Genomic DNA, 115343 nt, shown 5'->3' on the forward strand with positions numbered 1-115343 from the left:
ATTTTGTCGAATTCAAAATACTACTTCGAGATGCGGTAAAGGAAACAAATACTACTAACGACGCAATTAGTACTGTGAATTCGATCTATGAATCAGTTATCCAGTCCACTAACACCTTAACAAAAATGGAAACTTATCAAGAGGCATGTGACTGGATTCTTCAAGCAAATAAAATACATGTTTTTGGTCTAGGAAGTTCTGGACTATCAGGAGAAGAATTGAAATTTCGTCTTAGCCGTATGGGATTAAACATTAGTGCATATGTTGATTCTCACTCCATGATTATCGCTTCCTCCATTCTCACTGAAAATGATGTAGTTATAGCAATTTCTAGTTCAGGACAAACAAAAGAAATTCTTGAAGCAGTGGAACTTGCAAATCGTAAAAAAGCTAATATCATTTCCATTACAAATTATGCTGAAACTCCTTTGACTAACCACTCAGACCTAGCATTGTATACATCCAGCATTAACCGATATCAAGCACTCGGATTTTTGAATAGTCAATTATCCATTCTTTATTCCCTAGATATTCTTAGTATGTTACTAACTGAAAATCAAACTTATATGAAAGCATACCAAGAAACATTACATGCGCTTGATGAATATAAAAAAATATAGAAATGAATGTCTAGCACTCATTTCTATATTTTTTATGTCACATATTATTTTATTGCATCAGCAAAAGACTTCGTAATCAATTGTGGTCTTGTAATGGCACTTCCAACCACAACAAATGTCGCACCTAATTCTAACACCTTATTTGCTTTTTCCGGTGTATCTACCTTTCCTTCCGCAACAACAGGAATCGTTACAGCATCAACAAATTCTCGGAAAATTTTATAGTCGTCATCTGCAATATTTTGACCTTTTGTTTCCTTCGTGTAACCAACTAATGTAGTTGAAACACAATCAAAGCCCAACCGCTCTGCTTCTACTGCCTCTTCTACTGTCGAGCAATCCGCCATTAAGCTAATATGAGGTGCTTTTTCCTTGGCAAAAGCTACAATATCTTTCAATGTCTCCTCATTAGGTCGACTTCTCACCGTCGCATCCATTGCGATCATATCCGTTTGTGCATCAATTAAAGCCTCAACTTCTTGTTTTGTAGCTGTAATAAAAACTTCACTACCCGGATAATCTTGTTTAATGATCCCAATTACCGGAAGATCTACTTGTTGCTTAATTTCTTTAATATCGGCAACAGAATTCGCTCGAATACCTGAAGCTCCTCCTTCAAGCGCAGCTATAGCCATTCTTCCCATAATGAATGAAGAGTGAAGCGGCTCATCCTCTAATGCTTGACAAGAAACAACTAATTTTTTATTTAATGTTTTAAAGAGATCCATGTTAAATTTCTCCTAACGCTTCTTCAACCTCGTTTTTAATTACAGATACTTCCGGTCCATAAATTACTTGGACACCATTACCACTAACTATGACACCTTTTGCACCTGTCTTCTTCAGTTTTTCTTGATCAACGATTTCACCATTATGAACCGTTACACGTAAACGAGTTGCACAATTATCTACATCTTTAATATTTTTCTTATCGCCTAAAGCCTCAATAATTAAAGCAGCTCTTTCTGTTTTAGTAAAAGTGTATTCTTCCATTGCCTCATCTTCACGACCAGGTGTTTTAAAATTAAATTTCTTAATAACAAATTTAAATGTAAAGTAGTATAGGAAGAACCATGGAATACCAATAAGTGGAACTATATACCAGTTTGTTTTATCTGCACCTTGCAACATACCGAATAACAAGAAGTCAATAAAACCACCTGAGAATGTTTGACCAATCGTAATTTCAAAAATATGTGCAAGCATAAATGCAATACCATCATAAAAAGCATGGATCACATATAATGCTGGTGCAATAAATAAGAAAGAAAATTCGATCGGCTCAGTAATACCTGTTAAGAATGAAGTGATACCAGCTGATAACATTAAGCCAGCCACTTTCTTTTTATTTTCAGGCTTTGCCGTGTGATACATCGCAAGACAAGCACCTAAAAGACCAAACATCATTGTGATATGACGACCAGACATAAATCTAGCTGTACCAATAAAGAACTGGTCGATCACTTCTGAACTACCTAATTGCGCAAAGAAAATACGTTGCGTTCCTTCTATTAGTGAACCATCAACAATCATAGACCCGCCAAGGCTTGTTGTCCAGAACGGTAAATAGAAAATATGATGTAAACCGAATGGTCCTAGTAATCGTAAAACAAAGCCATAGATGAATGTTCCAACATAACCTGTTGCATCAACCAGACCACCTAATGAATAAATACCTGATTGTACAATTGGCCATAAATAGAATAAAGCAATACCTAAAAATATGGAAGCAAATGCTGAGATAATTGGAATAAATCGTGATCCTCCAAAGAATCCTAAGAACCTTGGTAATTCAATTTTGTTATATCTATTATGCAGAATATAAGCTAAAAGACCGGCTAACACACCACCAAATACTCCTGTCTCCAGTGACTGAATGCCTAATACCATCCCTTGTCCGGCACCAGCAATATTTTCTGTTGCAAGCTGTCCAGTAATAATAAGCATTGCATTAATCGTAGCGTGCATAACTAAAAACCCTAGTAGTGCAGCTAAACCAGCAGTTCCTTTATCCGAACGCGCTAATCCAATTGCAATACCGATGGCAAAGATAACTGGTAAATTACCAAAGATGATACTACCAGCAGAACTCATTATTGTAAAAATAGCTTGTAAAAATGCAACATCTAGAAATGGATACGCTTCAATTGTTGCAGCATTACTAAAAGCTCCACCTATACCTAGTAATAAACCAGCCGCAGGTAATACTGCAATTGGTAACATAAATGATTTCCCAAAACGCTGAGCTTGCTCAAAAAATACATTGTTTTTCTTTTTCTTACTCAATGTTTTCACCTCTTTTTTTATTTTGTAAATCGTTTTCAAAAACATTATACAACTGAAAATAGTTTTTTTCAACAAAAAATTTTTGGGACATTGGGGTCAGTCCCCTTTGTCCCATTTGGTCCATTGGGGACTGACCCCAGCGCCCCAACGTTGGAGCGTAATTTTATTTATTCGCAAAGGTATACATCCATCCCATAAAGAAATTTCCACCAATCATATTCCCAATAGTTACAACGATTAAGTTGCGAATAATACTTAGTAATGTAATGCTTTCTGGATGGTCAAGTACCAGGGTAACTGAAAAAATAACCATATTAGCAATACTGTGTTCATAGCCAGATATAAAGAATGTAAATACTAACATGATCATAGTAAACATTTTTACACCATCGCCTTTTAACATCATCGGAATAAAAAAAGCTAAACTGACTAACCAATTACATATGATTGCTCTTGTAAATAATTCCACTATACTTAGATGTGTTTTTTTCTCCACTACACTAAATAAATATTCATTTCCAGTCCCGTCGCTGAAGAGACCTGTTAAGTAGAGAAATACAGCAAAAAAAATGGCACCCAGCAAGTTTCCTAAGTAGGTTGTCATCCAAAGCTTTACAACATCAACCCATCTCATTTCATTTTGTAAAGCAGCGACAGTGTAATAGAACGTATTTCCGGTAAATAAATCACCACCACCATATGCAATAAGAATAATTGCTGCCCCAAATGTTAAAGCAGCAGTAGGATTGGTAAAAGGAGATTGTACTTGATAGAAATAACTCCCTGTTTTAAATGCAACAACCACACCAAGTCCAATAAACATACTTGCTAAAACAGCCCGAGCAATATAACGTATTGGACTATGGTAATAAATTTGCTCTTTTTTATGTGCCAACTGAACAACTTGTAATAATGCGTCCTTCTCCATCAATAAACCACCACACCATCTATTTAGGCACTAGTATTTGTTATTTTTAAAAGAAAAATACATATAAATTGGGACGTTGGGGTCAGACCCCAGCGCCCCAAAAAGTGCTTGCAAAACGTAAAAATGGGACAAAAGGGTCTGACCCCAATGTCCCGATGTCCTATTATTTAATGATTGGTAAGGTTATAGATGATGGATGATTTTGATCGTGGTAAATGGTTTGGTTTGCTTTAACCATTTCATCTGTATCCATCGTTGTTTCTCCGGTATTTGGATTAACATCATACCATGGGTAATTACTTGATGAAATTTCTATGCGAATCGAATGACCTGGCAAAAAGACATTACTTGTTGCCCAAAGATCGATTTCATATTCAACAATTTCACCAGATAAAAGTTGTGCTTTTTCTTTTCCGCTACGCCATTTTGCACGGACAATACCATCAGCCAAATTATATGCTCTGCCTTCTGAGTCTACATCAACCAACTTCACTGTAAAATCTGTATCAACAGCATCAGAAGAAGCCCAAATATTAGCTTTAATCCAGCCCGTTACCTCAACCGGTGCCTCCAAAACCTCAGACGTATAAACTAATACATCATCTCTAGCTTCTATAGTTGATTGATCTCGAGGTCCCGCATTTCGACCGTTATAAAATAACACGCCACCACCTGTTGTCGGAACAGGATCATGTGGATCATATACATACTCATCAACTGGCTCATCAGTTGGCTGCAATGTAGATAATATACCACGATTTTGTTGCGCTTCGCCATCACTGTGCAAATAGTATTTCGTATAATTTGTATTAGGTAATGGCCAGTTTTTGGCTGATTTCCACTTATTTATCCCCATTGTAAAAATATACACAGGATCATCTGTTTCTAACATTTGCTCTTGTTCATCTTTTAACCAATAATTAAACCATTTCAGATGTAATGAAGTTATATCTTCTTTTCCATCAATCGCATAACCAGAACTCGTGATTCCAAAAACTCGCTCTCCGCTGTCCGAATGAAACATACCATGCGTCCAAGGACCAATGATTAACTTTTGATGTTCATTATAAGTGCTTAACTGTTCAAAGTTCTTTATTGTTTGTCCTAAAAAGTTATCATACCAACCGGCTAAATGAAATGCTGGTAAATTAAGTGCTTGATCGTAATTATAGTTTTTTCCCTTCACACTATTTACAAATTTATTATTAATATAACCGTCAAATAATTCATGTAACTCTGGATGTTTCATCACTGGTGGCCAATCTTTTATCGGTTTATAATCATGCCATTGATCAATATGATCCAAATCATGCATAATTTCTTTCATCGTTTCTTCATATTCTTTCCCTTTTATTCTTTTCAAATAATCCGGTGCAACAGAATCTAAAATCCATGTTTCTGCAGCCGCAAATTGATAGACACCATTTCTATTAAAAGCATCTCCATGCACATTTCCTGTCATTGCAGGAAAAATTGCTTTCAATGCTGATGGTTTTTCTAGTGTGGCATACAATTGAGTAAAGCCATAATAGGAAAGTCCAAACATTCCAACTTTTCCATTGGAATAAGGTAATGAGGCAGCCCATTCCACACTATCATAGCCATCTTCTACTTCCTGGGCGAAAGGATAGAATTCACCTTCTGAAGCAAAACGTCCACGTACGTCTTGGATGATCACGACATAGCCACTCATTGCCAAACGAATCGGATCCACATAACGGTGCGAAAAGTCCGGAAGATTCTTGTTATAAGGTAGACGACATAATAATACTGGGTATTGGCCATTATCACTTGGACGATAAATGTTAGCATATAGATTAACACCATCTCGTAACTTACAAGCTACTTCTCGATCCACAATCACTTGATTTGCTTGCTTCATTTAAATCAACTCTCCTTAATTGTTGAGTTGGGACATTGGGGACTGACCCCAATGTCCCAACTCTTATTATTAAAGCAAATGCTGTACGGAAGTTTGACTTCAGCACAGCATATATTTGCTCTTCATTATTTTGCTAGCATTTCATCGACTTTATCTTGATTGTTATCAATCCATTCTTGTGCCACATCTTTTGGTTCTTGTCCTTCGTCTTCAATCTTCCCAATCATCTCTTCTACATCTTCAATAGGGATACTCCAATTACTTAAAAATTTATATGCGTCTGGTGCTGATTCTTTTAATTCATTATTTGTAATTACGTGAACAGAAGCAGTTCCAAAGATATCTTTTTCTTCTTCTAAAATCTTAATGTCTAATTTATTAAACATTGTATGTGGTCTCCAACCATAGAAAAGCACCGGCTCTTCTTGTTCCATTGATTTCATCGCCTGAGCTAACATACCACCCTCAGAAGAGTTCACTTGTTGCATATCTAAACCATATTGATCAATAACATCATTAATATAACCAGTTACACTCGCACCTTTTTCAATTGAATATAGTTTATTCTTAAACTCGCCTTCTTTACCAACTAAGTCAGATACACTATTGATATCTTCCATATATGTTGGTACAACTAAACCTGCATCTGCAGGACCATAACTCTTAGCAGTATTTTCAATAGAATCCGCATATTTTTCTAAATAAGTTTCATGTGCTGGTAACCAAGCATCCATGAACACATCAATATCTCCACGGGATAAACCAACATACACACTTCCAGCATCTGCACTCGTTTCTTCAACTGCATATCCCATGTCTTCTAACAAAATTTTAGCAATTTCAGTTGGTGGTACAGTACTTGTCCAAGGTGTGACACCAAAGGTAATAGTTTGATTTGCCTCAGAACCTTCACTTCCTGAACCATCATTCGCTGCATCTCCATCTGAACTACACCCTGCAAAAATAAGTAAAAAAGTAAGTGCTACAAAACCGAAAATTAATTTTTTCATTTTTCTCGCTCCTTTATAATTTTTTCCCAAGACCTTGAGTAATTCGGTCTAAAATAATTGCAATAACTACAATTCCTAATCCACCTGTTAATCCAAGACCCACATTAACAGTAGAAATACCAGTTAATACAGTGTCACCTAATCCAGGTGCACCAATCATTGAAGCTACAACAGCCATGGATAGAGCTAACATAATTGTTTGGTTTACACCAGCCATTATTGTTGGAATAGCCAGTGGCAACTGAACTTTAAATAGCAACTGCTTTGGAGTAGATCCGAATGCTCTTGAAGCTTCAACGACTTCTTCTGGCACTTGTTTAATCCCTAAATTAGTCATTCTAACAGCAGGAGGTGCCGCGAATACAAATGTAGCAATCACTGCAGGTACTCCCCCAAGTCCGAATAATAAGATAGCAGGAATTAAATAAACAAAAATTGGCAATGTTTGCATAAAATCTAAAATTGGTTTAACAATTCTATCTACAACACTATTCATTGCACTTAAAATTCCAATTGGCACACCGAATATAACAGAAATCAATGTTGATACAAGTACAATAGCTAATGTTTGCATAGACTCAGGCCATAGCGCCACAGAACCTAAATAAAAGCAACCGATCAATGTGAATACCGCTACACCTTTTCCTGCTGTTTTCCATGCTAACAGCACTAAAAGAATAGTGATGATCTCAGGTGGGATCATTATTAATAAATCTGTAACGCCATTAATAAAGGCAGCAATCCATTCACTTATCTGATCAAATAGTCCACTAGTCGTCGGAATTAACCATCCATCAACAAACGTATTTGTCCATTCTTCTAATGGTAATTGAAAGTAATTCATGATGTCGCCCCCTCATTATCTTTTTCTTTTCCTAAAACTAAACCTGATAGAATAGAAACTCTAGAGATTATCCCACACAATACACCCTCTTCGACCACAGCAATTGGATATTTCGTATCTGCTGCAATTCCAATTAAGTCATCTAGCGGTGTATTTGGAGCTGTCGTATGAACATCGTCTCGTAACATTTCTGTTATCGGTAAATGCTCTTTATGTGAACGAATAGCGTCATCGATTGTTAATAGACCTTGGAAGTTATCATCGCGGTCTACAACAAAAATACTAGATGCACCAACTTCCTCCATCTTTCGTATAGCCATATTCGGCCCATCTTTATCGGTAGTTAATACTTTAGGTTTTTTCATGACATGTGACGCTTCTAGGATTTTGGAACGATCGACATCTTTGACAAATTGGGAAACATAATCATTTGCTGGATTTTCTAAAATTTGTTCCGCCGTACCAATTTGTACAATCTGACCATCTTTCATAATGGCGATACGATCACCAAGTTTTAAAGCTTCATCTAAATCATGTGTAATAAATAATACGGTTTTATTAAGTCTGTGTTGTAATTTTAATAGTTCGTCTTGCATCTCTGTACGAATAATTGGATCAAGCGCACTAAATGCCTCATCCATTAGAAGAATGTCTGGGTCATTTGTAAGTGCTCTGGCTAAACCAACACGTTGTTGCATGCCGCCACTTAATTGGCTTGGCATACTATCTTCATATCCTTGCAAACCGACATCTATTAGGGTTTTCTTCGCTCTTTCTTCCCGTTCTTGTTTTGAGACATTTTGCAATTCTAAACCATAGGCTACATTTTGAAGTACATTACGGTGTGGTAATAATCCAAACTTTTGGAAAACCATCCCTAATTTTTTACGTCTTGTTTCAATAAGACTTTGCTTGTCCATTTTTGTAATATTTTCGCCATCAATGATTACTTCACCGTCTGTTGGTTCAATCAAACGATTGATAAGTCGAATCAATGTCGATTTCCCGCTTCCTGAAAGACCCATGATCACAAAGATTTCACCAGGTTCGACTGAAAATGAAGCTTGGTTCACACCTACAGTCATTCCCGTATCTGCTAAAATTTCATCTTTCTTCTTTCCATCTTTTAATAATTTTAACCCTTGTTTAGGGTGAGGTCCGAAAACTTTTGTTAATTTATTCACTTCTATTTTTTTCATAAACATACTCCTCTATTTTTATCTGATATCTTAGCTTAGTCCGATTTTTCTTCCTGCCTGTTTAGGGGATTTCAAATGTTTATGGATATTCCATATTGCACTTATATTTTTTTCAACACTTTGAGGAAATGGCGAAGGTCTTCCTTCCTCCATATTCATTCCCATTAACATCTGTTCACTAGTAGCTACAACTACAGACGCTCCATCTATTTCTGTTTGCATTTCAAAAAACACATGCAGTCTTTTTTGATCACAGTCTAGTAATTGTAGTCTAATTTGAATTGGTTGATTTTCTAATACTTCACGCAAGTAACAAATATGTGTTTCCAACGTAAAAATGGAATAACCAAGTGTGTTTCGTGTTTGTTCATCTAAGCCAATATATTCGATAAAAGCGTCAACTGCCAGACTAAAAACTTTCGCATAGGCAGCATCGTTCATATGGCCGTTGTAGTCAACCCATTCATGCTGTACAACATCATTGTATTGAAAAGTATTTGATGGCATGTTTTCACCTCGTATAGTCTGATTGTTTATATTTTTGAAGCTGGCCAATAATCTTCTACTAAATCAAGTAATCTCACTAAGAATTCATTTCGTTTCTGTTCTAATTCAAAAACAGATGCCTCACCAGCGTGACTTTCACAACCTTGAATTACCTTCTCTTTTAATTCATCGGTTAATTCGGGTGCTTTTAATTTTGTCCACGGTAATTGTAAAGCAGGCCCAAATTGTTCTAGCATATGACGCATCCCTGCATCGCCACCAGCTAAATGGAACGTTAAAAATGGTCCCATTTGTGCCCAGCGTAGACCTGCTCCATAAATAATCGCCGCATCCACTTCTTCAGTAGTAGCAATTCCGTCGTTCACTAGATGAAGTGCTTCTCGCCATAGGGCCTCCATCAGTCGATCAGCAACATGGCCCTCGATTTCTTTTTGAATAATCAGTGGCTTCATTTGAAGTGAAGTGAAGAATTCTCTAGCTTTTTGTATAGTGACATCACTTGTTTCTTTACCACCTACTAGTTCAACTAAAGGTAAAATATAGACTGGATTAAAAGGATGGGCTACTAATACACGTTCAGGATGTGTAAGCCCGGATTGTAGTGTAGATGGCATGATACCCGAGGTGCTAGAGCCTATAATTGCATCTGCTTTCGCATGTTTATCAATAGTTGCTAAAACATCTTTTTTTAACTGCTCGCGTTCAGGAACATTCTCTTGGATGAAGTCAGCATCTGCCACTGCGTCTTCCATTGTTGTCACAAATTTTAGTTTTTCTTTCGAAGCATGCTCAGCCATTCCTAGCTTCTCTAAGGTTGGCCAAACGTTCTCTATTACTTTATTCGTACGCTCTTCTGCGCCTTGTGATGGATCGTAAGCAATTACTTCATGTCCTTGAGCAAGGAAACGAGCAATCCATCCATTGCCAATTACTCCTGTACCGATTACAGCCACTTTATTTATTGTTGTCATCATTTACCTCCTACATTCGGGTTTCTCAAGCCATATTGCTCTCTTGCTTCAGCTGGAGAAAGTACTTCTATTCCATTTTGCTCTAATAGATTCATAGCCTTATCTACGAGTTGATCATTTCTTGCAAGCACGCCCTTACTTAAGTAAAGGTTATCTTCTAAACCTACTCGTACATTTCCACCAAGTAATGCTGCTTGTGAAAGAATTGGTAATTGCATACGTCCAATACCAAATGCAGACCAATGTGCATTTTCAGGAATTCGATTTTTCAAGTAAAGCATTGTTTCTGCATCTGCCTCAGCTCCCCAAGGAATCCCTAAGCAAAATTGAAACATTGGATCGCCATCAATCAACCCTTCATTTATTAACTGTTTAGCAAAACGTAAATGACCTGTATCAAAACATTCCAATTCCGGTTTTACGCCAGCCTGTTGAATAAGTTTTGCTTGTTCACGTAACCAATCTGTAGGACTCATGTAAATCATATTTCCAAAATTAACAGAACCACAATCTAGTGTACACATTTCTGGTAGCAATTCACCTATTGGTTCATGTCGCTCTGCGGGTGTTTGTATATCAGTACCGGCCCCTCCAGCCGCTGGTGTTTGTAAACTTGGAATAAAATCACCGCCACCGCCAGATGTAATATTAATAATAACGTCTGTTTCCGCATCTCGAATACGATCTACGATTTCACGATAATGATTCACATCATGGCTAATGCCTCCCGTTTCTGGATCACGTGCATGAATATGGGCAACGGTAGCACCTGCTTTAGCCGATTCAATTGTTGCTTCTGCTATTTCTTTTGGTGTAACAGGAACATGTGAACTTTTCTTCGTTGTATCTCCTGCACCAGTTACAGCTGCTGTAAGCATAACTTTCTTAGACATTTGTTCACCACTCCTTTTTATGTATTTTTCATTCACAAAATTGTCGATAAAAATTCGTACGCGTCGAATGCACAATCAAAACTATACCATCCGGACGGTATTGTTTCAAGCAAAAATCAGAAAAATTCTTAATTTGAATCCGTTTTCATAATGTTTTAAAATTGCTATAAATGCAGATATATTAAGGGGTTAGGCTATTTCACAAAAAAAATTAACTTTTTCTTTTAAAAAGTGAAAAATATAAACATATATCGTTAAAACATGCAGATATAACCTTTTTTATTCGGTTTCCAAATAATTGAAGTGATAGGCATATAAAAAAGAACATCCGTCAATTTTTTAGACAGATGCCCTTTTTTGTTGATTATTCATCAATTAATTTTAATAAAACTTTATATACCTCTTGTTTCTTTTTTTCTTCGATATGATAGATATCAAACAACTCAGCTAACCATATTCCATCAGTTGCTAATCGAATAATGGTTGCTTTCATTGGGTCAATTCCTTCATTTTCTATATGTTCTTGCCATTCTTCATACAAATTTCGGATAGGATCTAAAAGGTCTGCATTAACCGCTTTTGCAGCTAGCAAGCCAGCATTCATGTCCTTATTTTCATATGTTTGATTAAATGTTACATCAACATAAGAACGTATCCAACTGCCACGTTGGTTTTCATCCGCTTCTGCATTATTGGCTATTTTTTCACGATAATTTTTTGCAAGATGTTCCACCATTCCCTCTACCAATGCTTCTTTGGAAGGGAAGTGATACAACAAGCCACCTTTGCTTATTCCTGCTTCTTCAGCCACAGCATCTAATGTCAAATTAAAAATGCCACGCTTACTAACTACCTTTGATGCCGCATTAAGAATTTCCACTTTTCTAGACAAACGTCCCATTTAAACACCTTTTTCTATTAAAAATTCAACATTTCACTTTTACTATACTATCCGGACGGTATATATTCAAGAAGAAAATATTATAATTTATGCGACTCGTTGAAAATGTAGTGGTGGGGCGTTGGTGGAGCGCTGGGGTCAGACCCTTTTGTCCCAAAAAGTTTCCGCAAAAAAGCAAAAATGGGACAAAAGGGTCTGACCCCAATGTCCCATTCTATATTTAGCTCATTAATGCATTTATATCTGCTATGCTTGGATTAGCAATGTAGTGGCCGCCTTCTACTTGGATGGTTTGGCCTGTAATAAATTTCGATTCATCTGAAGCTAAGAATAATACTGTATTACCAATATCTTCTGGTTCACCATGATAAGGCAATTTATTGAATTTCTCAAACACTTCCATCATAGGTTTTGGTATATTACTTTTAGCAGCGGGAGTTAAGATTAACCCAGGCGCAACACCATTACAACGAATACTTTTTTCTCCATACTGTGCTGCAATATATCTTGTAAGGTTAACAACACCAGCCTTAGAAGCACCATATGCGGTTCTAATATTATCACCAACAAACCCAGCCATAGATGCTGTGTTAATAATTGAACCTCCACCAGCTTCAATCATATGCGGAATGGCAAATCGAGCACCTAATAGTACACTTTTTAGGTTAACATTCATTAAACGATCCCATTCATCTAAATCCATATTCACAACATCTAAATCTTTCTTCAAGTTAGTAAGCCCAACATTATTAACTAAAACATTAACTGTTCCATAATTTTCAACTGTAAAATCTACAGCTTCTTTAACAGATTTCTCTTCACCTGCGTCAAGAAAAACCCCTTTTGCTTCATATCCTTGATCAACTAATGTAGCCGCCGATTCTTCTGCCCCCTTAACATTAAAATCAGCAAGTACTACTTTTGCACCTTCTTTTGCTAGCATGGTAGCAGTTGACAATCCAATCCCTGAAGCTCCACCTGTTACTAATGCGACTTTCCCTTGTACTCGTCCCATTTCCTTCTCCCCTTTACTAAAAATTAATTTAGAATATTAACACTTACAAACCCCTTATAAGTAAGCGCCATCATGGTGATAACAAAAAATAACTCAAACTATAATGATAGTTTGGATATCACAAAATAATTATACATTCTACCCTGTTAATTGTAAACTTATTCGATTATAAAGTTAAGAAACATTAGCAATTAAAAATGGGACAAAGGGGTCTGACCCCAATGTCCCATCAATTTATTCTGTGATCATTTTGTTTACGTTGGTGATTTCTTCTTGTGGTACGGCGTAGTAATAAATGCCATCAATTGTCGTACCGCTTCCTTTGACTTGATAGCTTTCGATATTTTTAACGGTGTTTCGATAACCTGAAAATAGTGTCTTCATATTATCGAAAGTCATACTTGTTGTCATATTGTTTCCTAATATATCAAGTAATGGATTTATTTTTGTCACACTGTCTAACGTCGCGCCTTCCTTCACAATCGCCTCAATTACTTTTCGTTGTCTAGTTGTACGTCCAAAGTCACCTGCAGGATCATCTTTTCGCATACGCACGAAATGTAACGTCTTGTCACCATCCATCTCTTCTGGCCCAATAGTAAAGTTGTATTTACCATCATTCCAAGCAATATCATTTTGAACAGTAATCGTACCAAGCGCGTCAACTAATTCTTGTAAACCTTCCATATTGATTCGAACAAAATAATCCAATTCAATATCCAAGAAATTCTCAACCGTATTCACAGACATATCTGCACCGCCAAACGCGTAGGCGTGGTTTATTTTATCCTGGAATCCTTTACCAATAATCATTGTTCGTGTATCACGTGGTATACTAACTAACTGAATCTCATCTTTATTCGGCTTCAATGTCATGACAATTAATGCGTCAGAACGCCCACTATCATTTGCTCGCTCATCCACACCTAGTAATAACACATTAATTTGTTCTGATGCTTTCATTTTTTTCTCTGTTAATTTTTTATCTATGGATGTCACTGGTTCATGCATTTTCTCATCTACAGTTTTCTTTACACTGTCATAAATAGACCAACCATATGCACCAACACCCAATCCTAATACAAGAACAATAATTATCGGTGTTAAAATCCAAACTTTTTTATTAGAACGACGCTTCTTAGTATGTTTCATTCGTTAATCTTCCTATCTATATAATTATCAAAAAATTGCATTACCTTTAAATTATACCAGATTTTTCATAGTAAACAAGATCCTACTCCAATTTATTACTTAGAAAAAATAGCATGCAACTAGTCTCTTAATCGCTCAAGATGAATCGCAATATAGCCTAATTCTGATTCTGGAAATTCAATATCATACTTTGCAGCAATCTCTTTGCTTACAACCTCCGCACATTGATAGGAATGCGCAAATTTGTGCTTAATCATTGTCAGCATATCAAGATCCATTGAGTATTGATCACTATGCTTGACACGGTGCAACACAAAACGCAAATGAGTGATTAAACGCTGATAAGAGATATCATCCTCTTCAATTTCCAGCCCTAAATAACTTACAATGCGCTGAATCATTTCACTAACTATTGTTGTTTGTCTCAAGGTTTCCTTATAATTTCCACCAGAAAGCTTCATCGTATGGATATGTAATGCAATAAATGCTGCTTCATCAATCGGCATTTCTATATTAAGTTTTTCCTTCATCATGTCTAATGCCCAAAGCCCAATTTCAAATTCTTCTTTATACAAAATTTTAATTTCATTCAATAACTTATTTTTCAAATGCATCCCATTTTGAATTCGCTCAATTGAAAATGAAACGTGGTCCGTTAGAGTGATATGGATGTGCTCGCTCAATTTCATTCCAATTGTTTTTTCTGCATATGAAATAATTTCTTCCGAGATGATAAAATGCTCTTCAGAAATTCTACTAAGGAGCTGTTGCAGCTTTTCGTTTTCTTTCATGATGAATAATTTCTCAATTTTTTGTTTATTAATCAAATCATTTTTTTTCTTACCAAAAGCAATACCTGTTCCAACTGCAACTTTTTCTTCATTTCCATCTATTACTAAAACCGCATTATTATTTAAAATTTTCTTTAACTTCACACGAGCAACCTCCTTACAGTTTGCTAAAAACTACCATAACCTAGAGAGCTCATTTTCGAACCTTCTATTAGTTAATATCACAGTGGAATTTGATACCTTTCAGCAAGGAATGTAAAGCCTGATCTTAAAAAATCTTTATCACTATGACTTGATTTTAATACATTTAACAAAAAATAGCTAAGATTTAATTTGTTTTATCAATATTCACATACATTATAACATGGTTATGCATAGAAAAAATCTTCACTAACCATTAAAGGTTATTAGTCATTAAAATATAACTTTTTAATTTTCCGCAGAAAAAAGTTCAGACACCTCATCAACCGGAACGTTAGATCTTCCATTTTGACAAGGTGTCCTACTTGTATTCCTTCATATTAAACATTTTCACAACCGTTCAGATAGCGTGTAACGATAACGATGCATGCTTCACTTTTCAAATAGATGAAACAGTTAATTCATTACCTGTTACACACGACGAATCTTTTTAATTTCATCTGCTACGAATTGAACGTTTGTACCAACGATTACTTGAATACTGTTTTTACCAACCACATTAATACCAGCTACACCAGTATTTTTAATGCGTTGCTGATCGACTGCATCCATATCTTTCACTTCTAAACGAAGTCTTGTTATACAGTTGTCTACAGAAGTTACGTTAGCGTCTCCACCTAAACCAGCGTAAATTTCTTTTGCCATTGTAGCAAAATCACTATTGCCAGCAGTTGTAGTATCTGCATCTGTTTGTTCTGGAGCGTCATCTTCTCTACCTGGAGTTTTAAGGTTCATTTTTGTAATCAAGAATCTAAAGATTACATAATAAACTACTGCAACGACTAAACCTTGAACGATCAGCATAAATGGTGCGTTTGCTAATGGTAATCTTGAACTTAACACAAAGTCAACAAAACCTGCACTAAATCCGAAACCAGCAGTCCATTGGAACGTTGCTGCTACAAATAAAGATAAACCTGTTAGAGCTGCGTGTACAACATAAAGTACTGGTGCTAAGAACATAAATGAGAATTCAAGTGGTTCTGTTACACCTGTGAAGAAAGAAGCTACACCTGCTGCTAATAATAGAGAAGCTGCAGTTTTCTTTCTGCTTGTTTTAGCAGTGTGATACATAGCAAGTGCTGCTGCTGGAAGTCCAAACATCATTACTGGGAAGAAACCAGCTTGATACATACCAGTTACACCTTTTTCACCTGTACCAGACCAGAAGTTAGCAATATCATTAATACCAGCAACATCAAACCAGAACACAGAGTTTAACGCGTGGTGTAAACCAGTTGGAATTAGTAAACGGTTGAAGAAACCGTAAATACCAGCACCAGCTGCGCCTAAGCCACTAATTGCTTCACCGAAAGAAACTAATCCAGTGTAAATAACAGGCCAAGCAAAGAATAGAATTCCTGAAACTGCTAACATGGAAACTGCAGTCATAATTGGAACGAGTCGTTTACCACTAAAGAATGCTAATGCATCAGGTAATTTCACATGACTAAATCGGTTATACATAATAGAAGCAATAATACCTGAAAGAATACCAACAAATTGGTTGTTAATTTTACCGAAAGCTGCGTTAACTGCATCAGCTTCTATACCTTGTAATAACGCTACAGTACCTGTTGAAAGAAGTGTTGTTACAACTAAGAATGCAACTAAACCACTTAATGCTGCGGAACCGTCTCTATCTTTTGACATCCCTAAAGCTACACCGACTGCGAACAAGATCGACATGTTATCGATGATCGATCCACCAGCTTTAATTAAGAATGCAGCAACGGAACTATCTGCACCCCAACCTGAAGGGTCAATCCAGTAACCGATACCCATTAAGATCGCAGCTGCTGGTAGTACAGAAACTGGAAGCATTAAGGAACGGCCAATATTTTGAATATATTTCATTACCATGAGAATTCCTCCCTAAATCTTTTTAAAATTTCTTAAAGCCTAAAAATAAAGATAAGTACAATAACTTCTTTGTTATAAAGCGCTATCAAAACAAAACTTATAATACTTAAAATTAGATTTTGATCCCTTTATTCTTGAAGTATAATGGAATAAAAGTGTTAATCAGTCAATATTTCTCTCTGGGAATACAAGGGACAATACATTTTGTAAAATCTCGCCTTATAACTTTTTTACCAACTGACAGCAGTAACTATTGCGCTTGAAAATCTTATCTGCTCTTCTTTCCTGTCATCACCTCCTTAAAGGTGGCACATGCTTGACCTATATTATCCAAACATGTGCAAAATATACTTTTAATGCTTATTTTATTGATAAAACAACTGTTTCGCCTTGTTTACACGTTTTTTCTTCTGAAGCATGATAATCTTTGTCACTACTACTATTCGTAATTACAATCGGAGTAATAAGGCTCGGCACATTTTCTTTCACAAAGTCCCAATCCACCTCTAGTAATTTTTGACCAACAGAAACTTCATCGCCTTCATTTACAAATGAAGTAAAACCTTCTCCCTTAAGTGCGACAGTTTCTAAACCTACATGGATTAAAATTTCTGTTCCATCTTCTGTTTGGATACCAACCGCGTGTTTCGTTGGAGCAACTTGAACAATTTTCCCATCAACTGGTGCAGAAATATTCCCTCCAGTTGGTAAAACAGCTACACCCTCACCCATCATTTTTTGACCAAATACTGGATCCGGCACTTCTTCAATAGCTACAATTTCTCCACTAGCTGGAGCGTATATATCCAACCCTGATTTTTTAAATAAGTTTTTAAGCATGGTGTCATACTTCCTTTCAAGTCAATTGTAATGACCACATGTTTATAAGTATTAAAAAAGGCATGGAGAAATAAAAGGATGAATAAATCCTATTTATCACTCCATGCCTGATCAAGTCAGTAACATGTGAGTCCATATGTAATTAAAATTTGTTGATTTTGATCAAATGGAAACGCAGTCAAAAAGTAACTACGAATGATTCGATACACCTATATTACAATAAAATTTTATAGTTGTCTATACCTCATATCCAATTTATTTATTTTTTTATGCATTTTGGAAGATGGGCGTTGGTGGTACATCGAGGTTGGGACATTGGGGTCAGACCCTTTTGTCCCAATTGGGGCGGAGGGGTCTGACCCCAATGTCCCACTTCAAATTCGATAAATGGTGCTTTTAGGGATGCCGGTTATGCGTGATATTTGTCTTCCTGGAATACAGTAAGTTTCTTTTAATTTGGTAATTATCTCGTTTCTATCTTGTTTTTCCAAGGATTGAAATTCACTTATATGTGTGATACCCATTTCATGTAATAACTGAATACAATCAGCATCAGTAATAGTTTCTATAAAGCACGCACAACAATATTGTGTGAAATTAAAATCCTGCATGTATTCAATAAACAGGTGGTAAGCGGTATGTTGATCTGAGGAAAATAATTGGAAGGCTAATTCAGTGGAGACGAGTGATGAACCATAAAGATATTCCGACATACTTGTCCATTTGCTCGTAAAGACATTTGAGGTTATTCCTGCTTTCATGGGGTTTTGATGAATGTAACGAAGAACAGCGAGAAATGCACGTTGATCCAAAACCACCTCACTTCTAAAACGCCCTTGAAACAAGTGTCCTGTTCGTTCGTATTTATCGTTGTACCATCTGACAAAACTTGAGCTAATACGCTGTATTGCTTTCGACAAGCATTCTTCTTCAGACTCTCTTACTAATAAGTGCACATGATTATCCATCAGACAATAACCGTAAACCGTATAATCACTAATGCTTTTAAACTTGTTTAAAATGGCCAAAAAACGCAAACGATCAGCATCTTCCTCAAAGATGATTTGCTTATTTATCCCTCTGATCATCACATGATAAATCCCACTACTACTCTTTCTCCTCAACCCCCTCGGCATAGATCTCCCTCCTACTTGGGACATTGGGGTCAGTCCCCAGAGTCCCACATTTATAAATTAAATGTAATTAAAATTCAGCTTATCGTCAAAGGTGTAAGATTGCAATTTGAACACCTTTTTAGAAGGAATGGCGAGAAATACATAACAGCAACAGCAATTCCCAAGCCACATACCAGACTAAAAAACAAAAATGGGACATCCGGGACTGACCCCAATGTCCCACCACAACACGAAAATGGGGCGTTGGGGTCTGACCCCAGCGCCCCACACCAGTGCCCCACAACCGTCAACTCCATCGCTCGATTTATTGTGTTGGTTCGGTTACTAGTACTACGTTATCTTCTATACGGATGGTTTTACCCATTGTTGCGTTGTCTCTAAGCCAATCATTCGCATGAATACTTAGCACATATCCATTCTCAGGGATAACGGAATTACTCCCGCCTACTTTTACTACTTGATTATCGACAACGGTTACTTCATATCCCCATTGGTTTGTTCCAGTACGCTCTCCATATTCTGAAGTATACTGAATAAATTCACCACCACCTCGAGGTTGATTAACACCGTCTAACATACGATAATCAATAACATTCAAGTCGCTCCACATACTATCAATTAAGAAAGGCTTAATCACTTCATTTCCAACTTTTTGTGGCATTTGATAAGCTTCCATCATTAATTGATTCAACTTTTCTTTATATTCATTCGCCTTATCTGTATCACCTTGCTTTTCCGCCATCGAAAAGTTAACTGCAACTTCCCCAGCTTCACCATAAACACTAACATTATTCAGATAATCCTCAATACTTTTCAGGAATTCTTGATCATCAACATCCGCATTTATTTTTTCAGGAACTTGCTTCAATGCTACAAATTGTTCAATTAGCTTGTCCGCTTCTTCACTCGCATCACCTTCCGCATAAGCTTGACTAAATGCATCAATAGAAGGCTGCAAAGTCAATTCTAACGGCGGTAACTCTAATGCGCTCTTAATTAAGAACGGTTTAATGACACCTGTACCCATCTTTTGAGGAATTTCCTCGGACTGATTATACAAACGTATTAGCTCTTGTCTATATTGACTCGCTTGATCCGCTTCTTCGTTTTTCACTGCCATCAAATACTTCACAGCGACTTCTCCAGCCTCACCATACACTGTGAGCTTTTCTAAATAAGGCTTAATTTCGGATAAAAATTGATCGTTTTCCATCTTTTCATTTAAAATATTCGGAACATCTTGTAAATACATAAACTCCGCAATCAAATCAGACGCTTTTTTCTCTACGTTCTCATCGGTTACATACGCTTTCCAAAAGTCTTCTATTAATGGATTTAGTGTTAATGACTCTTCCTCATTAATTGGAGAAGAGTACGAATTCTCTGCAAAAGCTGTTAATGCTTCTACCGCATCTCCACCGAATGATTCAATACTGCGATTCCAAGCATCTTTTGCATCATAGTTAAAAGGATTCCAAGAATAATCTGCAATTGTGAATAATGGTATTTTGGATGCTTCCGCTTCATTCATCGGGTTTGCTGTTATTCCATCCACTCCATGTTTCGTTAAATTTTTATCTCTATTTACCAACGGCCCAAGGAACAGACTATTGCGATCGTAATCATTTGTTGGATAGTTATCCCACAACAATAAGTCATGCTTGAAAACATTATGCGCTTCCTCTGCTCCCTCTGCCTTGACTTGCTCAGGTACTACTTTTGAACCTGTCCACATAACAACTGTCTCTTGATTTAACAGCTCAGCAAAACGCTCACGATAAAAAGTTGTGCCATTCCCAGAGTATTCTGTAGGTACCGTAATTAATCGCTCTGCACCTTCATGCGTTTGGATAAATTCTTCGTTAAATCGATTCAATAAATATGCATGAGCTGCCGCAACGGGCTCTTCATCATCACCAAATTTTTCAACGTCTGCTTCACAATTCAATTCTTGACTAATGTCATCCAAGAAAATGGCGTATGAAGTTACACCTAAATCCCACATCTTTTCCATCTTCTTCGTTAACAGTTCGAAATCTTTATCACCGGAATAACATATTGTTTCCCCTGGCGAGACAGAAAAAGTAAACTTCACATGATTTTCATTCGCTTTATCAATCAGCTCTTTCAGCTTAGCTAACTCTTCTTCTGGATATGGTTCTCTCCAGTCTTCACGGTGGTATGGATCATCTTTTGGCGCATAGATATATGTGTTCATTTTATTTTCACCGTAAAATTCAATCTGATTTAACCGATCTTCATGTGTCCAAGGCGGGCCATAAAAGCCTTCGATCGAACCACGAATCGGCATCTCTGGCCAATCTTTTATTTCCGCTTCCGGAATCCAGTTTCTTCCTTCTTTTTCTTGGATTAATTGCTTAAAAGTTTTTACTGCATAAAAAGTACCCGCAGCATCTTTCCCAGCTAATACAATTTCTTTTTCTTCAGTCGAAAGGATGTAACCTTCGTCTTTCACATCTTCTAGCTCTTCAGCAAGGTCATCTAATTCGACGTCTTCTAGCAGTTCTTCCATCTCATCATCGTCTTCATTGTCTGAAGGAACACCAAGGAAAATTGTAACTGGAGTGTTTACTTTATCCCCAGGCTCGAAATGTTCGATTTTCTTAACATCTGAATCTTTCAAAACTGCTTCCAGTTCATTTAATGCATGTTTATCTGCATTTTCACCAACGATGATGCCTACGCGTGGTGTTAACGGAAACCCTTCATCATCTATTTCCATTTCTTGTGGTGAAGGATTAATGGTAATATCGTTCTCATCTTCTGCCAATGTTTGCTTCACCCCTGTGAATAAAGATACAAAAACCAATAAAGCTAAACTGCTAAATAAAATCTTTTTCTGAATATTATCATATATGTTACTCATTCTCCATCTCCTCTAGTCTTCGTTTGTTTTGCACCCTCAAGCTTAAGTTTACAGTGCATACTTGTTACAAAAAATGAATGCTGTAAGTACTCAAGCTTGAGATTTTATTATAGTTATCAGGTAGACATTGAATTTATAAGCTATTTTTATTACTCTTTAATCTTCGTCTGTATCTTCCGCAGAAGAAATGAGAACTTGACCATCAACAATACGAACTTTAGATCCGATCGTTGCATATTTATCTAGCCAATTTCTTTCCATCCAAACACTGTTATGAATACTCAAAACAAATCCATTATCAGGGATGGCTGAGTTATTTCCTCCTCTTTTTACAACAACACCATCTTCTACTGTAACTTCGTAGCCATAAGGGTTCGATTGTGTTGTTTCACCATGTTCAGGAGTGTACACAATTAATTCATCTGCTCCACGATAGGTATTCGTGCCGTCTAACGCTCTTATTTTCAAATTGTATCCCCAAACACTTTCCGCAATAAATGGTCTTATAACTTCTCCACCGATTTTTTGTGGAATAGCATCTGTCTGTTGTAATAGAGCTTTAATAGACTCCTCGTATTTTTGTTTTTCATCCTCATCAGCTGCCATTAAATTTTTCACGGCTAATTCTCCAGCTTCTCCTAGTAGTTTCAACTTTTCTACATAGGGTTCAATTTCTGATAGGAATTTTTCATTTTCCATCTTTTGATTTAATTCACTAGGTACTTGCTGTAAATATTTAAATTCTTTTAATAGTTTATTCGCTATTTCATCTAAGTCCTCTAAGTCATCTGAATCGCTAGAATGATAGATTTGCCAAAATTCCTCTATCAATGGTTTTAGTGTTAACGATTCCTCTTCATTAATTGGGGAAGAGTACGAATTCTCCGCAAAAGCTTTTACTGCTTCTGCAGCATCTCCACCAAATGATTCAACGCTTCGATTCCAAGCATCTTTCGCATCATAATTAAATGGGTTCCAAGCATAATCTGCAATCGTGAATAATGGAATTTTAGATGCTTCCGCTTCATTCATTGGATTGGACGTTATTCCAACCACACCATTTTCTGTTAAATCCTTATCTCTTTTCACTAACGGACCAAGAAAAAGACTGTTGCGGTCGAAATCATTTGTAGGATAGTTGTCCCAAAGCAACAAGTCGTTTTTAAAGACATTGTGTGCTTCTTCTGCACCTTCTGCCGTCACCTTTTCTGGCACTACATCAGGTCCTGTCCACATGACGACGGTTTCATTATTCAGTAATTCAGAAAAACGCTCACGATAAAGAGATGTACTGTTTCCAGCATATTCAGTCGGTACTGTAATTAAACGCTCTGCACCTTCATGTGTTTGGATGAATTCCTCGTTAAAGCGATTTAATAAATACGCATGAGCCGCCGCAACGGGATCTTCATCATCACCGAATTTTTCAACGTCTGCTTCACAATTCAACTCTTGGCTAATATCATCCAAGAAAATAGCGTAGGATGTTACACCTAAGTCCCACATTTTCTCCATCTTCTTTGTTAATAATTCGAAATCTTTATCGCCGGAATAACATATTGTTTCCCCTGGCGAGACAGAAAAAGTAAACTTAACATGATTTTCATTCGCCTTGTCAATCAGTTCTTTCAGTTTAGCTAATTCTTCTTCCGGATATGGTTCTCTCCAGTCTTCACGGTGATATGGATCATCTTTCGGTGCATAGATATATGTGTTTAATTTATTTTCACCGTAAAATTCGATTTGGTTCAGTCGATCTTCATGTGTCCAAGGCGGGCCATAAAAACCTTCAATCGAACCTCGAATGGGCATCTCGGGCCAATCTTTTATTTCTGCTTCTGGAATCCAGTTTCTCCCCTCTTTTTCTTGGATCAATTGCTTAAAAGTTTTTACTGCATAAAAAGTACCAGTCGCATCCTTCCCAGCTAGAACGATTTCTTTATCCTCTGTCGAAAGGATGTAACCCTCGTCTTTTACATCTTCTAGTTCGTCTGCTAGATCCTCTAGTTCAACTTCTTCTAATAGATCTTCCATCTCGTTTTCCTCTTCAACGTTTGATGGGTTGCCTAGAAAAATCGTAACTGGAGTATTTACTTTATCTCCAGGTTCGAAATGTTCAATTTTCTTAACATCTGAATCTTTCAAAACCTCTTCTAGTTCATTTAACGCATGTTCATCTGCATTTTCACCAACGATGATGCCTACGCGTGGTGTCAGCGGAAACCCTTCATCGTCTATTTCTATTTCTTGTGGAGAAGGATTAATCTTGACATCGTTTTCATCTTTAGCCGATGTTTGCTTCACCCCTGTGAATAAAGATACAACGACTAATCCAACAGAAAAAATCAACAATATTTTTTTTGATAAACCAACTAAATTATTAATACGCTTTCCCTCCTTTGGTTTTTTATTCCATGTAACGCAATTTTACACTTTCATTCTATGTAAGCTAAAATACATTGTCAATCTCTCTTTTTTACTAGTAAACTTAGTTAACTGAAGCATAACCCTTGAAAATTCTGAATTATCAACTTAATAAACTTTTATAAATTAATACATTTCCTTCACTATCCAACCACCCACCTAGGTAATTAGAGTTGGGACATTGGGGTCAGACCCCAATGTCCCATTCCAACACGAAAAATGGGGCGTTGGGGTCTGACCCCAACGCCCCACAAGCGTCCCATTTTCTATTGTGTAATGAGTGATTTTAGTTGTATGGTTTTTCCTGTTTCTCTCACGAAGATTTGTATGGTGTGATCTTCCTCGTCTAATTCATCCGTGATTAACAGGTGAATTTCTCCTTGTGGTAATTCGTTTAAATCATATTGTTTAAAATACTCACCATCTAAATAAACCTCAATCAAACCACCCGCATTTTCTAAATTTAAAGCGAGTAGTTCTCCAGTAAATTCATATCTAATCGAATGGTTTGAGGTACTTGATGCATAACTTTCTCCAACTAACTTGAAGCCGTCTAAATCCTCTGGCTCAACAATAGATTGAAAAGCATCAACTTGATACAAATCTCCCCGTGCCTCAATATTTGTGTAATCAATAACTTTTTTCTCAGCCACATTTCCCACAATTCCATCCACTACTGATTCAGCATACATACTAACTCCAGCTTTATTGAGTTTGCCTTCCTCTGTCGTCAACTCCTCCATTGACTCATCAGCGTTCTCCAACACTTCTTCCACATCAATAGAAGCAACCCCGTAATGATCAGAAATTTCGACTATAGCACGAGCGTATTCCTCTTCCTCACTAAGCGAACGTCCAATAATCGCAAAAATCTCCGCTCCAGGTTGGTCTGCAATTACTTGATTTAGCAATGTTTCATAGCTTTTTTCAAATTGTTCAACAGTCAAACGATTTACATCCGACTCCCCAAAAGCAATTGCCACTAAATCTTGTTGCGTTTCCTTTTTCCCTTGCTCATACATAAGCATATTATCAAACATATCCGCCTCATCTTTTATAACTTGATGTTGATACACTTGATTATTATAATTTTCTTCAATTAGATTACTCACTTGTTGCTGCCATGCTTCTCCCTCTTCCACACTTTCACCAGCACCAACAACACCTTGATCACCAATGACCATGAAATGAATCTTTCGCTCATTTGCTAGCTTCGTATAAAAATCTCGATTTTCCTTTTTATCTACCTGCATATTTTGATCGATCTTTTTATGTGCTTGCTCACTGATCAATTTTAATTTTTGATTATATTGAAAACTAGCATAAGCAATGAAACTAATAAAAATAATAGCTGCAACAAAAATAAATATCGCTTTTTTAGACATAACCAATTCCCCACTCTTTCTTATATTTCAATTAAACTATACTTTTAAAAAAATCTTTTATTTAGCGATGGCTGTGCGATTATACACGTAACAATCCTCGGAATCCTCTCGCAGCATAGTAAGATTCCGCACTATTGTGATAAACAAACACAGTCCCATATCGTCGATCACAAAAAAGTGCCCCACCTAGCTCCCTAATACTTGCAGGTGTATGTATCCAGCTAGACGTTTTTTGATCAACTTTTTCTACAGCTTGAAGCTTACGATACTGCTCTTCTGTCAAAAGTTCAATCCCCATAGTCATTGCCATATCTACCACATTATCTTTCGGCTTATTTTTTTTTCTAGACTCTAATGCCTCACGATCATAACAGATGCTTCTACGCCCTATAGGACTTTCTTGTGAGCAATCATAGAATATATATTCATTCTCCGCTTCCTTGTGCTCCAACACATCTGGTTCACCGCCCGTTCTCTCCATTTCATGTATCATTTGCATTTTTTCCGGACTTGCTTCTAGTTTCACACGTACACTACTCCATTCCAATCCTGGGTGCCTATGCATATTATTCTCGAAACGATTATGTAAAGTTTTGATTAATTCTTCATGCTGTACTACCGACCTCTTATTATTAACCATTTTTTATCCCCCTTTTTTCAAAAGTAACAATAGTGAGCTTTTTTACAGATGGTTTGATGGAAGTAGATCTGAACGCTCTTGTTTCACTATGGTGTGAATTTCTAAAAAAAGTACGCAACTTTCCATTTTACTACTCTATTCTCTATTTTCACTGTAACTTACTACAATTTCAAGTTCTATTTTGCTAAATTCAGATTCTGTGCAAAAAACGATCATTGTTTATGCTAGTTTTACCGACGGAATAATAAGACAAGGGTCCCTTAGTTAGAAATGAGAAAACTCATGCATAATCAGGAAGTATCATTTGAGCAACTCCTGCACGATTTTGAACCAATAATTTTTCACCTTCTCCATAAATACGGAATAAGAGATGAGGACAAAGAGTTCTATCAAGAGGGAAGCATTGCTTTATGGCATGCTTGGCAAACCTACGATCAAGAAAAAGGGAAATTCTCAACCTATGCCTACTTTTCGATTCAGAAAGCATTCTTTACATTGTTAAGAAAAGAAACGGCAATTCAAAAACGAAAAGAAAAATATCAATCTTACTTAGACACCAGCAGCCTTGTCTGCTACAACCAACTGCCTTTCGATCCTTATTTATTCGCTATGATCGAGCAAAAGTTAACCCAAAACCAAATGAAGTGGTTTATCGGCTATATCATCAATCAACAAACAATAAAACAAATTGCCCAAAAAGAAAACGTCACAGAAAACACAGTGAAAAACTGGGCACGCCTAGCCAAACCAAAAATCCAGCAAATCCTAACGAAATGGGACATTGGGGTCAGTCCCCAATGTCCCACCAATTGAAAAATGGGGCGCTGGGGTCAGTCCCCAACGCCCCACCAAGCGTCCCACCGATAATTAGACGATTGCTTTAAAGCCTTTTCTGATGACTTCTTGAACATGGTGCACGGTAACATATGCTGTACTATCAATTTCTTGAATTCGTTTTTTTAACTTGGCAAGCTCTTGTCTATTGATCACAAGATAAAGCACTTTCTTATTATCCCCAGTATATCCACCATAGCCATCTAAAACAGTGAATCCGCGGGACATTTTATGAATAATTGTTTCTGCAATTTCCTCGGAACAGCTCGACATAATAAACACAGCAACTCGCTCATCTATGCCCTCCGTAAAGAAATCAATCACCTTCGCCCCAATATAAACAGAGATCAGCGTGTACATTCCTTTATCAATTCCTATCACAAAAAGGGAACCAGACACAACAATAATATCTATCACTAGCATCGCATTTCCCACACTAACTCCTAAATATTCATTCGCTATTCTGGCAAGCACTGTTGATCCACCACTACTGCCACCCGAACGGAATATCAGCCCTAAGCCAATCCCTACTAACAGCCCGGCGAAGATAGCGGACAATAAAGTATCATCTGTCAGCATCCGTCCATATTGCTCTGTCACGGATAAAAAAATGGACGACGTAATAATAGAAAATATCGTATAATAAAACGACCTTTTCTCAAAAAAACGATAGCCAACTGCCACTAACATTACATTTAATACAAAGTTTACTAGTCCCGTCGACCATCCAAATAAATAATGAATGACTACCGTTATCCCAATAACTCCACCTTCAGAGAGCATATTCGGAATCATATAAAAGTTGACCGCTATAGCAAAAATTATTCCCCCGGCAATAATTAATAATAAATCTACCATTGTTTTTTTCATAAATGCATCCCTTGTCTTTCTATATCTAATAATTTTGAAGATCGATTAAGAATGAATCATAATTTTTTTGATTAATCAATCGGTTAACTTTTTCTTTATCTTGTGTCCATTTCGAAAACATATCACTTAAAATCGGAAGGTGATGATCACCATCCCGTTTTGTTTTAATAAGAAATAGCACTTTAATAATATCCTTATCCCAAATAATTGGTTTTTTTAAAACCGCAATATAACATACCGGTTTTCTGCAAATCTTATGAAGATCTTGTAAATGAACGATGTTATTACCTATTTCGTGGGAAATAAAGGGCATCTTCGTTATCATTTTTTCTTCAATAATTCCTAAGGCTTGCAATTCATGCACTATATTTTGTAAGATACTCTGTTTATCTGTGCCTTCTAAATAAAAATTAGCATAAGTAGGTTTAAAATATTTTTCTACGTCTAGTTGAAAGAGATCCAGTCTACTTACAAATTGTTTAATTTGCTCAATGTAATTTCCTTTTTCAATTGCAACTTGATGAATAGAGCTTGGTAGTCTGTGTTTATATGAAGACACCAACACATCTATATGATCCATTTGCTCCATTGCTTCATCTAAAAAGTCATAATTAATCAATTGAAAATTTTTTTCAGGGAAATTTTCCTTTAATTCATTAATATACATAATCGTTTCTGCACGACCACGTCCACTAATCAAACAAATGGTTATCTTTCTTCTTTTCCTTAAATTACGTAAAGCTACATTAAAATAAAGAACTAAATATCCGAATTCATCTAAAGATATATTAATGTGATAATAGTCTTCGATTACCTTAACCGCAGAAACAGTTACCTTTGTAGCAAAGAGATATTTTTGAAGATTTTCATGCACAACTGGATTTCTTAAAACAATTCGATGCTTTATTCTTCTTATCATTTGAAGCATATGTAATGGAAGATATTTGTTAAGCGTGGGGTCATTAGAAATATCAATATCAAAATTATTTTTAATTTCCAAATACACATGTTGCAAAACTTGATTCACTTCTTCTAATACACTAGGTTTGGCATCAATAGACTGGAGAAGTTGTTTACTCTCCAAATGCATTGAAATATAATAGATATCATTTTTAGTAAGATTCGTTTTAAATACTTGATTAATTGTATCACATAGTTTTTTACTTGTACGATAAATCGTTGAATATACCTGATTAACTTCATCTTCATATTCTTGTGTAATTTGTATTGTGTGCCCAGATTTACTCCTGAAAATTGAAATCAACACGTGAATAGCTATATTCTTTAAAGAAAAATCTGACAAAGAAATTTTATTCTGTTCGCAAATATTACGCAATAAGTCTTCAACAAAAGGAATGATCGTGTGTTTTAGTTCATATAATTTCTCTTCCAATTCAATACTATTATCAAACGTCATTTTATTATGAAAAAAATACTCCGCAAAACAAATACGTTTATCTAGCTCATTTCCCGTTATTGTAATTCCATAATTAGCTTTAGAGGATAGATGCAATTGATAATTAGATAAAACACGCTTTACTTCTGGCATATCTTGATTTAATGTAGAACGGCTAATAAACATTTGTTCTGCCAAATGATCTAATTTAATATAATCTTTGCTTAGTAATAACGCCCTAATAATATAAAAAATTCGTTCATAATTATTTCGCTTAAACAAATTCAATCGTTTAATATCTATGGTTGCCAACCCTTTTATTAAGTATTGTTTGGCGCTCTCATCCTTATAGCTTAATGTATACCCTTTATTCGAACTTGATTTTATTTCTATTCCTTTACTTTTAAGCTTTTTCTTCAATATTGATATATCATTTTTAACAGTACGTACGGAAGCTTCTACAACTAATGCAAGATTTGCAGCAGTCGTCGTTTCTTTTTCCTGCAACTCGTTTAAAATTAGTAATTGTCTTCTATTCAAATCTAACATAAGTATCGCCTCCTAAAAAAAATAACTGTAATCATCTGATTATAGTTATTTTATCGCAGGTTCACAGCCAGTCAAGTCTTAGCCATAATAGTTGTTAAATTTGCTTTTTTATTTTTTGTTCGTTGATTAATATCTCTAATCACTGAAAGAGTTCGCTTAATAATAAGAGGGAGTAACGCCCCCCTCATTGATTAAATTAGACCGAGTAATGACCCACCAATACCAATTGCGATAGTAATTAACAAGATAGTAGTTGGCTTTTTTCCTTTCTTTAATAAATAAAACATAAATAGTGTATAAAGTAATGGTAACAGTAAAGGGAAAATTTGATCTATATAATCCTGCATTGGAAGCTTTTCTTCTCCAACAGTAAATACTAACGCAGATTGTAATTTTACCATCGATGCAGACATTGCTCCAATTACCATCAATCCCACAATCGTTGCACCTTTAGAAATTTTTTGCATTATTCCAGAACTACTTGCTTTACCCATAAGTGATGTCCCAAACTTATAGCCAAACACCCCACCATAATAACGGGTAAGCATATGAGGAACATTAAATAATAATAAGAATAAAATAGGTCCTAAAATACTACCTTGTTGCGCTAATGACAATCCAATACCAACTGAGATAATTCTTAATGTTCCCCAAAATAATGAATCACCAATACCAGCAAATGGACCCATCAAACCAATCTTTACATTATTAATAATACTTTTATCAAAATTAGGATTTTCACTTGCCTCTTTTTCAAGCGCTGTAGCTACTCCAGTAATGGTCGTTACCACATGCGGAGTCGTATTAAATATAGCCATGTGACGCTCTAATGCTTCTGCTTGTTCATTCTTCGTTTTATAATACCGCTTAATTGCCGGCCACATACCAATAGAGAAACCAAGTGCTTGCTGTCTTTCATAATTATAAGAAGCTTCTAGCATAAAAGAATTCCAAAATATTTCACGCATTAGTTTCTTTTCATCTTTGTTCAATTTCTTTTTCTCAGACATCGAATAAGTCCTCCTCATCTGTTGTATTTGTTTCTGTAACTTCTCCTTGTTTTCCCTTCATTTCAAACACAATAATAAATGCAAGAACTACACCGAATAATGTAATACCCAAAACTGGTAGATTTAAATAAGCAAATAATGCGAAACCAAGCAAGAAATAGAGAATATTGTTTTTATTCATCATCGGTAACAATAATAATGCAAATCCAACAGCTGGTAATAATCCTCCAGCTACTTCTAATCCATTTTTAATCGCTTCTGGGATATTGTTAACAAAAGCCTCAACCGCTGTTGAACCAAATAAAATAGCAACAAAAGCAACAAGAAAGTACATAGCGGATTGTAGTAAAAGACCCGCTATATTTAGAGTTATCAGTCCTTTAATATTCGCTTCTTTAGCAAGCCTCATTGCAAAGTCCATAAACCAACTTCTTACGATAAATACAATAACTTTTAATGATTGCGCGAGTAATGCAATTGGTAAAGCCAAAGCCAAAGCCACGTCTGCTCCATTTCCACTCATAATAGCAAACGTTGTACCTAGTCCTGCACCTACTAGAACATCTGGTGGAACAGCACCACCTACTTGAATAAATCCCATAAATACAAGTTCTAATGTTGCACCTACTAGAATACCTGTTTGTAAATCTCCTAGCACTGCCCCGATAATTGTAGATACAACAATTGGTCGAATAACCATAGGTGTACCTAGCATTTTCTCAATAAACCAAAGAATTGCTAAAATTAACCCAACAATAATTGCTATTTGCATAGACTTTTTCCCTCCATTTCCAATTTAGAAAGATAATTTATTTTTCAAATCATTATAGTTTTTAGCATTTTCATTAGGAACCTGGCGAACCTCAATTTCAATTCCCTTATCTTGAATTTTATCTAAATATTCAATATCTTCTTTTGATACATATACAGCAGGAGAAAATAATACTTTATCATCATACTTTTGCATGCCCCCTACATTCAAAACAGGCTCTTCTTGAATTTGTTCCAGCAACTCATATGCTGATTTAGGATTAGAACAAATCACAAATACCTTCATAGATTGAAGCTTTGGATTCTCTACTAACTTTGCTGCTTCATCAACAGTACGAATAGCTAATCGAACTCCATCCGGATTACTTGTTTTAAGTGCCATTTTTCGTATTTCATCATTCGCCGCATTATTATCAGCAATTACGATTGCTTCATAAGATAAAGCAGATCTCCAACTATAAGCAACTTGTCCATGTAATAAACGATCATCAATTCTCAGTTTTACAATCATTGTCTATTTCCTCCTTGTTTTTGTTTAAAGATCAAAATCATCATCTGAGCTTTCATTATTTTTGTTTATTTCATTATTAGCAAAAATAATTTGTTCTTTCGAAGCATGCACAACCTCTTTTAGTTTAGCTTCGTTCACTTGCTCTTCACTTAACATAACCACTTCTAATAAAAGTGGAAGGTTTATACCAGAAATAAGATAAACATTCTTTCTATTTAAATAACCAAGTGCAGTTTGATTTACACTACCGCCAAAAATATCAGTAAAAACAATTAATGTATCTTTTTCATCGACTGTAGAAATAAAAGCTTCTAATTTTTCGTTAAAAGGTATTTCATCTGTATAGGCATTAATAAAACTCAAGTTTTCTTGTTTTCCTAAAATTAAATTTGCTGTCGAAACAATCCCTTCTGCAAATTTTTCATGTGTTGCTACTAAAATTTTCTTCATAACATAACCTACCTTATCTACAATGTTTTATTAATATAATCTGTCACTTGCGGGTAAATACCTCTTGCTAGATCTCTCCCCTTAGCATCTGCTAATTTATAAGCCAAAACTTGAAAAAAAGCAATGTATTCTAATGTATGGAAAGATTTACTCATTGATTGGATGTGGAAATCAGCTTCAGATGTATCTCCTATCACATAACAAGGTGAAATCTCTTTAGTTATAAAAGTAGCTATTCTACTTGCCTTCTCATCATCCTCACCAGCTCTACTTAGTATGAAATACCCCATTGTGCTATCAAAAGCATTTTGTGGGCCATGGATTAATTCCTCTAATTCAAAGCTATTTGTGAAAACAGGTAACATCTCCATAAATTTTATATCTGCTTCTTGTGCGACTGGCCACAAATCATTTGTTCCAGCAAATAAGAAGTTTGATTTCCTCATAAGTTGATATTTATGTTTGTTATACCATTCCAAAGTACGTTCAGTGATGATAGGTAGATTATTCACCATTGCTGTAAAATCAGCTGTATAAGCTTCTACATCATAATCTGAAATTTTTTCATTTAAACGAGCCATGTAAATAAACATCCAATATAGTGTTGCACACGTTGCAGAATAACCTAAAGTTCTATAAATATACTCCTCATTATCTGATCCAATTTCAAAAGAAATATTCGCTTCATTTGCTATCGGTGTATCTAAAGACTCGGTTAGTGATACCGTTGTAAAACCTTTTGATTTAACTAACTTTAATGCATCATAGACAAGCTTTGTTTTGCCACCTTGCGAAATAAAAATATACAAATTTTCATTACACAATAAGTCGTGATTGTAATAGTTCACAAATATATTAGGGTATACAATTTCTACTGGGAAACCGATTACATTTTCAGCAAAATGTTTTGTTGTAAATGCTGCATTATAAGAGGTACCAGATGCAATGATTACAATCTTTTTATACGAATTATTCGGGCCTAAGCAATCTAAAAGTTTATTCTCAAATGTGTCTTTGTTACTTATGATTTTCTTTAATTGAACAGGAATACGTTCAATCGTATCCATCATACTCATTAAACCACTCCCTTGATGTTTATAACCCCATAATAAAGTCATCGATGGTTTTTATCCATATTTGATTTTGCACGAATAATGATGCAAAAATATATAATTAGAAAATTCTAAGATTTAACAGGTAGTATTATTACTTTAGAATAGACAAAAATATATTAATAAACCAAAATAAAAAGCGTTTATCCAACTGTCCAGCCATTGGATAAACGCCATAAACTTCACTCAAACTTCTACCTTTTTTCATTCAAACTTCCACCACTTAAAAATCCAAAACTTTATTTTTTTGTTATTTTATCATGCCATGACTTTGCAGTTTGGTTGATCACCAAATTTAAGTCTGCAATATTTCTTCTCCCTGAATCCTCCAGCCATTTGCGTGCTGGATTTTCACCGTCCACCGCAAAAACTGACACACTATCTTTCCATGTTGCGCGTCCACATAGCACACCATTAAACGTAGAACCCGCTTCAGCTGCAAAAGTCAACGTATCCTGGAATAGTTGCGCACTAACTCCAGCACTCAAGAAAATAAATGGTAAATGTGTCGCTTGACTCTGTTCTTTAAAATAGTCTGCTGCTTGCTCTTTTGTGTACACCACTTCTGACTCATCTGATGCATAGCCTTCCACATAATTCATGTTAACAGGTACTTCTACCTTCAAAACATCTACGTTATATTGTGGTTTAGAAAATTCCGCCATTGCTTTGTTGACTTTATGCGGCTTCACCTTAGCAAATTCTTCACCTTTGGCATCACTAATCGTCGCATCGTACGTAACTATTTCTAAGAAAAAAGGAATATCCTCTGCCATACACTCAGAACCGACTCGTTCCATGTATACATGTTTAAATGTATTAACTGTTTCATCTTCATCTACATCATAATATAACAAAAATTTAACCGCATCTGCACCAGCTTCTTTAATTCGTTTCACAGACCATTCCTCTAACAAATCTGGCAAACGACCAGGTTGTGTCGCATCATATCCTGTTTTTTCATAAGCCAATAACAAACCGGCTTCTTGATCTCGAACCTTACTAGCCGGTAATCCATACTCAGGATCTAGCAAAATAGAGGTGGCATATGGTGTTAATTCTTCAGAGATCAATTCTTTAAATCGGACGATTCCTTGATCATCTTCTTTACCACTACCCTCACTAATCATTTTCTTCAACGAACCCCTCTGATCAATTGCTAGCGCGCCAATAACTCCTTTTTCATCTGATAAGCGTGTTAGTGCATTGAATTTTTCTTCTGATATTTTGTGCATTATTAGCATCTCCTGTTAGTTAGATTTACTTCTTTTCCTAAAAAATATCCTTGCAAAATCCCTACTACTTCTCAAGTATAGAAAAAGCGACATTTCTCATATTAGAAAGTCGCTTTTTCATTTTAAACCAAATCCCTCTCAGGAAATAATCATCAAATCTTGGGCATCAAACACATAACCAATAAGGCTTCCCAAAAATTTTACCTAAAAGAAAACTTATAGAATACCTACCAAGCTACCAACAATACCTAATGCTACAGTAATACCAATTAACGTTAATGGTGATCTACCTTTTTTAAGTAACCAATAACAGAAAACAGTATATAACAATGGTAGTAATGCTGGCATGATAGAATCTAATACTTCTTCTTGAATGTTTACTGGAATTTCACCAGCTTGGATCGTCCAATCAAGCTTGAAGTTTACATATGAAGCAATCAAGGCACCTACTACAGCTATCCCTACAATCGAAGCAGCACGAGAGATTTTCTGTGTTCCCTCTTTAAGTGAACTAATTGCAGCTGTACCTTGCTTGTATCCGTAATGCATTAAGAAAAATCTCAAACCAAAGTGCACAGCGTTAAAAGCGAGTAAGAACAATACCGGCCCCATGACATTACCATCGGAGGCGAGCGAGGCGGCTATACCACCAGTGATCGGAAGGAGCGTTAACCAGAACAATGCATCACCAATACCACCTAAAGGCCCCATTAGTGCAACTTTAATTCCTCGAATCGCACTTCGATTCTCTTTTCCTTCTTCCATTGCTAGAATGATAGATTGAACAAACGTAATAAGGAATGGGTGTGTATTGAAAAATTGCATATGGTCTAACATTGCAACCTTAAGGTCATCTTTATCCTTATGAATCTTCTTCAAACCAGGTAGAATACTGTAAAGCCAACCACCAGCTTGCATTCTTTCATAGTTAAAAGAAGCTTGTAAAAATAATGAACGCCATACCATACGATTTAAATCTTTCTTCGTAAGTACCTTCTCAACAGTTGGATCATTGTAATCATCTCTAATATAATCTTCTTTGTTAATCAACTCTTGTTCTTTAGATCCCATCAGAATAATCCTCCTCATCTGCCGGCCCTTGATTAGCCGTTTGTACTTTAGGAGTTCCACCGCCACCAAAGAAATCATAAGCTGCAATCGCTACAGCAATAATTGCCACTGCTAAGATTGGAAGTTGCAGGTAAGCTACCGCAACAAAACCAATTGCGAAAAACGGAGCGTATGTCCACTTAAACATAATTTTCATTAACATTGCGAAACCAACAGCAGGCATAATACCACCAGCAACTGTAAGCCCGTTAATGATCCATTCTGGCATGATGCCAACAACTTCTGCTGCTTTTTCTGCACCAAAATAAATTGGTAAGAAAGAAATAGTAAAGAAGAAAACAAATAGTAAAGCCGGTCCTAAATAGTTCAGTTTATCAATTGACTTTGTGTTCCCTTTTAATGCATAGGTATCCATCTTATGCATGATCGGGGAATAAGCCGTAAATAATAGCGTAATAAGTGCTTGTGCAGCTACTGCGAAAGGAACAGCAATCCCAACCGCTGTCTGAGGTGATTCGCCAACTAATATGGCAAATGCAGTACCAATAACCCCACCTATAACAACGTTCGGTGGCTGTGCACCTGCTAGAGGTACCATTCCAGCCCAAACTAATTCTAATGTAGCACCTGCGATAAGACCTGTTTGTAAGTCACCGAGTATTAAACCAATGACAGCACCCGCAACGATTGGACGGTGTAAGTGCGTCAAGCCGTTAAATTGGTCAATTCCAGCAATACCTGCCCAAAGACCAATGAGTAATGCCTCCATTAACATGTTTTATCCTCCTCGCTTTTTTACCATTTCACTAAAATTCATCAGATATTAAATTTTCGTCATTAAATCGAAGCCACTTTCATTCGGAATTCCTCTAACTTCTAATTTAATCCCTAGTTCATTTAACTTTTTAAATGTCTCAATATCCTTTTCATCTAGTGAAACAGTTGGTGAAATTTGTTTCTTTCCTTCAGCAAAATGAATGTTACCGACATTGATTTCTTTTATAGGCACCCCTCCTTCAACTAGTTTTAACGCGTCTTGTGGTGTTTTTACTACTAAGAGAATCTTTTGACGCGGAGCTGCTTTTTCGATAATACGGATGGTCTTCTCAATTGTGAAAAATCGGCTTTGTGCTGTGTCTGGAAGAACCATATCCATCAAGTTTTGTTGCACTTCATCCTCTGCAACGGCATCATTGGCCACAACAACTAAGTTCGCACCTAGCGTGTTCGTCCATGTCATTCCTACTTGCCCATGTATTAAACGATTATCAATTCTTGTTAGTAAAATATTTGGTGTTCCCATAACAATCACTCCTTATAATTTTTAATTTATTAAATGGTGCATTTATTCTTAATATGGATAAATCGTTACACCTTTTACCACTCGATTCACTGTCCCGGTTGGTGATGGTGTATCTGGCGTATTCCCAACTTTCACAGAAGATAACAACGAAACCGTCTGTGCAAACATGACATAAGGTAGAGCAAGATAAGCATCTGGTACGTCTTCAGCCTTTTGGTCAAAAGTAAAAGCATCACCTGAATAGTTCTCTTCTCCCTCAACACTAATCGCACAAATATGTCTAGCAGTACCGTCTTGCTTTAATTCATTTAACATATCGATGTCATATTTCCTTGTATAGTTGTTATTTGATACGAAAACAAACGCTAACGTATTCTCATTAACAAACGATTTTGGTCCGTGACGGAAACCAAGTGATGAATCTGAATTCGTTGCCGTCTTACCAGCAGTTAGCTCTAATACTTTAAGCTGGGCCTCTCTAGATAATCCTTCTAAGCTCCCAGAGCCTAAATAGATAATCCTATCAAACTGCAAGTCAATCACACGCTGAATTTCTTCTTCGCGTTCGATCACGCTTTCACCCATATCGCTAATCATGTTCACAAGATGCTTCTCTTCTTCATCTGTTAAATGATCGAAAGCTAAAAGCGCTGTTAATGTCATACAGCTATAACTACCAGTCATCGCAAACCCTTGATCATTTGATTTCTCCGGCATTAGAAGCAGTAGATTTTTATCATCACCAACTACACTTTTAGCTAGCTTTCCATCTGGTGCACAAGTAATGGTGATTTGATAGAAATCGCTTACAATTTTCTTTGCTAATTCTACTGAAGCAACACTTTCGGGACTATTTCCACTTCTAGCAAAAGATACTAATATAGTTGGTATGTCTTGTTTTAAAAATTGATACGGATTAGAAACTAATGTTGTTGTCGGAATGCTAAGAAAATCCCACTTACTCTCATCATTCTTTTCTTTTATATGCGCAAGAATCGTATCTCCTACATAAGCTGATGTTCCAGCTCCAGTAAAAATAACTCGAATTCTTTCGTGTTTCTTTCCAATCTCACTCAAATAATTTCGAATGCTTTCCTTCTTGTCTAAATAACTTGTATAGGCTTCTTTCCACAAATCTGGTTGCTGTTTAATCTCTGCTGTTGTGATCGTAGCTCCAATTGATTTTAATTTGTCTTCAGAAAAATTATACATAGTAACCTCCTGTATTAGATTCCTTCATCTAGATCTTCTTCTTGTCTCTTTTTTTGTTTAAAAGTTTGTAGACCTGTTTGACCAGATTGAATCACTTTATCGGTAAAAGCATCTAATGCATCACCACGACTGAACAATCCATCTAAGATTGCTGGCAAATTAGTTCCAGCGATTACTTTTATATTCTCTTTTTCTGTTGATAAAATAACAGATTGATTAAATGGTGTCCCGCCGGGTATATCTGTAAACAGGACAACCCCGTCACCTTGTTCTACTTCGTCTGCTGCATGACTTAATTCAATTTGTAACTGGTCTGCACTCATTCCTTCTTTAAAATCAACCGTTTTTACGTGTTCTTGTTCACCTGCGATTAACTGGATAGATGAATAAATTCCAGAAGCAAATTGACCATGACCACTTATCACTATTCCAATCATACTATCCTTCCCTTCTTCTATCTTGAATGTCTAATTCTATAAACAAACTCATCATTTTTAGCAACACTTACCGTATATTCGATCATGACATTTTGCTTATTATAAGACTTTCGCTGAATTCTTAAACATAAAGCATCTGTCATTGTTTCCAGTAGGCGGGATTCTTTATCTGTCATAATACTAGCCGCAAACTCTTCATCAGCAATCGCTACCTCTTGTCGATAATCTTCTTTAAAAATTTCATATAGAGGCTTTTCGTCTAACATTTCTCTACTCAATGATTTAAACAAATATTCGGGTAGGTAACTGACCTCAAACAACATTGGGGCACCATCTGCATATCTAATTCGCTCCATCCGATATGCTAATTCCCCTTCTCGCAACCCTAATACTTCGGCAATGTGTTTGTATAAAGGTACAATCTCAAATTCTACTACTGATGTTTTTGGCACTTTATTTAACTGGCGCATATAATCAGTGAAACTATAGCTTTCTAGCAAATTCTTTCGATCTCTAGTCAATTCAGCAACAAATGTACCTTTGCCATGTCGCTTGTAAATGTATCCTAGATTCTCTAGCTCTGCTAAAGCCAACCTTACTGTCGTCCTACTTAAATCATAGGTCTCACAAATTTCTCTTTCTGACATCATTTTACTATTTGGCTCTAAATGGTCTGTGATCTCGTTAATCAACAAGTCAACAAGTTGACTATATAACGGAACAGAACTATTTTTATCTATCATCTTTATTCATCCTCAACTTGTCATTATAGGTTATAACATGTTATAACCAGTTAACTTACTTCGAATTTTAAAGCGTTTACATTTGTTTGTCAAGAGCTAAAATGGATGTTTTTCACACTTTTTTAAAAAAAGCTTTGTGACCCCTAACACTTATTATTCTACTTTTAAAAAGCTACAAGTATGCAATATGTAATGAACTAATTTCTTCAAAACATAATTAATTCTATTAACAAGACAAACATTATTGTGAAATACCTATGCTTTCCATAGCTATATTATTTTCTTTAATGAAAAAGCGCATCGCCATTCTAAAAATAAGAATGATAATACGCCTTTTACTGCTCGTAATTTTAGTTATATCCCGTCTTGATTGTTTTGTGACGTTAATAAATGTATTTTTTTACACTGAATTAATGCCTTATTCGTCATACTGTCATAAGAAAAAAATTGATTATTCCACTACTAATCCATTCCAATGGTCATCAAATATTTCTTGTTTTGTAGCTCTTCTTTGACGAGATTCACGCGATGGTGCATCATGAATTATCGGGCTTTCTCCTTCAATTCTATTAATGTATTTAAGCATTCTATCTTTTAATTGATCAGCGATAGATCGATATGCTTGAACCCCTACTAAGTTCGTTAATTCGTAAGGATCTGCATCTAAATCATACAAGAATATTTCTTCATAAGTATCTGAACTTGGTGCTTCTGTTCCCTCTTTACCCTTTGCGGAAACGGCGTATTTCCAACGGTCTGTCCGTATCGCTCGGCCAATCTGTGACTCACTAATCTGAACAAACACTTCTTCTGACCAATCTATTTTTTCTCTTTGTACTAGAGGCACAATAGAATGCCCTTCCATTTGTTCAGGAACAGTGATACCACAAGCATCTAATAATGTAGGTGGTAAATCTACTAAACTAACTAATTTATCAATTGTTCCACCACCATTAAAAATGGAACCACAAAAAGCAGTTGGTACTCGAATAGAACTATCATGTGGTGACCTTTTATATTCTCCATTTCTAGTCTTAAAATGGTTTCCGTGATCAGAAGTAAACAGGATAATCGTATCCTTAGCAAGATTTAGACTTTCTAGAGAATCCATAACCCTTCCGAGTGCCGCATCTAAACGTTTTACCATACCATAATATCCTGGCAAGTGCTGTGGAGATGTACCAGACAATGACTCTAAATCTGGAGGAGTCCAACTTCCTATATATTTATCTCTATCTATATTTGGAGCCGGATAATTGTCCGTATGATTCTGATGATGCGGTTCCAAAAAAGATAAAAACATAAAGAATGGATCTTTCTTATGGTCATCAATATATCTAATTGCTGCATCAGCCATAGCATCTACTCGATAACCAGGTAGTTTAACTTCCTCATTATCATTGTTAAATAATACCGTATCATATGCATCTGAAGAAAATTCAAGTAATTCAGACCCAAGCCAATAATCGTATCCGCCACGATTCGGTTCTGTTACCGGTTCCTCTCCTCCAAGGTGCCATTTACCAATATAGCCCGTTTGATAACCAGCATCTTTGAAGTAATGTGCAAGTGTCTTTTTATCCTTTGAAAGAGGAATACCATTCTTATAACAACCGGAATTTGTTGCATATAATCCTGTTTGAAGACTTGATCTAGCGGGTGCACATACAGGTTGGCATGTAAATGATTTCTCTATATGTGTACCGCTTTTAGCCATGTAATCAAAATTCGGTGTTAAATCAAGCGGGTTACCATGTACTCCTGTCGTATCATGTCGCTGTTGATCAGTAAAAAAAACAATGACATTTGGTGATTGATTCTTTTGCATAGTAGTTATCACTCCTTTTACAACACTAACATTTAATGGTGTATCATCATCCTACACCTTCACATATTCTAGATAGATTTATTTATACATAAAGACTGTTCGAGAAAATTTTGAAATGATCATCAATAATTAAAGCTGCAGCACCTAACACAGCGCTCTCTTTAATTTCTGAAATTGTTACTTCAATCTGTTTTCCATACGTTCCTATTACTCTTTGATTAATTGATTCACTAGTTGCTTCCTTTAATATTGGATGTGACGCACCTATTGCCCCACCTAAAATGATGACTTCTGGGTCATAATAACTGATTACATTCGAAAGCCCGACCCCTAAATATAATCCGGCTTCTTTAAGTGTTTGCATCGCAATACTGGAACCTTTTTCCACAGCTTCACTAATACTAGACATTGATATCTGATCCATGCTGTCAAATAATTCTCTTTCTTCTGTAGATGCAAGCTTTAATCTAGATTTGACATTCTCTATTATTATTTTTTGAGAAACAAATGTCTCTAAACAACCATAATTACCACACGTGCATTCTTTCCCAAAAATATCTACAATTGTATGACCTAATCCACCTGCTTCACCATGTATCCCTCTATAAAGTTCATGCTTTAAGAAAATTCCACATCCGATCCCCTCATCAGCCATGACATAGACAAAGTTGGACTTCCCAATCCCCTTGCCAAACCATTTCTCAGCCAATGCAGCTACACTTGAATCTTTATCAAATTGGATTGGAAAATTAAAATGTTGGTGTAGCAACTCGGGCAAATCATTTTCTTTTCCTTGCATAAAGTTTGGAGATTTCAATATTTTATTATCCCTTATATAGACCGGACCAGGTAAGCCTATCCCCATCCCTAATAACAGATCTGCATCTACTTTTGCCTCTTCTATTACCTCATTAACTGCTCCCTTAGCAAACTGAAGTATATCATCAATAAGGTCATTCAACTGGTAAGAACTTTCTTTAAATGCTAAAATCTCACCATCCATGTTTGTTAAGGCTAATTTCATACTTGTTCTACCTATTTCAAACCCAATCGAATAATAACAATTTTTATTAAATTCTAATAAGACAGGTCTCCTTCCACCACTAGAAGGCGCCAATCCATTTTCTTTTAAAATATTCATCTTTATAAGCTTATTAATAATTCTGGTTACAGTCGGTTTGGGGACTTTGACTTTTTCAGAAATCTCAATACGTGAGATAGGTCCATTATCTCTCACCAAGTTAATTATTTGATTATAATGCACATTTCTCAGTGATGGTTTATTCAATCTATTTCATCCCTTCACAATAGATACTACTTTTTTATCGCTCGTTTAATATTTTTATTCATTCTAAATGACAAGAACATCATAATTATTGCTAAGATTAGGATGCTTAATGCAATCGGACTGGATATTACTTCAAATATATTCCCACCTGTTGAAGAAATAGCTAATAAGTAATTATGTTCGATAATTGGTCCTAGTATAATACCTAGTAATAACGGTGGTAAAGGATATCCAAACTTAATCATAACAAAACCTAAAAACCCAAAGAATAGTGTCACCCATACATTAAATAAACTAGTCATTAATGCGAACGATCCTGCAACAACTAATACTGTAATAACAGGGAATAAATAAGCATTGGGTACTTTTACTATTTTAGTAACTAAGCTCGAACCATACCAACCAGCGAGGAATACAAAGATTTCTAATAATAAAATCCCCATAAAAATCATTAATAATAAATTGGATGATCCATTAAATAAATCTGGTCCAATCTTTATTCCATGTAAAGTAAATGCCCCTAATAGTATCGCTGTTGCAACATCTCCTGGAATCCCAAATGTTAATAACGGAATAAAAGCAGCGGATTCAGTTCCAATCGCTCCTGACTCAGCCGCAGCAACTCCGTTCAATTCTCCTTTTCCGTATTTTTCTGGATGTTCGGAAGATCTGACTTCCTCCCCATAACTCAGAAAAGACGAAATAACAGCACCCGTACCAGGCAGAGCACCAACTAATACTCCAATAACGCTTCCCTTCGACATTGTCTTTAACGATTTTTTGATTTCTGTTCTATTTAGACCTTTATTTTTGTTATTTAGATTACCATTAATCTTGTTTAAATCGATCTGCTGCGGATACTGGAATCTTTTAAAAATTTCCGTTAAAGCGAATAAACCGATTAATGCAGTAACTAAATCAATTCCCTCATATAAATAATAACTGCCAAAGGTAAAACGTTCTACACCAAATAATGGATCTGCTCCAATAGTTGAAACAAATATACCAATGGTTGCAGCTATTAAAGCCTTTAATAATGATTTACCTGCAACTCCGGCAACGATTGACAAACCGAATATTCCTAAAGCAAAATATTCAGCTGGTCCAAATTTCAATGCAACTTTTGCTAATATAGGCGAAATAAGCATTAAAGCAGAGACAGAAACAAGCGCAGCAAATAGAGCTGATAACGCAGACATTTGTAAGGCTTTTTTCGAATGTCCTTTTTTCGTTAGTGGAAAACCATCCAAAGCAGCTGCTGCACCAGCCGGTGTTCCTGGAGTATTAATAAGAATAGCAGTCATTGAACCACCATAAATTGCACCAAAGTGAATAGCAAGTAATAATAAAATTCCAGCTAGAGGTTCCATTCCAAAAGTGAAAGGGATAGCTAGACCAAGTGCCATTGGGTCAGTTAATCCTGGTAATGAGCCAATGATTAAACCAGCTAACACACCTATTATCATTAATAGAATAATGTAAGGGTCTGCTAAGGTTTGGAACGCTTCTATATAATTATCCATCTTTAAACACCCTTCCTATATTCCGAATAAGCCCACTGGTAAAGAGATTTTTAAAAAAGTTTCAAAAGCAAACCAAATAATTAATGAACAGGTTAATGAATATATCACCGCTTTATACCATTCAACTTTTTTAAATAGATAGACTAAACCTAACATCGTTAAAAATGAAGCAATTAGGAATCCCAATATTGGTATAACAGAAACAAAACTAATTAATATAGCAATCCCTATCCAAAGTCGCTTATTATTTGGTTCTACACCTTCATCAAGTTCTTCCTCATCTTCAACAGATGCACTATCGTTATTTGCGATGTTTTTTTGTCGGACAATGGTTTGTAATAAACCTAGCCCAATTAAGAGAACTGCTAATAATTTAGGAAATAATACCGGACTGTCTAAACCTGTTTTCAGCTCTTCTGATAAAGAAGTTTGAAAATATACAATATAAAGGATACAAACGCCCAGAAGGATAACTACAAATGAATCAGCATGAGTTTTCAATACTTTAGCCATAATATAACCCCTCCATATTAAAAATAGGGGGAGGAAGACCGCTAAGCCTTCCCCAAACATCCTATTATTCTTCCATTTGATCAATTAAATTTGTTAGATTATCTTGATTCGTAGTGATTTGATCTTTCATTTCTTCTGCTTCCGTCTTTGTAACTAGAATATTATTGTTTTCAGCGAACTGAACAAAATCTTTTGATTCCATCGTTTTTAAGAAAATATCTTTCAACTTATTCTTCACATCTTCTGGCATATCAGCAGGTCCATATATACCAAAAGTTGGTCCGCCTACAATGTCAATCCCTTGTTCTTTTAATGTCGGTACATCTGGGAAGTTTTCAAATCTTTCTGCACTAGGAAAACCTAATATCTTTAATTCACCATTTTCAACTTGTTGATAGACATCAGATACATTAATAACACCCATTTCAATATGTCCACCTAATATAGCAGATACTACTTTTTTGCCACCTTCAAAAGGTAAATGTCTATAATTAAAGCCTGCTTCTTGATGCAGTTGCTCTGCAAATAAATGACTGAAAGTGTTTACTCCCGGAGTTCCAACTCTAGCTTCTTCATTGTTTTCCTTTAAATAGTCAATCATTTCTGCCATTGTATCGTAAGGCGCATCACCTTTAACAACTGGGTGCATTTGGAAATCACCAACACCTAAGATCGTTGTGAAATCATCCGGATAACTATATTCGACTTTCTGTAATAAAGGACGCAAGGATAGTTGTCCGCTAGGTAACATAGCTAGCGTATACCCATCAGGATCCGCTTTAATTAATTCCATTGTTGGCGGTACACCAGCCCCACCAGGCATATTTTTTACTACTAGCGCTTGACCGGTAATACTCTTGAACTCTTTTGTCATAGCATGTGCTGCTAAATCCATTGTTCCCCCTGCACCAAATGGTGTAATAATTTCAACATCGTCTGTCGGATACGCTTGCTCTTCCCCTTCTTCATTCGCTCCCGCTGTTTCCTCATCGTTCCCGCATGCTACAACAAAGAACAACATCGCAATTCCCATCAAAGCTATCCATACTTTTTTTAACTTCATACTAAAACACCCCTTTGTTTTTTGAAATATATAATTTAGCGTTGTTTAAACGTTAAATTTATTCATATGGTCTTTCAAACCCATTCGATCATATTGTTCTTCTGGCGCATTGTACTTGCGCAAATTCTCAACTAACTTTAATTTAAAAAACTCTACCTTTTCTGGGTATTTATCTATTAAATTATGATTTTGTTCATAATCTGATGTAATGTGATATAGTTCATCATGCAATAATTTAAAAGCCAACTCATGTTCCGTTTTCATTTGATAACGTTCCATTGTTTTTTTAGCTGAACGTGCAACACCATCTTTCAATGTTTCTTGATTCATTGTATTTACTTCAAACCTGCCATGGTCATAAGACTGAAACCTTTCTTTTGTTTCTTTGATATTAATATTTTGACCGAAGTCCCAAACTTGATAAAAAGTATCAGTATACCAGTAAAGAGGGCCGGATTTTTCAGGTCTTTTGACAAACACCCAATCCCCATCTGTAAGATAAATCGCTCCACCGAAAACCCCATAGATAATACTATCTTTCTCTACTATTTCTGTAGAATGATCTAAAACCGCCGGCAACAAGCTTCTACCATGTATGTCTTCTGGAATAGGAACATCAAGTGCATCTAATATAGTTGGATGTAAATCAGCCATTTGAACTAAATCATTTACGCGATGCGACTCCGCTTTTGGATGATAAATAATAATCGGGGTATGTGTAATATGGTTATATAATGTCTGACTGTGTTTTCCCACCCAATTATGCTCTCCAAATAGAAAGCCATGATCACTCGTCATAATAAAAACTGTATCTTCCATTCTTCCTAATGCTTCTAATTTGTCTAACATTTTCCCAAACCATTTATCTATTAATGCTAGATGTCCTTTATATAAGGCATGGATATGCTTAACCTCTTCCTTTGTATAGCGATCCGCCTTACCGTAACTCGGCCAGATTATCTCCTCTCCAGTATAGTCAGGATTAAACATTCGATTGTATGGTTCAGGAGGATCAAACGGCTCATGAGGATCAAATAGATCGATCATTAAGAAAAAGTCTTCTAGTGATTGATTATTTTCTAACCAATCGATGGATCTTTGAAATACCTTAGGCGTAAAATAATCTTCTTCCTTAGAAAAATGGGCAGTATTTCTTGCGTACTTTTCCCAATTACGACTCAATTTTTCTTTTGATGCAGGCCATCTAATTTCTACATCTGTGTCTGTGATCCAATTATCATTTTCCTGTCCACGAATAAATTCCATCCCATCAAAAGAATAGTGATAATTTCCAGCACCAGCTTGCCATAGATGATAATGATCTGTAACAAGCATTGTTTTTTTACCATGTTCTTTCAAACGATTGATTAAGTCTTGTTCTTTATACTCTAAAGGTGACCAGCCTCGTCTTAAAAAATTAAGCCTACCTGTCCAGAGATCTTGCCTCGCAGGCATACATGGATAAGAACCAATGTATGCGTTATCAAAAATTATGCTCATTTCTGCAAACCGTTGTAAATTAGGTAATTTAAATTCATGTTTGAAAGTATTATAAAATGTTAAATGGTCTCTTCGAAATGTATCGCTCAATAAACATATCACATTCATTTTGCAAAACTCCTTACTTTAGGCAATTATTCAGAACACAACCACTCCTCAGGATTTACTATCTCATTTTCATCTTTTATTGCAACAGATCCATTCATACAATCTGCACAGAGACCTAAACAGTGAAATTCAATCGTTTTAAACCCTTTATATCGTAACTTTTGTTCCACTACTCCGCTATACATATCAAGATTAGTTAAACAAAATGAAAAACTTGGTTTAATGGCTCCTTTTCGCGTCTCCATAGGCACACCTTTCTGAATAACTCTATATTTTGAAGCGCTTACATAAAAACTTATTTTCAGTTTAACTGATAATAAACTTTAAATCAATATGAAATTATGTATTTTTCAAAAAAAGATAAAACGACTTATTTTATTACAAATAATGTCCGTTTAGACTAAAAAATGATTTTTTTATCTCCCCTACCCCTGTAGTTAATTTCTTTTTGAAATTATGTAACGGGAATTAATATACTTTATAAAGGTGCTATCTCTTTAACATTAAACAACTTCCCATTATAATGAGAATAAATCTTTACTTGAAAGAAAAAATAGAGTGTAAACTACAATAACTATTGGAGGAATTACATGTGTACAACGGTTGGATTTTCTCATAAGGAAGGCTTTGTTTTCGGACGGACACTTGAAGTCGGGGTAACACTTGATAATGAAGTAGCATATATACCAAGTGATGTAGATGGTTATATAAAAGCAATCGGCACAACATTCTCATCTAAATATGCAACAATCGGAAGTGCCTTTTCTAAAATTGAGTTATTAGGTGACGGTATTAATGAAATGGGATTAATGGGATCAAATAACTTGTTACCTCACTATGCCACTTTTTCACCGGAAGCAGTAGACGGGAAAATAAACCTAACCACCTCCTACGCATTTAATTATTTATTAACTAGATGCAGTAATGTAGCAGAAGTGAGAGAAGAAGCTAGTAAAATGAATATTACGGCTTATGGAGAAACAAAAGAAGACGCATCAACTACAATGCACTTTTTCTTCATGGATGCAACGGGTGAGAAAGTTGTACTGGAACCGATAAATGGTATGTTAGTTGCTTATGATAATCCATATGGCGTGTTAACCAATGCACCAGAATTTGATTGGCATGAAACAAACTTAAAGAATTATCTTCACTTACAACCTGAAAATATAGAAAAAGCAACTTTTAATGAAACAACTGTGTCCAAGCTTGGTGAAGGAACAGGCATGTTAGGTGTTCCTGGAGACTTTACTCCACCTTCCAGGTTTGTACGCGCAGCTTATTTTGTTGCTAATACACCAAAACAATTAAATAGACATGATGCGATCTTACAAAATTTCCGTATCTTATCTCAATTTGATATCCCTACAGGAGCAGTCATCGAAACTGAGAAGAAATTGAAAGATGAAACATTATATACATCTGTAATGGACACTAAAGAAAACGCTTATTTTATTAAATGTCATGACCATATTAATATTCAGCCCTTCTATTTAAAAGACTATATGGATAAAACTGAAATAACATTTTTAACACTAAAAAAAGAAATGAGTATTTAGCACGCGATCTACCGCACTTTAATTAAGAGTATTATCGTCTAAGCATAGTAATACCCACACCTAATCAAGAGGTGTGGGTATCCTTGTGTGATAGCTTATGTTTTATAGAAAAATCAAATTTCTACTCGTATCTATTCTGTTTGTTCTATTTGCTGCTGTAACTGCTGAACTTGCTGTTGTGCCTGTTGAAATTGTGGATTGTGTCTTACCTTTTGATCCACTTGATTATCACAATTCTCTAGAGCCTGTTCCGCTTGTCGTAATTGGTGTTGTGCATGTTCCATATGTTCTGGATCACCGTTTGCTTGTGCTTGTTGGATCGCTTCTTGCGCTATTTGAGCTTGCTTGATCGCTAACTGGATCTGGTGTTCAACATCTTGTTCTGACATAGAGAATCCTCGTGTCATAGCATAACCTCCACTGTTTATTTTACATTAGTTACACTGTCCACTCTTTTAAAATTTATGCACGACACTCAGATACTACTTCAAAACTTCAGCAGCTTACTCACCAACCATTCCATCGCCATCGTTATCAATCATATGCGGGTACAGCCAATGGTCACTTGTTATCGGCATACTGAATCCGGCCTCTTTTGCTTCTTTGATCGTCACCTGTCCATTTCCGTTCGTATCAATACTGGAAATATCACGGTCTTCTGTATTGGAGCTCGATGATTCGTCAGGTTCGCTACCTGTTAAACCAAGTGATTCATTCACTTCATCCGGATCAACATTGTCAAACGTATCAACGACTTTATTCCCTTTTAACGTATAAGTGTATTGATAACTAGATGGAATCTGCGTTTTCGTATCTGGATAAGTAATGATTGCTTCAAAGTCAGTCGCACCACCCGCTTTACGGATCGCATCCTCTAGATAAGCTTGATCACCATGGCGGTTAAGCGTACTATCTTGCGGGGTAATATTATAAGCATTTGAAACTCCACCAAGCGAATCCGCAATAATATGCCCTTCATCTAAAACTGGACTTTCGACACCTGGTACTTTTGCTTCATCAGAAAAATATCTACCAGACGATAATACCGGTTCATTATCGTCATCTTGTAAAATAATTTCGTCTGCAATCACACGAACGAGCTGTCCATATTCATTAGTAAAAGCCCAATATTCTCGATCACCAAAACCAATATCCACATATACATTAGCTTCGCGGTCACCAGACAAATCGCCACCATCTACTTCTAGCAATTCACGTCCTGCAAAAGGATCATCCTGCGCTTGATCTTCTGCCGGCTCATTTTCTGGTTCATTTGGTTGTTGTTCGTTCGATGGCTCTTCTTCTAATACTGGTTCATCAGCAGCTGTCGTCGTTTCTTCCCCGCTGGTACATCCAACGAGCATAATTGCCATAAATAATAACATTAAATAGTTCAGGTTCTTTCTCAATTCATGAGCACTCCTATCATTTTGTTCAGTAAAAAATGCACACGTTCTTAACTGAATTAATCTTTTCCTATTCGATAATTAATGCATCTTTTGCTTTCGTTGTAAACAGACAAAACAAGTGAGCTCCTCTATAGAATAAAAGTCGACGAAAACCAATCCTAAGAGAGAACTCACTTGCTTATATTAAAGGATATAAGAAAACAATAGATTTTGCAAGATATGACTGTTCCTGCAATTTTATGTTTTAGTTTAACAATAATAAAATTTGATGGTTCGCATTTTCCGTAATAATCAGGATTAGGCATTAAAATAGGGTTTTCAAATTCAAAAAAAATTCTTGACTGGGTGTGGCCATTATTTGCACAAATTCTAACGTTATTAGAAGGGTCCATAATTAACTGAACAACCTCATTGTATGGATTAGTCGTTAGTAAGAGAGTCATTGTTTCTGTAAAAGATACTTTATTATCTCCGTGCACTGTTGTTGAAGAGCTAAAGACTAGCAAAATTAGTCATTTCATCAATTTTGTAATTTCTAAAAACAATATCAACAGCTCCCACATCTGTTACTTAAATCTCGAATTATCCCCACCAAATTTTCACTTTATTTTGGTAAGTTTAAAATTACTGTTTCCGCAATCTTAAAGTCCATAATATCGTCTATATCAATAGAGCTCTGCTTATCCATTAATGCAGCGTAGCATCCTGTTTTATATATACTATCAGTTATCATTAAATAATCTTTATCTACTATATATAAGGCACCATTTACGCGATAGTAAGTTGGTAAACTTTGCCTTGGAATACCCACTGCCTCTTGCTTTATGAAACCTTCAAGCGAATGATCTTCAGGTAATATATTGCACCACAATGGTGAATGTTCAACTTCACATACAGAAACAACAGCATTGGCGTTTTTACCGTTAAAGACATCATATCCATTAATTATATCTTTTGAAGTTCGAAGGGGAGAAGTTGGCTGTAACAATGCTATAGTATCAAACTCTCTTCCTGTTTTTTTGTATTCTAATATCGTATCTTTTACAACATCCCATGATGATGATGTATCAGAAGCAAGAAATTCTGACCTTAGAAAAGGGACACTAGCCCCCCATTCACGTGCAATCTGTGCATACTCTTCAGAATCTGTCGAAACAAAAACCTCTTCAAATAACTGCGAACTTATTGCGCTTTCGATAGTATATGCGATTAGAGGTTTTCCATTTAATAACTTTATGTTTTTATCTTGCAATCCTTTAGAACCACTTCTAGCAGGAATAATAGCAATATTACTCAATTACTTCACCTCAAATCGTAAAATTTCTTTTTCATTTTTATTCTATTATTTAACAGAAAGTCTTTTACAATATCAACAATCTTTTCTGAAGTATTACCATCCCCATATGGGTTAATTGTTTTTTTTGCTTGAATTCTAAAGTTACCAGACAACGCAAGTTCAATTGCAGTATTAATATCTTCATAATCTGGTCTACAATTTATTACACTATTAGCGTGTATCCTACCTTTTTGTCGATCGCCAATATTTATGGTAGGTATACCAAAACTTGGAGCTTCTAGTAATCCGCTTGATGAATTTCCTATAACCAAAGTACAATATTTCATTGCACTTAAATACCTAGTCATGCCTAAAGAAGTAAACGCTATAGCATTATTATTCACCTCTACATACTCATCAATCAATTTGTTTATAACTCTACCATTTGTATCAGCATTGGCTTTTGTAAATATAAAATCCATTTTTGGATACTTACTTAATACTTCAAGTATTACTTTAAATTGCTCTTCTGCACTATTCTCCTCTAAAGTTACTGGATGATAAGTAACCATTGCAAAAGGTCTTTCAAGCTTATAATTAATCGATACTTCTAATTCTTCTTTAGTTAATAATTGCTCTTTAAAAATATTCTCTACACCTGTTGCTCCAACACAAAATACCCTATCCGGATGTTCTCCAAGTTGAATAACTCGGCTCTTATATTCTTCTGTACTTGTAAAATGAAGATTACTTATTTTAGTTATGGCATGACGAATTGATTCGTCTACCGCGCCTTCTGTAATTTCCCCCCCATGCAGATGAGCTATGGGGATTCTTTGGTTCATCGCTGCAATACAAACTGCTAATGTTTCGTATCGGTCCCCGAGAACAATTAACATATCAGGTTTTAATTTCTCATAATAATCTGCGAAGCTAATTATTGCTAAACCCATTGATTTAGATATCGCTACCGGTGTATCAGAACTTAAAAGCATTTCAATTTTATTATCAATAACTATTCCGTCTTGCTCAATTTCATTATAAGTCAATCCAAATTCAGGTGATAAATGAGCACCTGTAACCACTAGACGTACGTCAAATTCAGGAATAGAATTTAACTTATTAATTACTGGTTTTAATAAGCCGTACTCTGCTCTTGTAGCAGTCAATATACTTATTTTTTTCATAAATTTATCAACTCGTCTTTTTTAAAATCACGGCTTGCCTTTTTCCCAATTATTTCATACCACATCATAGGTGATAATCCGTTCCCCGGTCTTTTAATTGCTAGGTTTTCACTTGAAAAGATCTCACCTTCAGCAATATCCGTTTCTGCAACGATACTTTTTCTGGCAATTGATTTGTTTTTGAACTCTGATTTAGAAGGTTTTTTAATTCCATCACCTAATGCTAACTCTATATTTCTAATTGATTTCACCAATTGAGCTAGCTCATGCGGTTCTAAGCTTGCTCTATGATCAGGGCCCTCCATATTTCTATCTAAAGTAAAATGCTTTTCAATAACCTTTGCTCCTAGCGCTACTGCTGCAATCGGTATTTCAATCCCATTTGTATGGTCAGAATATCCAATATCCACATTGAACGCATTTTTAATTGTATTCATTGCTAGTAAATTTACATCTTCTATCGGAGTAGGATATTCTGTATTGCAATGTAATACGATAATTTCAGGTGCTCCCGCATCATAAAGTACATTAACTGCCGATTCTATTTCTCCTAGACTTGACATGCCAGTTGAGAGGATTACATCCTTACCAAATGATCCAACGTTTTCTAAAAAAGGAAGGTTCGTTATTTCTCCAGAAGGAACTTTAAAGAAATCTATACCTAAATCATTAAGTAATTCGGCACTCTCTATATCAAAGGCTGTAGACAAAAATTCAATTCCCCTTTTTTTCGAATACCTTATTAACTCATGATGCATTTCAAGATCTAATTCTAACTTTTTTATCATTTCATATTGACTCTCACGATTATCAGTAGTCAAGTTTTGATAATTTGCTTTTGGAGCATGTTTGGCAACTAGTTTCTCAGCTTTAAACGTTTGAAACTTCACATAATCTGCTCCTGCCTTTGCCGCTTCCTCAATTAACTGTTTTGCAATATCAACTGATCCGTTATGATTCACACCTGCTTCTGCTATAATTATGACATTACTCATTGTAGTCTATCTCCAATTCTAATATTACCATCGTAATCATATTCATTGATCTCAATTGTTGAATCCAATGTCTTAACGATAACGCCTTTATTTGTTTTGCCAACAACCTGACCTGGGATTCCTTTATATTTTGGGGCTTGATTAATCATTTTAGCTTTGTTTATTTTTAATTCCATATCGTTTAATTTACTTCTCGCCATAGGCCCTGGCTTACAAATTGCTCTTATAAAATTAAAAATGTCCCTACTTGTTTGATTCCAATTTAAAATTTCGTCACCCTCTTGCCTCATTCCGCAATAAAACCCTATTGGGTGAATATCCTTCTGTTTAAATGGTGTATGCTTACCCTCTTGAATCAATTTAATAGCATCATATAGAATTATCGCGCATTCATTGTATGCTTTATCCAACAAAGTATTATAATCGTCATGGTCTGTTATATCAAAACACCTTTGAATTATAATGTCTCCTGTGTCAATGCCTTCATCAACATAATGAACTGTTATTCCAAATTCTGTTTCATCATTAATTAATGCCCAATTTAAAATATTACGCCCCCTATAAAAAGGTAATTTTCCAGCATGACAATTTATAGTCTTGAATTTCGGCATGTTCATGATTTCTTTTTTAAAAATTTGATTAAAGGACATGGACACAAATAAATCGCAATTGTATTCTCGTATTTGATTTAAGAATGCGTCTGAATTAATATCTTTATGTTTTAAATAATCAATCTTATATTTATCTGATAATTTTTTTAAGGTTAGATCACTAGTATCATTTCTTACACAGATAAACTTTATTTCAATACTCTCATCTTGAATAAGTAATTTAAAGGCTTCATGAGACCATTTCCCGTCAGCAAAATATCCGATCTTCAATTTATTATTCATCCTATAACATGATGTAAACCAATTACATCATTTCCTCCCTTCTAAACTCTATTTATCAACTTCTAATCTCGTTCTCATTCTTTCCATTTCATCAAGTTGTCCCATATCAAGCCAAGAGTTTTCACTTATTGGGTAAACACCTATCTTTTCTCCTGCTTTTTTATATTTTTCTACAATATCCGGAAACCCTACAGCTTTATTATTCTCAAGTTCGTCAATCACTCTAGGGTCAACAAAATACATTCCCGTATTTGTAAAGAAAGAGAATTCAGGTTTTTCTCTCATTTTATCTATTTCTCCATTTTCATTTATCTCAACAACACCATATGGTATTCTAATATGTTTTAAAGAGCACACCATCGTAATAAGGTTATTCTCCCTTTTATGAAAATCATATATCTTCTTATAATCTTCCTCGATTAAAATATCACAGTTTGTTAAGATAAATGTTTTATCTATCTTCCCCTTTAATAAACTAAGCCCTCCTCCCGTACCTAGAGGTTCATTTTCATCAACAAAATCCACTTTATAATTTTTCTCAATTTCATTAAAATATGCTTTAATCATATTCTTTTTATGATTAACTACTAAGTAGAACTCGTCATTACCATATTCATTAAATCTATTTATAATATGTTCAACAATGGGGATTTCTCCAATTGGTATTAAAGGTTTAGGTAGAATCTTAGTATAAGGATATAGTCTTGTTCCAAGTCCGCCAGCCATTATAACAACTGGAACTTTAATATTTTCTCGATATTTAATTTCGCCATTCCATAAGACTACAGATATAATATCCTTATTGTTATCCACGATTGGTAATGCTTCAATAGCATTCTCACGCATGAATTCTTTTGCTATCATTTTATCCTTTTCAAAAATGTATTTTGGATTATAGTTTGCAATATCTTTCACTCTTGCTTCAAGGTTACCTTTTTTAAGAATCCATCTTCTAATATCACCGTCTGTAATTGCGGCTACAAATTGGCCTTCTCTTACAACAAACAATACTTTCTTAGCGACTTTATCTAGCAAAGCCATAGCATCGAGCATTGTAGCATTTTCATCAATTAAAAATTCCTTTATATCCAATGGTCAATCCTCCTTTATAGTTTTTTCAAACAATCTATCACATATTCAACATCATCTTCTTTTAGATTTGAACTACATGGAATATTTACAACGTGCCTCACGTAATCACTAGCTTTTTCTATTTTATAAGTCTGGCTATCCACATAAGGAATTTGTTCACTTATTAATCCCCAAATTGGCCTTACTTGAACTCTTTTTGTTGATAAATATCTTATGACCTCATCCCTATCTAGTGGATAATCATAGTTTATATATAGTCCATAGAACCAATGATTGCTTCTTATATTTTTATCAAACTCAAGAATGGAAAGTCCTGCAATCTCTTCTATTGCACCTTTATATAATCTATAATTTTTTTCTTTTATTTTAATGAAATTTTCTAATTGCTCTAATTGTGCCAATCCAAGTGCAGCCTGTAGATTTGTCATACGGTAGTTATAACCAATTTCGTCATGCATGTAATATAATTCATCACTCTTTGCTTGAGTTGTGAGATGCTTCGTTTTTTTTAACAATACTGCATCATCTGAAACAACCATACCTCCACCACCGGTAGTCATTATCTTGTTTCCATTAAATGAGTAAACACCAACATCACCAATAGTCCCTGCGAATTTATTCACGTAGGGACCATTGGTGTAATATGTCCCAATTGCCTCTGTAGCATCCTCAATAACTTTTAGGTTATAGCTAGTTGCTACCTCCATTATTTGTTCCATTTTAGCCATATTTCCGAACACATGAACAACAATAATTGCTTTGATATGTTTTCTAGTCTTATTATTAATTAGCTGTCCATCAATAAAACTACATTGCATTTGACAAAAATCTTTAAGCTTCTCAGCATCCATACAAAGAGAATCATCACAGTCCATAAATATGGGTTCTGCCCCAATATACTTTACAGGGTTCACTGCAGCAATAAAGGTTAATGTTGGCACAATAACTTCATCAAGTCTCGTTACACCACAAACTTGAAGCGCTATATGTAAACCAGAGGTTCCGTTTTGAACCGATACAGCACCTCTAGCATTCACGTATTTAGCAGTTTTTTCTTCAAACTCATTAACATATGGACCTCCGGTAGACACCCACTCTGTTTCTACAGCATGAGTTACATATTCTAATTCTTTGCCCTTCAAATTGGGCACAGATAGAGGGATAAATTTTTGGTTCATACGGTACCTCTCCTATATGTTATAAATATCTGTTTTATATTTTTCTAAATTACCTTTAAAAAATTCAATTGTTTCCGCTAGACCCTGTTCAAATGTATATTGTGGTTCCCAATTTGTTAAGCTCTTGATTTTTGCGTTAGAGCCTAGCAAGCGGTTAACTTCACTATTCTCAGGTCTTAATCTCTGTTCATCACATATAATTTTGGCGTTAGGATTAATTTGTCTGATTAGCTCTTCTGCAAGTTTCCCTATAGATATCTCATTTTGTGTAGCTATATTAATTTCTTCTCCAATTGTATTTTTTGACTTTGCAATCTCAATAAAACCATTTGCTGTATCCTTTACAAAGTTAAAATCTCTAGTCGGCGTTAATGACCCCAGTTCGATTTCCTCTTTTCCTGAAAGAAGCTGTGTAATTATTGTAGGAATTACTGCTCTTGCAGATTGACGTGGACCATATGTATTAAAAGGTCTTACAATTGTTATAGGCATATCAAAGCTTCTATAGAAAGATTCAGCTATCCTGTCTGCTCCTATTTTAGTAGCTGAGTATGGAGATTGTCCTTGAAATGGATGAACTTCATCAATTGGAACATATTTAGCAGTTCCATATACCTCTGAAGTTGAAGTAACTAGAACCCTCTTTACGTCAAGATCTTTTGCTGCTTGTAAAACATTCAAAGTTCCCTTTATGTTTGTATCAACATATGAGTCTGGAGAATGATAACTGAAAGGTATGGCAATTAACGCAGCTAAATGATGAACCTCATCTATTCCTTTCATAGCTTCTTTTACACCATTAGGGTCCCTAATGTCCCCCGCAAAAATTTCTATATCACTAAGTTTACTTTTAGGAAGTGTATCGAGCCATCCCCATGAATTGAAGGAATTGTAATATACAAAAGCCCTCACATCACAACCATCATCTAATAGTTTTTCAACAAGATGACTCCCAATAAAACCATCTGCACCAGTAACTAATACTTTTTTCATTTTTTTGCACCTCTCTCACATCATATTCTTACATAAATATATTTTATTGTTTAATTAATAAAAATTAAACTTATCATTATAATATGTTCAGTCAATTCTTCCGTTTTTCACCTTTTTTAATTGTGGTCCAATCATATAAAATTTTGTTAAGTTAACCCCATACTTTTTCGAATCTTGTTGATCCAGTTACTATTACATCGGCTTCTTTTATCTAATTATTAACTAGAAGACTGTCTTTTCTTTTTCATTCATAACACAAACTTTTGATCTAAAAGTAATAACAACTTTATCACAAATTCTATCATTAATCCTTACTACCTGTATCCCATTTTTCTTTATAAACTCAATGATTTTCTCTTGTTCCATTACATTCATTTCACAGAAAGAATTCGTTATCCTATTATCATTAGTATATATCATTTTTTCTTCTATTAAATAAAATTTCTATTCAATTTCCTCATTTTACTCGCTCTAAAATCCCCCCACCTACCAAACTAGCATTAAAGTTCGTGGCGTCAACATGCAGAATATTGGAAACTAGCATGGAAGATGTCTCAATAGTAAGGGGGATTATCATAATAATTAAAGAGGATTACACGATAAATAAGTGGACACTGGCTATTGTGCCCACCGCTTCAATCGACCATCATGCTATGGTACTTGAAGCAAGCAAAACTACTTATGTCAAGCAAACACCGCTAGAAATCATTGAACAAAATTGTTTAAATAATGGCGCAACGTTTCGCGGCAGACAGCACGCTTCTCAGCAATTATTACATAAGAAACAAAAAGTTCCGATTGTCATTCGAGAACATCCTACAAGATATGCTTTCCCAACACAATCACCGAAAAATTTTTCATGTAGCTGGATTATTGCTAATCACATCATTCATATCGATGTAAATAAAAGCACAAATGAAACAACATTTCCGACAACAATATACTTCAAGTCCAAGCAAACACTTCATCTGGAAGAATCAACCTATCAAATTAAACAGCAATTCGAACAAACTCTAGCACTACATCAAGCACTAAAAAACGGATAGATTATTTCATATCTTTCTATCGAAAAAAAGATTACAATAATGAAGAAGACTATTTTCACCTAAACCAACATGGAAAGGATTTTTCTCATGAAACCCGATACATTTAGTTTGGTTTTAGATCCCGCTATTGCAGAAAAAACATATTTTGAAGGAATGCTCATCCACCCAACAGATCCACAGCATGGAATCGCTGTATTACGAAAAAACGACGATGACCTCACAATAGTTCTTTATAAAGTGTTGTTTCACCCACCATCACAGTACAAAGCAGACTATCATTTATTAACAAAATCATTCAAAACAGAAAAAGCAATTCAAACATTTCTAGCTACATTCTCTACATTAAACGGTGAAGAATTTTGGGCATTTATCAGAAAGTGGGACAAAAGGGTCTGACCCCAATGTCCCAATGGGGCGTTGGGGTCAGACCCTAGCGCCCCATTTTTTCGTTATAATTAGGTAGCACTATAGTTCGTGGTATTCCCTCTCTACTTCTTAGAAAATCAGTAAGAGGGAAAATTAATGACCACTACTGAATTTAAGCATTTTTATGGGCAATACATAACGAAAAAAAGAAGAGAAATTGGGTTATCTCAAGAGGAATGTGCAGAAGTAATTGGTATCTCAAAGGATGCATTAAGTAGAATCGAACGAGGCATCAATGCGCCGAATTATTATACCAGTTTCGCACTGCACAAGTACTTACAATTAGACTTTGATTATCTTTTTAGTGCATATGAAAAATATATTGATGGCCAAGATACATCAGATGAGGAATAGACAGTATAATGCACAAGTTTTTATTTAGCTATAGTCTAATATCACCATTATACTTATAATCTCATAGAGGAGTCTACAGATAGAGGTACAGCTCATACAATATGTTGACTGTGCCTTTATTCATTTTTTATAGAAGACCACCACAAAATGGACTACATCAATTCGTAAAAAGAATCTTTACCTAGGTGCTGCACATACATTGCCACTAGCTCAACAACCCAATTTAAAACAACGCGTCACGCACCTCTAAATTACCAAACACGAACTTCAGAAGCTGCCGATATGTAAAAATCTCAACTTCTTTTACTCTTTCAACATTTTCTATTCTGTCTTCCTCGTTATGATTGACCGCATGATAATAATAACGCTTGATGTATTATAAGATTTTATACTTGTATATGTTACCCGATCAGACGAATAGATTAATCTGCGTGATTAATCTAGAAAAGTTATACATAGGTTATTCATCAAAACCCTTTATGTACGTTCGATCCCCGTCCATTAACCTGATTATTTCAATTGCCCACTTATCCTGCAAGTCACTAGATCTTAAAAACCGGAAAAACTCATGCGATATATCTGCTAAAGCATTTTCTTTGATGCGATATGAGTATCGGGCGCCTTTGTATTGCTTTTGATAACGTTTCCGCCTTTTGTTTGTGCACTTATATAACAACGAATTTGGTCCGAAAACCTCCTCAAAAGCAGCTTGTGTATCCGAATTATGTGTATTGAAAAAATCTATTAAATTACTCGCCACCTTTTTATGTCTACTAGAACCACTGCTCATTTCCGTCAACACATCTACTTCCTAATGTTCCATATTATCTCTATGTATATACAAACCTTCTAGCTCTGTTTGATAAATCTGCTTCTTCATTGCATGGTTTTCAACAATAATAAAAGAAAAGAAATAATAAATGGCGAACATTAAGCTGAAAACTAACAATAGAAAATCAGTCAATCGAAAGACTTCATGGTTTACAAACATAAAGAACAAAGAACTAACGTTAATTACAGCAAACACAACTAATAAATGAAAGAAACTTCACTCCAAAAGCTAGACGAAATTTCTTAATAAGAAAATTTCCATAGTATTTTCAAATCACCTTCTTGAATTCAGCTAATGAGGTTAATCCAATAATCGTCATGTTGATCGTTATAATAGCCATGATTAAACTAGAGTCATAAATTATTTTCTGGGCATTGATATATTCCAACGAGAATTAATATATAAAGATTATCTCATTTCGAGGCTATGTCGCTTACGTTTGTAGTATTTGACGCTTTTGTTTATTAATTAATAATACTGCATCTAAGAAATTTGTAATGAGAAGTACAAACTAGCTCCCATTATCATTTTAATGGAAGCTAGTAACTATACCATAAAGATCTCTTACAATTTCTCCAATACTTTTTTATATTTTCCTTAGATAATTTGTCTTCTATACCTTGGAGCTAAACTATATGATACTTATATCTCCACTGCGTATGTGCTAAACTATTCTTGTCCTGCGTTGGATATGCCTCGTTCTTTGATGAGGTTAGGTGGTCTGGAAACTAACCTTATCTTATCACGAAGAGAGGCTTTTTTGTTCTCCAATCTAGAAACTTTCTGAAACCCCAGCATAATCAGGGGTTTCAGAAACATACAATATATAACACGTCCTAAAGTAGCTTTCCTACTACAAGAAATCAACTTTAATTTAAGTGGTGACTAGGTATTCAGGATACTTTATAAATAACCTTCTAATTCTGGTTTATAATTATTGCAAAACAAACCAAATGCGTTGAATTCACATCTACCGATAAGATTAATTGTACCATTGAAAACTAATTAAAGATTCTGCCTATACCATTCTATTGCAGCTTCAATTCCTTTTTCAAAATTCCAACTCGGATCATACCCCAACATCTCTTTAGCCTTATTTATATCAGCATTACTGTGCTTAATGTCACCTTTTCTATCAGGACCAAAGATGGGTTTTATATTTTTTCCGAGTGCTGTACAAAGAGAATTATAAACATCAATCAAATATTCTCTTCCACCAAAAGCGATGTTGAAAGCTTCTCCGGAAACTTTAGATGATGCCTTACAAGCTTTCAAATTTGCTTCTATCACATTCTCAATATATGTGAAGTCTCTACTTTGCTTTCCATCTCCATTTATATTTGGGTGTTCATTATTAAGTAATTGTTTAATAAACTTAGGAATAACTGCAGCATAGGATCCATTTGGATCTTGTCTTCTGCCGAACACATTAAAGTATCTTAATCCATAAGTATCTAATCCATATAATTTTGAATACAACTTTCCATATTCTTCATTAATCATTTTAGTTAAGGCATACGGTGAAAGTAAATTTCCTTCCCTTCCCTCTTTTTTCGGAAGATTTGGCTCATCTCCGTACACGGAGGAACTGGAAGCATACACAAACTTCTTAACACCATTTTGCCTAGCAGCTTCCATCATATTTATTGTTCCTCTTATATTGATTTCTTCATAAAACAATGGCATTTCAATACTTCGTGGAACACTGCCCCAAGCTGCTTGATTTAACACATAATCTACGCCTTCACAAGCCTTCATGCATGTATCTAGATCTCTTATGTCCCCTTTGATAAATGTATAATTAGGATTGTTGGTAAATAGGTCCACATTTTTTTGTTTACCATTAGAAAGATCATCCAGACATCTAACTTTATATCCTTTATCCAATAATACCTCGCACAGGTTAGAGCCAATAAAACCAGCTCCACCTGTTACGAGAAATACACTATTCTTTTCAAAGTTAATATTTTCATACCCCATGGCTTGTGCCACCTCTCATTACAATCTCCAGTATCTATACCCTAATGTTTCATATTGTTTTCTATCTAAGATTCCTTTAATATCAAGTAACACTTTGCTTTCATTAGATCCTTCTTTGAACATTTTATTAAAGTCTTTTTGAGAGAATTTTAAGAATCGGTTATGTCCAACAGCTACAACAACAGCATCCATGTCTTTAATGTCTTCTACTGAATCAAACACTATTTCATATTCGTACTTTGCCTCTTCAGCATCAGCTTCAGGATCAGCGATCAGCGGTTTAATTCCGTATTCTTTAAGTTCATTTACTATGTCAATAACTCTTGTATTTCTTGTATCAGGACAATTTTCTTTAAATGTAAACCCTAATATTGCTACTTTGGCGTCCTTAACTGGCACATCTGCTTTAATAAGATTTTTAATTAAATTTTCTACTACATATTTACCTACATCATCATTAATTCTTCTACCAGAAAGGATAATTTGTGAATGGTACCCTAGTTGTTCAGCTTTGTAGGTAAGGTAATAAGGATCCACACCAATACAATGCCCACCAACTAATCCTGGGAAGAAGTTTAAAAAATTCCACTTCGTTCCTGCAGCTTCAAGAACTGCTTTTGTATCAATTTCCATCTTATTAAAGATAATGGAAAGTTCATTCATAAATGCAATATTAATATCTCTTTGTGAGTTCTCAATAACCTTTGCAGCCTCTGCTACTTTAATAGATTCTGCTCTGTGTACTCCGGCATCAACCACAAGCTCATAAACTTTCGCAATAACATCAAGAGATTCTTTATCCACACCAGATACAACTTTAACTATCGTCTCAAGTCTATGTACTTTATCACCTGGGTTGATTCTCTCAGGTGAATAACCCACCTTAAAATCTTCACCACATTTCATTCCTGATTCCTTTTCAAGAATTGGAATACAAATTTCTTCAGTTACACCCGGGTAAACTGTTGATTCAAACACAACAATTGAACCTTTAGTAAGGTTTCTTCCCACTGTTCTACTTGCAGATTCTACAGGTGTTAAATCGGGAGTATGATCAGCATTTACTGGTGTAGGAACTGCAACGATATGAAACTTAGCTTTTTTAAGTTCATTTTCATCTGCAGTAAATTCTACTGTAGTTTCTTTTATCACATCATCCCCAACTTCTTTAGTTGGATCTATACCATTTTTGTATAGTTCAACTTTTTCTTTGCTAATATCAAACCCTATAACATCTGCTTTCTTTGCAAATGCAACTGCGATCGGCATTCCAACATAACCAAGACCTATAAGTGAAATTTTCTCTTCTCCGCTTTTAATTTTTTTGAATAAGTTCATAACATTACCTCATTTCATTATTAATCATATTTTTTAGCGCTTCTTGCCAACTTCTTAAATGCGTAATTTCAGAACCAATGTTTTGAGTTTTATTAAGCCTTGAATTTTTGGGTCTTTTTGCCTTCGTTGGATATTCTTCAGTTTTAATAGGGTTTACTATAATATCTAAACCGGCTTGCTTAAATATCTCGCATGCAAATTCATACCAGTTACAAAACCCTTCATTGGTAACATGATAAATTCCAAACTTGTCTGATTGAATCATTTCTACTAATGATTCAGCCAAATCATAAGTATACGTGGGAGAGCCAAATTGATCAACAACCACCGAAATCTCATCTCGTTCTTTGGCTAATTTAAGCATAGTCTTCACAAAGTTATTACCGTGATTTCCAAAAACCCAACTAATTCTAACAATAAAATAGTTCTTTAAAATATTAAGAACTTCCAACTCGCCTTTATATTTTGTCTCCCCATAGTAATTAATAGGATTTGGTTTGTGTGTTATCCCAAAAGGTGTTTCTCCTACACCATCAAACACATAATCGGTACTAATATAAACCATTTTTGCATTAATATTTTTACATGCTTCAGCCACATACTTTGTCCCCAGAACATTAACAGAATAGCACAGATCTTTTTCATCTTCAGCTCTATCTACCCAAGTATAAGCTGCACAGTGAATAACAACATCAGGGTAATAATCACCTATAATCCTCTTCACATGTTCCTCATTCGTAATATCTAATAATTCTCTGTCAGCCCCTAAGTACTCAATGCCTTCGTATTCTAAGCGCTTTAACACGTCATATCCTAATTGTCCATTAGCACCTGTTACCAAAACTTTCATTACTGTTCACCCGCTCTATTACTGTACATCTTCTCATAATAATCTTTATAATCCCCAGATATTATGTTTTCCCACCAAGAGCGATTTTCAAGATACCACTTAATAGTCAATTTTATACCTTCATTAAATAAAGTTGTAGGTTCCCATCCTAACTCTCTTCTAGTTTTGGATGGATCAATTGCATAACGCATATCATGCCCAGCCCTATCTTTCACAAAAGTTACAAGTGATTCTGGCTTATTAAGTTCTTTAAGTATTGTCTTTACTACTTCTATATTAGATTTTTCATTATGACCTCCGATGTTATATACTTCTCCCACCTTCCCTTTATGGAGAATAAGATCAATAGCAGTACAATGGTCTCCAACGTAAAGCCAATCACGAATATTCTCACCTTTACCATATAACGGTAGTGATTCATCGTTGAGGGCCCTAGATATCATTAGAGGTATCAACTTTTCAGGAAAGTGGTATGGACCATAATTATTGGAACACCTAGAAATAGTTATAGGCAAATCAAATGTTCTATAATAAGCCTGTACCAATAAATCTGCGGATGCTTTGGATGCTGAATATGGAGATGATGTATGAATCGGTGTTTCCTCAGTGAAAAATAAATCAGGCCTATTCAATGGTAAATCCCCATAAACTTCGTCTGTTGAAACTTGATGGAATCTCTTGACTCCATACTTTCTACAAGCATCCATTAATACTTGCGTGCCTATAATATTTGTTCTTAAGAAGATATCTGGATCTTCTATTGATCTATCTACGTGAGACTCTGCAGCAAAATTAACTACAAAATCAAAATTTTCTTCTTTAAATAGCTTATTTACTAATTCTCGATCTAAAATATCACCTTTAACAAATTCAAAACTTTTATTTTCCATAACTGGATCTAGTGTAGATAAATTACCTGCGTATGTTAATGCATCTAAACATACTACTCTATATGTTGGATGCTCTTTCAGCATATGAAACACGAAATTACTGCCAATAAAGCCTGCTCCACCTGTTACTAATATTTTCATTTTTTTCCTCCCATACGCTAATATTTAAAGTTTATATTACTATCTTTTAATAATGGTGCAGTCAGATCTTTCTTTGATAAAATAGGGGTATCCACACCCCATTTTACTCCGATTTCTGGATCATCAAACCGAATACTTCTGTCATTATCAGGAGAATAATATTCATCAACTTTATACTGTACTTCAACATTCTCAGAAAGTGTTAAGAATCCATGAGCAAAACCTTTAGGAATTAAAAGCTGCTTATGATTATCTTCACTTAATTCTACAGCAACCCATTTCTTATATGTAGGGGACCCTTCTCTAATGTCAACAGCTACATCCAGTATTTTCCCTTTCGTACATCTCACAAGTTTGGTTTGCGCTTTAGGGTTAAGTTGAAAATGAAGTCCCCTCAAGGTCCCTTTCTTTGCAGAAAAAGAATGATTATCTTGAATAAAAAGGATATCTAGTCCAAGCTCTCTAAACTTCTCTTTAGAGTATGTCTCTGTAAACCATCCTCTGTAATCACCAAAAACCTTTGGCTCAATAATAATTACATCTTCAATATTTGTCTTTAATATATTCATCCAACTAACCTCATTTCTAGTAATGGATTTTCCCATCAGCTACTTTCTTTAGATGCTCTCCATAAGGTGATTTTCCGTATTTCTGCGCAGAAACTAAAAGAGTTTCTTTGTCTATCCAATTATTATGATATGCTATTTCTTCAAGTGCAGAAATTTTAATGCTCTGTCTTTTTTCAATCATTTGAATAAACTCAGCAGCTTCAACTAAGCTATCCATTGTACCAGTATCCAACCAAGCAAACCCTCTTCCTAAGAGCTTTACATTAAGAGTACCCTCTTCTAAATACATTCTATTTAAATCTGTGATCTCTAGTTCACCTCTATTTGACGGTTTCACTTTTTTTGCAAAATCTATAACTCTATTATCGTAAAAGTATAGTCCTGTTATGCAATAGTTTGATTTAGGGCTTTTTGGTTTTTCTTCAACTGAAATAACTTTTCCTTCGTCATTAAAATCTACAATTCCAAATCTTTCAGGATCATGTACATAGTATCCAAATATTGTAGCTTTTCCGTTCTTAGCATTTTCAGCAGCTTCTTTGAGGATAGGAGTAAATCCATTTCCGTAATAAATATTATCTCCTAATATCATAGCTACGTTGTCAGATCCAATGAACTCTTCTCCTATTATAAACGCTTGAGCTAAGCCGTCAGGTGATGATTGTTCAGCGTATTGCAGATTAATACCAAACTGGCTACCATCACCTAGCAACTTTTTAAAGTTCGGTAAGTCATGTGGAGTAGATATAATTAAAATATCTTTTATATCTGCCAACATGAGAACGGATAATGGATAATAGATCATAGGTTTGTCATATACAGGAAGCAATTGTTTGCTTGTCATCATAGTTAATGGATATAACCTTGTACCTGAACCTCCAGCTAATATAATACCCTTCATTTTACATTCTCCTTTCATACGTGTTTTTTATTTGAAGATTTAATTATCAAAGACCTTAATTCTATTATGAGCTTTATAGGTTCAAGAGCTAATCCCTTAAGATACTCTTTTGTGGTAAGATTCAATTCTTTACTAGATACCATAGGCCAATACCAGTTATTAAAAAGCAAGTTTGTAATCAGTCCACTAAGAATAACTCCAGTAATTCCTAATGTAGTAAAATTTACAAATATTAGCTGTATTATAATGGTAAAAGCCGATGTCATAATATATGATTTGTACATTGGTATTTTATTTCCTGTGGCTATATAGGCTCCAGAAAGTGTATGATTGTTTATTAATAGATTTTGAATCAAGAGTATAATTGATAGGATTACAGGTAACAAATTAGTCTCTGAATTAATTAAGTCTAGTAGATATGGAGAAATAAATACTGCTGCTATCCCACCGATTAGAATTATATAACCAGAAAGACCTGTTGCCTTTAAATAATAGGACTTCAATTTTTTTGCATTTCTGTTCACTCTTTCGTAAGACATCGAAGGAATATAAGTATTAAACAAAGCATTACCAACTGACATAATAATATCGAAAACTTGCTGTGTTAGCCCAACCGCTGATGCCATTTCAAGACCAAAATATGTAGAACTAATAAGCGTACTTGCTCGTTTTTGAATGAAATTTGATAAAGAAATTAAACCCTGTTTATAGGCATTAGGCCACACCGAAAGAAAAAGTTCCTTTTTCTCCTTTATGGGTATTTTATTTCGTTTGAACTTTGATAGATTATCATTTACATTCTCATATCTATTAAATAGATAGATTGCAGCTAGTCTCATAACTAAATTTCCAACAAAATAGGCAGCTGATACAGCAATTAGCCCATAGCCTAAATATAACCCAATTATTGTAAGCAATAGCTGTACTACTTTTGATGCCACTAATACTTGATTAGATTCTTTAATAGCTCCTATCCCTTTTAAAAGCGGTGGCCAATATGCATAATAAATATTTATTACAACTGATAGAAAGTATATTATCCAAGCAATCATATAATCGCTTTGTGCTATTTGTTCTTTAGCAGATTCATTAATAAAAAGTGTCCCTATTGTTGATAAACCAACAAAAACAACTGAAGCTAAAATCAAATAAATAGTCTTGGAGGTTCTTATCAATTTGAAAAGCAAATAATAATTAGGTTCTGATTCCTTAGCAGTCTGTGTAAAACCTTCTTTAGAGATTTCTTTAGCTCCACACCATACAAAAGTTACATTTCTTGCTATAGTAGTAGAAAACCCGAAATCAATAAGGATAGCTAGTGTTCCAAATGAAGTGAACACATACCAAAGTCCCATCTCAGCGGAAGATAAGTTTACAAGTATGAATGGTAATAATATTATATTTATTCCTGTTGTTAGAAAAAGATTTGCATAATTCCAAGCAATATCTTTTTTTGTTACTTTTATACTCATTGCGCACCCCACAAGACTAATTTAAATTCTAGTTCAGTTAATCAGATTTTTCCCGCATAGATTTTAAAAAGTAAAATACCATAAATGGAATAATAATAATCAAAAATAGATTTCTCGTTATTTCCAGAAACGAAGCCCTCACAATATTAATCAAGATGTAAAATACCGAAAAATATTGTGCTGTTTTTAGAGGGTTATTCATTTTGCTAAACTTAAAGTACTTACCAATAAAGCTTCCAAGTACAAAGGTAATAAATAAGCCATGCCAGCCAAAATTAGCATACAACTCACCCGGTAAAGAAGCACCTACAGGATAGCCTTCTATTTCATATAGTCTTCTAAAAATAGAAACATCATAAAAAAAATCCGGAAAAATCCATCCAATTGGTAAAATAGATGGAATAGCTCCCCAAAAACTAAATCCATATTGAAACGGAATTAGTTTAGGTATATTTTCCATAGCGATAACTACTGTCATAAAGGACAATCCAAACTCGCCAAATACCTCAAAAATAAAATCAAGTGAGAAAAAACTTGTAAACCCCCCACTAAAAAACTGTGTTATTGAGACTAAAGAGTTCTGTCTAATCTGGCTTATTTGAGTTAATATGTTCAACCCAACAACCCCAAGAATACATAAAACAATTACTCTTGACACTTTTATCTTTGTTTTATTTACATAAAAATAATTGATTATTACAATTAATATTCCAATAAACTGATATCGTCTGTCTCCAGTTAATATCATATTTAGTGTTGAATATAATATAAAAGCAATTAATAAAACAGTCTTCTTCTTTTTTGAAATAGAGGAGTTTAGAATGAAAATCATCGATGGAACGAATAAGATTGCAATATCATCTGATATTCCTGACTGGGATTCTAATGCATAATAGGATCCATTGCTTTGTGCCGCTATAATGTTTCCAACATCAATTATTAATCTGAACGGAAAAGAAATAATCGCTAAAACTATTCCAATATTTTTTACAGCTTTATCTTTAAGTTCAAACTTATGTGTTTGGACATTTACATTTATTCTTTCCTTTGCAAAAGCAAGAATACCTAAATTAAGAACCTGTAGATAACATAAGATAAATAGTGCTGATTCAAACAGGAGTTCATCATGGTATCTATGAATTAGCCCCCAAGAGATAAACTCTGCTTTGTCAATTGCAAGTAAGTAGATATTTCCAAACATAAAAACATGACTAAAAATAAAAAAATACGTAACAAAATCATAAATGCCGAACCCTAATTTTCGTTGACTTAGCAACTGAATAAGTAGAGATACGATTGAAATGATACTAATAATAACAGGCCAATTATCATTATAATTTTTCAAATTGATATGAGTGTATAGTAATAAGGATAAAGTGATTAATACATTCAGAAACACTATTGATAATTTATTCCATTTTTCCATTATAGCCCTCCTTATTATGTCCGGATAATTATCATTTAGCCACTCTAGCCTTAGGTCCCACAACCACAGAATTAGGCAATACATCTTCAATTACACAAGCATTAGCTCCAATCGAAGCGTTGTCTCCTATGACAACGCCTCCTAGTATACATGCCCCGCAACCAACGAATACGTTATTTCCTATCTTAGGGACCCCCCTTTCACCCCTACCACCAATTGTAACATTTTGGTATATATGAGTGTTTTCTCCTAGTTCAGCTTTTTCGTGTATCACAACCCCTAACCCATTGTGATGTAATTGTGAACCCTTTCCAATTTTGACTGTATTCGGCAATTCGCAAGCAAACAAAACTCTAATTAATCGCTGAATAATTGCTGGAAGTAATGGGGTTTTTTTATTGTTAAGCCAATGACCTACTCTATGCATTCTTAATACAGCGGATTCTTTCATTACGCCACCTCAATTATTTATAATAAATTCATAAAAAAGTCTGTTGGATCCTTGTCGAAGTTGTACGTGGTATTAGTTCTCAATTTTTCATTTATACTTTCCATATCGTCAAGTACATATTGTATTTTATCAGCTATAGCATTACCGTTCATTTCACAGATAAAACCATCTACATTATCGGTTATCTGTTCCTTTACAGTAGTATAATTAGTAATTACAATAGGTTTTTTTAAATATAAGGCTTCATCCACGGCATTTGACTTTCCCTCAGATCTTGAAGGATGAACAAAAATATTACACCGCTTAATATACTCAAAAGTGTTCAATTTAAAGCCTATGAGAATTATATGCTCCTGCAAGTTTTTTTCTTTAATTATTTTCTCCACTTCTTTTCTGAATTTTCCATCTCCAAGGATATACCATTTGAATTTAATTCCTTTTTTTATTAATGCTTCACAAGCATCTACTGCCATATCTAATCCTTTGTCTGGATCAAGCCTTGTTACTGTAAGTAATTTTATAGTTCTACCTTCTTCAATATCATTTGTACCCGTTGCTGTACGTTCATAGAATTTGATGGGCAGCACATTATAAAAAACCTCCATTCGATCTTTCATAAAAGGAAAAATGTTTTGAAAAATATTAGAGCATTCTTTTGACACCGATAAAGAACCGTCTACTTTACCAAAATAGTGACAATCCACATTCTTATCAATAGACGTTCTACTGTAATCACCACGCACCCAATGATACTTTTTTTCTGACTCAACACAATCTACAATAAAATATGTGGATAAACCAGAAGATACGCCAAAAGATGCATGAAAATTTTCAGTTATCTTAGGTAGTTCTTTGCTATGTTTCTTCCAAAATCTTTGTCGTTCCGGATTCATATTTTTTCCAATTAGATACTTAAAGAGCACTAGCAAAAAATCAAAAGCCGCTGAGTATTTTTTATTTTTTAACATTATTTTAAAGTAGTAAATAATATTCTTCGACGGAAGTGTGAACGAAGTAAATAATTCATCGATTTGTATTATTTTCACATTAGAATTTAAGTGCTTTATCAATGTTCCTTCTGGCTCTAATGAAATTAATGAAACATCAAATACTTCATAATTAATATTATCCAGTAGAGCTAATAAACTTTTCTGAGGGCCACCAATATTAAAGTTGTTTACTACGAAAAGCAGTTTCTTCATGATTCAATTCTTCCTTTAATGATTTTCTTATATGTTTGTTCTATTAATAAATAGTATGAATTCGCCAATAACGACACAATCAAATACATTCTGGCCTTTAAAAGAAAACTAAAGATTTTTTTCTTCAATGATGTCTTTTCCCAATCAATTAAACTAACAGCTTTTGTTAGATCATAGTAGCTTGAAAATTCTTTTGTATATCTATATTTTTTAATAAATCTATTTTTATTACCATCTCTATAAACATATGAAATGGAAGATAGAACACCATGCAACTTACTAAGCTCTAACTGATTAGTAAAATTAAATTCGTCTGAGTCATTTAATAATTCTTCCAAGTAGTTGTTCATACTCAAATAATTTTCCCAAGCTTTATGTAAATGTTTATGGGTTCTTGATTCAAAATTTTCACGATAATAATATAGAAACTCATTCTTCAAATAATAAAAAGAACTCGCATGATACATTGCAGTTACAGAGAAAACAAAATCTTGAGCAGCCTTTAAATCATTTGCAAATTTTATATCATTTTTAGTCAAAAATTTTTTATTATAAATCTTTGTAACCATTCGCATAGGCCACTTATGTTGGGTTAGGTCTTTAGAATTAATCAAAAATGGAAATATTTCATTTACTATTCTCTCACGACTATAGTAGCCATCACTACAATCGCTATACTCCGGTTTTTCTTTACCATCAACCTTTACATTTAACAAATCACATGAAACTATATCTATATATTTTTCATTTAATAATGAAGTCAATTTTTTAAACATATGAGGATTTATCCAGTCATCTGAATCAATAAATGAAATGTACTCACCTTTAGATTTTTCAAGTCCAAAGTTTCTAGCATACGCTGATCCACTATTAGCTATTGTGTATGTTTCAACATGGCTATACTTCAAACTGTAATCTCTACATATTGCTTCGGAATTATCACTGGAACCATCATTTACTAATATTACTTCAAAATCAGTGAATGTCTGATTCAAGATACTCTCTATACAGAAAGACAAATATTTCTCACTATTATAAACTGGAATTATTACACTTAGAAACATACATCAAACTCCTATCTAATTACATTAGCTTCCATCCCCATTTATTAAAATAAACAATCATGGATTGTACTGTTATTTTTGCAAACTTAAAACTTTTATGACCGCTTCTCTCCCAAGCATGAATAACTCTTGCTTCGGGATAGAATATTGCTTTTGATAACTGATTTACTCTTCTCGTTATATCTGCATCTTCTAAATACATAAAAAAAGAATCGTCGAAACCTTTTAGTTCTTTATAGATGTCAGTTCTAAATACCATAAAAGAACCAGTTGCATAATCAAGTCTCATTATTTTATTATAACCTGTTTGTTTCATAATATATCTGTCCTGTCTTCGCTTGAACAAGTTAGGTGATATTCTTCTAATAAACATATCAAAAACCGTCGGGTTTGTTTTGCATAAGTATTGAGTTGAAAGATCCGGACTTAATATCAGGGGAGATAACATACCAACATCTTGATTTGCATCAAGATATTTAACCATTTTTCTTATTTGATCTGAATTCTCTACTTGAATATCAGGGTTAACTACAAAATGATATTTAGAATTTATAATGTCAAGAATTGCATTATGCCCATAACCAAATCCTTTATTGACTCCGAGTTCAAGAATTTCAATATTTCCATTCAAATTGCTAACTAAATCAAGCGTGTTGTCTTTCGAATCATTATCAATAATATATAATTTATATGAGTACTCGTTTGGAATGCTTTTCACAATATTTTTTACCGTATTTTCAATTATCTTTGAATTGTTATATGTAACAATTGCTAAACTTAGATCTACCTGTTCCATAAATAGATACTCCTATCTTCAAAGTTTTTCATAAACCAAATTTCCAAAAACCTTATTAATTAAATTAACCCTTTTAAAGATTAACTTGATAATTACTCCAACGGTTTTCGATAGATAAATTGACTTACCGTTTTTTTTAGCCAGTTCTTTGACCATTAGACACGTATTAATATATTTATCATCTTGCGGGAAATACAACCCTTCAGCCACTTCATCAATATACTCTTTAACCGACTGACAAAGCTTGTCTATATGTAGCATACTTCGCTTATTATCTATTAAAGGAAATACCGGCGTTTTGATAGCCAACTTTTCTAGCCTAGCATAATTTCCTGGACAATTTGGTCCATAGACCATTGGTGGTCTTAACACAACAACTCTAAAACTAGAGTCATTCAATTTATTAAGCTCCGCCTCAGCTTCAACTTTACTAATACCATAGAAAGTCTTAGGATCAACTGGTGTGTTACGATTAATAACCACTTCTTGCCCAAGTTTACCTTCTTCCCCATAAACAGCCATCGTACTCATAAAAATGAATTGTGAGACGCCAGCTTCTTTTGCTTTCTTAGCAATTTCAATAGGCAAATCTCTATTAACCTTAAAATACAATTCCTTCATTCCAGGCTTTTCTTTTTGATGCACAACAGCAGCAACATGAAACACTACATCGTAAGTAGAAAAATCCTTTTCTCTCCAAGAGTCGTCTCTTAAACTAATAGAATCTATTAAATAGTCTTCCGAATACCTCTCAAGCCATTTTTTAAAACTAGTTCCCACATAACTGTTCTTACCAGTAATTAATATTTTCTTCATCTAGAGATACTCTCCTTGCTACTCGCTGCTTCATCGGTTTTTGTTACGCCAGTACCACCTTCAACTACTCCATCACTTTTAACAACACTCACTATAGTACCAAAGAAACATTTTACATCCATGCTAAAGCTAATTTTTTGAACATACTCTCCATCTAATTTGGCTTTAACTTCAATAGAAAGTTCATCCCTCCCATTGATTTGAGCCCATCCTGTTAACCCTGGTGGAACATTATTTGCACCATATTTATCTCGTTCATCTACTAGATCATATTGATTCCACAATGCCGGACGTGGTCCGATAATACTCATTTGCCCTGCAATAATATTCAATATTTGCGGAAGCTCATCTAGAGAAGTTTTTCTTAAAAACTTTCCCATTTTAGTAATGTATTGTTCTGGGTCTTCAAGTAAATGAGTAGGGGTGTCTTTAGGTGTATCTATTCTCATTGTGCGAAATTTCAACATATTGAAATGGGTTTTATTAATACCTACTCGTTTTTGTTTAAAAAGAACAGGCCCCTTTGAATCAAGCTTAATTGTAATAGTAAGAATTATATATATTGGCAATAATATTATGAAGCCAATTAAAGAAAGCATGAAATCAATGCATCGCTTTAACTTCATATACATGTCAAAACACTCCTTAAGGGTTTCAGTAAATTAGCACTTACCTGAATTAACAAACACATCTTCAACTAACTACTAATCCACTAAACTAGTTTTCATTAAAAATACATGGCTTAATTTCTAAAAATCAAACCACTACTCCTAGCTCTAAGCCAGGAGCAGCTGTTTTTTTCTTACAAAGTTAGTTCTCCATGACACCTAACTTCGACTCTTGATAAACAATTTTCATCAATACATCTTTCAACTCAATCGCTGAATAGGTTTCAAATTGATTGATTAATTGTGTCAATTGTTCTGAATCTATAACCATTGTTCGACCAACATAAATCTTTTCGAACACTTCATCTGGATGTACTTCGTTTTCTCCGAGTAACTCTTCAAACATTTTCTCACCAGGACGAATGCCTGAATAAGCAATGGATATCTCATCTTCTGTATAGCCAGATAGTTTAATTAAGTTTTTCGCAAGGTCAACAATTTTGACTGGTTCACCCATGTCTAAGACGAAAATTTCTCCACCGTGCGCTAGTGTTCCCGCTTGAATGACTAAACGAGATGCTTCTGGAATTGTCATAAAGTAACGTGTCATGTCAGGGTGGGTAACCGTGACAGGTCCGCCTCTTTCAATTTGCTTCTTAAATAACGGGATAACACTTCCACGACTTCCAAGTACATTGCCAAATCGTACAGCAACAAATTTTGTTTGGGATTGTTGGGCTAAGCTTTGGACAACCATTTCGGCTACACGTTTCGTTGCCCCCATCACGTTCGTTGGGTTTACTGCTTTATCTGTTGATACTAATACAAATGTATTGACACCAAATGCGTCTGCCGCTTCTGCAACATTCTTCGTACCGATCACATTGTTCTTAATTGCTTCATGTGGGTTATATTCCATCAATGGCACATGTTTGTGTGCTGCGGCATGATAAATAATCGTAGGTTGATAAGTTTCTACAATTTCAAAAACTCGTTTACGATCTTGCACATCACCTATAATTGGAATGATTTCTGTATTCATTTCCGCAAACTTCTCACGTAGCTCCATATCAATCGTGTAAATACTAAATTCACCATGGCCGACTAACACAATTCTACTTGGTGTAAAACGCATTAACTGTCTACAAATCTCTGACCCAATCGATCCACCAGCACCGGTTACCATTACCGTGTTGTTGGTCACATATTCAGATATTTTAGTAATGTCTAATTTTACTGGCGCACGACCTAGTACATCTTCTACATCCACACTTCGTAATGCAGAGACAGATACACGTCCACTTGCCAAGTCTTCAATTTTTGGTAGCATTTGTACTTTTGCTTCGGTTTGATTACATCTGCCAATTACTTCTGATAATTCACCGTTGGTTAAAGATGGAATCGCAATAACAATATGTTCTATTCCGAATTTTTCGACAATAGACGGAATGTGTTCGGTAGAATGGATCACCGGTATACCGTAAATCTCCATTTTATGTTTGGTAAAGTCATCATCTACAAAAGCTACTGGACAAAGATCTGTGTGATGTGGTTCGTTTTTTAATTGCCTGGCGATCATTGCACCTGCAGATCCAGCACCTACAATTAATGTACGCTTTTGCTCTATTTTCGGAGCCATAAATCGATCGCGATAAACACGCCAAACAAAACGTGAACCTCCAATAAGAAATACGTGTAATAGCCAAGTGACAATTAGAGCACGTTTATAAATAGTAAAATCATTAACAAGAAATTGAATAATAGCTGTAACTATAACGGATAAACTGATTGCTTTAACAATAGCTACTAATTCGCCAACACTCGCATAAGCCCAAACTTTATGATATAACTTGTATCGCATTGCGAATAAGTGGTGGCATATCAATAAAGAAAACGAACTTATGATAAGCACATTAATTGATCCAGAAGAGATGCTAGGATATACTATCCATGATGCTATAAAGATTGCAGAAGCAATAATTAATGAGTCTAATACCATAAGAAACATCATTCTTGTACGATGATAAGACATTTAGTTTCCTTCTTTCTGTTTTAACCAAGCGAACGGCTCGCATTGGTTTTTTTCTCGTGAGTTTTTATGTAAAAATTCATAATAAAAGAAGGGAGCAGAATCCCCGCCACTCCCTTATACACTTTTACTTGTTCTCTTCAGCTAATAATTCTTGCAATACGTTTCTCACTTCTGCACCAATTTCCTTGTTTTGTAGCGCAAATTCGATGGTTGTTTTGACAAAACCTAATTTCTCTCCAACATCATGGCGATGCCCTTGGAAATCGTATGCATACACTTTTTGAATTTCATTTAACATTTGAATCGCGTCAGTTAATTGAATTTCGCCACCTGCACCGATTTGTTGGCGGTCAAGAAAACGGAAAATTTCTGGTGTAAATACGTAGCGCCCCATAATGGCAAGGTTTGATGGCGCTGTACCTTGAGCTGGCTTCTCTACGAAATTACTCACTTGATAACGGCGACCATTCTGTTCACTTGGATCAACAATACCATAACGATGTGTTTCGTCTTCTGGTACTTGTTGTACTCCAATAACAGATGATTCTGTTTCTTCGTATTGGTTAATCAATTGCTTTAAGCACGGTACATCACTTTGTACAATATCGTCACCTAATAAAACAGCAAACGGTTCATCACCAATAAATTTACGCGCACACCAAACCGCGTGACCCAATCCTTTTGGTTCTTTTTGGCGAATATAATGAATGTCTGCTAGCTTTGTAGATTGTTCTACTTTTTGTAGCAAATCATTTTTTCCTTTTTCACGAAGGTTTTGTTCTAATTCAGGAGCGAAATCAAAGTGATCTTCAATCGCACGCTTCCCTTTACCTGTTACGATGATAATGTCTTCAATTCCTGAAGCAACCGCTTCTTCTACAATATATTGAATCGTTGGTTTATCAACGATTGGCAGCATTTCTTTTGGCATTGCTTTCGTTGCTGGTAAAAACCTTGTACCAAGCCCAGCTGCTGGGATTATTGCCTTTCTTACCTTTTTCATTAGATTTTTCTCTCCTTCATCAATTATCAAACATACTTTCCAGACAAGCTTATCTTATTTGGGTAATCTAAAACAAGCCTAAGATTTTTTTCTTCTTTGGTTTCATTGGTTCGTCTCCAATGACAGTATCATCATTGATCATATATTGCGCATTTTCGGTAAAGTAATAAAGCATGCCGTGGCCAAATGTTTCTTGAATCACTTGGTTCGCCTCTTTCATACGAAATCCACGTGTCGTCGTGTTATGCGCATCTGAAGCGATAAAATGTGTTAAGTTCCATTCGATTAGCTCATGGGTGAACTTCTTAATTTTTTTCCCGAAATGACCTGTTACACTCGCTGCAGTAATTTGTGTTAGTGCACCGTTTTTAACTAGTTCATACAATATTGTCGGGTCTTCCATTATTGTTTTATTTCGTTCAGGGTGAACAATAATAGGCTTCAAATCGTTCACTTGCATATCAAATAATAATTGTTTGGCATAGCGCGGAACACTATTCGATGGAAACTCAACGAATACATAACGAGTCGTTTTGTTTAGCGGAAGGACAATACCTTCATCATAATCTTCAATGATTTCCCCGTATATACGTGATTCCTGTCCGGGTAGAACAGTGAGCGGAATATCTTCCTGCTGTAACCTATTATTCAATTGTTCTACTAATGGTAGAATGATTTCTTTCGTATTATCATAACGTCCGTTCTTATGATGTGGCGTAGCAATGATTGTATGTATGCCTTCTGCCACAGCTGCTCGTGCCATTGCGACACTTTCTTCCATATGTTTCGCTCCGTCATCTATACTTGGTAGAATATGAGAATGAATGTCGATCATACACGCACAACCTTTTCAATGATCTATATTTAAACAATAGTTTTATTATAGCAGGTATAGAATGTGTTTGAAATAGTCAATTGCTTTTCAGAACCAAAAAAGAAAGTAGTTCATTTTACCTAAAATAAACTACTTTCTTTTTATGAGTTTTTCTTTATCTTGAGAAAAGGGGATTCGTTTTATTGTGTTTTAATACGGATAACTAACAGAGTAAGTCTTTTCTAGATACATAAGTCCTGGTATCCTCTTTTATTTATGGGTTTATTTTACTAGCAGAAAGTTGTTGTGCAAGCGATATTTGTTTGTTGTGCTGGCAGATTAACTATACATTCTTAAGAACGTTTTTTTCTTCGGACGGATTGGTTCTTCTTCAATTATTATTTCTCCTCGGGTAACCGTTGTCGCATTTTCTGTGAATTGTGATGCTGTATCTTTACCAAATGTTCGATAAACGGTTGCCATTGCTTCTTTTAAATAATAATCCTTATGGTTTGTTGCACCCGAAGCAATAAAATGAACGAGGTTGTATTCAATCATTTTGTTTATGAATTTACGTGTTTTATGTCCTTTCTTTCCTATAACGGTTTGTGCAGATACTTCAATGAGTGCACCATTTTTGACTAGTTCATACAGGACATCTAATCGTTCGTTGATAATAATGTTTTTTTGCGGATCGGAAAAGATCGGCTTTATTCCTTTTAATTGTAAATCATAGATTAGTTGCATCGTGTAGTTGGGTAAGTGGTTTGTTGGTAAATCAATTAATAAATAACTAGAGGAGCGATTTAATTGTAGCCATTGATTTCTTTCTAGACCTTTTACAATGTCTCCGTGAAGGCGGAGATTCTGTCCTGGTAGAACGGTGAGTGGAATGTTGTATTCGATTAGCTTAGCGTTTAGGTTTTCCACTTTTGCTAAAACTTGATCAGCAGGATTGTGATGCTTACCATTTAAATGATTTGGGGTAGCTATTATCACCTCTACTCCTTGCTTGGCTGCTTGTTGTGCAATTTTAATACTATCTTGCATATGGCGCGCTCCATGATCGGAATCTGTTAAAATATGAGTATGTATATCTATCACTAGTTCGAAAGCCTCCTATATATTATCACTAATTTAAGTTTTTAAGTAGATATTTTATACTACCATCATATCATTTACTAGTTGTCGAAGGGATAGAAGCTTTGTCATATTGCGTTTTCTGTTTGACAGATTTTTCAGATGAGGATGAAGGACTATTTTTTGAAATAGGCATGAAAAAACGCCGAAATCTATAATGATAGAAATTCGGCGTTTTATTTGTTGGTACGATAAGTTATGGATTTCAATTAACCGCCATAATAGTAATGGTAGTCAGATCCTTTTTTCATTTCGCGGTCATTTAGTACAGCACCTAGTAGTTTAGCTTTTGCTGGTTGTAATAGGTCGCGTGCTTTCTGAGCCGCTTCGTAATCTGTTTGCTTGCTTCGAAGTACTAAGATAGAGCCGTCACAAACGTTTGCTAGAATCTGTGCATCGGTGACTGCCAGTACAGGTGGCGTGTCAAATAGGATCATATCATAGTATTCACATGCGCGATCGACTACTCTTTGCATTGCTTTTGAACCTAGTAATTCAGACGGGTTAGGTGGAATCGGTCCACAAGTTAGAATATCTAGTTCTGGTATATCGGTTTTGTTGATTGAATCTTCTAAGGTCGTTTCACCAACTAGAACGCTACTGAGACCGCGACGATTATCTACACGAAATGTATAGTGTACGGTCGGCTTACGCATATCACCATCGACAAGCAGTACTTTCTTCCCTTGTTGGGCGAACACAATTGCTAGATTGGCAACCGTTGATGATTTCCCCTCTGCCGGTGCTGATGAAGTTACTAATATTTTCTTCATTTCATCATCGATGGATGAGAATTGAAGGTTTGTTCTGATTGTTCGATATTGCTCAGATATCGGGGATTTCGGGTTTAATTTTGTAATTAAATGACGCATCGTTGTATTTCTCGTTTGCTTTTTCTTTTTAGCCACTGAAAGTCCCCCTCTCTCGTTTCCGTATGCTTGGTGATTGGTACTCAATCGATGACAAGTCAGATTCCTTGATGTGTGCAATCGTACCGATTACTGCTAATCCTATTTTTTGTTCTACATCTTGTTCGGTTTTTAGTGTGTTATCCATGTATTCTAGTACAAAGGCTAACCCGATTCCTGCCATCGCTCCTACTACAAGTGCAATTGCGATGTTAAGTAATGGCTTTGGGCTAACTGGCGCTGGATCAGGTGCTAATTCCGCCTCAGATAGAATACTAACATTGTCTACGTTCATTAGATCATCAATGTCTTCTTGGAAAACTTCTACTGTTTTATTGGCTATGGCTACTGCTGTCGCTGGATCTGCATCTGTTGCGGTGACAGTAACTACTTGTGAATTCTGCTCACTATTGACATTGATTTTTTCTCTTAATTCTCCTGATGAGATTGTTAAGTCTAGTTCGTCAACAACTTTATCTAAAATTCGTGGACTACGAATCACTACGTTATATGTATTGATAATCTCCACATTGGAACGAATCTCGTTAACATCTACACTGTTATTCTCTGATGATTTCTGATTCACAATGAATTGTGAACTAGATTGATAGGTTGGTGTAAGTAAGAAGTATGTAACTAGACCACTGATAAGTGCTGCTCCAAGAGTAAATATGACGATGAGGCCTATCCGCTTCTTTAACACCTCCATTATTTCTTTTAATGATATTGTTTCTTCCATACTTGCCGGTCCCCCTGCATGTTAATTATTGTTATTTTGATCTTTTTTACTCATACATTCGAAATTATATCACATTGTTTTACTTTTTTGGATAGTATTTTTTTGGAGTGCAATATTTTTGTGGAAATTTGGAATGGGAGTTGGGATTTGGGAGTAGGAGTGTGAGTGTGGTTTCAAGGGTTGGGGCGTTGGGGTCAGACCCAAATGTCCCATTTTTCACCGGATTGGGACATTCGGGTCTGACCCCGTTGTCCCATTCGTGTGAGAATGTGTATACTTATGTTAGATAAATTGATGGATAGGAGGAATTGGAAATGACTAATGAATTGGATCGTAAGTCTGATTATTCAATTAATGAACAATTTACAAAACGATGGTCGCCAAGAGCATTTCGTGATGAGGAGGTTCCTGAAGAGCTAATATTTCGCACATTAGAAGCTGCACGTTGGGCACCTTCTAGTATGAATATTCAGCCATGGCGTTTTATTGTTGCAAGAACAAAGGAAGATCGCGAGAAATTTCATTCATTTATTATGGAGGGTAACAGAGTGTGGTGTGAAAATGCACCCGTGCTTATTTTATTTATTTCAGAGAAAAAGGGTGGCTCACACGCATTCGATACTGGAATATCTTTTGGATTCTTCGCGTTGCAAGCACTTGAGAATGGATTAGTTACTCATCCGATGGGTGGATTTGACAAAGAAAAAGCACGTGATGTATTAGGTATTCCTGACAATTATCAATTACATGCCGTAGTTGCTCTAGGATATCAAGGAGATAAAGCTTCCTTATCCCCTGAATTACAAGAAAGAGAAACACCTTCCACACGAAGACCACTGAAAGAATCCATACACCAAGGAACGTTTTAATCAGAGCGGGACATTGGGGTCAGACCCTTTTGTCCCGTTTTTTTGGGGCAGAAGGGTCTGACCCCAATGTCCCATGTAAATATTGTTACATTTCGAAATCGTGACTTTTGTCTCTATTACATTTTTCCTAAAATAAGTTGGAATTTCGTTATATTTTGGTATAATATATAGAAAATACATATCCGGTTTACCGACAACGGCAAACTTATCGAAAGGTAAGGACGCAAAGCGATGGGTCTAAAGTTTTGAATGTTTCAAAGCATTTTAATTCAATGATTGCCAAGCTACCGAAGCACTCCATTGAAAAGGTGAACCCACTAGGTTAGGTGTGTTCATCTTTTTCATTCATAAGGTATGATTAACAAGGAGTTGTGTATATGTTAATTGATACAGTGATTGAAGAAGAAAAATTCCACCACCATTTTCAACCTATTTTTTGTACGAATTCACAAGAGAAAATCGGTTATGAAGTTTTATTACGTTCTAATTTGCATGATAGTCCGTTATATACGTTTCAAGAGGCGAAGAAGGCTAACCGCTTGTACGATCTAGATACGATGTCTATAGAGAAAGCTGTAGCAACTTTTTGTTCATCAGTTATAAGCAAATACAAAGCGGTACTGTTTTTGAATGTCTTCCCTTCTACCATTGTCCAACATAATTTCGAACATTTTCTTGAAAGTGTATTAGTAGATAACGAGATTAGCAAAGAACAAGTGGTGTTAGAAATTTCTGAATCAGAATTGATTGAAGATCCAGCATTATTTAAGAGACATATCATATGGTTAAAAAATCAAGGATATATGTTTGCCTTAGACGATGTCGGAAAAGGGTATGCTAATTTTGATATGTTGATCCATCTAGAGCCGGAATATATTAAGCTTGATCGGCTTTTTTCTGAGCGTTTAGATCAAACCAAAAAGAAACAAAATCTGATTCGTTTTTTTCTGCAATATTGTAGAGAGAATACTATCAACCTTATATTAGAGGGGGTGGAAACGAAAGAAGAGCTTCAAGTCGCTAAATCACTTGGCGTATCATACATACAAGGATTTTTGTTAGGTAGACCAAACAACATACAACATTGGGAATAAAATGAGCCAGCGGGTTCTGTCCTCGCTGGCCCATTTTTTGGGACAAAGGGGTCTGACCCCAATGTCCCAAAATCGGTGACCATTTGTAGGAGAGGATGATTGTTTAATGAGTAATTTTTGTAAATCGTGTGGGAGAGAGTTAAAGGAGGGGGCACGTTTTTGTCCTGAATGTGGAACACCTGTTGCAGCTAAGGAAGAGCAAAAAGTTTCTGCTTCTGCGCCGGCATCTGAGCCAAAGGAATCTTTAATCGATCGGATAAAGCGCGCACCTAAGAAACAAAAAATTATTGCTGCTAGTGTAATTGCAATTATTATTTTATTTGTAGGAACTTATCAAGTTGGCGCAATGCTGACTGACAAGGATCGTGTCGTTGATAAATTTGAAGAAGCACTCATTAATAAAGATGCTACGGCAATGAAAAAGTTAGTAGAATCTAGTGACAAGCAATTAAAAATTACCAAAGATGATATCAAGTCATTTATGAAGGTAATGGAAGATGTTCCGTCACAGCAACAATATTTTATTGATGAATTAAATGCACAAAGTTTAGCTTATGAGTCGAATTATGAGCCAAACTTAAATAGTATTTTTTCATTAGTTAAAAAAGGAAAAACCGCACTTATTTTCGATAAATATGTAATAGAAGTAATGCCCTTTTATGTTGAAGTTGGAACTAACATGAAAGATGCGCAAATTTTGTTGAATAATGACGAAGTTGCAACAAGTGATTCTAATGATTTTGTAAAAGAGATTGGTCCATTATTCCCTGGAGTTTATAGCGTATCTGCCAATTACAAAAACGATTACGCTGCACTAGAAAACCAGGTTAATGTGAGTTTGCTTGACCCTTATACGCAAGCACAATACCTTGACTTGTCTTTATATGGTGAATATGTTTCTTTCGACATGGAGTATGAAGACATTGCGTCCGATATAACTTATTTTGTAAATGATAAAGAGATTGCACTTGATGATGAGGAAGAATTCGGTCCGGTTTCTATCGATGGATCAATTGAGGCATACGGTAAATTGACTTTGCCATGGGGTGAAGTGACATCTAAGAAAACACCAATTGAAGGCATTTACACAGATTTAGAAGTACCTTTGCCTGTTTCCGAAGAAGTAGCAACTGAAATTATTAACACGATTCACACATACGGAGGAGAATTTTCAGCAGCATATAAAAATATGGACGCAGAAAAGTTCACCTCTGTGACTAAGTCATATAAAAATGATGAAGCTTCTGACATCGAATATATGCAGGATTATGATCGTCGATGGAAAGGAACCTATCAGAAGACGATTGTCGACTTAGAGAGTTTTTATGCTTTTGAGTATGACGGCAACTATGGCATAGAGGTTAATGCACAGTTACACTTCGCTGATTCCGCTTCTTATTACACAGATGATGAAGAAGTCGAAATAGAAGACGTCGCGGAAAATCTAGAAATTGAATTGCATTATGACCCAGAGAATAAAGCATGGCTCGTCAATGACATTAGCGAACTATGGGATTTCGAAGCAACAAACACAGAAGAAAGAACAGTTAAAACACAATAGAGCAATGGAGTGGCGGGACATTGGGGTCAGACCCTTTTGTCCCACTCTACTGATTTAAATCAAGCTATAGAAAAGGGAGAGTGTTGTTATGTATTGTAAAAATTGTCAGGCACCGTTAGAGACGGATGCGAAATTTTGTGTAAATTGTGGTGCGAAGGTTACGGAAACATCAAACCAAACAGAGGGAACTGTAGCTGAGCATGACCAGGTTGCGGCTACAAATGCTGGCATAAGCACAGAGAATAATCAAGGAACCTCAACTAATAGCAACACAGATAACAAAGCAACAGCGAATGAATATGTGGATCAAGGAAAAGAAGTAGCCAAAAAATATTGGAGCTTCCTACCTCAAGCAGTCTTGCATCCATACGCAACAAGTAAACGAGTGAATGAAGAAGGTATGATTAATGCTATTATCACACTAGTACTATTCTCATTATTTATTCCATTATCCTCCTACATTGGCGTAAGCACTTATTTTAGAGCACCATTTTTCGACACAGTACTGAAGCCGTTTGTTATTATGCTCCTGTTCTTTGCATTATTGATCGCTGTGAAGTTCGGTGTAGCAAAACTTATGAAAGCAAATATCAGCTTTATTGGCGTGCTAGCACGCTTTGGAACATTAATGGTCGTACCAACAATTTTTGTTTTAGCGTCAATTATCTTCATGTTCCTAAGCAGTTATACATTTAGTGTATTATTGATGGTTTGTGCAATTAGTTTTGCATCTATTGCAAGTATGGCAACTATTTTCTCTATTAAAGAAAAAGCTGTAGGCAGAGGCGGATTAGATGTGATTTACGGAGTGATTATCACATATGTCGCAATGATGATCATTTTATTTATTATCGGTGACAGCATCATGGGCCGATTAATCGGTGACATTCAAAATAACCTATATTTCTAGTAAATATGCCATTGGGGTGAGCCCCGATGGTTTATTTTTTTGAGGTATGTCGGCCTGATTGGAAAATGGGACATTGGGGACTGACCCCAATGTCCCATTTTGTTTTTTTGTTTTGAGGTGTGATATAGCTCACAGTATTTTTCATTCCTTACGTGCTAAACTATCAAATAAATACTAGATATAGTAATTAGCGCGGTGCACGCGTACAATATATTGTAATAGGAGTGGATTTTATGCTAACCATGCCAACGCTCACGAAGCAGACAGAAGATCATTTACTAGAGGCGCTAGATCAAATTGTTGATTCTAGTAACCAGGATTTAATTCAAGAGAATGCGAATGTTGACGGACAATCTCCGATGGGACAAATGTCGAAATTTGCATCAGAAGCAGCAAAACATTATGCAAAGAAAGTGATGCTAAGCCCGGATATTACACAAGCGATGGACGAGAATTTTATTCATCCGCATGATCTTGATTTCATGCCGACAGGTACGACAACGTGCTGTCAGATTCCATTAGGAGAAATTTTAAAAGGTGGTTTTAATACTGGCCACGGCTTTATGCGTGAGCCAAATGATATCTTGAGCGCAATGGCACTTGCTTCGATTATTTTTCAATCAAATCAAAACATGCAACATGGTGGACAAAGTTATCCGATGTTCGATAAGGATCTAGCACCATATGTACATAAAACGTTCAAAAAACATAAAAAGCGCATTGTAAAATACGCAACAAACCTGACTGAGGAAGCACTCCTTGAAGCTGCTTGGAACGAAACAGATCGTGACGTCTATCAAGCATGTGAAGCTTTTGTTCACAATTGTAACTCAATGCACTCGCGCGGTGGTGGACAAGTTCCATTCGTATCGGTCAATTATGGAACAGATACTTCAGACGAAGGTCGCTTATTTGTGAAAAATCTATTACGTGCAACAAAAGCAGGTCTTGGTAATGGCGAAACACCTATTTTTCCAATTCAAATTTTCAAAATGAAAAAAGGCGTAAACTTTGAAGCAGGCGAGCCAAACTATGATCTCTATCAATTAGCACTAGAAACGACTGCCGAGCGTTTATTCCCGAATTTCAGTTTCATCGATTCTACTTTTAACGGGCAATATTATGATGGCACACCAGAATCCGAGGTTGCGTATATGGGTTGCCGCACGCGTGTGATGGGCAATCGTCATGGCGAGGAAAACGGAATTAAACGCGGTAATCTATCATTTACATCGATTAACTTAGTAAAAATAGCATTGACGTCTTATGATACGGATAGTTTTTTTGAAAAATTAGATCATTATATTGATCTTGTTATTAAACAATTGTTGGAGCGTTATGCTTTTCAAATTAAGAAAAAAGCCCAGCACTTCTCGTTCTTATACAGCCAAGGTGTTTGGAAAGACAGTGAAAAATTAGCTGCGGAAGATGAACTGGAAGAGGTATTGAAGCACGGTACATTGAGTATCGGCTTTATCGGATTGGCCGAAGCGTTAAAAGCATTAGTTGGTGAGCATCACGGAGAATCTGAAGCCGCATTTGACTTGGGTTATCAAATCGTTTCTCATATGCGGGACCGTGCGGACCAAGCTGCAGATCAATATGATTTGAATTTTTCTCTAATTGCAACACCAGCAGAAGGTCTATCAGGAAAATTTACCCGCAGCGATCAAAAGGAATTCGGTATTATTTCTGGTGTAACGGAGCGTGATTATTATACGAATTCGTTCCATGTTCCGGTTTATTATACTATTCGTGCGATTGATAAAATCCGCAAAGAAGGTGCTTTCCATAAATTGTGTAACGGCGGGCACATTTCATATGTTGAATGTGATGGCGATGTTTCAAAAAATACAAAAGCACTTGATACGTTAGTGAAAGCGATGGCTATGAGTGATTTCGGCTATGGGTCGATTAACCATCCAGTCGATCGTTGTAAAACTTGTGGTTATACTGGAATAATTGATGAATCTTGTCCAAAATGTGAAAATGATGATCAGGAAAAGGTTGAACGTATTCGCCGTATTACCGGTTATCTTGTTGGAGATATGAAGAAATGGAATTCCGCTAAGCGCGCGGAAGAAAGTCAACGTGTGAAGCACCAAACGAGTCGTGCTGGTGTTAGCGGTGGCGGTGATGCTGATGCTTGTGCTGAGGCTGTCGCTAGGACTGATGCTGTGATGAAAAGTGATGAGCATTCATGAGAGTAATGAACATTTTACATGATTCTGTTGTAGATGGTGAGGGGTTGCGTACAGTGATTTTCTTTGCTGGCTGCCCTCACTTCTGCAAAGGATGCCACAACCCAGCAAGCTGGAATATACGTAACGGAACAGAAATGACGATTGATGAAGTCGTTGAGGAAGCGGGAAACAACCCGCTAACCGATATTACCTTATCTGGAGGAGAGCCATTTTTTCAAGCAGAAGAAGTCGTTGAAGTGGCGAAACGATTGAAATCGATGGGTAAACACATCTGGGCCTACAGCGGATTTACATTAGAACAACTACAGCAATCAGACAATCCTTACCAAAGGGAATTGCTATGCTATTGTGACGTTCTTGTCGACGGACCATTCGTACTAGCAGAAAAAGATCTATCACTTAAATTCAGAGGAAGCCGCAACCAACGCATCCTCCATCTATAATGGGACATTGGGGTCAGACCCAAATGTCCCATTTTGTTTGTTCTGGGACGCTGGGGTCTGACCCCAATGTCCCACCACTTCCCCATCGTTACGCTCGTCTGAAGTTTCTCGTTTGATTGTCTGGGGTATATTAGGGATAGAAAGAGGTGATTTATCACATGATACATATTCTGGCGGTAAACAAGCAGCAACAACTTATTAAAGTAGATTCCATCGAGGATTTGTCTAGTATAGATTTCGAATGGTATTGGATTGACTTTGACCAGCCGACAGCTGATGAGGTTATTCATCTTGAAAAAACACTGCACTTCCATCCTTTAGCCATTGAGGATTGTTTACAAACCTTGCAACGCGCCAAACTCGATTATTACGACGATTTCAGTTTTTTTATTATGCATGCGATCGAACCGGCTACTTTAAGTCAGCTCGAACACGATTTTTTTCTAAGCGAAAAAGCGATTGTTACATTCCACAACCAAGCGTCTATTCAAATTAATCAAGTATGGCAACGTGTAGCACAATTACGCGAAGAGCAATTGGGTAAATGGGATTCTTATCGTGTATTCTATGAAATCTTAGACAAAATTGTTGATCACTATTTTCCAATTGTCTATTCGATTGAGGATGAATTAAACGAGGTTGAGGATAATCCGAATGACGAAACGATGCCTGTTTTGTTAGATAATCTATTTGACATTAGACACCAGTTATTGCAACTTCGACATACGATCAATCCTGTTCGTGATTTATTTTATCGTATGCTGAATTCGAGTCATCTTCAAGGCATCAAGGATCGTCGAGCGTATTTTACTGATATCTATGATCACTTATTAAAACTATCTGAAATGGTTGCTTCTAATCGCGAAATTGCTAATGATATTCGTGATAATTATTTATCATTAAACTCACATCAAACAAATGAGGTCATGAAAGTACTGACGATTATTACATCTATCTTTGCTCCACTCACTTTAATTGCAGGCATCTATGGAATGAACTTCACTTATATGCCAGAGCTTCAAACAGATGCAGGGTACTTTGTTACATTAGCTGTGATGGTCGCAATCGCAATTACCATGTTCTCTTGGTTCAAACGCAAAGGCTGGTTTTAATGGAACATTGGGGTCAGACCCGTGCGCCCCATTGGGACAAATGGGTCAGACCCCAATGTCCCACCACCGCCACTGCAACAGTCGATTTCTTTGCAAATTTTCTTTTTTGGGGTATAATATATTTCGAGTTACGAAGGAAAGAAGGAAGGAATATATATGCCTAACACGCAGCAAGCAAAAGCAACAATAACAAAAGAAAAAATTTGGACGAAAGATTTTGCCCTTATTTGTGCGGCAAACTTTTTTATTTTCTTAGGGTTTCAAATGACATTACCCACTATCCCATTATTTGTTCAACACCTCGGTGGTAGTGATCAATTAATCGGTATTATAACTGGTATTTTTACATTTTCTGCACTATTATTCCGCCCATACGCAGGACATGCATTAGAGTCAAAAGGTCGACAATTTGTCTACATGATCGGTTTAGGAATTTTCGTCTTGTCTGTCGGTTCTTATTCATTTATCGCAAGCATCGGGTTTCTAATCGCAATGCGTATGTTACAAGGAGTTGGTTGGGGATTCTCCACAACGGCGACTGGTACGATTGCGACAGACTTAATTCCACCAAGTCGCCGCGGGGAAGGAATGGGCTATTTTGGTCTTTCAGGTAACCTTGCACTTGCCTTTGGACCCGCACTTGGCCTGACTCTAGTTGGCACGATAACATTTTCTCAATTATTTATGATATGTGCCGCGCTTGGATTAGTTGCATTTTTGTTATCCTCACAGATTCAATACAAAAAAGTCGAACAATCCGAGCATAAAGCGACAACAGTTAAGTTCGATATTTTCGAAAAAAGTGCAATTACACCAGCTACATTACTATTTTTTATTACCGTAACGTTTGGTGGTATTGCATCTTTCCTCCCTTTATACACAGCACAAAAAGGGATGGATGGCATTGAGATTTATTTCTTAGTTTATGCGTTATTCTTAATGTTTTCTCGAACATTCGCAGGCAGATTATATGATCAAAAAGGACATATCGCGGTGTTTTTACCCGGAGCATTACTCATTTTCTCTGCAATGCTTTTACTTGTATGGCTTCCTAGCACCACTATTTTATATACTGCCGCTGCGCTATACGGCCTCGGATTCGGTAGTGTGCAACCAGCGCTTCAAGCGTGGGCGGTCGATCAAGCTGCATCCAATCGAAAAGGAATGGCAAACGCGACTTTCTTTGCCTTTTTTGATATGGGGGTTGGAATCGGTGCGATGACATTCGGAGTAATTGCGTCAAGCTTCGGTTACAGCTATATCTATTTAACAGCAGCGTGCTCCGTACTTGTTGCGATGCTGCTATATGTCATGTTACTTTTCAAAGGAAAAAAACAAGGACAAGCAGTTTGACAAAAAAGCACCCTATAAGGAGAAGACAATTTTATACGTCTACCTTATAGGGTGCTTTTGTTATGTCTTGATTTTTATTTAAACGTTGCTTTCATTCATTTTATTAATTTTTTTGTGTAAAAATAGCGTGTTCCATTTAATACAACATGTGGGATGTCGGGATATCTCTCAAGGAATGCTGGAATATCAATCTGGTTGATACAAATATAATGATGCAATTCTGCTTCTTTAATAAAAACTAACTGTTCTCTTTTGATAAACGTTTCTAACTCAGCTTGTTTGTTTACTGTTTGAAACTGTTTCAATCCTCCACCTATAAAAAAGCCCATTATTGCGATACCCAGCCCAATTGATACAAGAAAAAACTCCATCGATCCATCCCTTTCTTCTTAATAATTAAACAGAACAATATTTAAAAATGTGAAAAGGTGCCTGGTCTTACATCAAGATTATCTTGTTTAACTGCTTGAGATAATTCTCGCTTCAAATCATTCATTATATTTTCTAAACTTTCGCCTTGCTCATCTTTTTGATAAACACTTGTTAAAATCGCTTTCAATTTTTCTCCGTCTAATATTTTTTCATTACTCATATTAATCTGACTCTCCATTAACTAAATTTGTTTGATCAGCTAATTCCTGTTGTCTCGTATAAACAGCTTTAGAAAGTACTTTTTCTATTTCTTTTAATGCTTCTTCATCCGCATCCTGCAATATATAGCGAATCGTCTTCTTAATCGTCTTTGGAAACCTATGTAGTTGAAACAAACGATTCCACCTCAAATAAATAAATTAAAACCTTTTTTATAATATCATATCATCTGAGAAATGTTAACCTTTTTTATAAATATTGTAAAAAAACAAGGTCAAAAGCACGAAAATGGGGCATTGGGGTCAGACCCCAATGCCCCATTTGTGGGATTGTGATATAATGTTTAATTAGGGGAAATATAAAATCATATTCACTTTGGTAAGGATATATATTATAATTGATAGGTTATTATAACTTTCAACAAATATAAAGCTTGTAATAATTATAATCAATTTGTAATCAAAATATCATTTTACTTTTTCTTATTGAGTAGTAAAATAATGAAGTGTCTACTTATATAAAGGAGTTTATCTACGATGAAAAAAGATACACAGGCTTCTCGTATCCGTATGCGAAAAAATAAAAAAAGAAGAAAATATCTATACATTCTACTTCCAATTTTCATACTATTGATAAGTGCCGGTACATATTTAGGTGTCGTATGGTCCCAAGCACAAGGCATTCTTGCTGATTCATACCAAGATGATGGAAGAGAAAATGGTTCTGACTTGAGAGATAGCGGTGTTGACCCATCAGTTGATGATGTCTCCATTCTTTTTGTTGGTGTTGATCAAAGTGAAAAAAGAGCTGCTAAAAATCAAAGTAATGAACTTTCTGATGCGTTGATTTTAGCTACATTGAATAAAGACGATAAAAGCGTAAAACTATTATCTATTCCGCGTGATTCTTATGTTTATGTTCCAGAGTTAGGATACAAAACAAAAATAAATCATGCACATTCCGCTGGTGGTGTAAGAGCTTCAATTGAAACAGTCGAGCAACTTTTTGATATACCAGTTGATTACTACGTTAAACTTAACTTCAACGCATTTATTGATGTTGTTGATGAATTAGATGGAATTACCGTTGATGTCCCTTATGAATTGCATGAACAAGACTCAAGAGATAAATCTGATGCTATTCACTTACTACCTGGAGAACAATTATTAAATGGTGAAGAAGCACTTGCTTTAGCACGTACTCGTAAACAAGATAACGATATTGAACGAGGTAAACGTCAGCAAGAGATAATTAAAGCAATGGTCGATAAAGCCGTTTCATTTAATACCTTGCTTAATATACATGACTTGATGAAAGCTGTTGGTGATAATATGTCAACAAACATGTCATTTAACGAAATCAAAAGCTTCGTATCTTATGGAACAAAAGGAAATCTAGATATTGAATCATTAAGTTTAAAAGGGAATGACTTGTGGTCTGATCGCTATTATTACGAACTAAGTGAAGAAGATGTTCAAGAAAAACAACAGATTCTTAAACAACATCTTGGTCTCAGTGATTTTTCAACACAAAAAGAGGAAGAAAGCGATCTAGATAACTCAACTTCCTTGAATCAATAATTTTGAATAACTAGAAACCAAATTAAATATAGCTTAATTTATTAAATAGAGCAGTTGCGCAATAAGAGGATACAACTAAATAATGACCATGAAAAGCCGAATCATAATCCATTTTTGGAACATGATTCGGCTTTTTAATTTCATCGAGGTTAATTTAACTGCGGAAATGCATGACACTTGCTAAATCCTAAACTCTATCTTTTTTGCTTATTGCATAGCTTACAAATCAAAGCCTATTTAAAAATGTCAAATGTTGTTTGAATTTAAGTTAAAGAAGGCAGTTATCTGAATATTTCATCTTTACCATTTTGAAAATATAGTATTTTAATAGTTCAATATTTGTGTTAAAATTCCAATTGTTAGCGTTTACAAAATTATAATAGGAGGTATTTATATTGAAAAAGCTAGGTATATTTAAATTGCTTCTTCTAATAGTTTTGGTTATTCTACCAATCTCTGTTAGTGCTGCAAATGACGATGTAATTGTCGATTTACGTTTAATGGAAACTACCGACATACATAGTCATGTAATGAATTATGATTATTTTAGTGGTAGTCAAGACGAAACAATTGGTCTGGTGAATGTTGCAACCTTAGTCAACAAGGTTAGAGCAGAACATAAGAACACACTTCTTTTTGATAATGGCGATCTGATTCAAGGAAATCCAATGGCGGATTATATTGTCAACGAAAATGTCCTAGATCAAAATAATAATGTCCACCCTGTCTACAAAGTTATGAATCTATTACAGTATGATGCAGCAAACTTCGGTAATCATGAATTTAATTATGGACTTGAATTTTTACAAAAAGCTGTATCTGGTTCTGATTTTCCTTATGTAAATGCTAACGTATATAAGGACAATGGGAAGTTTGAAGAGAACTATTTTAATCCTTATGTAATTTTAGATAAAGAGGTTACTGATCAAAATGGTAACAAACATACCATTAAAGTTGGTGTTATCGGGTTTACACCACCAAAAATTATGGTATGGGATAAAAGTAACCTAGAAGGTAAAGTAATAACTAGAGATCTAAAAGAAACAGCTGATGAATTTGTTCCTAAGATGAAAGCTGAAGGTGCTGATGTAATTGTTGGTATTCCACACTCTGGTTTAGGTTCTATTAATGATTATACACATGGTGCAGAAAATGCTACGTATGAGCTTTCAAAAGTAAAAGATATGGATGCTCTATTATTCGGACACTCTCACCAAGCATTTCCAAGTGATTATTATGCTTCGCTTGATGGAAAACATAATATCGATTTAGAAAAAGGTACAATAAATGGCGTTCAAACAGTACAAGCTGGTTTCTGGGGATCACACCTTGGTATAGCCGATTTAAAACTTAAGAAAACTGCTGAAGGTTGGGATGTTGTTGGTGGTCAATCAATAGTGGAACCAATCTATGACTCAGCAACGGATAAGCCACTTGTTGAACCTGATCAAGAAGCAATTGATCTAGTAAAAGACGATCATGAAGGTACAAAAAATTATGTATCTACTCCAGTAGGAAAAACAGAAGTGCCATTATTTAGCTACTTTGCGCAAGTAATGGATGATCCGACTGTTCAAATTGTAAGTGATGCTCAATTAGCATATATTAATAAATATATCCAAGGAACAGAATTTGAAGATCTGCCAGTATTATCTGCAGCAGCTCCTTTTAAAGCTGGACGAGATGGAGTAAGTGATTACACTGATATTCCTGCTGGTGGGTTAGCTATTAAGGACACAACGTCACTTTATAAATATCCTAATACTGTTCGTGCAGCTAAATTAACAGGTGCACAGGTTATTGATTGGTTAGAGTGGAGTGCTGGTCAGTTCTATCAAATTGATCCAACATCAGATAAGCCACAAGAGCTTGTAGATACAAAATTCCGCAGCTATAATTTTGATGTAATGGATGGTTTAACATATGAGGTTGATGTAACAGTACCTCCAAAATATACAGCTGATGGAGAGTTAATAAATCCAGATAGCAACCGTATTGTCAATGTGAAACATAACGAACAACCAATTGACACAGCAAAAGAGTTCCTTGTTGTAACAAATAATCACAGAGCAACATCCAAGTTTGCTAATCCTGATGGTAACAATATTGTTATTGAATCACCAGATGAAACTAGACAAGTACTAATTAATTATATTAGTGGTCACGATTCAATCAATCCACAAGCTGATAATAACTGGTCATTTGCTAGCATCGATGGTTCTCCAGAACTTATTTTTAGATCCGCTCCTGGTGGAGAAAAGTATGCAGCAAATATGGATCAAATCGAATTTGTTAAAAAGCGTGATGACGGATATGCAGACTTCAAATTCTCTGTACAGAACAATGAAATACCAAACAAAGAATTCCCTGATGTTCCAGAAGGGCATTGGGCAAAAGAAGCAATAAACAGATTGTTCAACCAGGGTATTATTAAAGGCTATGAAACTGGGAATTTCGAACCTAAAAACGAAATTACTCGTGCGCACTTCGCAATGCTTCTAGTTCGTGCATTAGAGCTTGAAGGTGAAGCTACTCATCCATTTAGTGACCTTAGTGGTTATGCAGAAGCTGAAGTTGCTCTTGCTTACGAACATGGTTTAGTAAAAGGTTATCCAGATGGTACTTTCAAGCCAGATGTTCCAATTAAGCGTGAAGCAATTGCTGCTATGATGTTAAGAGCGTATAATGTAAAAAATAATACCACTTATTTAGCAACAGAGGATTATCACTTCTCTGATGAAAAGGAAATCGCTCCTTATTTTGATGATGCAGTAGACGCAGTATACGAGCTTGAATTAATGGAAGGTATGGGTAATAATATATTCGCTCCAAAGAATAACTCAACTAGAGCGGAAGCAGCAACAGCAGTAGATAGACTTCTTCCTTAAATATTAAGAGTATACAATTTATATATAAAAATGCAGTTTATTATCGATTAGAAGATTACTCATAAATTGATTATTTGACATATCACACAATGGTGTCAGAGGAAACACATACGTTGATTCCCTTTTAGTTTAATCGTGTGTCTTGTTATAATGCTTAACACAAGAGATTAGCTCGAATCGAGCTAATCTCTTATTCTTTATTGACATAGCGCAGACTCCATTCAAAAATAAGCTGAATACCAATATCTACATATTTATTTTTCCATAGCCACCATAAACACACTCGGAACTTTTACTTGTTGAAGTTTGAAATTTGAGCATGTTAATCGAACTAAAAAATCCTCATCATTGAGATGAGGACGAAAATTAGTTTAGTACGTGTTGAGCCAATACTTGTTCTTTATAATCATCTTTTTCTTTCTTAGTCATCTTTTTGAATTTGTTAATAAATTCCTCGTATTGAGGCAATATCTCATCGACCGAACCAAATGCTCTAACTGTACCAAATTCCAACCAAAGGATTTTTTCACAAAACTGCTTCATTTGACCTAACGAATGACTCACAAAAATCATTGTTTTACCTTTTGCTTTAAATTCCTTCATCTTAGCTAAGCTCTTCTCAGCAAATGCCTTGTCACCTACAGATAAAGCTTCATCAATAATTAGAATATCAGGATCTACATTAACAGATATCGCAAAACCTAATCGAGATTTCATACCGCTGGAATATGATTTAACAGGTTGATCAATGAATTGTTCTAATTCCGCAAATTCTATAATGCTAGGCTCAAGCTTTTTAATTTGATTTTTATTAAATCCTAACATCAATAATTTTAATTCAATATTGTCTCTGCCACTTAAATCTCCTTTTAGACCAGATGCAACAGCGATTAACGAGGCTTGTCCATTTACTGTAACGTTACCTTTTGTTTCTGGAACTATACCTGCAATAATATTAGAAAGAGTGGATTTACCAGAACCGTTAGTACCTACAAATCCAATTACATCTCCTTTGTTTGCTTCAAAGCTAACGCCTCTAAGCGCATAGAAATCTTCCCCATAATTTCTAGGGAATAACAAGTCTAAAATTCGTTCACCTGGACTGTTATACAATTTATATTTTTTTGTTACATCGTCTACTACAATCGATTTATTCATAGTAACTCCTTTATTTTTAAAGAAAATCGATAAAATGTCTTCGAAACTTAACATGTAAGTTTGAACCAATTATAAACAACACAAGCGTGATACCCCAAAAGTATAGAGTATATTGCCAATTATCAATTAAATACCAGTTCAATCCAAGAAAACCTGCTCTATATCCTTCTATTAGATAGTAAAGTGGGTTAATTTTCATAATAATTTTGATCCAACCATCAAGATTTGAAGTATCTACACTCCAAAGGATTGGAGAAAGATATAATAACATTCTAAGAGAAGCATTAAGAAACATGTGTACATCTCTAATAATTGTTGACAACGTTGATGTTATCAATGATAAGGCATAACTAAAGGCAACTGTAGCAAATAAAAAATAGAATATTTGTAGATAGTATATATTGAAATAAAATCCCATTATATTCAAAATAATAATTGTAATTACGACCATTATGACGTGTATATACAGCTGAGAAAAAATAACAAAGTTTGGTATAACACTCATAGGAAAATTCATTTTCGATAGCATTCTAAGTCTTGTGTACACAGATTTCGAACCTTTAATGGTGGATTGATAAAAGAAAAACCATAAAATGAAACCTGTTAACATCCAAGGTAGAAAAGGGACAAAATTATCAGGTGCTACCTCTACTTCGGGTCTCTGTCTGATACCATAACCAAAAACAAACCAATATATCCCAATTTGTATTAAAGGGTTTATTACTTCCCAAGCCATACCTAGATAATTTGTGTTATTAGCACTTTTGAGCTCATATAATGATAATCTTCTTATCAAATAAAAATGATTGATTTGTTCTTTTAAAACTAGCAGTGGGGATCTCATAATTGTTTCCTTTCTGTAACACCATAAAATACTTACCAAAGTATACTAATTAAACGAAAAAAACACAACTATAATGTGTATGAATTTAATTGAAAACTTTGTTAACAACTCTCTCACTGGATCTTCCGTTTTCTAAATAACAAAATTTTCGATTGAAAGTTTTTACCTTCTCAGATATATAAAGTGTCTCACTTATTTTATCTATTTCTTTAATTAAATCAGTTGTTGTTTGAACTAGAGGTCCTGGTGCATCCTGTTCTAAGTCAAAATAAAAACCTCTTAGTTTCTGTTTGTATTTTTGTAAATCGTAAGTATAAAAGATCATTGGTCTGTTTAGGTTTGCGTAATCAAAAAAGACTGATGAATAATCTGTTATTAAAACATCAGATACAAGATATAAATCTCTTATATCTTTGTAATTAGAAAAGTCATATGCAAAGCCTTTGTAATTTTCTATGTTTAGATTTTCAGCTACAAGATAATGCATCCTAAAAAGAATTATCCATTCATCACCTAGTTTTTGATTTAACAGATCTAGATCTATATTAATGCTGAATTTATATTTACCTTTAGAATAAAACTCATCATCTCTCCAAGTAGGGGCATATAAAAGAACTTTTTTATTCTTTGGTAAATCCATATTATTTTTCAAGGAATTGATCATATTCCTATTGTTATTATTCAATAAATAGTCATTCCTTGGATAACCAGACTCAATAATTTCACCGTTATAGCCAAACGCTCTTTTGAAAATTTCAGTAGAGTATGCATTAGGCGAAATTAAATAATCCCATTTAACGGACTCATTAACAAAATTTTTTTTATATTCTTTAGTATTTGTACCAGGCATATGTACCTTTTGTATGTCTAATCCTAATTTTTTTAAAGGTGTACCATGCCAAGTTTGTATATATGTTGTATGAGCAGGTTTAGGGATCCATAAAGGAAGCCTACTATTAATTACCCAATATTCCGCTCTTGCCATGTTTACTAGCCATTTCAATGAAAATCGATTCAAATATTTTTTTTTATCATCATTTTTCAGTTGAAGTTCATACCTTTTATCAATACTCCAATATAATTTATAGTTAGGATGATTCTTCAAAAGATACTCATACAAAGCTAATGGATTATCACTAATTTGTTTTCCGTGAAAGCTTTCAAAAATTACCGAATCTTTTTTGGCAGGTAACTTAGAGATTACATAAAAAACGAATTTATATATTTTTAAAATTATCTTTCTACGCTTTAAAAAACCCCGCATACCATTCGCTCCAATCTTTTAATGCAACCATTAAAATAATAATGTTAAGGAAATATCCCCTAACATTATTATTTTAATCTATTTCAAAGCTTTATAAAAGGTTTTCATAGCCTTTTCGTTGTACTTATTGGAATAAAATACACCATTATGTGTGTTTCTTTCAATAATAAATTTGTTTAATCCCTCAATCAAACCATCAACACTATCTTCAACCAATAATCCATACTTACCATCTTCAAGGACAGTTCTATTTGCAACAATGTCTGTAGCAATAATGTTCATTTCTAGCGTTAGTGCTTCCAGAAGAACCATTGGTTGGCCTTCATAATGCGAAGAGAGAACAAAGCAATCACATTTTTTCATAAACTCAAAAGGATTCTCTAATTGCCCAACCAAGTAAACATTGTTGGAAAGGTTTAATTCTATTATTAACTTTTGCAAATCTGCTTTAAGAGGTCCTGAACCCAAGATATACAATTTACATTTATCATTCTTTTTCACTATCTCTGCAAAGGATTTAATTAGATTATCTTGCGCCTTCTCTGGTGATAGTCTTCCCATATTCACGAAGCTAATATTATCAGTCGTTGGGTAAGGAATAAATTTTTCATCAGCTTCAAAACCTAAGATTTCTATGATAGAGATATATTCACTTTCAATCCAACCTATCTCCTTACCTTCAAATTCTACAAAAGAGTACTCTGCAAATTGTGTTGTAAGCTCTTTCGTTACTATAACTTGAGTGCCTTCTGAAATACTTATATTCCCTTTACGTTTTTCATACATACTCAAAGGATCTGAATAAAATGAATCAATAGTTGACACATTGGTTATCCCTATTTTTTTAACAACTTCATTTTTCAGTTCTATTGGTTCTTCTACATATTTAACAGCCTTATTATTTAACCATCCTTTTATCTCATCTTTTATTACATAATGATATTTACCGTTAACTGTTTTACTAGTTTTTTTGATGAGCACATTTGTATTTAATAGTTCTTCAGCAGCCATTATTTCTTTGGCCTTTGGATGTGGGGATGGCTTTGACCATAGTTTATAATTTTCAGGATTAGATATAACAGCTATTTTATTACTTTCGTATTCCCTTAATATCCTGTTATCAATATTTTTTATAAAAAATCTATGCTTGTAATGGTTTAATGATTTTCTAAGCTTTTTATCTACCTTAGAAAATAAGGAATCTTTTGTGTTGTACTCTTTAACTGTTTTTAAAGCTGAATTATCAATCCATCCAATTTTAGTTTGGTTAATATAAATACGACTATAGGAGCTATGTTGTGTCTTTACTTCTTCATTAATATATACCATTATGTCTTTATAATCGTAACTATTTGACACCTTTTTTACTCTCTTTAATTTAAAAGGTTTATTCCATATATCATTGTTACGAGGCCATTTAACTATAGCTAGTTTATTTAACTCTTTTCTTTCAAGAATACTATCTGGTAAAATCGCAAAATTACATTCTTCCATCCAGCCTATTATCAGGTTTTTATGTTTAAATTTATAAAAAACTTTATCACCAACAATAGCCTTTCTCTGTATCGTAACTTCTTCACCTTCATATTCTATTGCATCACATATAATATTATCTATTTCACAAATAGGTCTTCTTAGCACTTTACTATTTTGTTCAGGCTTTACAATAGACCGTGCTTTATAATTAGAGTAATCAATTATTGGTTCACTTTGTTCACTAGTGGTTTCTTCTGATTTGTTTTCACCGCTTAGATGAAGTATTTTATCTGGGTTTATGGAATTAAGTATATAATCAAATTTTTCTTCATTGGCGAACTGCAAAAGGTTCTTTTTGTTAAGTTCCATTGTCCCTTTAGATACACTAACTAATTTATCAAATTTATTGTATATAGAAAACAAACCTCTTAAATTCTGTCTGTGCGGACGTTTTCCGTTAACTGTGCGTTCACTATCAGACAATAAATCATTGTGCATATAACATAATTTCTTTTTCGCATCTATACTAATAATATATTTCGCCCAAAAGAAACTATATCCACTAAAATCAATTCCATAATCAAATTCACTATTCCCAAACAATCTTCTAACTTCTCTTTTATATGCAGATTCCGGATATAATTTCTTTTCCGCTTTCCGAAATACACCTCTATTTTTAATCAGTTTATCCCTGTAAACTTCATTAAGTTTATAGGATGGTACTCCTAATTTAAATAAAAACCTCACATTTTCATTTACTTTATTCAAATTGTTTAAAACTTCGGGTGATTTTGGGGTTTTCATAAAACAACTTACATCATATTTTGTATAATCTATATTGTCCAATAAGTTTATCACTGAACTCGTGATCCCATTATTAGCCATACCACCCGGGTATAACACTATCTTTTCCTTTTTATTATCTAAATTGTTTATCACTTTTATATTGGTAGTCTCATTTAAGAATAAATAATCAACTAGCCTTTTAGTTACATTTCCATCATCATAATTAACAAATTTCTCTTTCATACTTTTATAATTAATCTGATACTGACTTTGTTTGTGTGTTTTATTTTTAATAGCATATATTAAATCTTTAATGTTCAAGCATACAGGTCCAGGTAATTCCTCATCTTTAAAGTATTTTTGTCTTTCTTCATTGTATTCATCTTCATCAAGAGTATAAAAGACTATTGGCTTATCTGTAACTAGATAGTCAAAAAAGATACTTGAATAATCTGTAATGAGTAAATCAACCAAACCTAATAATTGATTAGTATCTACGTAATCAGGAATAAGGCATTCTTTCAATTCTAAATGCTTCACTGCTTCATCATATAAAAATGGGTGAACCTTTACCAATACATTAAACTCATTCCCTAAGTGCGTATTAAGCGTTTCAATATCGGCCATGATTTGATATATATCATTACTTACCTTGTTTACACTCTTTCCTTTCCATGTAGGAGCATAGAGAATTGTTGATTTATTAGCATCTATTTTTAATCCATATTCAGATATCTCTTGACGAAATTTGCTAGTATCAAGATTTAAAGTTAAGTCTATTCTAGGATAGCCGTCTTCTATAATGCTACCTGAATATATGCCATCTAGTTTATAACTTTTAAGAAAGATATTTGTAGTATGTTTATTTGGACTCAGTATATAATTTGTTGACAAAAAGTTCCTTACTACATTTTGAGAATGAGCTGGATTGCCTGGGATGTCAAACCCCATTGTCTTTAGTGGCGTACCATGCCATGTGTTTATATATATTTGTTCTTTTTTTGGAATAAAAAAAGACTGAAAAGTAGAGTTATTAATCAAATACTTACTTGTAGTTAAATATTTCAAATATTCTTTTGAATTTCTTTTAACGAAAATAACATTATTATATTTTTTATATTTTTTTATTATCTTGTCTAAATTAGCGAAGTTGTCTATTGACCATACATGTTTGTATGAGTCAAAATCTTGATGATCTAGAAGATGTGAAAAAATAGCGTATGGACTATCAGTTAAACTTTTCCCATCCCGACTTTCATATAGAATAACATCTTCTTGCACCTTATACTTTTCATAATATCTAGTGAATAATATACTCCTTTTATGATTATGTTTTCTAATAAAATTCATTATTGGTTCAATAATAAATTTTATTTTTCTTTTTAATATTTTTTTAGTTAGCACTTCTAAATACTCCCCTTTATATTTTCCAAAAAAAATAATTAAAAATGGTCAAAAGTAAACCAAAGATAATATATTATATCATATTTTATTTTTCCACTTAAGCTAATATTTTATATATTGGTCTTTCAATTTAATTTTTTAAATTGGATATTTCTCCATGACACATTTCCATTTCTCATCAAATAAGGCCCCAGCTTAATGTATTTACCCTTTTCTGGTGTTATATTAAGCTCTATTTTACTCCAAGTATTATTCTTCAGTTCTAATTGATCTACTTTAATATTTTTATACCAATCACAATCTTTTTGCAAATATGTGTCAACTGTATTGAAAGTTCTAAGAGAAAAAATTAATTTATTACTATCAATTTCTTCTATTTTATCAACTTTTATTTCAAAAGTTAGCTTGAAGGTATACAATCCTTTTGTATCAATCTCGATTGGATGTGACCAGATTTGGGCATTCCTATCCTGTTCTAATCCACTCATTGTTACAGATAAAACATTTAAGTCTGGCTGATCCTCTTCCGGTGGCAATATATCAAAAACATCCTGCCAATACGACCAGTAAAGTTTCCCTTGGCTAAAATCACCATTTTTCAATAATTTTATGTTTGTCTGCTCTGTATTATTAGAGATAAGATAAGTATTTTTATATTTGTAGAGATCTTTCAAAATAATCATTAATAATTTATGTGTGAAATCCTCATAAAAATCCTGTGTATAATGCACATAGAAAACTTCCCAAAAATGATTATCTATCGAAGTATATTTTTTATCATAGTTAATAGTTTCAACATACGAATAATTATCTTCAAAGTAATCATAAAACTTAAATAACATAGCATTAATTTGATCTACATCTATCTTTCTATATTTACCTATTTTACTAATTTTTTTTATTTTGTTTGATTTTGTTTCAATATAATCATCTGTAAACTCAATTTTATTAAGAATAATTTTAGTGTTTGGAAACTCTAATTTCATTTTCTCCATAAACTTATCTATGGCGCTTTTCCAGATTTTAAAATATTCATCGAAATCTTTCTCAGGCTTATATGTCTCACCTAATTCCAAAGTAGAATAAAAAGGAGTTTTTTTAAACAGCCAAGTTTTATTAGTTATATAACTAGTTCCAATTTTTCTAACTCCAAAATAAACGTCCGGATATAAATCTAATATTAAAAAATCAGGCTGTGAGATACGCATTGAGTTCCATGGGCTTTTCAACAATTCCGTAATTAATATTTTTTTATTAAAATCATTAATGTCACCCTTGAGTACACTATATGGCTGAAAGGGAATTGAATCTGACATTAATGAAATCATAGACATATGATTTTGTGTAAAGACACATTGATAGTAATCTTTATAATCTTTAATAAAATTAGAATTAAAAGCATCTCGGCTGACACAACTACCTATTACAGCTAGTTTTATGTTATTCATATTTGATTACTCCTTAGTTTTTATGTAAATATACTAGTTTTAAATAATTCGTTAAAATACATTGGGTTTTGTAGGTTATTCTAATTTTTTTACTTATTCAGTATAGCAGGATTACAAAATAAAAACATACTAAAATTAGTGGATAGAGGGCTAGACGGGTTACCTTTGCAAACCTTTAAAGGCTGTGAATGTGAGGCGTGTTCGGATTGATAGTTACTTTTACGGAGTGGTACTTGAGAATTGACACCGCTAAGTAAACAAATGTTACAGCAAATCCTGATTATAACCAAAAAAAAGGTTCCGATCATCTTTCTTTAATAATCGAAACCTTCCTTTTTTTTGGAGTTGTTATGTTTTCACTTCAATTTAGAATTACTAAATAGAATCATTTTCACTCAGAGGTTTTCATAATAGAATTTGAATATCATAATCCACATTTCTTATATTATCTATGCCGCTCATGAAGCATATAGGGTTCAATCCTTTTTCATCTTAGCAAACAAACTTAAAGCCTTTCTAGATGTTTCAAACGCTTCTTTCTGATAATGGATTAATTTATTATGTATCCTATTTTTCTCATTAGCTTCTTCTGAAAAGCTTTCCTCAATTATATCGACTAATGAGTTACTATCCCAATTCTCTTGCGTAACATTACCGGCAACAGGTTGTTCAAAGATAGATGCAAATGAGTCTACCTTTGGATCATAGGATAATGCAACAAATGGTGTTCTTGTAATTACAGAAAATATAAGAGAATGTAATCTCATCCCCAATAGGATCCGCGATTGTCCAATAAGGGTAATTTTGTCTTCAATGCTTGCATCATGTGGCGCTATGATACTTCTTTCGGTCATCATATTCGCAACTTCTTCTGATGCTTTATTATCAACTTCTCCATGCATAGGGAGAAAAACAATTTCAAAACCTTTTTGAGCTAGTATATCTAAACTAGCTGCAATTTTTTGTTTGTAAGGTACATCAGAGGGCCATTCTCTTACACTTACAGCAACCGATTTCTTGTTCTTTTCTTGTAATTTCCAATCCGTCTTAAATGTTGTTACATCTAGACCTAATACAGCATCCGGAACAATATCAATTGATTTGTTAACACCGATCGTTTCTAACAATTTTTTAGAATCATTATCCCTCACCGTGACAGAATCCATTTTATTCAAAGTATATTTGGTTATCAACTTGCTTACAGGGTGACTGATTGGACCTATACCTTGAGCATATATAAAAACAGGTTTCTTGCAACGTTTCGCTAAATGCATAATTAAAGTGTAATAAGGAATTGATTTTAAACTTGTTTGATCTTGTAAAAGGCTTCCCCCACCACTAATTAATCCATCTGAATCCTTAAGTACATGGATAACCTCTTTTATTTTCCAACGATTAACAGCATCAACGCCATATGTTTTGCTTGTTGAGCTAGGATCATTTGAGAGAACAGTAATTTTTATGTCATGTTGTAATTCTTTTAAGGATTGAATAATGGAAAATAATATAGCTTCATCTCCAACATTTTCAAATCCATAGTAACCAGATAATACGATGTGCATTATTCTCACCCCGCTTTCAACGCTTTTGTAATCGTACGATAGCAAATGTTAAACAAGTAAATTAAAAGCAATCCGATAAGGTAACCGAATACTACACCATATATTGTACGTAATATCGAAACATAGATCGGAATATGAAGATGTGTAAAAGTATTCATAATTGATAAGAAACCAATTGTTGCTGGGATTAATAGAAATCTGCCCCACTTCCGATTAATCCACATAACATGTAAAGCCAATATAAAGATAGGAAAACCAATTAAAAATTCTTTCGTTCTTGGTCTTGTATATAATAGCTCTTCTAACTTTTGGCGTATGATTATTTCTATTGATAATACGTCCGCAGCATTTCCTGAACGATCAACATAATAATAAAAAACAAATCCGACTAATCCAATAATGATCAAATGCCAATATTTAACGTTGAATGCCTTTAGAAAATGTATTGTTCTTCTAATACATTCTCCCATAAAGTCTCCTTTATACTTGTAATAAATTGTAGATATTTCATTCCACATTACAAAAATGGTAACAAAGATTATCGGAATAATATAAACTAATTTTACGCCTCTAAAGGATTCGAACCCTGTAATGAATGCATTGCCGTTTAACAAGCCTATTACAATGGTGATACCAACTAAACTAATCGCAAGTGCTTTTAAATATTGTATGCTAATTGACTTAATATTAGCGCTTGGTTTACCTGTAGAAATTACCGCATAAATAGGTGTAATTATCGCAATAATTAATGCAAATGCTTGTAACAAAATTAGTTTTTGGGATAACAAATAAAGTGCAGCTAATGCAATCATAAATATAAGAGTAATTATTCTTAATTTATCATTTTTCATAATTTTTGAAGCTAAGAAAGCAAACAAAACCCCTGCTAATAATGTGACTATTTGCGTAAATAATGTAAAGTCTACTTTTTTAAAGGCTGTTGCATCGCCTGCAATAAACTGATCAGGCATTTGGTTCATCACTGCACTTAAATATTCTTTTGAAATATCTAAACTTTCCAAAGGATCTTCCACAATAGGGATATGAAAGAAAATAGAACGAATATTACGCTCTTTAACTGCTCTTACAGATTTATCAACGCTAACTTCTATTGATTCTTCGTCTAAGCGTAGACTATGTAATCTTATAAAGTCATAATCTACATTTCGAGCAATCGTGGTCAGTCCATGTTGATTTGCAAATTCAATATTATAAAAAACAATTTCTGCTTGAGATAGTTTGTCTGATAACTCTTTAATTTCTTTTATATTTGGTGATCCTAATACTTCTTCTCCTGAAAATAATACATTAGAAGAGTTACCATCTTTTTGCTTAATAATATCATTTACTATCGCTTTATTTACATTGTGTTCTTCTGTATTCTCTACTCTAAATATATAAGACAAATCGTGCCTTTTTAATTGATCTAACACAAGTTGGTCATACCCTAAATAAGTGTGTAATTTCGATTCCTCTGTATCAACCAGATCATCCGCAATAAAATATAATATTTCATTACCTACAGTTACCTCGCTTGGATCAAAATGTTCCTTTATCTTATTGTTATAATAAGAATTTTCCGGAATAGTTGTAAAGAACCCACTGTTTTCAGGTAACCGATCATCATCAGCAGTAAATCTTACAATTTCTTTTAAGTAATTTTTTGAGTAAATATCAATAATGTCTTGTTGCTCCCAATCACTTAATGTACTCTGGTTTAGAGATACCGTTGTTAATCCAGCTTCCTCTAAAGTATCTAATGCGGTATCCATTGTTAACGTTTTGTTCAAGGTAAGTTCCTGTATTTCTTCATAGGGTGTGACTAATTCGTATGTATTATTATCTACCTCAGCATCCCATCTTTGAAATATACCGGGCAAAGCAGCAATAACTAATATAACAATGGAGATCCATAGATATTTGCGTTTGATCAAGATTTGATACTTCCTTTCTATATGTACAGTCAAAATCCTTTTTAATACTTTCCATAAAACAAGAAACCTGATAATAATATAACATAAAAAAATGAAGATACGACAAATTCATATAAATTTAACAGTATTCTTACATTGTAATTGACATTTTACTACAGATTGTTTTTTATAGCATATCCAGTTATTTTCCTTATACTCCTTTGTATTTACCCATCTGTTGGTTGACCTTCCAAAAACTCTGTTTATACATAAGTAACATACTTGCATGAGAATACTTATTAAAATCATAAAGTATTGTAGCAATTCCCCACGCTTATTGACAACATCTGCTATATCACATATAATTTGTATTGAACTGAGGTTGGATGACCAACGTCTAACAAAATGAAAGCGCAATCATAAAATAATAGTTTTTGACTAAATTCAGTTCTCTTTATCTCCCTACCATGAAAATATAGCGATGAGCTTTGCTATAAACCACACGATTAATATTCTATTACATAAAAACAAATATCGTTATTGCCTCCATTGTCACTTATAGTTTCTAAAAAAATAATTAATAGTTAAATTAAATCAATCCTTTTATTTCAATACATATAATTCTTGCTTTACTTGTATTATGTATTTATTTGATAGTTTATAAGATTTATTTATCAATAATTTACTCTTTTCATAATGGCTTAAAGGGGGTGATAAAACCGATCGGCATGTAGGTTGTATCGTTTCTTTATAAAATCATAGATTAGGTTAAATAATGAAATCTATTCTTATTTTTATAAAGAAAAAAATACGAGAAGGGAGTTAAGTAAATGCGAATGAAAGCAAGACAAAAACATTATAGTATCATGTTAATTTTTGTTCTATTGTTAAGTGCATTCACCCCAGCCGTAGCACCTATGAACGCAAATGCAGCAACTACTGATCAAACCATATCAGTAGCAGATGCAATTAATCTTAATAATGATGGAAGTCAACAGTCTGTTCAGGGTTATATTGTGGGGTTTGTAGACAGTGGTAACGTTTCAAATAATCCTACTGATTTTGCAAATGATTATAATGTAGCTATAGCAGACAATAAAGAGGTTACAGATAAAAGTCAGATGCTATTTGTTAAAGTGGAGAGTCAGTACCGAGGTGAGTTTGGCTTACAAACGAACCCTGACAACTTAGGAAAAGAGGTTATTGTTGACGGTACAATGACAGCGTACCATGGCCATAATGGTTTAAAAGATGCTACTTCAATGAAGTTTACATCTGAGAAACCTTCTGAACCATTAGAGTTAAAAACAATTACTGATGCTCGTGCACAAGGTACTGGAGAAGTTAAAACAAAAGGTATAGTGACTGGAATATTAAAGAATAATCTTTTCATTCAAGATGAAAATGCAGCAATTGCAATTTATCCAGTTATACCAGATGTTAATTTAGGCGATGAAATTACTGTTACAGGTAGCTTAGGTGAACATAATGGTTTATTACAATTGCAAGGTGTTACTGTAGACGCTAAGAATACTGAGACAACAGTGCCTAATCCTATAACACTAGAGGGTAGCCAACTAAAAGATCATGAGTCGGAGTTAGCACTTGTTGAAAACGTTTCAATAGTTAGTGTTTATGATGGTGGAAATTGGGCTAATTATACAGTAAAGGATGCTTCAGGTACTGAGTTCATTGTTCGTGACGAAACGAATAGTCTTAATTTAAATGTTGGACAAAGCTACAGTAGTATTGCTGGAATGATAACTCAATATAAAGGCGAATTCCAAATTACACCTAGAACAAAGGCTGATATTATTGCTGATAGTTCTGTTGTTCAAGCAGTAGTAGCAACACCAAATAGCGGGAAAGTACCTGCTGGACAAGAGGTTGCACTTAAGACATCAACTGCTGATGCAACAATTTACTATACGACAGATGGATCTGATCCTGTAGAAAACGGGAAGCTTTACGAGGGTGCAATAACTGTTGATAGCGAAATGTCGATTAAAGCTTATGCCAAAAAAGACGGTTTAAAAAATAGTGAGGTTGCAACATTTGCTTACACAGTTTATGACCCACAAGAAGGCATTCAGATACACGATATCCAAGGTGAAAGCCACCATTCTTCTATGGTCGGTGATATTGTAGAGAATGTAGAAGGTATTGTTACTTATGTATTTGATATTAGAGGTAGTCACTACTTCAATATGCAATTACCAGAAGCAGATCAAGATAACAACCCTAAAACATCAGAAGGGATTGTTGTTTATACAGGAAAGCAAGAAGATGTAAAAGTTGGGGATAAAGTAGAGGTAACAGGAAAAGTCGATGAGTACTATATTGATGGATATAGTAGCAAAGCAGAGACTGATTTACCTATTACTCAGATCAATGCGCGAGACGATAAAGGTGGAATCATTTCAGTAGTTGAAAGTGGTGTTGCATTACCTGAGGTTATTGAAATTAAATCAAGTGATATTCCATCTAAAATAAGTGGTGAACAAGGATTTAACGTATTCGAACCTGAAAACTTTTCTATTGACTATTGGGAAAGTATGGAGGCTATGCGTGTTGAAGTTCTAGCATCACGTGCGATTGCTCCACAAGAACACGGTGACCTAGTTGTAGTTACTAATGAATTTGAGACAGCGTATGAGACTATCAATGGTGGTATTCTTTTAACCGAAGAAGGACCTAACGCTCAATCTATACAATTCAAACTACAACCAAACAGTCCAGCTAGAGATTTCGCAGTAAAAACAGGAGATCTTTTTGTAGATCCGTTATCAGGTGTTGTTATGTACGGTTATGGAAACTACAAAGTATACACTGATCTTAGTGATGCGGAAAAAGCTTTCAAGGAAGGTTCAACCAAACCAGAAAAGACTGACATTGTTAAAGCAGAAGACGAACTAACTGTTGCATCTTACAACGTTGAGAACTTCTCCAATAATACAAGTCAAACATCTGAGCAAAAGGCTCAAAATATTGCTAGAGCGTTTGTAGAAGATATGAACAGTCCTGATATTATCGGTGTTGTTGAAGTACAAGATAACAACGGTCAAGATGAAGGACCTGATAATGCAGATGCTTCTGAAAGTTATCAACGTTTAATTGAAGATATTGAAGGTAGAGGCGGACCTACTTACGCCTACGCAAACATTAATCCTGAATATAATCAAGATGGAGGCGCACCAGGTGGTAACATTCGTGTAGGATACTTATATAACCCAGATCGCGTATCTTTAACTGATGCAGAGCATGGTACAGCGACAGATGCAGTAGGCTATGAAGATGGTAAACTAACTTTTAACCCTGGACGTATCTCTCCAAATAAAGAAATAATGGATGGTACAAGAAAGCCTTTAGCAGCTCAATTTGAATTCCAAGGAGAAAGTGTTGTTGTTGTAAACGCACACTTAAATTCCAAACGAGGAGACGATCCATTCTATGGACAAAATCAGCCTCCTAACTTCGGAAGTCGCGTGGAACGAATTGAATTGGCTAAGCTAATTAATACTTTCGTGAGTGATGTTATCGATAAAAACCCTGATGAGAATGTAGTTGTTGTTGGAGATATGAACGATTACGAATTCTCAGAGCCGTTACAAGTTCTTGCAGGAGATGAATTAACAAACAAAGTATTTGATGTCCCTACTAGCGAACGATACACTTATGTATATCAAGGAAACTCACATGTGTTTGATCAAGCACTGGTATCAAATAACATTGCTAATGATACCGAAATTGATATCATTCATGTAAATGCTGATTTCACTGATATGCACGGTCGTGCAAGTGACCATGATCCAGTTTTAATTCAAATCGATTTAGCCAATGAACCGGCTGATAACAGTGATATGTTTGAGGATATCGAAGGGCATTGGGCTAGAAATGTAATTAACGACTTAGCAAAACAAGGAATTATCTTTGGTTACGGTGATGGACGATTTGGACCAAATGATACATTTACACGTGGAGATTTCACATCATTGATTGTGCGCTCACTAGAATTAGAATCAGCTAATTTTAATCATCCTTTCAGTGATGTCTCTGGAGCATTTAAAAATGAGGTTGCCATTGCATACAACCTAGGTATTATTAATGGGTATCCTGGAGATGTATTTAAACCGGAAGCAACCATCACTAGAGAAGAAATGGCATCTATTATCGTGCGTGCTTATACAGAAGTAAATGATCTAAAGAGTGCAAGAGGTCTATTCGGTAGACACATGTACAAAGATGCTAGCAAGATTCATTTATCACACAAAGATAGTGTCACTATTGCTCACAAGCTCGATTTAATGATCGGAATGGAAAATAATTATTTCGCACCAAAATCAGTTGTAACAAGAGCAGAAGGAGCATCAGTGATCTTCAGAATGCTTAAGTAAGAATGCTATATTAATAAATAGTGAAGACGTTGATGCGTATGTACACATCAACGTCTTCTTCTGTTTACTGAACAAATAATAATAGATATAAGAATCTATCTTTGTCTATGATCGACCCACAGATTAACAACATGAATATACGCTATTTTCTTCATATAAAGATAGATTATCCTCGTAGAAGTTATCACTGAAATGATGCTGTTTGTATTCTTTTAATTAAATGAAAAAGATGATTAGGTAAAGTGAAATTCTTAACATTAGGGTCAGCCCACCTTATTCTAACACCTTATAAATGTTCAAATACTTTGATCACCATATCCTACAGTTAGCAATCTAGCCTATCATTACTCGTGCTAAATAGATTATTTTTACGTTCTTCAGAAATGCTTAAACCAAAATTGCATCTTTACTGGGTGTATTATATTAAAAATGGCGTCGGTGAGTTTTTCTCACCAACGCCATTTTCTTTGTAGCTATAAATTACAAAAGTATTATTCAGTTGCTTGGATAAATAGATCTAATGCTTTAGCTCCCTCTTGACGAGTAGCATCATTTCTAGGCATGAATTTATCATTACCCATACCAATTAAGATACCTAAATCATGCATATCATTAATTGCATGAATCATTTCTTCAGTTGTATCAGCAATATCATTAAAAGGAGCATCATCTGTCTGATCTAAATTGCCTTCAGCTTTTAAATCATATGCTCTATCAAGAATAATGGCCATTTCACCACGGCTAATTTCTTTATGTGGCTTAAATGTGTTATCATGATAACCTTTAATTAAACCATTTTCTTCAGCAGCAGCAAGTTCTTGACGCATTTCTCCATAAACATTATGCATATCAGTGAAGTTTGCTTCTCCGCTAGCTTCTAATCCAAGTGTTCTTGTAAGTAAACTAGCAAATTGTACTCTAGTTACAGGTTCTTGAGTACCGAAAACATTTTCTGACATACCATTTATAATTTTATGACCATAAAGTTTTTCTACATGATCAAATCCCCAGTCATCACGAGAGATATCTTTAAATGGAACGTGAATATTGATACGATTTTCATCACCAAGTTTGATTGGAGAGTTTGACTTGAAATATTCTTTCATAACTTCTTCTAATGCACTATATTCGTTGATTAACTCTGTATCTTTAAGCATACCGTAGTCGTCTCCGCCAGCTGAAAGGAAATCGTTTGTTGCTACCGTGTACATTTTGTTCATATCAATCGGCTGATCGCCAACCATTAAGTTCTTCACTCTTTCCCCTTCTGTTCTTGAGTCAATCGTGAAGCTAATTCCTGCTACGTGAGGAAATGCACCTTTAGTGTTTGGATAATCACTAACACCGTGCTCTAAAGCCGCTTTAATTGTTTTACCATCCATTTTCTTGGTTACAAGGTAGTTACCAAATGGACTTACATTGATTACGTCACCTAGGGTTACTTCTCCCTTTTGAATAGAAGATCTTATTCCCCCACCATTTGTAATGGCAAGATCGGCATTAGTTTTTTCCATCATTGCGTTAGTGATCAGGTTACCTAGATTCGTTTCGCTTGTTCTTACATCTCCACGCTCTCCATGTAAAAGAACATCAGAAGAACCGATAACCTCACTCATAATTACGTCTTGCTTGTCTTTAATAGTATTAATTAATGCTTCTGTTTCAGTATCAGGTTCGATAGATGCAGCGTCTTCTTTTGTATAACGAGCTGCTTCCATACCTGTTAAATTTTTCTCAGCATCGAATGTCAACACTACTTTACCTAAATTCTTAGTGTATTCTCCAGCACTAACAATCTTTGTTTTATTACCATTCTTATCAAGGTTGTCCACTGTGTGACTATGACCATCAACAATAAGATCAATGCCAGGTGCACCCTCAGCTAGTTTAATAGAAGTGTCTGTACTAGACGCATCCACACCTAAGTGAGTTAAAGCTATGATTACATCCACATTTTCTGCTTGTAGCTTAGAAACCATTGCTTTTCCTTCTTCAACAATATCAGTAAATTCTAACCCTTCAACGTTCTTCGGGTTTGTTTTATAATGTGTTTCAGGTGTTGAAAGACCAAAGACTCCAATCTTTACACCATCTATTTCTTTGATAAAATGAGTTTTTAATAATTGCTCGTTTGTTTCTTTAATGCGAACATTAGCGCTGATTACTGGAAAATCAACTTCATTATTCGCAATTTCTACCAGACGATCTTGACCATAGTTAAAATCGTGGTTTCCCGCTGCCAATCCGTCATACTTCAAGTGATTAAAGATTTTTGCAATACTATTACCGTTTTCAAGTGTTGCAAAAGGTGTGCCATGGAAAGTATCCCCAGCATCTAAAAGTAACGTGTTAGGATTGCTAGCTCTTTCTTGATTAACAAAAGTCGCAAGCTTTGCAAACCCCATGC

General features: G+C 34.8%; 98 protein-coding genes, 3 pseudogenes and 1 riboswitch (2 of these 102 running past the window's edge). Of the genes and pseudogenes, 17 read left to right on the forward strand and 84 right to left on the reverse strand.

All coding sequences use genetic code 11. The features are described from left to right. Positions 1 to 620, forward strand: partial view of a MurR/RpiR family transcriptional regulator gene (locus tag HP569_RS03350; RefSeq protein WP_182199734.1) — the 3' portion only. Its footprint begins 187 nt before the window's first position; 620 of the gene's 807 nt are visible here — the last part of the coding sequence; its start codon lies off the left edge, out of view; it ends in the stop codon at positions 618 to 620. A gap of 44 nt (positions 621 to 664) precedes the next feature. On the opposite strand, the gene HP569_RS03355 is transcribed toward HP569_RS03350, so the two are convergent. The 21 genes from HP569_RS03355 to HP569_RS03455 form a co-directional block, all read right to left on the reverse strand. Then, entirely contained in the window at positions 665 to 1348 is a 684-nt protein-coding gene (locus HP569_RS03355; RefSeq protein ID WP_182199735.1) for an N-acetylmannosamine-6-phosphate 2-epimerase, read from the reverse strand. Between the two features lies 1 nt (position 1349). After that, a complete protein-coding gene (locus HP569_RS03360) occupies positions 1350 to 2843 on the reverse strand; it encodes a PTS transporter subunit EIIC (RefSeq protein WP_246366910.1) in 1494 nt (497 codons plus the stop codon). Between the two features lie 226 nt (positions 2844 to 3069). Then, positions 3070 to 3834 carry a formate/nitrite transporter family protein gene (locus HP569_RS03365; protein WP_182199737.1) on the reverse strand — a complete coding sequence of 255 codons (765 nt, stop codon included), beginning with the start codon at positions 3832 to 3834 and terminating at the stop codon, positions 3070 to 3072. A gap of 163 nt (positions 3835 to 3997) precedes the next feature. Then, positions 3998 to 5716 (reverse strand): CocE/NonD family hydrolase, encoded by a 1719-nt coding sequence (locus tag HP569_RS03370; RefSeq protein WP_182199738.1) that lies wholly within the window; start codon positions 5714 to 5716, stop codon positions 3998 to 4000. A 125-nt stretch (positions 5717 to 5841) separates the two neighbouring features. Further along, entirely contained in the window at positions 5842 to 6726 is an 885-nt protein-coding gene (locus HP569_RS03375; RefSeq protein WP_182199739.1) for a glycine betaine ABC transporter substrate-binding protein, read from the reverse strand. Positions 6727 to 6739: 13 nt separating this feature from the next. Next, the gene (locus HP569_RS03380) at positions 6740 to 7570 is read right to left on the reverse strand and encodes an ABC transporter permease (RefSeq protein ID WP_182199740.1); all 831 of its coding nucleotides are present in this window, start codon (positions 7568 to 7570) and stop codon (positions 6740 to 6742) included. Continuing rightward, positions 7567 to 8769, reverse strand: a complete 1203-nt coding sequence (locus HP569_RS03385; RefSeq protein ID WP_220464444.1) for a quaternary amine ABC transporter ATP-binding protein — start codon at positions 8767 to 8769, stop codon at positions 7567 to 7569. Before HP569_RS03385 ends, HP569_RS03380 begins: the two co-directional genes overlap by 4 nt. A 30-nt stretch (positions 8770 to 8799) precedes the next feature. Continuing rightward, positions 8800 to 9276: a thioesterase family protein gene (locus tag HP569_RS03390; protein WP_182199742.1), complete on the reverse strand. Its 477-nt coding sequence runs from the start codon at positions 9274 to 9276 to the stop codon at positions 8800 to 8802. Between the two features lie 26 nt (positions 9277 to 9302). Further along, the gene (locus tag HP569_RS03395) at positions 9303 to 10247 is read right to left on the reverse strand and encodes an L-carnitine dehydrogenase (RefSeq protein ID WP_182199743.1); all 945 of its coding nucleotides are present in this window, start codon (positions 10245 to 10247) and stop codon (positions 9303 to 9305) included. Next, positions 10247 to 11140, reverse strand: a complete 894-nt coding sequence (locus HP569_RS03400) for a beta-keto acid cleavage family enzyme (protein ID WP_182199744.1) — start codon at positions 11138 to 11140, stop codon at positions 10247 to 10249. Before HP569_RS03400 ends, HP569_RS03395 begins: the two co-directional genes overlap by 1 nt. A gap of 364 nt (positions 11141 to 11504) precedes the next feature. After that, a complete protein-coding gene (locus HP569_RS03405; protein ID WP_182199745.1) occupies positions 11505 to 12041 on the reverse strand; it encodes a TetR/AcrR family transcriptional regulator in 537 nt (178 codons plus the stop codon). Between the two features lie 220 nt (positions 12042 to 12261). Continuing rightward, on the reverse strand, positions 12262 to 13056 hold the full coding sequence (locus tag HP569_RS03410) for an SDR family NAD(P)-dependent oxidoreductase (RefSeq protein ID WP_182199746.1): 795 nt from the start codon (positions 13054 to 13056) through the stop codon (positions 12262 to 12264). A 234-nt stretch (positions 13057 to 13290) separates the two neighbouring features. After that, positions 13291 to 14208: an LCP family glycopolymer transferase gene (locus tag HP569_RS03415; RefSeq protein WP_182199747.1), complete on the reverse strand. Its 918-nt coding sequence runs from the start codon at positions 14206 to 14208 to the stop codon at positions 13291 to 13293. A 119-nt stretch (positions 14209 to 14327) separates the two neighbouring features. Then, positions 14328 to 15143 carry a PRD domain-containing protein gene (locus tag HP569_RS03420; RefSeq protein ID WP_182199748.1) on the reverse strand — a complete coding sequence of 272 codons (816 nt, stop codon included), beginning with the start codon at positions 15141 to 15143 and terminating at the stop codon, positions 14328 to 14330. Between the two features lie 468 nt (positions 15144 to 15611). Continuing rightward, positions 15612 to 17063: an N-acetylglucosamine-specific PTS transporter subunit IIBC gene (gene nagE / locus HP569_RS03425; RefSeq protein ID WP_182199749.1), complete on the reverse strand. Its 1452-nt coding sequence runs from the start codon at positions 17061 to 17063 to the stop codon at positions 15612 to 15614. A gap of 360 nt (positions 17064 to 17423) precedes the next feature. Next, positions 17424 to 17903 carry a PTS sugar transporter subunit IIA gene (locus HP569_RS03430; RefSeq protein ID WP_182199750.1) on the reverse strand — a complete coding sequence of 160 codons (480 nt, stop codon included), beginning with the start codon at positions 17901 to 17903 and terminating at the stop codon, positions 17424 to 17426. A 374-nt stretch (positions 17904 to 18277) separates the two neighbouring features. Beyond that, on the reverse strand, positions 18278 to 19039 hold the full coding sequence (locus HP569_RS03435; RefSeq protein ID WP_182199751.1) for a transposase: 762 nt from the start codon (positions 19037 to 19039) through the stop codon (positions 18278 to 18280). A 304-nt stretch (positions 19040 to 19343) separates the two neighbouring features. Continuing rightward, positions 19344 to 21926: a glycoside hydrolase family 84 protein gene (locus HP569_RS03440; protein WP_182199752.1), complete on the reverse strand. Its 2583-nt coding sequence runs from the start codon at positions 21924 to 21926 to the stop codon at positions 19344 to 19346. A 156-nt stretch (positions 21927 to 22082) separates the two neighbouring features. Continuing rightward, a complete protein-coding gene (locus HP569_RS03445) occupies positions 22083 to 24275 on the reverse strand; it encodes a glycoside hydrolase family 84 protein (RefSeq protein ID WP_246366905.1) in 2193 nt (730 codons plus the stop codon). 341 nt (positions 24276 to 24616) lie between these two features. After that, on the reverse strand, positions 24617 to 25735 hold the full coding sequence (locus HP569_RS03450; RefSeq protein WP_182199753.1) for an SGNH/GDSL hydrolase family protein: 1119 nt from the start codon (positions 25733 to 25735) through the stop codon (positions 24617 to 24619). A 79-nt stretch (positions 25736 to 25814) separates the two neighbouring features. After that, positions 25815 to 26375 carry a DUF4256 domain-containing protein gene (locus tag HP569_RS03455; protein ID WP_182199754.1) on the reverse strand — a complete coding sequence of 187 codons (561 nt, stop codon included), beginning with the start codon at positions 26373 to 26375 and terminating at the stop codon, positions 25815 to 25817. 282 nt (positions 26376 to 26657) lie between these two features. On the opposite strand from HP569_RS03455, the gene HP569_RS03460 reads away from it, so the two are divergent. Continuing rightward, positions 26658 to 27188: a sigma-70 family RNA polymerase sigma factor gene (locus HP569_RS03460; RefSeq protein ID WP_182199755.1), complete on the forward strand. Its 531-nt coding sequence runs from the start codon at positions 26658 to 26660 to the stop codon at positions 27186 to 27188. Positions 27189 to 27242: 54 nt separating this feature from the next. Here HP569_RS03460 and HP569_RS03465 read toward each other — a convergent pair whose 3' ends face one another. From HP569_RS03465 to HP569_RS03565, 21 genes are all read right to left on the reverse strand, one after another. Next, on the reverse strand, positions 27243 to 28079 hold the full coding sequence (locus tag HP569_RS03465; RefSeq protein WP_182199756.1) for a YitT family protein: 837 nt from the start codon (positions 28077 to 28079) through the stop codon (positions 27243 to 27245). Between the two features lie 25 nt (positions 28080 to 28104). Continuing rightward, the gene (locus HP569_RS03470) at positions 28105 to 30024 is read right to left on the reverse strand and encodes a BglG family transcription antiterminator (RefSeq protein ID WP_182199757.1); all 1920 of its coding nucleotides are present in this window, start codon (positions 30022 to 30024) and stop codon (positions 28105 to 28107) included. Between the two features lie 191 nt (positions 30025 to 30215). Continuing rightward, a complete protein-coding gene (locus HP569_RS03475; RefSeq protein WP_182199758.1) occupies positions 30216 to 31034 on the reverse strand; it encodes a PTS system mannose/fructose/sorbose family transporter subunit IID in 819 nt (272 codons plus the stop codon). Continuing rightward, positions 31027 to 31806, reverse strand: coding sequence for a PTS mannose/fructose/sorbose/N-acetylgalactosamine transporter subunit IIC (locus HP569_RS03480; RefSeq protein WP_182199759.1), 780 nt, complete (start codon positions 31804 to 31806; stop codon positions 31027 to 31029). Before HP569_RS03480 ends, HP569_RS03475 begins: the two co-directional genes overlap by 8 nt. 24 nt (positions 31807 to 31830) lie before the next feature. Continuing rightward, positions 31831 to 32316, reverse strand: coding sequence for a PTS sugar transporter subunit IIB (locus tag HP569_RS03485; protein WP_182199760.1), 486 nt, complete (start codon positions 32314 to 32316; stop codon positions 31831 to 31833). A 24-nt stretch (positions 32317 to 32340) separates the two neighbouring features. Continuing rightward, a complete protein-coding gene (locus tag HP569_RS03490) occupies positions 32341 to 32766 on the reverse strand; it encodes a PTS sugar transporter subunit IIA (RefSeq protein ID WP_182199761.1) in 426 nt (141 codons plus the stop codon). 17 nt (positions 32767 to 32783) lie between these two features. Further along, positions 32784 to 33842: an SIS domain-containing protein gene (locus tag HP569_RS03495; protein ID WP_182199762.1), complete on the reverse strand. Its 1059-nt coding sequence runs from the start codon at positions 33840 to 33842 to the stop codon at positions 32784 to 32786. A 275-nt stretch (positions 33843 to 34117) separates the two neighbouring features. After that, positions 34118 to 35113, reverse strand: coding sequence for a tagatose-bisphosphate aldolase (gene lacD, locus HP569_RS03500; RefSeq protein WP_182199763.1), 996 nt, complete (start codon positions 35111 to 35113; stop codon positions 34118 to 34120). A 216-nt stretch (positions 35114 to 35329) separates the two neighbouring features. Then, a complete protein-coding gene (locus tag HP569_RS03505; protein WP_182199764.1) occupies positions 35330 to 36184 on the reverse strand; it encodes a PTS system mannose/fructose/sorbose family transporter subunit IID in 855 nt (284 codons plus the stop codon). Continuing rightward, positions 36174 to 36959 (reverse strand): PTS N-acetylgalactosamine transporter subunit IIC, encoded by a 786-nt coding sequence (gene agaW / locus HP569_RS03510; protein WP_182199765.1) that lies wholly within the window; start codon positions 36957 to 36959, stop codon positions 36174 to 36176. Before agaW ends, HP569_RS03505 begins: the two co-directional genes overlap by 11 nt. A gap of 48 nt (positions 36960 to 37007) precedes the next feature. Beyond that, positions 37008 to 37487, reverse strand: a complete 480-nt coding sequence (gene agaV, locus HP569_RS03515) for a PTS N-acetylgalactosamine transporter subunit IIB (RefSeq protein ID WP_182199766.1) — start codon at positions 37485 to 37487, stop codon at positions 37008 to 37010. A 48-nt stretch (positions 37488 to 37535) separates the two neighbouring features. Next, entirely contained in the window at positions 37536 to 38699 is a 1164-nt protein-coding gene (locus HP569_RS03520) for an AgaS family sugar isomerase (RefSeq protein ID WP_182199767.1), read from the reverse strand. 14 nt (positions 38700 to 38713) lie between these two features. Further along, the gene (gene agaF / locus HP569_RS03525; protein WP_182199768.1) at positions 38714 to 39136 is read right to left on the reverse strand and encodes a PTS galactosamine/N-acetylgalactosamine transporter subunit IIA; all 423 of its coding nucleotides are present in this window, start codon (positions 39134 to 39136) and stop codon (positions 38714 to 38716) included. A 17-nt stretch (positions 39137 to 39153) separates the two neighbouring features. Next, complete coding sequence (locus HP569_RS03530) at positions 39154 to 39879, reverse strand: GntR family transcriptional regulator (protein WP_182199769.1); 726 nt, start codon at positions 39877 to 39879, stop codon at positions 39154 to 39156. Positions 39880 to 40330: 451 nt separating this feature from the next. Then, entirely contained in the window at positions 40331 to 41707 is a 1377-nt protein-coding gene (locus HP569_RS03535) for a sulfatase family protein (RefSeq protein WP_182199770.1), read from the reverse strand. A gap of 82 nt (positions 41708 to 41789) precedes the next feature. Beyond that, a complete protein-coding gene (locus tag HP569_RS03540) occupies positions 41790 to 42995 on the reverse strand; it encodes an ROK family transcriptional regulator (protein WP_182199771.1) in 1206 nt (401 codons plus the stop codon). 26 nt (positions 42996 to 43021) lie between these two features. After that, positions 43022 to 44518 (reverse strand): tripartite tricarboxylate transporter permease, encoded by a 1497-nt coding sequence (locus tag HP569_RS03545; RefSeq protein ID WP_182199772.1) that lies wholly within the window; start codon positions 44516 to 44518, stop codon positions 43022 to 43024. A gap of 15 nt (positions 44519 to 44533) precedes the next feature. Then, a complete protein-coding gene (locus HP569_RS03550) occupies positions 44534 to 45031 on the reverse strand; it encodes a tripartite tricarboxylate transporter TctB family protein (RefSeq protein ID WP_182199773.1) in 498 nt (165 codons plus the stop codon). Between the two features lie 64 nt (positions 45032 to 45095). Continuing rightward, on the reverse strand, positions 45096 to 46094 hold the full coding sequence (locus HP569_RS03555; protein ID WP_182199774.1) for a tripartite tricarboxylate transporter substrate binding protein: 999 nt from the start codon (positions 46092 to 46094) through the stop codon (positions 45096 to 45098). A 45-nt stretch (positions 46095 to 46139) separates the two neighbouring features. After that, a complete protein-coding gene (locus HP569_RS03560) occupies positions 46140 to 47702 on the reverse strand; it encodes a sulfatase (protein WP_182199775.1) in 1563 nt (520 codons plus the stop codon). Positions 47703 to 47728: 26 nt separating this feature from the next. Further along, the gene (locus HP569_RS03565) at positions 47729 to 47947 is read right to left on the reverse strand and encodes a YuzB family protein (RefSeq protein WP_182199776.1); all 219 of its coding nucleotides are present in this window, start codon (positions 47945 to 47947) and stop codon (positions 47729 to 47731) included. Between the two features lie 345 nt (positions 47948 to 48292). On the opposite strand from HP569_RS03565, the gene HP569_RS03570 reads away from it, so the two are divergent. Continuing rightward, complete coding sequence (locus tag HP569_RS03570; RefSeq protein ID WP_182199777.1) at positions 48293 to 49261, forward strand: linear amide C-N hydrolase; 969 nt, start codon at positions 48293 to 48295, stop codon at positions 49259 to 49261. A 131-nt stretch (positions 49262 to 49392) separates the two neighbouring features. Here the strand turns inward: HP569_RS03570 and HP569_RS03575 are convergent, their stop codons facing one another. The 9 genes from HP569_RS03575 to HP569_RS03615 all read right to left on the reverse strand — a co-directional run bounded on the left by HP569_RS03575 (position 49393) and on the right by HP569_RS03615 (position 58284). After that, positions 49393 to 49668, reverse strand: coding sequence for a hypothetical protein (locus HP569_RS03575; RefSeq protein WP_182199778.1), 276 nt, complete (start codon positions 49666 to 49668; stop codon positions 49393 to 49395). A gap of 96 nt (positions 49669 to 49764) precedes the next feature. Next, positions 49765 to 50670, reverse strand: coding sequence for a DNA/RNA non-specific endonuclease (locus HP569_RS03580; protein ID WP_246366906.1), 906 nt, complete (start codon positions 50668 to 50670; stop codon positions 49765 to 49767). Between the two features lie 604 nt (positions 50671 to 51274). Beyond that, the gene (locus HP569_RS03585) at positions 51275 to 51967 is read right to left on the reverse strand and encodes an acylneuraminate cytidylyltransferase family protein (RefSeq protein WP_182199779.1); all 693 of its coding nucleotides are present in this window, start codon (positions 51965 to 51967) and stop codon (positions 51275 to 51277) included. A 5-nt stretch (positions 51968 to 51972) separates the two neighbouring features. Continuing rightward, on the reverse strand, positions 51973 to 53133 hold the full coding sequence (neuC, locus tag HP569_RS03590) for a UDP-N-acetylglucosamine 2-epimerase (RefSeq protein ID WP_182199780.1): 1161 nt from the start codon (positions 53131 to 53133) through the stop codon (positions 51973 to 51975). Then, positions 53130 to 54128, reverse strand: coding sequence for an N-acetylneuraminate synthase (gene neuB, locus HP569_RS03595; RefSeq protein ID WP_182199781.1), 999 nt, complete (start codon positions 54126 to 54128; stop codon positions 53130 to 53132). Before neuB ends, neuC begins: the two co-directional genes overlap by 4 nt. Continuing rightward, positions 54125 to 55021, reverse strand: coding sequence for a methionyl-tRNA formyltransferase (locus HP569_RS03600; protein ID WP_182199782.1), 897 nt, complete (start codon positions 55019 to 55021; stop codon positions 54125 to 54127). The genes neuB and HP569_RS03600 overlap by 4 nt, the downstream gene beginning before the upstream one ends. 48 nt (positions 55022 to 55069) lie before the next feature. After that, positions 55070 to 56113, reverse strand: a complete 1044-nt coding sequence (locus HP569_RS03605) for a sugar phosphate nucleotidyltransferase (RefSeq protein WP_182199783.1) — start codon at positions 56111 to 56113, stop codon at positions 55070 to 55072. 14 nt (positions 56114 to 56127) lie between these two features. Next, positions 56128 to 57291 (reverse strand): LegC family aminotransferase, encoded by a 1164-nt coding sequence (locus HP569_RS03610; protein WP_182199784.1) that lies wholly within the window; start codon positions 57289 to 57291, stop codon positions 56128 to 56130. A 12-nt stretch (positions 57292 to 57303) separates the two neighbouring features. Further along, the gene (locus tag HP569_RS03615) at positions 57304 to 58284 is read right to left on the reverse strand and encodes an NAD-dependent 4,6-dehydratase LegB (RefSeq protein ID WP_182199785.1); all 981 of its coding nucleotides are present in this window, start codon (positions 58282 to 58284) and stop codon (positions 57304 to 57306) included. A gap of 542 nt (positions 58285 to 58826) precedes the next feature. Here HP569_RS03615 and HP569_RS03620 point away from each other — a divergent pair. The 3 genes from HP569_RS03620 to HP569_RS03630 all read left to right on the forward strand — a co-directional run bounded on the left by HP569_RS03620 (position 58827) and on the right by HP569_RS03630 (position 60110). Further along, positions 58827 to 59330, forward strand: coding sequence for a competence protein ComK (locus HP569_RS03620; RefSeq protein WP_182199786.1), 504 nt, complete (start codon positions 58827 to 58829; stop codon positions 59328 to 59330). Between the two features lie 87 nt (positions 59331 to 59417). Then, on the forward strand, positions 59418 to 59726 hold the full coding sequence (locus HP569_RS03625; RefSeq protein WP_182199787.1) for a hypothetical protein: 309 nt from the start codon (positions 59418 to 59420) through the stop codon (positions 59724 to 59726). A 126-nt stretch (positions 59727 to 59852) separates the two neighbouring features. Beyond that, positions 59853 to 60110, forward strand: a complete 258-nt coding sequence (locus HP569_RS03630; RefSeq protein ID WP_182199788.1) for a helix-turn-helix domain-containing protein — start codon at positions 59853 to 59855, stop codon at positions 60108 to 60110. Positions 60111 to 60921: 811 nt separating this feature from the next. On the opposite strand, the gene HP569_RS03635 is transcribed toward HP569_RS03630, so the two are convergent. From HP569_RS03635 to HP569_RS03740, 22 genes and pseudogenes are all read right to left on the reverse strand, one after another. After that, complete coding sequence (locus tag HP569_RS03635; protein ID WP_182199789.1) at positions 60922 to 61101, reverse strand: hypothetical protein; 180 nt, start codon at positions 61099 to 61101, stop codon at positions 60922 to 60924. A gap of 441 nt (positions 61102 to 61542) precedes the next feature. Further along, positions 61543 to 61625 (reverse strand): annotated as a pseudogene (locus HP569_RS03640) (IS200/IS605 family transposase); the annotation flags it as partial. Between the two features lie 322 nt (positions 61626 to 61947). Beyond that, positions 61948 to 62922 carry an SDR family oxidoreductase gene (locus HP569_RS03645; protein ID WP_182199790.1) on the reverse strand — a complete coding sequence of 325 codons (975 nt, stop codon included), beginning with the start codon at positions 62920 to 62922 and terminating at the stop codon, positions 61948 to 61950. 18 nt (positions 62923 to 62940) lie between these two features. After that, positions 62941 to 64260 (reverse strand): nucleotide sugar dehydrogenase, encoded by a 1320-nt coding sequence (locus HP569_RS03650; RefSeq protein ID WP_182199791.1) that lies wholly within the window; start codon positions 64258 to 64260, stop codon positions 62941 to 62943. Between the two features lie 4 nt (positions 64261 to 64264). After that, positions 64265 to 65110 (reverse strand): dTDP-4-dehydrorhamnose reductase, encoded by an 846-nt coding sequence (gene rfbD, locus HP569_RS03655; protein ID WP_182199792.1) that lies wholly within the window; start codon positions 65108 to 65110, stop codon positions 64265 to 64267. Continuing rightward, the gene (gene rfbB, locus HP569_RS03660; protein ID WP_182199793.1) at positions 65110 to 66141 is read right to left on the reverse strand and encodes a dTDP-glucose 4,6-dehydratase; all 1032 of its coding nucleotides are present in this window, start codon (positions 66139 to 66141) and stop codon (positions 65110 to 65112) included. Before rfbB ends, rfbD begins: the two co-directional genes overlap by 1 nt. A 17-nt stretch (positions 66142 to 66158) precedes the next feature. Next, a complete protein-coding gene (gene rfbC / locus HP569_RS03665) occupies positions 66159 to 66710 on the reverse strand; it encodes a dTDP-4-dehydrorhamnose 3,5-epimerase (RefSeq protein WP_182199794.1) in 552 nt (183 codons plus the stop codon). Positions 66711 to 66726: 16 nt separating this feature from the next. Continuing rightward, complete coding sequence (rfbA, locus tag HP569_RS03670) at positions 66727 to 67611, reverse strand: glucose-1-phosphate thymidylyltransferase RfbA (RefSeq protein ID WP_182199795.1); 885 nt, start codon at positions 67609 to 67611, stop codon at positions 66727 to 66729. A gap of 14 nt (positions 67612 to 67625) precedes the next feature. After that, the gene (gene wzx, locus HP569_RS03675; protein ID WP_182199796.1) at positions 67626 to 69083 is read right to left on the reverse strand and encodes an O-unit flippase-like protein; all 1458 of its coding nucleotides are present in this window, start codon (positions 69081 to 69083) and stop codon (positions 67626 to 67628) included. A 37-nt stretch (positions 69084 to 69120) separates the two neighbouring features. Next, positions 69121 to 70509 carry an O-antigen polysaccharide polymerase Wzy gene (gene wzy, locus HP569_RS03680; RefSeq protein ID WP_182199797.1) on the reverse strand — a complete coding sequence of 463 codons (1389 nt, stop codon included), beginning with the start codon at positions 70507 to 70509 and terminating at the stop codon, positions 69121 to 69123. A gap of 31 nt (positions 70510 to 70540) precedes the next feature. Beyond that, positions 70541 to 70960, reverse strand: coding sequence for a serine O-acetyltransferase (locus HP569_RS14505; RefSeq protein WP_182199798.1), 420 nt, complete (start codon positions 70958 to 70960; stop codon positions 70541 to 70543). 17 nt (positions 70961 to 70977) lie between these two features. Next, entirely contained in the window at positions 70978 to 72162 is a 1185-nt protein-coding gene (locus HP569_RS03690) for a glycosyltransferase (protein WP_182199799.1), read from the reverse strand. Continuing rightward, positions 72159 to 73226, reverse strand: a complete 1068-nt coding sequence (locus tag HP569_RS03695; protein WP_182199800.1) for a glycosyltransferase family 2 protein — start codon at positions 73224 to 73226, stop codon at positions 72159 to 72161. Before HP569_RS03695 ends, HP569_RS03690 begins: the two co-directional genes overlap by 4 nt. Before the next feature lie 19 nt (positions 73227 to 73245). Continuing rightward, positions 73246 to 74022 carry a glycosyltransferase family 2 protein gene (locus HP569_RS03700; RefSeq protein ID WP_182199801.1) on the reverse strand — a complete coding sequence of 259 codons (777 nt, stop codon included), beginning with the start codon at positions 74020 to 74022 and terminating at the stop codon, positions 73246 to 73248. An 18-nt stretch (positions 74023 to 74040) separates the two neighbouring features. Then, positions 74041 to 74838 (reverse strand): NAD-dependent epimerase/dehydratase family protein, encoded by a 798-nt coding sequence (locus HP569_RS03705; protein WP_182199802.1) that lies wholly within the window; start codon positions 74836 to 74838, stop codon positions 74041 to 74043. Continuing rightward, the gene (locus tag HP569_RS03710) at positions 74835 to 75470 is read right to left on the reverse strand and encodes a sugar transferase (protein WP_182199803.1); all 636 of its coding nucleotides are present in this window, start codon (positions 75468 to 75470) and stop codon (positions 74835 to 74837) included. The genes HP569_RS03705 and HP569_RS03710 overlap by 4 nt, the downstream gene beginning before the upstream one ends. 178 nt (positions 75471 to 75648) lie before the next feature. After that, positions 75649 to 77478 carry a polysaccharide biosynthesis protein gene (locus tag HP569_RS03715; RefSeq protein ID WP_182199804.1) on the reverse strand — a complete coding sequence of 610 codons (1830 nt, stop codon included), beginning with the start codon at positions 77476 to 77478 and terminating at the stop codon, positions 75649 to 75651. Between the two features lie 124 nt (positions 77479 to 77602). After that, positions 77603 to 78481, reverse strand: coding sequence for a UTP--glucose-1-phosphate uridylyltransferase GalU (gene galU, locus HP569_RS03720; protein ID WP_182199805.1), 879 nt, complete (start codon positions 78479 to 78481; stop codon positions 77603 to 77605). Positions 78482 to 78548: 67 nt separating this feature from the next. Then, the gene (locus HP569_RS03725) at positions 78549 to 79316 is read right to left on the reverse strand and encodes a tyrosine-protein phosphatase (RefSeq protein WP_182199806.1); all 768 of its coding nucleotides are present in this window, start codon (positions 79314 to 79316) and stop codon (positions 78549 to 78551) included. Positions 79317 to 79634: 318 nt separating this feature from the next. Beyond that, positions 79635 to 80399, reverse strand: a complete 765-nt coding sequence (locus HP569_RS03730) for a tyrosine-protein phosphatase (RefSeq protein WP_182199807.1) — start codon at positions 80397 to 80399, stop codon at positions 79635 to 79637. 245 nt (positions 80400 to 80644) lie between these two features. Continuing rightward, entirely contained in the window at positions 80645 to 81343 is a 699-nt protein-coding gene (locus tag HP569_RS03735; RefSeq protein WP_281366403.1) for a CpsD/CapB family tyrosine-protein kinase, read from the reverse strand. Further along, complete coding sequence (locus HP569_RS03740; protein ID WP_182199808.1) at positions 81336 to 82082, reverse strand: YveK family protein; 747 nt, start codon at positions 82080 to 82082, stop codon at positions 81336 to 81338. Before HP569_RS03740 ends, HP569_RS03735 begins: the two co-directional genes overlap by 8 nt. Before the next feature lie 314 nt (positions 82083 to 82396). Here HP569_RS03740 and HP569_RS03745 point away from each other — a divergent pair, with 314 nt between their 5' ends. The 8 genes and pseudogenes from HP569_RS03745 to HP569_RS03780 all read left to right on the forward strand — a co-directional run bounded on the left by HP569_RS03745 (position 82397) and on the right by HP569_RS03780 (position 91628). After that, positions 82397 to 82951 (forward strand): nitroreductase family protein, encoded by a 555-nt coding sequence (locus HP569_RS03745; protein ID WP_182199809.1) that lies wholly within the window; start codon positions 82397 to 82399, stop codon positions 82949 to 82951. Positions 82952 to 83139: 188 nt separating this feature from the next. Beyond that, a riboswitch (cyclic di-GMP riboswitch) is annotated at positions 83140 to 83243 on the forward strand. Between the two features lie 85 nt (positions 83244 to 83328). Then, the gene (locus tag HP569_RS03750) at positions 83329 to 84045 is read left to right on the forward strand and encodes an EAL domain-containing protein (protein WP_182199810.1); all 717 of its coding nucleotides are present in this window, start codon (positions 83329 to 83331) and stop codon (positions 84043 to 84045) included. A 106-nt stretch (positions 84046 to 84151) separates the two neighbouring features. Further along, positions 84152 to 85606: a zinc ribbon domain-containing protein gene (locus HP569_RS03755; RefSeq protein ID WP_182199811.1), complete on the forward strand. Its 1455-nt coding sequence runs from the start codon at positions 84152 to 84154 to the stop codon at positions 85604 to 85606. 88 nt (positions 85607 to 85694) lie between these two features. Then, positions 85695 to 86516 (forward strand): zinc-ribbon domain-containing protein, encoded by an 822-nt coding sequence (locus HP569_RS03760; protein ID WP_182199812.1) that lies wholly within the window; start codon positions 85695 to 85697, stop codon positions 86514 to 86516. A 242-nt stretch (positions 86517 to 86758) separates the two neighbouring features. Continuing rightward, positions 86759 to 88621: pseudogene (locus HP569_RS03765) on the forward strand (anaerobic ribonucleoside triphosphate reductase); the annotation flags it as partial. Between the two features lie 95 nt (positions 88622 to 88716). Continuing rightward, positions 88717 to 89163 (forward strand): anaerobic ribonucleoside-triphosphate reductase activating protein, encoded by a 447-nt coding sequence (gene nrdG, locus HP569_RS03770; RefSeq protein ID WP_182199813.1) that lies wholly within the window; start codon positions 88717 to 88719, stop codon positions 89161 to 89163. Between the two features lie 158 nt (positions 89164 to 89321). Next, positions 89322 to 90275 (forward strand): magnesium/cobalt transporter CorA, encoded by a 954-nt coding sequence (gene corA, locus HP569_RS03775; RefSeq protein ID WP_182199814.1) that lies wholly within the window; start codon positions 89322 to 89324, stop codon positions 90273 to 90275. Positions 90276 to 90431: 156 nt separating this feature from the next. Continuing rightward, positions 90432 to 91628 (forward strand): MFS transporter, encoded by a 1197-nt coding sequence (locus HP569_RS03780; RefSeq protein WP_182199815.1) that lies wholly within the window; start codon positions 90432 to 90434, stop codon positions 91626 to 91628. A gap of 95 nt (positions 91629 to 91723) precedes the next feature. Here the strand turns inward: HP569_RS03780 and HP569_RS03785 are convergent, their stop codons facing one another. From HP569_RS03785 to HP569_RS03795, 3 genes are read right to left on the reverse strand one after another with little or no spacing between them, the layout of a single operon-like run. Continuing rightward, positions 91724 to 91999 carry a DNA-binding protein gene (locus tag HP569_RS03785; protein ID WP_182199816.1) on the reverse strand — a complete coding sequence of 92 codons (276 nt, stop codon included), beginning with the start codon at positions 91997 to 91999 and terminating at the stop codon, positions 91724 to 91726. Between the two features lie 41 nt (positions 92000 to 92040). Further along, a complete protein-coding gene (locus tag HP569_RS03790) occupies positions 92041 to 92220 on the reverse strand; it encodes a bacteriocin immunity family protein (RefSeq protein ID WP_182199817.1) in 180 nt (59 codons plus the stop codon). Position 92221: 1 nt separating this feature from the next. Next, complete coding sequence (locus HP569_RS03795; protein WP_182199818.1) at positions 92222 to 92395, reverse strand: hypothetical protein; 174 nt, start codon at positions 92393 to 92395, stop codon at positions 92222 to 92224. Between the two features lie 360 nt (positions 92396 to 92755). Between HP569_RS03795 and HP569_RS03800 the strand changes: the two genes are divergently transcribed. After that, positions 92756 to 93799, forward strand: coding sequence for an LCP family protein (locus HP569_RS03800; RefSeq protein WP_182199819.1), 1044 nt, complete (start codon positions 92756 to 92758; stop codon positions 93797 to 93799). 395 nt (positions 93800 to 94194) lie between these two features. Continuing rightward, positions 94195 to 96687 carry a bifunctional 2',3'-cyclic-nucleotide 2'-phosphodiesterase/3'-nucleotidase gene (locus HP569_RS03805; protein WP_246366908.1) on the forward strand — a complete coding sequence of 831 codons (2493 nt, stop codon included), beginning with the start codon at positions 94195 to 94197 and terminating at the stop codon, positions 96685 to 96687. A 366-nt stretch (positions 96688 to 97053) separates the two neighbouring features. On the opposite strand, the gene tagH is transcribed toward HP569_RS03805, so the two are convergent. The 7 genes and pseudogenes from tagH to HP569_RS03840 form a co-directional block, all read right to left on the reverse strand. Continuing rightward, the gene (gene tagH, locus HP569_RS03810; protein ID WP_182199820.1) at positions 97054 to 97845 is read right to left on the reverse strand and encodes a teichoic acids export ABC transporter ATP-binding subunit TagH; all 792 of its coding nucleotides are present in this window, start codon (positions 97843 to 97845) and stop codon (positions 97054 to 97056) included. A 16-nt stretch (positions 97846 to 97861) separates the two neighbouring features. After that, complete coding sequence (locus HP569_RS03815) at positions 97862 to 98689, reverse strand: ABC transporter permease (RefSeq protein WP_182199879.1); 828 nt, start codon at positions 98687 to 98689, stop codon at positions 97862 to 97864. An 85-nt stretch (positions 98690 to 98774) separates the two neighbouring features. After that, positions 98775 to 99935: pseudogene (locus tag HP569_RS03820) on the reverse strand (CDP-glycerol glycerophosphotransferase family protein); the annotation flags it as partial. Between the two features lie 96 nt (positions 99936 to 100031). Further along, positions 100032 to 103619, reverse strand: a complete 3588-nt coding sequence (locus HP569_RS03825) for a CDP-glycerol glycerophosphotransferase family protein (protein ID WP_246366909.1) — start codon at positions 103617 to 103619, stop codon at positions 100032 to 100034. 125 nt (positions 103620 to 103744) lie between these two features. Then, entirely contained in the window at positions 103745 to 105067 is a 1323-nt protein-coding gene (locus HP569_RS03830; protein ID WP_182199822.1) for a DUF6270 domain-containing protein, read from the reverse strand. A gap of 476 nt (positions 105068 to 105543) precedes the next feature. Then, positions 105544 to 106629, reverse strand: a complete 1086-nt coding sequence (csaB, locus tag HP569_RS03835) for a polysaccharide pyruvyl transferase CsaB (protein WP_182199823.1) — start codon at positions 106627 to 106629, stop codon at positions 105544 to 105546. Between the two features lie 5 nt (positions 106630 to 106634). Next, complete coding sequence (locus HP569_RS03840; protein ID WP_182199824.1) at positions 106635 to 108563, reverse strand: DUF5693 family protein; 1929 nt, start codon at positions 108561 to 108563, stop codon at positions 106635 to 106637. 809 nt (positions 108564 to 109372) lie between these two features. On the opposite strand from HP569_RS03840, the gene HP569_RS03845 reads away from it, so the two are divergent. Beyond that, positions 109373 to 112936 (forward strand): S-layer homology domain-containing protein, encoded by a 3564-nt coding sequence (locus HP569_RS03845; protein ID WP_182199825.1) that lies wholly within the window; start codon positions 109373 to 109375, stop codon positions 112934 to 112936. A 491-nt stretch (positions 112937 to 113427) separates the two neighbouring features. Here the strand turns inward: HP569_RS03845 and HP569_RS03850 are convergent, their stop codons facing one another. Beyond that, positions 113428 to 115343, reverse strand: partial view of a 5'-nucleotidase C-terminal domain-containing protein gene (locus tag HP569_RS03850; protein ID WP_182199826.1) — the 3' portion only. Its footprint extends 166 nt past the window's final position; 1916 of the gene's 2082 nt are visible here — the last part of the coding sequence; its start codon lies off the right edge, out of view — the gene reads right to left on this strand; it ends in the stop codon at positions 113428 to 113430.

It is taken from the genome of Paraliobacillus salinarum, assembly GCF_014083865.1.
In the GTDB taxonomy this organism is placed as follows: Bacteria; Bacillota; Bacilli; order Bacillales; family Amphibacillaceae; genus Paraliobacillus; species Paraliobacillus salinarum.

Coding starts and splice junctions, on each gene's coding strand:
- HP569_RS03400 (WP_182199744.1), bottom strand. CDS start 11,140: ATGTCTAAGAAAGTTATGCTTACAGCAGCTGTAACTGGTGCAGGAGAT.
- HP569_RS03520 (WP_182199767.1), bottom strand. CDS start 38,699: ATGTATAATTTTTCTGAAGACAAATTAAAATCAATTGGAGCTACGATC.
- HP569_RS03470 (WP_182199757.1), bottom strand. CDS start 30,024: ATGTTAGATTTGAATAGAAGACAATTACTAATTTTAAACGAGTTGCAG.
- HP569_RS03545 (WP_182199772.1), bottom strand. CDS start 44,518: ATGGATAATTATATAGAAGCGTTCCAAACCTTAGCAGACCCTTACATT.
- HP569_RS03495 (WP_182199762.1), bottom strand. CDS start 33,842: ATGAGTATGATGGATACGATTGAACGTATTCCTGTTCAATTAAAGAAA.
- HP569_RS03760 (WP_182199812.1), top strand. CDS start 85,695: ATGTATTGTAAAAATTGTCAGGCACCGTTAGAGACGGATGCGAAATTT.
- HP569_RS03845 (WP_182199825.1), top strand. CDS start 109,373: ATGCGAATGAAAGCAAGACAAAAACATTATAGTATCATGTTAATTTTT.
- HP569_RS03705 (WP_182199802.1), bottom strand. CDS start 74,838: ATGAAGAAAATATTAATTACTGGTAAGAACAGTTATGTGGGAACTAGT.
- HP569_RS03635 (WP_182199789.1), bottom strand. CDS start 61,101: ATGTTTGTAAACCATGAAGTCTTTCGATTGACTGATTTTCTATTGTTA.
- HP569_RS03780 (WP_182199815.1), top strand. CDS start 90,432: ATGCCTAACACGCAGCAAGCAAAAGCAACAATAACAAAAGAAAAAATT.
- HP569_RS03465 (WP_182199756.1), bottom strand. CDS start 28,079: ATGAAAAAAACAATGGTAGATTTATTATTAATTATTGCCGGGGGAATA.
- wzy (WP_182199797.1), bottom strand. CDS start 70,509: ATGGAAAAATGGAATAAATTATCAATAGTGTTTCTGAATGTATTAATC.
- HP569_RS03450 (WP_182199753.1), bottom strand. CDS start 25,735: ATGTCTAAAAAAGCGATATTTATTTTTGTTGCAGCTATTATTTTTATT.
- HP569_RS03725 (WP_182199806.1), bottom strand. CDS start 79,316: ATGATCGACATTCATTCTCATATTCTACCAAGTATAGATGACGGAGCG.
- HP569_RS03375 (WP_182199739.1), bottom strand. CDS start 6,726: ATGAAAAAATTAATTTTCGGTTTTGTAGCACTTACTTTTTTACTTATT.
- HP569_RS03390 (WP_182199742.1), bottom strand. CDS start 9,276: ATGCCATCAAATACTTTTCAATACAATGATGTTGTACAGCATGAATGG.
- HP569_RS03385 (WP_220464444.1), bottom strand. CDS start 8,769: ATGAAAAAAATAGAAGTGAATAAATTAACAAAAGTTTTCGGACCTCAC.
- HP569_RS03800 (WP_182199819.1), top strand. CDS start 92,756: ATGAAAAAAGATACACAGGCTTCTCGTATCCGTATGCGAAAAAATAAA.
- HP569_RS03615 (WP_182199785.1), bottom strand. CDS start 58,284: ATGAAAAAAGTATTAGTTACTGGTGCAGATGGTTTTATTGGGAGTCAT.
- HP569_RS03620 (WP_182199786.1), top strand. CDS start 58,827: ATGGAAGATGTCTCAATAGTAAGGGGGATTATCATAATAATTAAAGAG.
- agaW (WP_182199765.1), bottom strand. CDS start 36,959: ATGTTAATGGAGGCATTACTCATTGGTCTTTGGGCAGGTATTGCTGGA.
- galU (WP_182199805.1), bottom strand. CDS start 78,481: ATGAAAAAGGTAAGAAAGGCAATAATCCCAGCAGCTGGGCTTGGTACA.
- HP569_RS03530 (WP_182199769.1), bottom strand. CDS start 39,879: ATGATAGATAAAAATAGTTCTGTTCCGTTATATAGTCAACTTGTTGAC.
- HP569_RS03790 (WP_182199817.1), bottom strand. CDS start 92,220: ATGAGTAATGAAAAAATATTAGACGGAGAAAAATTGAAAGCGATTTTA.
- HP569_RS03695 (WP_182199800.1), bottom strand. CDS start 73,226: ATGTTTCTAAGTGTAATAATTCCAGTTTATAATAGTGAGAAATATTTG.
- HP569_RS03550 (WP_182199773.1), bottom strand. CDS start 45,031: ATGGCTAAAGTATTGAAAACTCATGCTGATTCATTTGTAGTTATCCTT.
- HP569_RS03575 (WP_182199778.1), bottom strand. CDS start 49,668: ATGACACGAGGATTCTCTATGTCAGAACAAGATGTTGAACACCAGATC.
- agaV (WP_182199766.1), bottom strand. CDS start 37,487: ATGGGAACACCAAATATTTTACTAACAAGAATTGATAATCGTTTAATA.
- HP569_RS03830 (WP_182199822.1), bottom strand. CDS start 105,067: ATGAATAACATAAAACTAGCTGTAATAGGTAGTTGTGTCAGCCGAGAT.
- HP569_RS03560 (WP_182199775.1), bottom strand. CDS start 47,702: ATGAATGTGATATGTTTATTGAGCGATACATTTCGAAGAGACCATTTA.
- HP569_RS03380 (WP_182199740.1), bottom strand. CDS start 7,570: ATGAATTACTTTCAATTACCATTAGAAGAATGGACAAATACGTTTGTT.
- HP569_RS03715 (WP_182199804.1), bottom strand. CDS start 77,478: ATGTCTTATCATCGTACAAGAATGATGTTTCTTATGGTATTAGACTCA.
- HP569_RS03405 (WP_182199745.1), bottom strand. CDS start 12,041: ATGGGACGTTTGTCTAGAAAAGTGGAAATTCTTAATGCGGCATCAAAG.
- HP569_RS03490 (WP_182199761.1), bottom strand. CDS start 32,766: ATGAAGAAAATTTTAGTAGCAACACATGAAAAATTTGCAGAAGGGATT.
- HP569_RS03360 (WP_246366910.1), bottom strand. CDS start 2,843: ATGTTACCAATTGCAGTATTACCTGCGGCTGGTTTATTACTAGGTATA.
- HP569_RS03365 (WP_182199737.1), bottom strand. CDS start 3,834: ATGGAGAAGGACGCATTATTACAAGTTGTTCAGTTGGCACATAAAAAA.
- HP569_RS03370 (WP_182199738.1), bottom strand. CDS start 5,716: ATGAAGCAAGCAAATCAAGTGATTGTGGATCGAGAAGTAGCTTGTAAG.
- lacD (WP_182199763.1), bottom strand. CDS start 35,113: ATGCACAAAATATCAGAAGAAAAATTCAATGCACTAACACGCTTATCA.
- HP569_RS03750 (WP_182199810.1), top strand. CDS start 83,329: ATGTTAATTGATACAGTGATTGAAGAAGAAAAATTCCACCACCATTTT.
- HP569_RS03415 (WP_182199747.1), bottom strand. CDS start 14,208: ATGAAACATACTAAGAAGCGTCGTTCTAATAAAAAAGTTTGGATTTTA.
- neuC (WP_182199780.1), bottom strand. CDS start 53,133: ATGAAAAAAATAAGTATATTGACTGCTACAAGAGCAGAGTACGGCTTA.
- nrdG (WP_182199813.1), top strand. CDS start 88,717: ATGAGAGTAATGAACATTTTACATGATTCTGTTGTAGATGGTGAGGGG.
- HP569_RS03690 (WP_182199799.1), bottom strand. CDS start 72,162: ATGAAGAAACTGCTTTTCGTAGTAAACAACTTTAATATTGGTGGCCCT.
- HP569_RS03430 (WP_182199750.1), bottom strand. CDS start 17,903: ATGCTTAAAAACTTATTTAAAAAATCAGGGTTGGATATATACGCTCCA.
- HP569_RS03645 (WP_182199790.1), bottom strand. CDS start 62,922: ATGGGGTATGAAAATATTAACTTTGAAAAGAATAGTGTATTTCTCGTA.
- nagE (WP_182199749.1), bottom strand. CDS start 17,063: ATGGTAATGAAATATATTCAAAATATTGGCCGTTCCTTAATGCTTCCA.
- HP569_RS03740 (WP_182199808.1), bottom strand. CDS start 82,082: ATGGAAGAAACAATATCATTAAAAGAAATAATGGAGGTGTTAAAGAAG.
- HP569_RS03630 (WP_182199788.1), top strand. CDS start 59,853: ATGACCACTACTGAATTTAAGCATTTTTATGGGCAATACATAACGAAA.
- HP569_RS03435 (WP_182199751.1), bottom strand. CDS start 19,039: ATGCCGAGGGGGTTGAGGAGAAAGAGTAGTAGTGGGATTTATCATGTG.
- HP569_RS03455 (WP_182199754.1), bottom strand. CDS start 26,375: ATGGTTAATAATAAGAGGTCGGTAGTACAGCATGAAGAATTAATCAAA.
- HP569_RS03555 (WP_182199774.1), bottom strand. CDS start 46,094: ATGAAGTTAAAAAAAGTATGGATAGCTTTGATGGGAATTGCGATGTTG.
- HP569_RS03600 (WP_182199782.1), bottom strand. CDS start 55,021: ATGAATAATAAATTGAAGATCGGATATTTTGCTGACGGGAAATGGTCT.
- HP569_RS03395 (WP_182199743.1), bottom strand. CDS start 10,247: ATGACAACAATAAATAAAGTGGCTGTAATCGGTACAGGAGTAATTGGC.
- HP569_RS03745 (WP_182199809.1), top strand. CDS start 82,397: ATGACTAATGAATTGGATCGTAAGTCTGATTATTCAATTAATGAACAA.
- wzx (WP_182199796.1), bottom strand. CDS start 69,083: ATGAGTATAAAAGTAACAAAAAAAGATATTGCTTGGAATTATGCAAAT.
- HP569_RS03625 (WP_182199787.1), top strand. CDS start 59,418: ATGAAACCCGATACATTTAGTTTGGTTTTAGATCCCGCTATTGCAGAA.
- HP569_RS03565 (WP_182199776.1), bottom strand. CDS start 47,947: ATGGAGACGCGAAAAGGAGCCATTAAACCAAGTTTTTCATTTTGTTTA.
- neuB (WP_182199781.1), bottom strand. CDS start 54,128: ATGAGTAATGTCATAATTATAGCAGAAGCAGGTGTGAATCATAACGGA.
- HP569_RS03410 (WP_182199746.1), bottom strand. CDS start 13,056: ATGGGACGAGTACAAGGGAAAGTCGCATTAGTAACAGGTGGAGCTTCA.
- HP569_RS03755 (WP_182199811.1), top strand. CDS start 84,152: ATGAGTAATTTTTGTAAATCGTGTGGGAGAGAGTTAAAGGAGGGGGCA.
- HP569_RS03440 (WP_182199752.1), bottom strand. CDS start 21,926: ATGAGTAACATATATGATAATATTCAGAAAAAGATTTTATTTAGCAGT.
- HP569_RS03710 (WP_182199803.1), bottom strand. CDS start 75,470: ATGTATATGAAGTTAAAGCGATGCATTGATTTCATGCTTTCTTTAATT.
- corA (WP_182199814.1), top strand. CDS start 89,322: ATGATACATATTCTGGCGGTAAACAAGCAGCAACAACTTATTAAAGTA.
- HP569_RS03475 (WP_182199758.1), bottom strand. CDS start 31,034: ATGTCTGAGAAAAAGAAATTGAACAAAGATGAAAAGAAACTAATGCGT.
- HP569_RS03610 (WP_182199784.1), bottom strand. CDS start 57,291: ATGAACCAAAAATTTATCCCTCTATCTGTGCCCAATTTGAAGGGCAAA.
- HP569_RS03460 (WP_182199755.1), top strand. CDS start 26,658: ATGCATAATCAGGAAGTATCATTTGAGCAACTCCTGCACGATTTTGAA.
- HP569_RS03485 (WP_182199760.1), bottom strand. CDS start 32,316: ATGATTGTAAAACTGAGAATTGATGATCGTTTATTACATGGACAAGTT.
- tagH (WP_182199820.1), bottom strand. CDS start 97,845: ATGAATAAATCGATTGTAGTAGACGATGTAACAAAAAAATATAAATTG.
- rfbD (WP_182199792.1), bottom strand. CDS start 65,110: ATGAAAGTTTTGGTAACAGGTGCTAATGGACAATTAGGATATGACGTG.
- rfbC (WP_182199794.1), bottom strand. CDS start 66,710: ATGAATATATTAAAGACAAATATTGAAGATGTAATTATTATTGAGCCA.
- rfbB (WP_182199793.1), bottom strand. CDS start 66,141: ATGAAAATATTAGTAACAGGTGGAGCAGGCTTTATTGGCAGTAATTTC.
- HP569_RS14505 (WP_182199798.1), bottom strand. CDS start 70,960: ATGAAAGAATCCGCTGTATTAAGAATGCATAGAGTAGGTCATTGGCTT.
- rfbA (WP_182199795.1), bottom strand. CDS start 67,611: ATGAAGGGTATTATATTAGCTGGAGGTTCAGGTACAAGGTTATATCCA.
- HP569_RS03700 (WP_182199801.1), bottom strand. CDS start 74,022: ATGGAACAGGTAGATCTAAGTTTAGCAATTGTTACATATAACAATTCA.
- csaB (WP_182199823.1), bottom strand. CDS start 106,629: ATGCACATCGTATTATCTGGTTACTATGGATTTGAAAATGTTGGAGAT.
- HP569_RS03535 (WP_182199770.1), bottom strand. CDS start 41,707: ATGCAAAAGAATCAATCACCAAATGTCATTGTTTTTTTTACTGATCAA.
- HP569_RS03355 (WP_182199735.1), bottom strand. CDS start 1,348: ATGGATCTCTTTAAAACATTAAATAAAAAATTAGTTGTTTCTTGTCAA.
- HP569_RS03505 (WP_182199764.1), bottom strand. CDS start 36,184: ATGGGATCTAAAGAACAAGAGTTGATTAACAAAGAAGATTATATTAGA.
- HP569_RS03815 (WP_182199879.1), bottom strand. CDS start 98,689: ATGAGATCCCCACTGCTAGTTTTAAAAGAACAAATCAATCATTTTTAT.
- HP569_RS03785 (WP_182199816.1), bottom strand. CDS start 91,999: ATGGAGTTTTTTCTTGTATCAATTGGGCTGGGTATCGCAATAATGGGC.
- HP569_RS03570 (WP_182199777.1), top strand. CDS start 48,293: ATGTGTACAACGGTTGGATTTTCTCATAAGGAAGGCTTTGTTTTCGGA.
- agaF (WP_182199768.1), bottom strand. CDS start 39,136: ATGATTGGAATAGTGATAAGTGGTCATGGTCAATTTGCTTCTGGAATT.
- HP569_RS03650 (WP_182199791.1), bottom strand. CDS start 64,260: ATGAACTTATTCAAAAAAATTAAAAGCGGAGAAGAGAAAATTTCACTT.
- HP569_RS03480 (WP_182199759.1), bottom strand. CDS start 31,806: ATGCAAATAGCAATTATTGTTGGGTTAATTTTAGCAATTCTTTGGTTT.